The 112861-nt window shown below is 66.9% G+C and carries 110 protein-coding genes, 2 tRNA genes and 1 pseudogene (1 of these 113 cut by a window edge); 53 read left to right on the top strand and 60 right to left on the bottom strand.

Going from position 1 to position 112861, the window contains the following annotated elements; all coding sequences use genetic code 11:
• The 14 genes from IP93_RS04585 to prmB all read right to left on the bottom strand — a co-directional run.
• Nucleotides 1–27, bottom strand: a tRNA-Leu gene (locus tag IP93_RS04585) (it extends 58 nt beyond the left edge of the window).
• A 125-nt stretch (nucleotides 28–152) separates the two neighbouring features.
• On the bottom strand, nucleotides 153–584 hold the full coding sequence (gene secG, locus IP93_RS04580) for a preprotein translocase subunit SecG (RefSeq protein ID WP_144812613.1): 432 nt from the start codon (nucleotides 582–584) through the stop codon (nucleotides 153–155).
• A 21-nt stretch (nucleotides 585–605) separates the two neighbouring features.
• Nucleotides 606–1352: a triose-phosphate isomerase gene (gene tpiA / locus IP93_RS04575; RefSeq protein WP_144812610.1), complete on the bottom strand. Its 747-nt coding sequence runs from the start codon at nucleotides 1350–1352 to the stop codon at nucleotides 606–608.
• A 115-nt stretch (nucleotides 1353–1467) separates the two neighbouring features.
• Nucleotides 1468–2409 carry an isopenicillin N synthase family dioxygenase gene (locus tag IP93_RS04570; protein ID WP_144812608.1) on the bottom strand — a complete coding sequence of 314 codons (942 nt, stop codon included), beginning with the start codon at nucleotides 2407–2409 and terminating at the stop codon, nucleotides 1468–1470.
• A gap of 64 nt (nucleotides 2410–2473) precedes the next feature.
• Nucleotides 2474–3844: a phosphoglucosamine mutase gene (gene glmM, locus IP93_RS04565; RefSeq protein WP_144812606.1), complete on the bottom strand. Its 1371-nt coding sequence runs from the start codon at nucleotides 3842–3844 to the stop codon at nucleotides 2474–2476.
• A complete protein-coding gene (gene accD / locus IP93_RS04560) occupies nucleotides 3841–4734 on the bottom strand; it encodes an acetyl-CoA carboxylase, carboxyltransferase subunit beta (RefSeq protein WP_144812603.1) in 894 nt (297 codons plus the stop codon). Before accD ends, glmM begins: the two co-directional genes overlap by 4 nt.
• Before the next feature lie 251 nt (nucleotides 4735–4985).
• Complete coding sequence (trpA, locus tag IP93_RS04555; protein WP_144812601.1) at nucleotides 4986–5786, bottom strand: tryptophan synthase subunit alpha; 801 nt, start codon at nucleotides 5784–5786, stop codon at nucleotides 4986–4988.
• Nucleotides 5783–7021, bottom strand: coding sequence for a tryptophan synthase subunit beta (gene trpB, locus IP93_RS04550; RefSeq protein ID WP_144812598.1), 1239 nt, complete (start codon nucleotides 7019–7021; stop codon nucleotides 5783–5785). The genes trpA and trpB overlap by 4 nt, the downstream gene beginning before the upstream one ends.
• 200 nt (nucleotides 7022–7221) lie before the next feature.
• Complete coding sequence (locus IP93_RS04545; protein ID WP_144812596.1) at nucleotides 7222–7941, bottom strand: phosphoribosylanthranilate isomerase; 720 nt, start codon at nucleotides 7939–7941, stop codon at nucleotides 7222–7224.
• Complete coding sequence (truA, locus tag IP93_RS04540; protein WP_144812594.1) at nucleotides 7911–8690, bottom strand: tRNA pseudouridine(38-40) synthase TruA; 780 nt, start codon at nucleotides 8688–8690, stop codon at nucleotides 7911–7913. Before truA ends, IP93_RS04545 begins: the two co-directional genes overlap by 31 nt.
• Nucleotides 8691–8743: 53 nt before the next feature.
• The gene (locus IP93_RS04535) at nucleotides 8744–10504 is read right to left on the bottom strand and encodes a type IV pilus assembly protein FimV (RefSeq protein WP_338419405.1); all 1761 of its coding nucleotides are present in this window, start codon (nucleotides 10502–10504) and stop codon (nucleotides 8744–8746) included.
• Between the two features lie 73 nt (nucleotides 10505–10577).
• Nucleotides 10578–11594 carry an aspartate-semialdehyde dehydrogenase gene (locus IP93_RS04530; protein ID WP_144812592.1) on the bottom strand — a complete coding sequence of 339 codons (1017 nt, stop codon included), beginning with the start codon at nucleotides 11592–11594 and terminating at the stop codon, nucleotides 10578–10580.
• 162 nt (nucleotides 11595–11756) lie between these two features.
• The gene (gene aroC, locus IP93_RS04525) at nucleotides 11757–12935 is read right to left on the bottom strand and encodes a chorismate synthase (protein ID WP_144812589.1); all 1179 of its coding nucleotides are present in this window, start codon (nucleotides 12933–12935) and stop codon (nucleotides 11757–11759) included.
• 168 nt (nucleotides 12936–13103) lie between these two features.
• On the bottom strand, nucleotides 13104–14033 hold the full coding sequence (gene prmB, locus IP93_RS04520) for a 50S ribosomal protein L3 N(5)-glutamine methyltransferase (protein ID WP_425480023.1): 930 nt from the start codon (nucleotides 14031–14033) through the stop codon (nucleotides 13104–13106).
• Nucleotides 14034–14127: 94 nt separating this feature from the next.
• Between prmB and IP93_RS04515 the strand changes: the two genes are divergently transcribed.
• A complete protein-coding gene (locus IP93_RS04515; protein WP_144812587.1) occupies nucleotides 14128–14775 on the top strand; it encodes an SCO family protein in 648 nt (215 codons plus the stop codon).
• Complete coding sequence (asd, locus tag IP93_RS04510) at nucleotides 14772–15617, top strand: archaetidylserine decarboxylase (RefSeq protein ID WP_144812584.1); 846 nt, start codon at nucleotides 14772–14774, stop codon at nucleotides 15615–15617. Before IP93_RS04515 ends, asd begins: the two co-directional genes overlap by 4 nt.
• 6 nt (nucleotides 15618–15623) lie before the next feature.
• Here asd and IP93_RS04505 read toward each other — a convergent pair whose 3' ends face one another.
• Complete coding sequence (locus tag IP93_RS04505; RefSeq protein ID WP_144812581.1) at nucleotides 15624–17168, bottom strand: transglycosylase SLT domain-containing protein; 1545 nt, start codon at nucleotides 17166–17168, stop codon at nucleotides 15624–15626.
• Nucleotides 17169–17296: 128 nt separating this feature from the next.
• Here IP93_RS04505 and IP93_RS04500 point away from each other — a divergent pair, with 128 nt between their 5' ends.
• The 3 genes from IP93_RS04500 to greB all read left to right on the top strand — a co-directional run bounded on the left by IP93_RS04500 (nucleotide 17297) and on the right by greB (nucleotide 19958).
• Nucleotides 17297–18820 carry a helicase HerA-like domain-containing protein gene (locus IP93_RS04500; protein WP_144812579.1) on the top strand — a complete coding sequence of 508 codons (1524 nt, stop codon included), beginning with the start codon at nucleotides 17297–17299 and terminating at the stop codon, nucleotides 18818–18820.
• A gap of 41 nt (nucleotides 18821–18861) precedes the next feature.
• Nucleotides 18862–19374, top strand: a complete 513-nt coding sequence (locus IP93_RS04495) for a copper resistance protein NlpE (protein WP_144812576.1) — start codon at nucleotides 18862–18864, stop codon at nucleotides 19372–19374.
• An 80-nt stretch (nucleotides 19375–19454) separates the two neighbouring features.
• Nucleotides 19455–19958, top strand: coding sequence for a transcription elongation factor GreB (greB, locus tag IP93_RS04490; RefSeq protein ID WP_144812574.1), 504 nt, complete (start codon nucleotides 19455–19457; stop codon nucleotides 19956–19958).
• 99 nt (nucleotides 19959–20057) lie between these two features.
• On the opposite strand, the gene rimO is transcribed toward greB, so the two are convergent.
• Entirely contained in the window at nucleotides 20058–21422 is a 1365-nt protein-coding gene (gene rimO / locus IP93_RS04485) for a 30S ribosomal protein S12 methylthiotransferase RimO (RefSeq protein WP_144812571.1), read from the bottom strand.
• A gap of 122 nt (nucleotides 21423–21544) precedes the next feature.
• Here rimO and IP93_RS04480 point away from each other — a divergent pair, with 122 nt between their 5' ends.
• From IP93_RS04480 to IP93_RS04470, 3 genes are all read left to right on the top strand, one after another.
• Nucleotides 21545–22213, top strand: a complete 669-nt coding sequence (locus IP93_RS04480) for a dienelactone hydrolase family protein (protein WP_144812568.1) — start codon at nucleotides 21545–21547, stop codon at nucleotides 22211–22213.
• Between the two features lie 15 nt (nucleotides 22214–22228).
• Nucleotides 22229–22660: an HIT family protein gene (locus IP93_RS04475; protein ID WP_144812566.1), complete on the top strand. Its 432-nt coding sequence runs from the start codon at nucleotides 22229–22231 to the stop codon at nucleotides 22658–22660.
• A gap of 128 nt (nucleotides 22661–22788) precedes the next feature.
• Complete coding sequence (locus tag IP93_RS04470; protein WP_144812563.1) at nucleotides 22789–23088, top strand: hypothetical protein; 300 nt, start codon at nucleotides 22789–22791, stop codon at nucleotides 23086–23088.
• Between the two features lie 104 nt (nucleotides 23089–23192).
• Here IP93_RS04470 and dcd read toward each other — a convergent pair whose 3' ends face one another.
• The 3 genes from dcd to apbC all read right to left on the bottom strand — a co-directional run bounded on the left by dcd (nucleotide 23193) and on the right by apbC (nucleotide 26516).
• Nucleotides 23193–23762, bottom strand: coding sequence for a dCTP deaminase (dcd, locus tag IP93_RS04465; protein ID WP_144812561.1), 570 nt, complete (start codon nucleotides 23760–23762; stop codon nucleotides 23193–23195).
• Between the two features lie 186 nt (nucleotides 23763–23948).
• The gene (locus IP93_RS04460) at nucleotides 23949–25322 is read right to left on the bottom strand and encodes a S8 family peptidase (protein ID WP_144812558.1); all 1374 of its coding nucleotides are present in this window, start codon (nucleotides 25320–25322) and stop codon (nucleotides 23949–23951) included.
• Nucleotides 25323–25448: 126 nt separating this feature from the next.
• Nucleotides 25449–26516, bottom strand: coding sequence for an iron-sulfur cluster carrier protein ApbC (apbC, locus tag IP93_RS04455; RefSeq protein ID WP_144813106.1), 1068 nt, complete (start codon nucleotides 26514–26516; stop codon nucleotides 25449–25451).
• A 428-nt stretch (nucleotides 26517–26944) separates the two neighbouring features.
• Between apbC and IP93_RS04450 the strand changes: the two genes are divergently transcribed.
• The 3 genes from IP93_RS04450 (at nucleotide 26945) to rnfB (ending at nucleotide 30252) form a co-directional block, all read left to right on the top strand.
• Nucleotides 26945–27391, top strand: a complete 447-nt coding sequence (locus IP93_RS04450; RefSeq protein ID WP_144812556.1) for a DUF2147 domain-containing protein — start codon at nucleotides 26945–26947, stop codon at nucleotides 27389–27391.
• Nucleotides 27392–27565: 174 nt separating this feature from the next.
• A complete protein-coding gene (metG, locus tag IP93_RS04445) occupies nucleotides 27566–29698 on the top strand; it encodes a methionine--tRNA ligase (protein WP_242006741.1) in 2133 nt (710 codons plus the stop codon).
• Between the two features lie 107 nt (nucleotides 29699–29805).
• The gene (gene rnfB, locus IP93_RS04440; RefSeq protein ID WP_144812550.1) at nucleotides 29806–30252 is read left to right on the top strand and encodes an Rnf electron transport complex subunit RnfB; all 447 of its coding nucleotides are present in this window, start codon (nucleotides 29806–29808) and stop codon (nucleotides 30250–30252) included.
• A 21-nt stretch (nucleotides 30253–30273) separates the two neighbouring features.
• On the opposite strand, the gene IP93_RS04435 is transcribed toward rnfB, so the two are convergent.
• From IP93_RS04435 to IP93_RS04410, 6 genes are all read right to left on the bottom strand, one after another.
• Nucleotides 30274–31350: a TraB/GumN family protein gene (locus IP93_RS04435; protein WP_144812548.1), complete on the bottom strand. Its 1077-nt coding sequence runs from the start codon at nucleotides 31348–31350 to the stop codon at nucleotides 30274–30276.
• A 38-nt stretch (nucleotides 31351–31388) separates the two neighbouring features.
• A complete protein-coding gene (locus IP93_RS04430; RefSeq protein ID WP_144812546.1) occupies nucleotides 31389–32330 on the bottom strand; it encodes a DUF1684 domain-containing protein in 942 nt (313 codons plus the stop codon).
• Nucleotide 32331: 1 nt separating this feature from the next.
• Entirely contained in the window at nucleotides 32332–34194 is a 1863-nt protein-coding gene (mutL, locus tag IP93_RS04425; RefSeq protein WP_144812543.1) for a DNA mismatch repair endonuclease MutL, read from the bottom strand.
• Nucleotides 34195–34280: 86 nt separating this feature from the next.
• Nucleotides 34281–35897, bottom strand: a complete 1617-nt coding sequence (locus IP93_RS04420) for an N-acetylmuramoyl-L-alanine amidase (RefSeq protein WP_144812541.1) — start codon at nucleotides 35895–35897, stop codon at nucleotides 34281–34283.
• 88 nt (nucleotides 35898–35985) lie between these two features.
• On the bottom strand, nucleotides 35986–36456 hold the full coding sequence (gene tsaE, locus IP93_RS04415; RefSeq protein WP_144812538.1) for a tRNA (adenosine(37)-N6)-threonylcarbamoyltransferase complex ATPase subunit type 1 TsaE: 471 nt from the start codon (nucleotides 36454–36456) through the stop codon (nucleotides 35986–35988).
• Nucleotides 36453–37946, bottom strand: coding sequence for an NAD(P)H-hydrate dehydratase (locus IP93_RS04410; RefSeq protein WP_144812536.1), 1494 nt, complete (start codon nucleotides 37944–37946; stop codon nucleotides 36453–36455). Before IP93_RS04410 ends, tsaE begins: the two co-directional genes overlap by 4 nt.
• Before the next feature lie 25 nt (nucleotides 37947–37971).
• Between IP93_RS04410 and queG the strand changes: the two genes are divergently transcribed.
• On the top strand, nucleotides 37972–39057 hold the full coding sequence (gene queG / locus IP93_RS04405) for a tRNA epoxyqueuosine(34) reductase QueG (protein ID WP_425480022.1): 1086 nt from the start codon (nucleotides 37972–37974) through the stop codon (nucleotides 39055–39057).
• Nucleotides 39058–39111: 54 nt separating this feature from the next.
• On the opposite strand, the gene pgi is transcribed toward queG, so the two are convergent.
• The 6 genes and pseudogenes from pgi to pcnB all read right to left on the bottom strand — a co-directional run.
• Entirely contained in the window at nucleotides 39112–40641 is a 1530-nt protein-coding gene (pgi, locus tag IP93_RS04400) for a glucose-6-phosphate isomerase (protein ID WP_144812530.1), read from the bottom strand.
• 7 nt (nucleotides 40642–40648) lie between these two features.
• The gene (gene panD, locus IP93_RS04395) at nucleotides 40649–41029 is read right to left on the bottom strand and encodes an aspartate 1-decarboxylase (protein WP_144812528.1); all 381 of its coding nucleotides are present in this window, start codon (nucleotides 41027–41029) and stop codon (nucleotides 40649–40651) included.
• A 118-nt stretch (nucleotides 41030–41147) separates the two neighbouring features.
• On the bottom strand, nucleotides 41148–41996 hold the full coding sequence (gene panC, locus IP93_RS04390) for a pantoate--beta-alanine ligase (RefSeq protein ID WP_144812525.1): 849 nt from the start codon (nucleotides 41994–41996) through the stop codon (nucleotides 41148–41150).
• 30 nt (nucleotides 41997–42026) lie between these two features.
• Nucleotides 42027–42845: a 3-methyl-2-oxobutanoate hydroxymethyltransferase gene (gene panB / locus IP93_RS04385; RefSeq protein WP_144812522.1), complete on the bottom strand. Its 819-nt coding sequence runs from the start codon at nucleotides 42843–42845 to the stop codon at nucleotides 42027–42029.
• 73 nt (nucleotides 42846–42918) lie between these two features.
• The gene (gene folK / locus IP93_RS04380; protein WP_144813104.1) at nucleotides 42919–43416 is read right to left on the bottom strand and encodes a 2-amino-4-hydroxy-6-hydroxymethyldihydropteridine diphosphokinase; all 498 of its coding nucleotides are present in this window, start codon (nucleotides 43414–43416) and stop codon (nucleotides 42919–42921) included.
• A gap of 2 nt (nucleotides 43417–43418) precedes the next feature.
• Nucleotides 43419–44756: pseudogene (gene pcnB, locus IP93_RS04375) on the bottom strand (polynucleotide adenylyltransferase PcnB); the annotation flags it as partial.
• A 162-nt stretch (nucleotides 44757–44918) separates the two neighbouring features.
• Between pcnB and IP93_RS04370 the strand changes: the two are divergent.
• Nucleotides 44919–44994 (top strand) — tRNA-Glu (locus tag IP93_RS04370).
• 193 nt (nucleotides 44995–45187) lie between these two features.
• Nucleotides 45188–45511, top strand: a complete 324-nt coding sequence (gene fdxA, locus IP93_RS04365; protein ID WP_036134891.1) for a ferredoxin FdxA — start codon at nucleotides 45188–45190, stop codon at nucleotides 45509–45511.
• A gap of 51 nt (nucleotides 45512–45562) precedes the next feature.
• Here the strand turns inward: fdxA and IP93_RS04360 are convergent, their stop codons facing one another.
• Both IP93_RS04360 and dapA read right to left on the bottom strand, forming a co-directional pair.
• Entirely contained in the window at nucleotides 45563–46078 is a 516-nt protein-coding gene (locus tag IP93_RS04360; protein WP_144812517.1) for a hypothetical protein, read from the bottom strand.
• A gap of 15 nt (nucleotides 46079–46093) precedes the next feature.
• Nucleotides 46094–46999, bottom strand: coding sequence for a 4-hydroxy-tetrahydrodipicolinate synthase (gene dapA / locus IP93_RS04355; protein ID WP_144812515.1), 906 nt, complete (start codon nucleotides 46997–46999; stop codon nucleotides 46094–46096).
• Nucleotides 47000–47217: 218 nt separating this feature from the next.
• Between dapA and IP93_RS04350 the strand changes: the two genes are divergently transcribed.
• The 10 genes from IP93_RS04350 to IP93_RS04305 all read left to right on the top strand — a co-directional run bounded on the left by IP93_RS04350 (nucleotide 47218) and on the right by IP93_RS04305 (nucleotide 58266).
• Complete coding sequence (locus IP93_RS04350; protein WP_242006740.1) at nucleotides 47218–47802, top strand: glycine cleavage system transcriptional repressor; 585 nt, start codon at nucleotides 47218–47220, stop codon at nucleotides 47800–47802.
• A gap of 8 nt (nucleotides 47803–47810) precedes the next feature.
• Entirely contained in the window at nucleotides 47811–48278 is a 468-nt protein-coding gene (locus tag IP93_RS04345; RefSeq protein WP_144812510.1) for a peroxiredoxin, read from the top strand.
• Between the two features lie 232 nt (nucleotides 48279–48510).
• Nucleotides 48511–49908 (top strand): PhoH family protein, encoded by a 1398-nt coding sequence (locus IP93_RS04340; RefSeq protein ID WP_144812508.1) that lies wholly within the window; start codon nucleotides 48511–48513, stop codon nucleotides 49906–49908.
• 9 nt (nucleotides 49909–49917) lie between these two features.
• A complete protein-coding gene (locus IP93_RS04335; protein ID WP_144812505.1) occupies nucleotides 49918–50607 on the top strand; it encodes a YoaK family protein in 690 nt (229 codons plus the stop codon).
• Between the two features lie 66 nt (nucleotides 50608–50673).
• Nucleotides 50674–51489: a bifunctional hydroxymethylpyrimidine kinase/phosphomethylpyrimidine kinase gene (thiD, locus tag IP93_RS04330; protein WP_144812502.1), complete on the top strand. Its 816-nt coding sequence runs from the start codon at nucleotides 50674–50676 to the stop codon at nucleotides 51487–51489.
• Between the two features lie 68 nt (nucleotides 51490–51557).
• Nucleotides 51558–52403 carry an alpha/beta hydrolase family protein gene (locus IP93_RS04325; RefSeq protein ID WP_242006739.1) on the top strand — a complete coding sequence of 282 codons (846 nt, stop codon included), beginning with the start codon at nucleotides 51558–51560 and terminating at the stop codon, nucleotides 52401–52403.
• 95 nt (nucleotides 52404–52498) lie between these two features.
• Complete coding sequence (hemN, locus tag IP93_RS04320) at nucleotides 52499–53893, top strand: oxygen-independent coproporphyrinogen III oxidase (RefSeq protein WP_144812498.1); 1395 nt, start codon at nucleotides 52499–52501, stop codon at nucleotides 53891–53893.
• Nucleotides 53894–53909: 16 nt separating this feature from the next.
• Nucleotides 53910–54665, top strand: a complete 756-nt coding sequence (locus IP93_RS04315; protein ID WP_242006738.1) for a helix-turn-helix domain-containing protein — start codon at nucleotides 53910–53912, stop codon at nucleotides 54663–54665.
• Between the two features lie 206 nt (nucleotides 54666–54871).
• A complete protein-coding gene (locus tag IP93_RS04310; RefSeq protein ID WP_144812495.1) occupies nucleotides 54872–57148 on the top strand; it encodes a nitric-oxide reductase large subunit in 2277 nt (758 codons plus the stop codon).
• Between the two features lie 248 nt (nucleotides 57149–57396).
• Nucleotides 57397–58266: a pirin family protein gene (locus IP93_RS04305; RefSeq protein ID WP_144812494.1), complete on the top strand. Its 870-nt coding sequence runs from the start codon at nucleotides 57397–57399 to the stop codon at nucleotides 58264–58266.
• A 41-nt stretch (nucleotides 58267–58307) separates the two neighbouring features.
• Here the strand turns inward: IP93_RS04305 and IP93_RS04300 are convergent, their stop codons facing one another.
• The 8 genes from IP93_RS04300 to IP93_RS04265 all read right to left on the bottom strand — a co-directional run bounded on the left by IP93_RS04300 (nucleotide 58308) and on the right by IP93_RS04265 (nucleotide 62090).
• Nucleotides 58308–58763 (bottom strand): hypothetical protein, encoded by a 456-nt coding sequence (locus IP93_RS04300; protein ID WP_144812491.1) that lies wholly within the window; start codon nucleotides 58761–58763, stop codon nucleotides 58308–58310.
• A complete protein-coding gene (locus tag IP93_RS04295; protein WP_144812488.1) occupies nucleotides 58760–59185 on the bottom strand; it encodes a VOC family protein in 426 nt (141 codons plus the stop codon). The genes IP93_RS04300 and IP93_RS04295 overlap by 4 nt, the downstream gene beginning before the upstream one ends.
• Nucleotides 59182–59364, bottom strand: a complete 183-nt coding sequence (locus IP93_RS04290) for a hypothetical protein (RefSeq protein WP_144812486.1) — start codon at nucleotides 59362–59364, stop codon at nucleotides 59182–59184. Before IP93_RS04290 ends, IP93_RS04295 begins: the two co-directional genes overlap by 4 nt.
• A gap of 193 nt (nucleotides 59365–59557) precedes the next feature.
• Nucleotides 59558–60025 (bottom strand): RDD family protein, encoded by a 468-nt coding sequence (locus tag IP93_RS04285; protein ID WP_144812483.1) that lies wholly within the window; start codon nucleotides 60023–60025, stop codon nucleotides 59558–59560.
• A gap of 32 nt (nucleotides 60026–60057) precedes the next feature.
• Nucleotides 60058–60333 carry a hypothetical protein gene (locus tag IP93_RS04280; protein ID WP_144812480.1) on the bottom strand — a complete coding sequence of 92 codons (276 nt, stop codon included), beginning with the start codon at nucleotides 60331–60333 and terminating at the stop codon, nucleotides 60058–60060.
• Between the two features lies 1 nt (nucleotide 60334).
• On the bottom strand, nucleotides 60335–60724 hold the full coding sequence (locus IP93_RS04275; protein WP_144812478.1) for a DUF2200 domain-containing protein: 390 nt from the start codon (nucleotides 60722–60724) through the stop codon (nucleotides 60335–60337).
• A gap of 89 nt (nucleotides 60725–60813) precedes the next feature.
• Nucleotides 60814–61614, bottom strand: coding sequence for a DUF1269 domain-containing protein (locus IP93_RS04270; protein WP_144812475.1), 801 nt, complete (start codon nucleotides 61612–61614; stop codon nucleotides 60814–60816).
• A gap of 236 nt (nucleotides 61615–61850) precedes the next feature.
• Nucleotides 61851–62090, bottom strand: coding sequence for a galactosyldiacylglycerol synthase (locus tag IP93_RS04265; RefSeq protein WP_144812474.1), 240 nt, complete (start codon nucleotides 62088–62090; stop codon nucleotides 61851–61853).
• Nucleotides 62091–62728: 638 nt separating this feature from the next.
• Between IP93_RS04265 and IP93_RS04260 the strand changes: the two genes are divergently transcribed.
• The 5 genes from IP93_RS04260 to IP93_RS04240 all read left to right on the top strand — a co-directional run bounded on the left by IP93_RS04260 (nucleotide 62729) and on the right by IP93_RS04240 (nucleotide 69158).
• Complete coding sequence (locus IP93_RS04260) at nucleotides 62729–63964, top strand: NnrS family protein (RefSeq protein WP_144812471.1); 1236 nt, start codon at nucleotides 62729–62731, stop codon at nucleotides 63962–63964.
• A gap of 72 nt (nucleotides 63965–64036) precedes the next feature.
• Nucleotides 64037–64441 carry a SirB2 family protein gene (locus IP93_RS04255; RefSeq protein WP_144812469.1) on the top strand — a complete coding sequence of 135 codons (405 nt, stop codon included), beginning with the start codon at nucleotides 64037–64039 and terminating at the stop codon, nucleotides 64439–64441.
• Nucleotides 64438–66387: a pyridoxal phosphate-dependent decarboxylase family protein gene (locus tag IP93_RS04250; protein WP_144812467.1), complete on the top strand. Its 1950-nt coding sequence runs from the start codon at nucleotides 64438–64440 to the stop codon at nucleotides 66385–66387. Before IP93_RS04255 ends, IP93_RS04250 begins: the two co-directional genes overlap by 4 nt.
• Before the next feature lie 84 nt (nucleotides 66388–66471).
• On the top strand, nucleotides 66472–67671 hold the full coding sequence (locus tag IP93_RS04245; RefSeq protein ID WP_144812464.1) for a PLP-dependent cysteine synthase family protein: 1200 nt from the start codon (nucleotides 66472–66474) through the stop codon (nucleotides 67669–67671).
• Complete coding sequence (locus IP93_RS04240; RefSeq protein WP_144812462.1) at nucleotides 67668–69158, top strand: UbiD family decarboxylase; 1491 nt, start codon at nucleotides 67668–67670, stop codon at nucleotides 69156–69158. The genes IP93_RS04245 and IP93_RS04240 overlap by 4 nt, the downstream gene beginning before the upstream one ends.
• A 126-nt stretch (nucleotides 69159–69284) precedes the next feature.
• Here the strand turns inward: IP93_RS04240 and IP93_RS04235 are convergent, their stop codons facing one another.
• The 5 genes from IP93_RS04235 to IP93_RS04215 all read right to left on the bottom strand — a co-directional run bounded on the left by IP93_RS04235 (nucleotide 69285) and on the right by IP93_RS04215 (nucleotide 73006).
• Nucleotides 69285–69866: a DnrO protein gene (locus tag IP93_RS04235; protein ID WP_144812459.1), complete on the bottom strand. Its 582-nt coding sequence runs from the start codon at nucleotides 69864–69866 to the stop codon at nucleotides 69285–69287.
• A 110-nt stretch (nucleotides 69867–69976) separates the two neighbouring features.
• Nucleotides 69977–71323 (bottom strand): sensor histidine kinase, encoded by a 1347-nt coding sequence (locus IP93_RS04230; protein WP_144812456.1) that lies wholly within the window; start codon nucleotides 71321–71323, stop codon nucleotides 69977–69979.
• Nucleotides 71320–72024, bottom strand: a complete 705-nt coding sequence (locus IP93_RS04225; protein ID WP_144812455.1) for a response regulator transcription factor — start codon at nucleotides 72022–72024, stop codon at nucleotides 71320–71322. Before IP93_RS04225 ends, IP93_RS04230 begins: the two co-directional genes overlap by 4 nt.
• A 106-nt stretch (nucleotides 72025–72130) precedes the next feature.
• Nucleotides 72131–72709, bottom strand: a complete 579-nt coding sequence (locus IP93_RS04220) for a cytochrome b/b6 domain-containing protein (RefSeq protein WP_144812452.1) — start codon at nucleotides 72707–72709, stop codon at nucleotides 72131–72133.
• A 12-nt stretch (nucleotides 72710–72721) separates the two neighbouring features.
• Complete coding sequence (locus IP93_RS04215) at nucleotides 72722–73006, bottom strand: PepSY domain-containing protein (protein WP_144812449.1); 285 nt, start codon at nucleotides 73004–73006, stop codon at nucleotides 72722–72724.
• A 181-nt stretch (nucleotides 73007–73187) separates the two neighbouring features.
• On the opposite strand from IP93_RS04215, the gene ubiU reads away from it, so the two are divergent.
• Together ubiU and IP93_RS04205 are read left to right on the top strand one after the other, a co-directional pair.
• Complete coding sequence (gene ubiU / locus IP93_RS04210; protein ID WP_144812447.1) at nucleotides 73188–74186, top strand: ubiquinone anaerobic biosynthesis protein UbiU; 999 nt, start codon at nucleotides 73188–73190, stop codon at nucleotides 74184–74186.
• Nucleotides 74187–74214: 28 nt separating this feature from the next.
• Nucleotides 74215–75168: a U32 family peptidase gene (locus IP93_RS04205; RefSeq protein WP_144812444.1), complete on the top strand. Its 954-nt coding sequence runs from the start codon at nucleotides 74215–74217 to the stop codon at nucleotides 75166–75168.
• A gap of 4 nt (nucleotides 75169–75172) precedes the next feature.
• On the opposite strand, the gene fabB is transcribed toward IP93_RS04205, so the two are convergent.
• The 8 genes from fabB to IP93_RS04165 form a co-directional block, all read right to left on the bottom strand.
• Nucleotides 75173–76381: a beta-ketoacyl-ACP synthase I gene (gene fabB, locus IP93_RS04200; RefSeq protein WP_144812441.1), complete on the bottom strand. Its 1209-nt coding sequence runs from the start codon at nucleotides 76379–76381 to the stop codon at nucleotides 75173–75175.
• 1 nt (nucleotide 76382) lies between these two features.
• Nucleotides 76383–76898, bottom strand: a complete 516-nt coding sequence (gene fabA, locus IP93_RS04195; protein ID WP_144812439.1) for a 3-hydroxyacyl-[acyl-carrier-protein] dehydratase FabA — start codon at nucleotides 76896–76898, stop codon at nucleotides 76383–76385.
• A gap of 187 nt (nucleotides 76899–77085) precedes the next feature.
• Nucleotides 77086–78561: an L-aspartate oxidase gene (locus IP93_RS04190; RefSeq protein ID WP_144812437.1), complete on the bottom strand. Its 1476-nt coding sequence runs from the start codon at nucleotides 78559–78561 to the stop codon at nucleotides 77086–77088.
• Nucleotides 78558–79586, bottom strand: coding sequence for a quinolinate synthase NadA (nadA, locus tag IP93_RS04185; RefSeq protein WP_144812434.1), 1029 nt, complete (start codon nucleotides 79584–79586; stop codon nucleotides 78558–78560). Before nadA ends, IP93_RS04190 begins: the two co-directional genes overlap by 4 nt.
• Nucleotides 79587–79685: 99 nt before the next feature.
• Complete coding sequence (ubiT, locus tag IP93_RS04180) at nucleotides 79686–80549, bottom strand: ubiquinone anaerobic biosynthesis accessory factor UbiT (protein ID WP_144812431.1); 864 nt, start codon at nucleotides 80547–80549, stop codon at nucleotides 79686–79688.
• Nucleotides 80550–80606: 57 nt separating this feature from the next.
• A complete protein-coding gene (locus IP93_RS04175; protein WP_242006737.1) occupies nucleotides 80607–81875 on the bottom strand; it encodes a hypothetical protein in 1269 nt (422 codons plus the stop codon).
• Nucleotides 81856–82095 (bottom strand): DUF2249 domain-containing protein, encoded by a 240-nt coding sequence (locus tag IP93_RS04170; protein WP_144812426.1) that lies wholly within the window; start codon nucleotides 82093–82095, stop codon nucleotides 81856–81858. Before IP93_RS04170 ends, IP93_RS04175 begins: the two co-directional genes overlap by 20 nt.
• Nucleotides 82092–83315 (bottom strand): alginate export family protein, encoded by a 1224-nt coding sequence (locus IP93_RS04165; protein ID WP_144812423.1) that lies wholly within the window; start codon nucleotides 83313–83315, stop codon nucleotides 82092–82094. The genes IP93_RS04170 and IP93_RS04165 overlap by 4 nt, the downstream gene beginning before the upstream one ends.
• 188 nt (nucleotides 83316–83503) lie before the next feature.
• Between IP93_RS04165 and nirK the strand changes: the two genes are divergently transcribed.
• The 3 genes from nirK to IP93_RS04150 are packed head-to-tail and all read left to right on the top strand — an operon-like array spanning nucleotide 83504 to nucleotide 86409.
• On the top strand, nucleotides 83504–85027 hold the full coding sequence (gene nirK, locus IP93_RS04160) for a copper-containing nitrite reductase (protein ID WP_144812421.1): 1524 nt from the start codon (nucleotides 83504–83506) through the stop codon (nucleotides 85025–85027).
• 30 nt (nucleotides 85028–85057) lie between these two features.
• Nucleotides 85058–85807: a formylglycine-generating enzyme family protein gene (locus IP93_RS04155; protein ID WP_242006736.1), complete on the top strand. Its 750-nt coding sequence runs from the start codon at nucleotides 85058–85060 to the stop codon at nucleotides 85805–85807.
• Entirely contained in the window at nucleotides 85804–86409 is a 606-nt protein-coding gene (locus tag IP93_RS04150) for an SCO family protein (protein ID WP_144812416.1), read from the top strand. Before IP93_RS04155 ends, IP93_RS04150 begins: the two co-directional genes overlap by 4 nt.
• A gap of 39 nt (nucleotides 86410–86448) precedes the next feature.
• Here the strand turns inward: IP93_RS04150 and IP93_RS04145 are convergent, their stop codons facing one another.
• On the bottom strand, nucleotides 86449–87864 hold the full coding sequence (locus IP93_RS04145) for an aminotransferase-like domain-containing protein (RefSeq protein WP_144812414.1): 1416 nt from the start codon (nucleotides 87862–87864) through the stop codon (nucleotides 86449–86451).
• Nucleotides 87865–87953: 89 nt separating this feature from the next.
• On the opposite strand from IP93_RS04145, the gene IP93_RS04140 reads away from it, so the two are divergent.
• The 11 genes from IP93_RS04140 (at nucleotide 87954) to IP93_RS04090 (ending at nucleotide 97376) form a co-directional block, all read left to right on the top strand.
• Nucleotides 87954–88277, top strand: a complete 324-nt coding sequence (locus tag IP93_RS04140) for a hypothetical protein (RefSeq protein WP_242006735.1) — start codon at nucleotides 87954–87956, stop codon at nucleotides 88275–88277.
• A 136-nt stretch (nucleotides 88278–88413) separates the two neighbouring features.
• Nucleotides 88414–89889: a cytochrome-c oxidase, cbb3-type subunit I gene (ccoN, locus tag IP93_RS04135; RefSeq protein WP_144812411.1), complete on the top strand. Its 1476-nt coding sequence runs from the start codon at nucleotides 88414–88416 to the stop codon at nucleotides 89887–89889.
• 15 nt (nucleotides 89890–89904) lie between these two features.
• Nucleotides 89905–90528 carry a cytochrome-c oxidase, cbb3-type subunit II gene (gene ccoO / locus IP93_RS04130; protein WP_144812408.1) on the top strand — a complete coding sequence of 208 codons (624 nt, stop codon included), beginning with the start codon at nucleotides 89905–89907 and terminating at the stop codon, nucleotides 90526–90528.
• A gap of 2 nt (nucleotides 90529–90530) precedes the next feature.
• Nucleotides 90531–90674: a cbb3-type cytochrome oxidase subunit 3 gene (locus tag IP93_RS04125; protein WP_144812406.1), complete on the top strand. Its 144-nt coding sequence runs from the start codon at nucleotides 90531–90533 to the stop codon at nucleotides 90672–90674.
• On the top strand, nucleotides 90671–91618 hold the full coding sequence (gene ccoP / locus IP93_RS04120; protein WP_144812403.1) for a cytochrome-c oxidase, cbb3-type subunit III: 948 nt from the start codon (nucleotides 90671–90673) through the stop codon (nucleotides 91616–91618). Before IP93_RS04125 ends, ccoP begins: the two co-directional genes overlap by 4 nt.
• Complete coding sequence (locus IP93_RS04115) at nucleotides 91615–91911, top strand: hypothetical protein (protein WP_144812400.1); 297 nt, start codon at nucleotides 91615–91617, stop codon at nucleotides 91909–91911. The genes ccoP and IP93_RS04115 overlap by 4 nt, the downstream gene beginning before the upstream one ends.
• A gap of 10 nt (nucleotides 91912–91921) precedes the next feature.
• Nucleotides 91922–93472, top strand: a complete 1551-nt coding sequence (locus tag IP93_RS04110) for a 4Fe-4S dicluster domain-containing protein (protein ID WP_144812397.1) — start codon at nucleotides 91922–91924, stop codon at nucleotides 93470–93472.
• Entirely contained in the window at nucleotides 93469–93966 is a 498-nt protein-coding gene (locus IP93_RS04105; protein WP_144812396.1) for a FixH family protein, read from the top strand. Before IP93_RS04110 ends, IP93_RS04105 begins: the two co-directional genes overlap by 4 nt.
• Nucleotides 93963–96338, top strand: a complete 2376-nt coding sequence (locus IP93_RS04100) for a heavy metal translocating P-type ATPase (protein ID WP_144812393.1) — start codon at nucleotides 93963–93965, stop codon at nucleotides 96336–96338. Before IP93_RS04105 ends, IP93_RS04100 begins: the two co-directional genes overlap by 4 nt.
• Nucleotides 96335–96661, top strand: coding sequence for a cbb3-type cytochrome oxidase assembly protein CcoS (ccoS, locus tag IP93_RS16010; RefSeq protein ID WP_199747093.1), 327 nt, complete (start codon nucleotides 96335–96337; stop codon nucleotides 96659–96661). The genes IP93_RS04100 and ccoS overlap by 4 nt, the downstream gene beginning before the upstream one ends.
• Nucleotides 96651–97376, top strand: coding sequence for a sulfite exporter TauE/SafE family protein (locus tag IP93_RS04090; protein WP_144812390.1), 726 nt, complete (start codon nucleotides 96651–96653; stop codon nucleotides 97374–97376). The genes ccoS and IP93_RS04090 overlap by 11 nt, the downstream gene beginning before the upstream one ends.
• Nucleotides 97377–97398: 22 nt before the next feature.
• Here the strand turns inward: IP93_RS04090 and IP93_RS04085 are convergent, their stop codons facing one another.
• Together IP93_RS04085 and IP93_RS04080 are read right to left on the bottom strand one after the other, a co-directional pair.
• Nucleotides 97399–98175 (bottom strand): helix-turn-helix domain-containing protein, encoded by a 777-nt coding sequence (locus tag IP93_RS04085; RefSeq protein ID WP_158636270.1) that lies wholly within the window; start codon nucleotides 98173–98175, stop codon nucleotides 97399–97401.
• A gap of 213 nt (nucleotides 98176–98388) precedes the next feature.
• Nucleotides 98389–99051 carry a phosphoribosyltransferase gene (locus IP93_RS04080; RefSeq protein WP_199747091.1) on the bottom strand — a complete coding sequence of 221 codons (663 nt, stop codon included), beginning with the start codon at nucleotides 99049–99051 and terminating at the stop codon, nucleotides 98389–98391.
• An 89-nt stretch (nucleotides 99052–99140) separates the two neighbouring features.
• Here IP93_RS04080 and IP93_RS04075 point away from each other — a divergent pair, with 89 nt between their 5' ends.
• Nucleotides 99141–101615, top strand: coding sequence for a cation-translocating P-type ATPase (locus IP93_RS04075; protein ID WP_144812384.1), 2475 nt, complete (start codon nucleotides 99141–99143; stop codon nucleotides 101613–101615).
• Here IP93_RS04075 and IP93_RS04070 read toward each other — a convergent pair.
• A complete protein-coding gene (locus tag IP93_RS04070) occupies nucleotides 101571–102770 on the bottom strand; it encodes a GGDEF domain-containing protein (RefSeq protein ID WP_144812382.1) in 1200 nt (399 codons plus the stop codon). The two genes, IP93_RS04075 and IP93_RS04070, sit on opposite strands and share 45 nt — an antisense overlap.
• 84 nt (nucleotides 102771–102854) lie before the next feature.
• Complete coding sequence (locus tag IP93_RS04065; protein ID WP_199747089.1) at nucleotides 102855–103505, bottom strand: trimeric intracellular cation channel family protein; 651 nt, start codon at nucleotides 103503–103505, stop codon at nucleotides 102855–102857.
• Nucleotides 103506–103806: 301 nt separating this feature from the next.
• On the opposite strand from IP93_RS04065, the gene IP93_RS04060 reads away from it, so the two are divergent.
• The 6 genes from IP93_RS04060 (at nucleotide 103807) to IP93_RS04035 (ending at nucleotide 110785) form a co-directional block, all read left to right on the top strand.
• Entirely contained in the window at nucleotides 103807–104943 is a 1137-nt protein-coding gene (locus tag IP93_RS04060; protein WP_158636269.1) for a glycosyltransferase family 2 protein, read from the top strand.
• 234 nt (nucleotides 104944–105177) lie between these two features.
• Complete coding sequence (locus IP93_RS04055) at nucleotides 105178–105804, top strand: XrtA/PEP-CTERM system exopolysaccharide export protein (RefSeq protein ID WP_144812375.1); 627 nt, start codon at nucleotides 105178–105180, stop codon at nucleotides 105802–105804.
• The gene (locus IP93_RS04050) at nucleotides 105801–107402 is read left to right on the top strand and encodes a hypothetical protein (RefSeq protein ID WP_144812373.1); all 1602 of its coding nucleotides are present in this window, start codon (nucleotides 105801–105803) and stop codon (nucleotides 107400–107402) included. Before IP93_RS04055 ends, IP93_RS04050 begins: the two co-directional genes overlap by 4 nt.
• Complete coding sequence (locus IP93_RS04045) at nucleotides 107399–108148, top strand: CpsD/CapB family tyrosine-protein kinase (RefSeq protein ID WP_144812370.1); 750 nt, start codon at nucleotides 107399–107401, stop codon at nucleotides 108146–108148. The genes IP93_RS04050 and IP93_RS04045 overlap by 4 nt, the downstream gene beginning before the upstream one ends.
• A gap of 29 nt (nucleotides 108149–108177) precedes the next feature.
• On the top strand, nucleotides 108178–109485 hold the full coding sequence (locus IP93_RS04040; protein ID WP_144812367.1) for a porin family protein: 1308 nt from the start codon (nucleotides 108178–108180) through the stop codon (nucleotides 109483–109485).
• Between the two features lie 58 nt (nucleotides 109486–109543).
• On the top strand, nucleotides 109544–110785 hold the full coding sequence (locus tag IP93_RS04035; RefSeq protein ID WP_144812365.1) for a glycosyltransferase family 4 protein: 1242 nt from the start codon (nucleotides 109544–109546) through the stop codon (nucleotides 110783–110785).
• Here IP93_RS04035 and IP93_RS04030 read toward each other — a convergent pair.
• Nucleotides 110777–111880, bottom strand: coding sequence for a glycosyltransferase (locus IP93_RS04030; RefSeq protein ID WP_199747087.1), 1104 nt, complete (start codon nucleotides 111878–111880; stop codon nucleotides 110777–110779). The two genes, IP93_RS04035 and IP93_RS04030, sit on opposite strands and share 9 nt — an antisense overlap.
• Before the next feature lie 481 nt (nucleotides 111881–112361).
• Here IP93_RS04030 and IP93_RS04025 point away from each other — a divergent pair.
• A partial coding sequence (locus tag IP93_RS04025; protein ID WP_199747085.1) for a hypothetical protein occupies nucleotides 112362–112861 on the top strand: 500 nt, incomplete at its 3' end.

The following is a 112861-nucleotide window of genomic DNA, read 5'->3' as shown; positions in this document are numbered from 1 at the left end:
TGCGTCTACCAATTCCGCCACCTGGGCATTGCGTACAGCGTTTGGCCATCCTGGCCATCGAATCCATTCATTGTAACTGACTCGATCTTGGTCATGACAGACCATCCACCGGCGATTCCATGCCAGCGGACTACAACCTTGGTACGTGGAACTCAGCCCTGCGGAGGCGTAGCGGGCGCCGGAGCCTGCTCGGCGGGGGCAGGCTGCGCCGCCGGGGGCGCAACCGCGGGCGCTGCAGGAACGGATTGCACGGGAGCGGCAGGAACCCCGCCGTCCTGCGCCGGTGCCGGTGCCGCCGGCAACTGCGACATCAGGCCCAGGTCCTGGCTGTCGGCCGCCTGGCCGCCGGTCGCGGTATTGGTCGCGTGCCAGGCCATGTACAGGCTGATGCCAAAGAACACCACGGCCAGCCACTTCGTCGACTTGGACAGGAAATTGGAAGCGCCGCGTGATCCGAACACCGTGGCCGAAGCGCCACCGCCAAAGCCGGAGCCGGCCTGCGCGCCCGCGCCACGCTGCATCAGGATCAGCGCGATCATCGCGACAGCGACCAGCACGTAGATGACGTTGAGGAACACCAGCATCGGGAATAGTCCAGCGATTCGTCAGGGGGCCGCCGCCGCAGCGATGGCGTTGAAGTCGGCGGCAACCAGCGAGGCCCCGCCTACCAGGCCGCCATCGACGTCGGGCTGCGAGAACAGCGACGCGGCATTGTCGGCCTTCACGCTGCCGCCGTACAGGATCGGCAGCGAGTCCGCGATTCTAGCATCGTGCGCGGCAATTTCGCTACGGATGAACGCGTGGACCTGCTGTGCCTGCTCCGGGGTGGCGGTCTTGCCGGTGCCGATGGCCCACACCGGCTCGTAGGCGATGATGGCGCCGTCGAACGCCGCCGCCCCGCCCTGCTCCAGGATGGGCGCCAGCTGTTCTTCCAGGCGCCACTCGGTCTTGCCGTCCTCGCGCTCGGACAGGGTCTCGCCGATGCACAGGATCGGGGTGATGCCGCCGGCCTTGGCCGCAAAGAACTTGCGGGCCACCAGTTCGCTGGTCTCGCCATGGTACTGACGGCGCTCCGAGTGGCCGACCAGGCCGTACCTGGCGCCGACGTCCGCGAGCATGGCGGCCGAGACTTCGCCGGTGTAGGCGCCCTTCTCGTTCATGCTCACGTCCTGGGCACCGAAGGCCATGCCGGTGGCTTCGTAGCGCTCGACCAGCTCGCCGACGTAGGGCAGCGGCGGCAGGATGACCAGCTCCACGCCCTGCGGGGCCGGAACCAGGGCATCCAGCAGTTCATGGGCGAACTTGCGGTTGCCATGCAGCTTCCAGTTTCCGGCGACGATCTTGCGGCGCATCAGCGACTCCCTACGTATTCTTCGGTTCCCGGACCGGTCAGCAGGCGACCCGCGCCCGGCAAAGGCGCGGCATTCTACCCCAATGCCCTGGTACCGGCCTGCCCCGGCCTGGCCGTTACTTGAGCTTGATCTCGCGCAGGCGCTCTTCCAGATACCCCTGGGCCGTGATCGACTCCGGATAACGGCTGGGGTTGTCCGCGGTGACGCACGAAGGCAGCACGTCGATCAGGAAGTCCGGGTTGGGGTGCAGGAAGAACGGCGTGGAGTAGCGCGGCTGACGTGCCTGGTCGCCGGACGGGTTGACCACGCGGTGGGTTGTGGACGGGTACACATGATTGGTCAGGCGCTGCAGCATGTCACCGATGTTGACGACGATGGTGTCGGCGTCGGCGGTGAACGGGACCCATTCGCCCTTGCGCGACAAGACTTCGAGGCCCGCGGCGCTGGCGCCAACCAACAGGGTGATCAGGTTGATGTCTTCGTGCGCACCGGCGCGGACGTTGGGGATGTCCGGCGTGGTGATCGGCGGGTAATGGATCGGGCGCAGGATGGAGTTGCCCGAGTCCGTCTTGTCGGCGAAGTAGTCCTCCGGCAGGCCGATGTGCAACGCCAGCGCGCTCAGCACGCGTGAGCCCAACTGGTCAAGCGCGGTGTAGAGCCCGTACGCCTTCTCGCGGAAATCGGCGATCTCCTCCGGCCACAGGTTGGGCGGCATGACGTCGGCGTGCTTCGAACCACGCGCGATTTCGCGACCAACGTGCCAGAACTCCTTGAGGTCGTAATGCTGCGCACCCTTGGCGGTTTCCACTCCAAAAGGCGTGTAGCCGCGCGTGCCGCCGCCGCCGGGCACGTGGTACTTGCGCTTGACCTCCTCCGGCAGCGCGAAGAAGCGCTGGAATGCGTCGTAGGCACCGGCGATCTGCGCATCGCTGATGCCATGGCCGCGGATGCCGGCAAAGCCCCACTCGCGGTAGGCCGCGCCCAGTTCGGCCACGAACGCTTCACGGTCGGTGTCGAAGCGGCGGATGTCGAGGGTGGGGATCTGGGGTTGGGTCATGGTCGAATCGCGGGATGGGATAGGGACAGTGTGCCGGCGCGCGGCCGGCACGACTTGACACGGATCAGGCGGCAGCGTCGCGGACGGCGGCCGCGAGTGTGTCGAGGGTGGACTGGACGAGGTCGGCATCATCGGCTTCGACTGTCACCCGGACCACCGGCTCGGTCCCGGATGGGCGCAGGAATGCGCGGCCCCTCCCGTGCACCGCTGCCTGGGCCGCCTGCAGCGCCGACTGGACGGCCGGCGCGTCCACGGGCCGGGTGGCACCCGGGTTGTAGCGCACGTTGATCGTCTTCTGCGGCACGCGGGTCATGCCCGACAGGGCCTCGCGCAGCGGGATGCCGCGGCGCTGCAGCACCTCGAGCACCTGCAAGGCACTGACGATGCCATCGCCGGTACTGGCGCGGTCCAGGCACAGGATGTGTCCCGAGGCCTCGCCGCCGAGCACGCCGCCGTTGGCCAGCAATTGCTGGTGGACATGGCGGTCGCCAACCTTGGCGCGGATGAAGCCGATGCCCTTGCGCTCCAGCGCCTGCTCCAGCCCGAAGTTGGTCATCAACGTGCCGACCACCGGACCGCGCAGGCGCCCCGTGGCCTGCCAGTCGCTGGCAAGCACGTACAGCAGGTCGTCGCCATCGCGCACCACGCCGTCGCCGTCGACGAACAGCACGCGGTCGCCATCGCCATCGAATGCAATGCCGAGGTCGGCGCCGGTTTCACGCACGCGGGCCGCCAGCGCGTCAGGATGGGTCGAGCCGACGCCGGCATTGATGTTCAGGCCATTGGGATCCACGCCGACCGCGTCGACACGGGCACCGAGCTCGGCCAGGACCAGCGGCCCGAGCCGGTAGGTCGCGCCATTGGCGCAGTCCAGCGCAATACGCATGCCGCCCAGGTCGAACCCCTTGGGCACGGAATTCTTGCAGGCCTCGACATAGCGACCGATCGCATCACGGGTGCGTTCGGCCTTGCCCAGGAGCTCCGAGGCCACTGTGCTGAACGGCTGGTCGAGTGCGTTCTCGATGGCCAGTTCGGTGGCGTCGTCGAGCTTCTCGCCTTCGGCCGAGAAGAACTTGATGCCGTTGTCGAAATGCGGGTTGTGCGAGGCCGAGATGACGATGCCGCCATCGGCGCGCATGGAATGGGTCAGGTGCGCGACCGCCGGCGTGGGCATCGGCCCCATCAGCTGCACGTCCACGCCCGCCGCCACCAACCCCGCTTCCAGCGCGGCCTCGAACATGTAGTTGGAGATGCGGGTGTCCTTGCCGATGATCACCACCGGCTTGCGCCAGCCGCGCGGGCCCGCCGCCGATTCGGCGTTGGCACGCAGGACGTGGCCGTAAGCATTACCCAGGCGCAGGACGAAGTCGGCCGAGATCGGCCCTTCGCCCACCCGGCCACGGATGCCGTCGGTGCCGAAGTAGCGGCGGCTCACGCAGTGGCCTCGGCGTCGTCCTGCGGGGCCGGCTGGCGCATCATCATCGCCAGCAGGTCGGCCAGGCGGCCACGCAGTTCGCGGCGGTCGCAGATCTGGTCGATGGCGCCGTGGTCGAGCAGGAACTCGGAACGCTGGAAGCCTTCCGGCAGCTTCTCGCGCACGGTCTGCTCGATCACGCGCGGGCCGGCGAAACCGATCAGCGCTTCCGGCTCGGCGATGTTGATGTCGCCCAGCATGGCGAACGAGGCCGACACGCCGCCGGTGGTCGGGTGGGTCAGCACCGAGATGTACGGCAGCCCAGCGCTTCGCAGGCGGCCCAGCGCGGCCGAGGTCTTGGCCATCTGCATCAGCGAGAACAGGCTCTCCTGCATGCGCGCGCCGCCGCTGGCGGAGAAGCACACGAACGGGCAACCCAGTTCCAGCGCACGTTCGGCGCCGAGGGTGAAGCGCTCGCCGACCACCGAGCCCATCGAGCCGCCCATGTAGGCGAAGTCGAACGAGGCGGCGACCAGGTTCCGGCCCTTGAGCTTGCCTTCCAGGGTGACCATGGCGTCGCGCTCGCCAGTGGACTTCTGCGCGGCCTTGATGCGGTCGGAATACTTCTTCTGGTCCTTGAACTTGAGCACGTCGACCGGGCCCAGCTCGGCGCCGATTTCCGTGGTGGTGCCTTCATCGAAGATCGACGCCAGCCGCGCACGGGCGCGGATGGGCATGTGGAAATTGCACTTGGGGCATACCTCGAGGTTCTCTTCGAGCTCGGGGCGGTACAGGACGGCGCCGCAGCGGTCGCACTTCACCCACAGCCCTTCGGGCACGTTGCGCCGCTTGGCGTTGGCACCGGGCTCGGTGCGGATGCCGGACGGCATGAGTTTCTTGAGCCAGGACATGTGTTGCGAATTCCCCTGTTCAGGCTTTCATGGGGGCCGGCAAGCGGGCGGGCGCCCGGTTCCGGCCAAGCAGGTCAGTTTAGCGCAGGGGGTCTGAGGGAGGGAGACGGGGGTGTATGGACTCCGACGCATGGCGCCGGGAGCACCCCCCCCGGGGCGAAGGTCGCTCCCTGATACTCGCTTGGTTTCGGCCCGGGTGAGGCGCTCGCTGAAGACGCCATCGGTACTTGCCGAAAAGCCATCAAGGGCGATCAACCATCCAAGGCCTTCCGCAGGGGGGCAAGGAAGCCGCGCGCCGCCACTGCAGCGGCCTCTGGCGTGGGTTGGTCGGCCATCGCGGCCACCAGCGCACTGCCCACCACCACGCCATCGGCCTCGCGGGCCATGGCGGCCGCGCTGGCGGCATCCTTGATCCCGAAACCGGCCACCACCGGCACCCGGCTGCCGCCCCGGATGGCGTGCAGGCGACCACTGGCGCTACCGGTATCCAGGCGATCGGCACCGGTAACCCCGGCATAGCTGACGTAGTACAGATACCCCTCGCCCTCCGCGCACAACTGGGCGATGCGCGCATCGGAGGTGGTGGGGGATGCCAGCAGGATCAGATCCAGCCCCACCGGGGCGAAACCGGCGCGGAACTCGGTGGCTTCTTCGGGCGGCAGGTCGACCAGCAGGATGCCATCCACGCCGGCCTCGGTGGCGGCCTTGGCGAACGCCGCTGGGCCACGGATCTCGACCGGGTTGAGGTAGCCCATCAGCACGACCGGGGTGTCGGCGTCGCGTTCGCGGAACGCACGCACGGTGTCGAAGATGTACTGCAGTCCGGCGCCGCGGGCGATGGCGCGTTCGGAGCTGTGCTGGATGGTGGGACCGTCGGCCATCGGGTCGGAGAACGGCACACCGAGCTCGATGACGTCGGCACCGGCTTCGACCAGGGCGTGCATGACCGGCACGGTGGCTTCCAGCGACGGATCGCCGGCGGTGATGAACGGCACCAGCGCCTTCCGGCCGGCGGCCTTGAGGGCCTTGAACTTGTTGGCTATGCGGCTCACAGCGAAATGCCCTCCCGAGCGGCGATGGTGTGCACGTCCTTGTCTCCGCGGCCGGACAGGTTGCAGAGCACGATGGCGTCTTCCGGCAGGTCGCGCGCGAGCTTGAGCGCCTGGGCGATGGCGTGGCTGGACTCCAGCGCGGGCAGGATGCCCTCGGTCAGGGTCAGCCGGTGGAAGGCGGCCAGCGCCTCTTCGTCGGTGACGCCCACGTAGTCCGCGCGACCGGTGTCCTTGAGGAAGGCATGCTCGGGGCCGACACCCGGGTAGTCCAGGCCCGCCGACACGGAATGCGTCTCGATGATCTGGCCATCGTCGTCGCACAGCACGTAGGTGCGGTTGCCGTGCAGTACGCCGGGGCGGCCCGCGGCAAGCGAAGCGGCGTGGTGGCCCGTGGCGATGCCCTCGCCTGCTGCCTCGGCACCGACCAGACGCACGTCGCGGTCGTTGAGGAAGGCGTGGAAAATGCCGATGGCATTGCTGCCTCCGCCCACGCAGGCGGTGACTGCATCGGGCAGGCGGCCGTATTCGGCCAGCATCTGCGCGCGCGCCTCCCGCCCGACGACGGCGTTGAAGTCGCGGACCATGCGCGGGTACGGGTCGGGGCCGGCAACAGTGCCGATGATGTAGAAGGTGTCCTGCACGTTCGTCACCCAGTCGCGCATCGCCTCGTTGAGCGCGTCCTTGAGCGTGGCCGAGCCACTGGTTACCGGCACCACCGTCGCGCCGAGCAATTTCATGCGGTAGACATTGATTTTCTGCCGCTCGATGTCGGTGGCGCCCATGTACACCACGCACTCCAGCCCCAGGCGCGCTGCCACGGTGGCGCTGGCCACGCCGTGCTGGCCCGCGCCGGTCTCGGCGATGATGCGCTTCTTGCCCATGCGACTGGCGAGCAGCGCCTGGCCGATGGTGTTGTTGATCTTGTGCGCGCCGGTGTGGTTCAGGTCCTCGCGCTTGAGCAGGATGCGTGCGCCTCCGTTCTCGCGGCTCAACCGCTCGGCGTAGTAGATGGGGCTGGGGCGGCCGACGTAGTGCGCCAGGTCGTTCTCGAACGCGGCGATGAAGGCGGGGTCGACGCGGGCGGCATCGTAGGCGGCGGCGAGTTCCTGCAGCGGGCCGATCAGGGTCTCGGCGACGAAGCGGCCGCCAAACCGGCCGAAATGGCCGTTGGCATCGGGGTAGGCATGGAAGTCGATGGGCGCCACGGGGGCGGCCTTGGGTTTGGGGGTGTTCATGCGGGATCTCCGGAACCGGATGCGCCACGCGGCGGCGGGGCCGGCGGCGCGAGCAAGTCGAGGGGTTTCGGTGCGCCTGCGGGTGGCGGGCGCGGCGCCGTGGGGCTTTATCGCACCGCCGCCGCGGGCACGCGACGCCATCGGCGCAAGGAGCGGCCGAAGGGGGCACGAGGGCGGTTCGAGGTCTTCATGGCGAAGGGTTAGCGTACCCGATCAGGGACAGTTGCGCTGTCGTCAGGCCGTCGACCTTGGTCGGCATCCGCGGCGAGCACCGCTTCGATGAACCGGAGCATCAGTCCGGCATCCTTCTGCCCCGGCGCGGATTCGATCCCGCTGGACACGTCCACGCCCCACACATGGGTCATGCGGATGGCAGTGGCGACGTTGTCCGGGGCCAGCCCCCCTGCGAGCAACAGCGGGCGTCCTTCGATGATGGGGACATCGGCCCAGTCAAAGCGCTCGCCGGTGCCGCCCGCCGCGCCCGGGGCATGGCTGTCGAGCAGGAAACCGGCGGCGTGCCGATGCGCTTCAATCACCGCGGCCACCTCGGCGACGCCCTGCCCGCCCATGCCGACGGCCTTGAGGTACGGCAGGCCGAACTGTTCGCAGAACGCCGGCGGTTCGCTACCATGGAATTGCAGCAGGCTCGGACGCACGCGCGCGATAACCTCGCGTACCTGTTCGGCGGAGTTGTCCATGAACAAGGCCACCACGTCGACCAGCGGCGGCGTAGCGTCGCGCAGTGCCGCCGCCTGCTCGATCGTGAGGCGTCGGCGGCTGCGTTCGGCAAACACCAGCCCCACCGCATCCACCCCCAACAACGCCGCTTCGCGGATGTCGTCGGCACGGGTCATGCCGCAGAACTTGACGCGGGTGCGGCGCTGCGCGATCACAAGGCAACCTCCGCCGGCAATCCACATTCGGCGGGATAGCGCGGCCCCAGGAACACCAGGCCGGCAGACGGGGCGGTGGGCCCGGCCACGGTGCGATCACGTCCCGCCAGCAACTGGCCAAGCCACGTTTCCGGTTGCTCGCCGCGCCCCACCGGCAGCAGGCTGCCAACAATATTGCGCACCATGTGGTGCAGGAAGGCATTGGCCTGCACTTCCACGTGCACGATGTCGTCGTCGCGGGTAACGGAAATGAACTGCAGGTCGCGACGCGCGTGCGGTGCCTGGCAGTGCACGGTGCGGAATGCGGAAAAGTCGTTCTCGCCCAGCAGGGCCTGCGCGGCACGATGCATGGCATCGGCGTCCAGCGGTTGTCGCTCCCACGACAGGTACTGGCGCCGCAGCGCCGGCCGTACCGCGCGGTTCAGGATGCTGTAGCGATAGCGACGCGCGCGCGCGGAAAAACGCGCGTGGAAGTCGTCCGCCACCGGGATACACCAGCGCGCGCAGATGGCGGGCGGCAGGCGACTGGTCGTACCCAGCGTCCAACCGCGTGGATCGCGGTGCGCAGGTCCATCGAAGTGCACCACCTGGCAAGACGCGTGCACGCCGGCATCGGTACGGCCTGCGCACACCACTTCGATAGGGCGTCCAGCCACGAAACCCAGTGCCTGTTCGACTGCCGCTTGCAAAGTCGGCTCGCCGCGCATGTCCGGCTCGCCGGGTTCGGTCAGCCGCTGCCAACCGGAGAAACCACTGCCATCGTACTCGATGGCCATGGCGAAGCGCCGGAGCAGCGAGGCCTCCGTCGCCGGTGTTGACTCCTGCACCTTCAGCCCAGTTCCCGCAGCATGCGCTCGGCGCGCTCGCGGACAGCTGTATCGCTGTCTGCCAGGACTTCCGCCAGCAGTTTTCGTGCACTCTCCTGGTCACCCAGGTCAATGAAGACCTGGGCCAACTCCAGGCGTTCGGCGCCTGGGGCCGGGGGAGCCAACGAGGCAGCCGGCACATCCTGCGCCGCTCCGGGCACGGACTTGGCTGCCGATGGGATGTGCCATGCGGGCTCGCTGCGTACCGGGGCACTGGGCTCGACAGAAGCGGTTGCCGTCTCGGGGGACGATGCGGACGGTGGCCCGAATGAATCCGCCAACGACGGCCCCCGCGGGGCGGCCACCGTTTCACGGAACGAGCTCGCCGTGGCGTTGCCGCGGCGCCTGTTGAACCACCAGCCTGCCAGCCCGGCGAGCAACAGCACGGCGCCGCCCAGCAGCCACGGGGTCGGGCCCATGCCCGCCTCATTGGTTGCCTGCGGCCTGGCCTCCGCCTTGTTGGAGTCGGCCAGGCGCTTCTGCGCTGCGGCAAGCTCACTGTCCTTCATCGAAATCAGCTGCTGCTGTTGTGCCTGCAGCTTTTCCAGATCCTCGATCCGGGACTTCATCTCGGCGACTTCCGCGTCGCGCGCAGCCAGGGATTCCCTGGTCTGTTGCAGTTCCTGTCGCAGCATTTCACCCTCGCCACCGGCCTGGATGCCGGACTGAGTGCCCGCACGCTTGGCGTTGCTGGCGCCGGGCGGAACGATTTCGAGGCGGGCGTCGGCGGTGCGCCGGCCCGCGGATTGTGGCACTGCGGCCACGCGTGGCGCGGCAACGGCCGCAACCTCCGCCGCGGGCTCCCGCACGGGACGCCGGGTTTCGGCGCGCCAGGCCTTGGCCTGCGCCTGGACCAGCGCGACGGCCTCGTTCGCACCGACCGCCAACTCATCGCCTTGCGGCATGCGCAGCACCGCACCCCGCTTGAGGCGATTGATGTTCCCGCCGATGAAGGCCTCGGGGTTGGCTCGCAACAGCGTGATCATGGTCTGCTCCAGGCTCCTGCCCGGGGTGCCGAACCCGCCCGCGATCCGGGACAGGGAATCCCCCGCCTTGACCGGACCATATTCACCGCCCATGCGAGCGATCGCGGCAGGCGCGGACGTATTCCGGGCGACTGCGACCGCGGGGGACGTCGCGGGCTTGGGTGCCACGGCGATGGCGGTGTCCTCGGTCTCCCGCCGGCCTGCTGCATCCACCTGCCGGGGGGGCTCCGCTGGCGTCGTCGCCTCCGCTAGTGCCGGCTCGCGCTCGATGGTATTGGCCGGGGCCACGGTGGCCTCCTCGATGGCCGGTTGTACCGGCGCCGAGACCGTACGTGGCGCGTCCACCAAAGCGGAATACTCACGAACCAGGCGTCCCTGCCCCCAATCCACCTCGACCAGGAACGTCAGCAGCGGATCATTGACCGGCGCCTCGCTGGTCACCCGGATCACTGGCCGGCCGGCGGAATCCACACCCTGGGTGAACCGCAGGCTGGAGACGAACTCGTCGGGCAGTTGCAGGCCGATGCGTGCGAACGTCTCGGGCGATGGCAGGCCGGCTCGCAGTTGCTCCAGTTCCGCCGGGTCAGACGAAATGATCGGAATCTCGGCCAGCAGTGGTTGGCCCAGTCGCGACTTGAGCTCGATCTGACCCAGCCCAAGCGCGGCCGCCGCACCGCTGGCCATGGCCAGCGACAACGCCAGTGCAACCCGCAGTGACTTCTGCGCGAGTGGCTTCACATGCAATCCCCCGGTTCTCCTCGCGGCGACTCTAGCCGCCGCGGGAGGGTTCGCGCAATGAAAACCGTCCGGCTCAGGTTTCGCTCACCACCAGTTCGGCTATCTGGACGGCATTGAGGGCCGCGCCCTTGCGGATGTTGTCGGACACGATCCACAGGTTGATGGCGTTGGGATGCGAGAAGTCTTCGCGGATGCGCCCCACGTACACCGGATCGGTACCGGAGGCATGGGTCACCGGGGTCGGGTAGCCACCCGCCCTGGGTTCATCCACCACCTCCACTCCAGGCGCGGTTTCCAGCAGTGCCTTGACCTCGGCAACCGACAGCTTCTGCTTCGTCTCCACGTTGACGGCTTCGGAGTGGCCGTAGAACACCGGCACCCGCACCGCTGTCGGGTTCACCTGGATGCTGTCGTCACCAAGGATCTTGCGGGTCTCCCAGACCAGCTTCATCTCTTCCTTGGTGTAGCCGTTGTCCAGGAAGTCGTCGATGTGCGGGATCAGGTTGAACGCGATCTGCACGGGGAAACGCTTGGGTTGCGGGTCCTGGAAGTTGAGCAGCGCGCCGGTCTGGCGACCCAGTTCCTCCAGCGCCGAGCGGCCCGCGCCCGACACCGACTGGTAGGTGGCCACGTTGATGCGGGTGATGCCGGCCTTGCGGTGCAACGGCGCCAACGCGACCAGCATCTGCATCGTCGAGCAATTGGGGTTGGCGATGATGCCGCGCGGGCGGTGCTTCACCTGTTCCGGGTTGACCTCCGACACCACCAGCGGCACGTCGTCGTCGTAGCGGAAGGCCGAGGAGTTGTCGATCACCACCGCGCCGGCGGCGGCGAACTTCGGCGCGTATTCCTTCGAAACACTGCCACCGGCGGAGAACAGGGCGATGTCCACGCCGGTGGGGTCGAAGGTGGCCAGGTCCTGGACGATGAGGTCGTCGCCCCGGAATTCAACGGTACCGCCGGCCGAGCGCTCGCTGGCCAGCACGTGCAGCTTGCCGATGGGGAACCTGCGCTCGGCCAGGATGGCCAGCATGGTCTCGCCCACGGCGCCGGTGGCGCCAACGACGGCTACGTTCGCGGTCTTGCTCATGATGTTGCGGGTCCTTGGATGTCGTGGTCGGGCGGCGGCGCGAGAGGAAGAATTGTGCGCCATCTCCGCCCCGGGAAAGGATGGGGCCGATGGAACGTCAGGCGGCACAGTTGGAACGGTCGCGCTCCGGGCCCAAGGGCGAAGGCGCCTGGCAACTGGCCGCTACCGTTTGCCAGCCGCCGGTTTGCCGGTTGGCGCATCGCCCACCGGTCGGCTGTCATCGCGATCCGTGGCGGCGCTGGCCGCGCTTGCGCCCGGCACGCGCGGACTGACTTGCCCCACGTCCCCGCACTGCGCGCGGTGGCGCAGTGCCTGGTCCATCAGCACGAGGGCGACCATAGCCTCGCAGATGGGCGTGGCGCGGATGCCGACGCAGGGGTCGTGGCGACCGGTGGTCACGACCTCGACCACGTTGCCGTGCACGTCCAGGCTGTCCACCGGCAGGCGCAGGCTGGAGGTCGGCTTGAACGCCACCGAGCAGCGCAGTGGCTGGCCGGTGCTGATGCCACCGAGGACGCCGCCGGCATGGTTGCTGGCGAAGCCGGTTGGGGCCATGTGGTCGCGGTGCTCGCTGCCCTTCTGCGCCACCGCATCGAAGCCGTCGCCGATCTCCACGCCCTTGACTGCGTTGATGCTCATCAGCGCCGCGGCCAGTTCGCCGTCCAGCTTGCCGTAGATAGGCTCGCCCCAGCCCGGCGGCAGGCCTTCGGCGATGACGTCCACGCGCGCCCCGACCGAATCGCCGGACTTGCGCAGCGCATCCATGTACAGCTCAAGCTCGGTGACCTGGCGCGGGTCAGGCCAGAAGAACGGGTTGTCCTCCACCACCGACAGGTCGATGCCGTGCGGGGTGATGTCGCCGATCTGCGACAGGTAGCCCTGCACGCGCACGCCAAAGCGCTCGGCCAGCCACTTCTTGGCGATGACACCGGCGGCCACGCGCATGGTGGTCTCGCGCGCCGAGGAACGTCCACCACCCCGCGGGTCGCGGATGCCGTACTTCTGCCAGTAGGTGTAGTCCGCATGCCCCGGGCGGAACTGCTCGGCGATGTTGGTGTAGTCCTTGCTGCGCTGGTCGGTGTTGCGGATCAGCAGCGCGATGGGGGTGCCGGTGGTGACGCCCTCGTACACGCCGCTGAGGATCTCCACCTCGTCAGCCTCGTGCCGCTGCGAGGTGTGGCGGGTGCGGCCCGTGGCGCGCCGCTCCAGGTCGTGACGGAAGTCCTCGGGGCTGATGGCGATGCCGGGGGGACACCCGTCGATCACGCAGCCGATCGCCGGCCCGTGGCTTTCGCCAAAGGTGGTGACCGAGAGCAGCTTGCCGAAGGTATTGCTCGACACGTGTGGGATGGCGGGTGTTTGGATGCGGTGACTGTAGCAATCCGCGGCGGTTACCGCTGCAACCGGCCGCGACGGACTGTCCGGCAACGGGGAGATGCGTCTCTTGCCGGTTTCCGGAAGGCCGAGGCGCGTCCGACCGGCAACAGCCCCACGCCGCCAGGCGACGCCTCAGCGGGCGTCGGCAAGCGCCTTGATGCGGGCATGGTGCTCGACCAGGTCCTGGCGCTCCACCACGAAGATGCCCATCTGCCCCACCTTGAACTCAACCCACGCCATCGGCACTTCGGGCAGCAGCTCGACCAGCGCGCGCTCGGCCTCTCCGACCTCGCAGATCAGCAGGCCGTGCTCGCTCAGGTGCTCCGGGGCGTCGCGCATGATCTTCAGGGCCAGGTCCAGGCCGTCGTCCCCGGCGCGCAGGCCCAGCTCCGGCTCGTGCGCGTACTCGGCAGGCAGCGCGTCGGTCTCGTCGTTGGTCACATACGGCGGGTTGGTCACGATCAGGTCGTAGACCTCGCCCTTCAGTCCACTGAACAGGTCGGATTTGATGAAGTTGACGTTGTCCGCGTGCAGGCGCGCCTTGTTCTCGGCCGACAGCGCCAGCGCGTCGTCGCTGATGTCCACGCCATGAACCTCCCAATCCGGGTGGTAATGGCCGGTGGCAATCGCAATACAGCCAGAACCGGTGCACAGGTCCAGCGCGCGGCGCACCTCGCGACCGCCCAGCCACGGCTCGAAGCCGGCCTCGATCAGCTCGGCGATCGGGCTCCGGGGCACCAGGGCACGCCGGTCGGACTTGAAGCTCAGGCCAGCGAACCACGCCTCGCCGGTCAGGTAGCACGCGGGGATGCGCTCGTTGATGCGGCGGTCGAACAGTGCCAGCACCTTTTTCTTTTCCTCGGTGGTCACCCGCGAATTGCCGTAGACCGGGCTCAGGTCGTGCGGCATATGCAGGGCGTGCAGCACCAGCTGGGTGGCCTCGTCGAGGGCATTGTCGAAGCTGTGGCCGAAGGTGAGCCCGGCCGCGGCGAAGCGGCTGCCGCCGTGGCGGATCAGGTCGATGATGGTCAGCTGCTCGAAGGCGGGGATCTCGGCGGGCACGGGCGGGTCCAGGGACTGGCAGGCAATCGCCAATTATAGCCGGCGGGCGCCCTCGGCCCGGTATCATGCCCCGGCACCCGCCGCCGGAACCGCGATGTTCAACCGCACCACGCTCATCATCATTGTCGTTGCCCTGGCCGCTGGCCTGGGCCTGCTGGCGTCGCGCCACTTCTTCAGCCCGACGCCGCCAAATCCGTTGCCGGAGACCCGGGCCGTGCGCCTGTTCCAGCCGGCGCGCGAATTGCCGACCTTCTCGCTGCGCCAGTCCGATGGCACGCCGCTCATCCCTGGCGAACTGAAGGGGCATTGGACGCTGGTGTTCCTCGGCTTCACCCATTGCCCGGATGTCTGCCCGACCACGCTGTCCACGCTGGCGGGCGCCCAGAAACAATGGGAGTCGATTCCTGACGCGAAGCGGCCACGGGTCCTGTTCGTTTCCGTTGACCCGGAACGCGACACCCCGGACCGCATCGGCGAGTATGCCCATGCCTTCCATCGCGACACGCTGGCGGCGACCGCCGATATCCCGGCGCTGGAATCGTTCACCCGGTCGTTGAGCCTGGTGTTCGCCAAGGTGCCCGCGCCCGAAGGCCTCCCCGCCGATCAGTACACGATGGACCACAGCGCCACGCTGGCGGTGCTGGACCCGCAGGGCCGCATGAGTGGCGTGGTGCAGCCTCCGCTGGACGCCAAGGCCATCGCCGCCGACCTGGCCCTGCTGACCCGAGCCACCGCACCATGAGCCTCGTCACCGCCCTGACCTACGTCCTGCCGCACCGTGCGCTGTCTTCTTTGGCACGCTCACTGGCCTACTCACGCAGCCCATGGGTAAAGCAGTGGCTGATCGACACGGTGACGCGCAAGTTCGGCGTCAACCTGGCCGAAGCGGCCGAACCAGACCCCACTGCCTACCCCACCTTCAACGCCTTCTTCACCCGCGCGCTGAAGCCGGGCGCACGTGTGGCCGACGCCGATCCGCGCGCCCTGCTGATGCCCGCCGATGGCCGCATCAGCCAATGCGGCCCGATCCAGGACGGCCGCATCTTCCAGGCCAAGGGCCAGTCGTTCACGGCCTCCGAATTGCTGGGCGATGCAGAAGCCGCCACCCCATTCAACCAGGGCACGTTTGCAACCGTTTACCTGTCGCCCAAGGACTACCACCGCGTGCACATGCCCTGGAGCGGAACACTGCGCGAGACGGTGCACGTGCCGGGCCGCCTGTTCAGCGTGGGCCCTGCGGCCGTGCGCAACGTGCCACGCCTGTTTGCCCGCAACGAGCGGCTGGTATGCCACTTCGACACCGACTTCGGGCCGATGGCGATGGTGATGGTCGGTGCGCTGCTGGTCTCAGGCGTGGAAACGGTCTGGAGTGGCGTGGAAATCCCGCGTTACGGCGACATGGTGACCACCAAGGACTACCGAGGGGCGAACATCACGCTGGAGCGCTTCGCCGAGATGGCGCGTTTCAACTACGGCTCCACCGTGATCGTGCTGCTGCCACCCGGCGTGGCCGAATTGGCTGACCCACTGGGCCCCGAGACCGCCGTGCGCCTGGGCCAGCGGCTGGCCACGCTCAAGGGCTGACGGTCATCAGCCCTTGCATCCGGCCAGCCGCAATCGCTGCCCTGGCCGGATGGCGTAGCGGGGTCCGCTGATGCCGTTGGCGCTGGCCAGCTGCGGCACGCTGCACTGGAACTTGCGCGCAATGGAGAACAACGTTTCCCCGCCCTGCACCGTGTAGTCCCTGGTCTCCTCGGCCTTCGTGGCCGATGGTGCCTGCGTCACCGCGGCGGCGCCCGTGGACGCCTGCGGAACCTCGCCATCCCTGACCGGCGTGACCGGTCCCGTGCGCACGATCGCCCGCTTGGGATCGCTGAGCACCAGCATGCGCGCAAGTTCGGCACGGCGCCCCTGCGTGCACCAGCGGTGGTACAGGCCCACCATGCCGGTGGTCGCGTTGAGCACCGTACCCGCTGGCAGCCAGCTGTCGGCCTGGTAGCGCGGATTGAGGTTGCGCAACGCACGCATGTATCCCTCGCGCACGCCGCGGTTGCCCATGCAGATGGTCAGCTGGTAGATCGACGCAGGCTGCTCGAGACGGAGCGGAGCCGGCTTCGGCCGCACGCGCGGCAAGCTCAGGCCATATTCGCGCGGGTGCAGGAACAGCCACGCCGCGGCAATCACCATCGGTACATAGTCGCGGGTCTCCGCCGGGAACTGGTTGTACACCGTCTCGTCCCAGAAGCTGCGGCCGCCACTGCCATTGAACACGCGCTGAGCACGGCCTTCACCGCCGTTGTAGGCGGCAAGCGACATCTCGATACTGCCGTTGAGCTGCCCCAAACGCTCATTGAGGTAGGCCACGTTGGCTTCGGCGGCCGCGCGCGGGTCGTAACGCGTATCGAAGCCGGTGCCGTCGTCGCCCAGCCCGAACCGCCGGCCGGTGGCGTACATGAACTGCAACGGGCCCGCGGCACCGGCACGCGACGTGGCGTGCACGCGCCCGTTGGATTCCTTGGCCATGATGCCGAACAGCAACGCTTCCGGCAGGTCCGCGCGCTCGTACTGCGGCCACATCAGGTGGCGCATGTACTGATAGTTCTCGTAGGAGGTGATCAGCGCACCGCGCATGTCGGTCAGCCAGCGGCGGATGCCTTCCTGTACGGCCGGGTTGTGCTCGACGATCTGGTCGAACCTATGGCGCGGGCCGGACAACAACGCCGCCGCGCGCGCAGCCTCCGGCACGTCACTGGCCAGCTGGCCGGGTTCGTCCAGGCCTGCGTCAGCCTCGAAATCCTCTTCGGCGCCGGCATCATCGGCCCCCAGCTTCAGCAGCCGCTTGTAGGTGGCGAGCATCGTCGAAACGGAACACCCCCGCTGCTTCATGCAGGCATTGATGGCGTCCTCCATGTCCTCGATTGCCCTGTCGGCCTTCACCTGGCCTTCCGGATCCGCATTGGCGATGCTGACAAGGGCACTCCGATAATCCGATTCCGCCGTCCGCATGCGCTCGGCAAGCGCATCGATGGCAACCTGGGCCTTGCTGGGTGCAGCGCTTGCCGGCAGCGATACGAACAGGGCCAGGGCGGCGGCCAGCGGGGCCAACGCCCCCGGAATTCGAGCAAGAAAGGACATGGATGAGACACACTGCAGGGGTCTGGCAGGTTAGCCCCGTTGCAACGGCGAGGGCAACCGCAATTGCACCGCTACGCTGGACGCACGAGGCGGCTTAGAATCGACCGACGAGCCCAACGGACATGCCTATGGACCCCATTCTGGTCGGCAAATCGGTCACTACCCCTGACAGCGGCAACGTCTACCTGCAGCCGAAGTTCGGCAATCGCCATGGCCTGGTGGCAGGCGCCACCGGCACCGGCAAGACGGTGACGCTGATGACGCTGGCGGAGGGCTTTTCGCGACTCGGGGTACCTGTCTTCCTGGCGGACGTGAAAGGCGACGTGGCGGGTCTCGCCATGCCGGGCACGCTGAACGAGAAGTTGCAGGCACGCGTGCAGCAGCTCGGCATCACCGATTACCACAACGAGGGCAACCCGACGGTTTTCTGGGACCTGTTCGGCAAGTTGGGCCATCCGGTACGCACCACGGTCAGTGAGATGGGGCCCGCGCTGCTGGCCCGCATCCTGGAGCTGAACGACACCCAGAGTGGCGTGCTCGACATCGTGTTCAAGCTGGCCGACGACCGCGGCCTGCTGCTGCTGGATCTCAAGGATCTGCGCGCATTGCTTGGCCTGGTCGCCGACGAGCGCAAGGACATCTCCACCTCGTATGGGCTGGTCAGCACGCAGTCGGTAGGCGCCATCCAGCGCGCCCTGCTGCGCCTGGAGACGGAGGGCGGAGACCGTTTCTTCGGGGAGCCGGCGCTGGAACTGACGGACCTGATGCGCACCACGCCCGATGGCCGTGGCGTGATCAACATCCTCGCATCCGACCAGTTGATCCTGAAGCCACGCCTGTACTCCAGCTTCCTGTTGTGGCTGCTTTCCGAGCTGTTCGAGTCGCTGCCGGAAGTGGGCGACCTGGACAAGCCCAAGCTGGTATTCGTTTTCGACGAGGCGCACCTGCTGTTCGATGACGCACCGCCGGCACTGCAGCAGCGCGTGGAGCAGGTGGTTCGCATCATCCGCTCAAAGGGCGTGGGCGTCTATTTCTGCTCGCAATTCCCCGACGACGTGCCCGATGACATCCTCGGCCAGTTGGGCAACCGCGTGCAGCATGCCCTGCGCGCCTTCACGCCACGCGACCAGAAGGCTGTGAAGACCGCCGCGGAAACTTTCGTCGCCAACCCGAACCTGGACGTGGCCGAGGCGATCTCGCAACTCGGCACAGGCGAAGCGCTGGTATCCACGCTGCAGGACAAGGGCGTGCCGATGCCTGTGGAGCGCACGATGGTCGCACCGCCACGCTGCCGCATGGGCGCCATCACCGAAGCCGAACGTGCGCAGGTGCGTGCGGGCAGCCCGGTGGGCGCGAAGTACGACACCACCGTGGATCGCGAATCCGCCGCCGAGATGCTGGCGAAGAAGGCGGAGACCGCCGCGGAGCAGGCCAAGGCACCACCGGCAAAGACGCGCGAACAGGATGACGCCGAGGAAGGTGGTTTCGGCCAGGCGGTAAAGGACGCCGTGTTCGGCACCAAGCGCCGCCAGGGCATGGTGGAAACCATGGCCAAGCAGACCGCCCGCACCGTCGGCAACCAGATCGGCCGGCAGATCATGCGAGGCCTGCTGGGCGGCATCCTGGGTGGCAGCAGCAACCGCCGCCGCTGACAGTTCCTCGATAGATCTACGAACAAGGAGTCTTCGTACCCATGAACCGCATCGTGACCTCGTTGGCGCTGGGCCTGCTGGCCCTGTCCCTGGCCGCCTGCAAGCAGCAGGCCGAGCCTGCGCCTGCCACCCCCGCCGCCGCCGCCGTCGCCGAACCTGCACCCGCGCCGGCACCGGAGGCAACGGTCCAGGCGTCCCACAGCGACCTGACCGCCAAGAGCGGCGACGTGGACATGAAAGCGTTCCCGGGCACGTTCACCGGCATCCTGCCCTGCGCCAGTTGCCCAGGCATTGATACGCGCCTGGAACTGGGTGTGGATGGCGCGTTCACGCTGACCGAGACTTACCAGGGTGAAGCCGACTCGCCAGTCGTGGTTGAAGGCACCTGGACCGTGGAAGACGGTGGCAAGCGTGTGCTGCTTGACCCCAACAGCAAGTCCGAGCAGGACCGCAGCTTCGAGATTGTCTCCAGCGACGAGATTCGCCTGCTCGACCGGGACGGCAAGCCGACGGACAGCAAACTCAACTACAGCCTGAAGCGCGAAGCCAAGTAACGGCGTGCCTCGCGGCGTAACCCGTCGCGCGGCCTGGCCCCGCCCATCCAGGGCACTCCCGGAACGCAATCCTCATTCGCATGGCACGTTGGCGCCCACCTGTTCCGTCTTCCACCGCGGTGATCACTCGCAAGGGCTTTGAGCGCCTGCGCGACGAGCTCAACGAGTTATGGAAGGTGCGGAGGCCCGAGGTGGTGAAGGCGCTGGCCGCCGCCGCCGCCGAGGGCGACCGCTCCGAGAACGCGGAATACACCTACCGCAAGAAGCAGCTGGGGGAAATCGACCGCAGGGTTCGCTACCTCAGCAAACGCCTGCCCTCGCTGCGGGTGGTGGACAGCGCGCCGTCTGATCCGGATGCGGTGTACTTCGGTGCGCGGGTCGAGATCGAGCACTGCACCAGCGGAGAATGCGTGCAGTACCGGATCGTCGGACCCGACGAGACCGATGCCCGACTGGGCTGGATCAGCATCGACTCGCCCTTGGCACGGGCGATGCTGAAGAAGCGGCTGGATGACGAGTTCGAGGCGCAACTGCCTGGTGGAGTACAGCGTTACGTGATCGTCGCGGTGGCCTACTCCGGCTGACGACCGCCGCCCAGCGGCGCGGCGCGGCCCGGCCCGGCCCGGCCCGGCCCGGCACAACCATCACGACAAGGCATCCGCGACGCCGGATACCCAGCACCCTCAATCGTCGAACGCGACTTCGCCGTACAGGTCGTGCTCGTCGCTGCCCATGATTTCGACGTCGACGAACTCGCCCACCTTCAGCCCAGCCTCGAAGCCGTTCTGGATCTGTACTAGGCCGTCGATTTCCGGCGCGTCGGCCATCGAGCGGGCAATGGCCAGGTCGCCATCGAGCGCATCGACCAGGCAGCGCTGCACGCTGCCCACCTTGGCGGCAAGCTTGGCCTCGGAAATCTCGGACTGCCGCTCCATGAAGCGCGCCAGACGCTCCTGCTTGACCTCTTCCGGCACCGCGTCGGGCAGCGCGTTGGCCGCCGCGCCCTCCACCGGCGAGTAGGCGAACGCGCCCACGCGGTCCAGCTGCGCCTCGTCCAGGAAGTCGAGCAGTTCCTCGAATTCCGCCTCGGTCTCGCCGGGGAAGCCGACGATGAAGGTCGAGCGCAGTGTGATGTCCGGCGCGATCGAGCGCCAGTTCTGGATGCGCTCCAGGGTCTTGTCGACCGCGCCCGGGCGCTTCATCAGCTTGAGGATGCGCGGACTGGCGTGCTGGAACGGGATGTCCAGGTACGGCAGTACCTTGCCCTCGGCCATCAGCGGGATCACGTCGTCCACGTGCGGATACGGGTAGACGTAGTGCAGGCGCGACCATACGCCCAGCTCGCCCAGGCCTTCGCACAACGCCTTCATCCGCGTCTGGTAGGCCTTGCCGCGCCATTCGCGCTCGGCGTACTTCAGGTCCACGCCGTAGGCCGAGGTGTCCTGCGACACCACCAGCAGTTCCTTCACACCGCCGCGCACCAGCCGCTCGGCCTCGCGCAGCACGTCGTCCACCGGGCGCGACACCAGGTCGCCGCGCATCGACGGGATGATGCAGAAGCTGCAGCGGTGGTTGCAGCCTTCGGAAATCTTCAGGTACGCGTAGTGCTTGGGCGTGAGCTTGATCCCGACACCCTCGATGAACCCGTCGCCGAGGCGACGGGGGGCCGGCACCAGGTCGATGAACGGATCGTGTTTGGGCGGCAATACGTCGTGCACCGCATTCATCACGCTGGCGTAGTCCTGCGGGCCCGAGATCGACAGCACGCCCGGGTGTGCGGCGCGGATCTCATCCGGACGCTTGCCCAGGCAGCCGGTGACGATGACCTTGCCGTTCTCGGCCATGGCCTCGCCGATGGCGTCCAGTGACTCAGCCACCGCCGAATCGATGAAGCCGCAGGTGTTGACCACCACCACGTCCGCATCGTCATAGGTGGGGACGAGGTCGTAGCCCTCCACCTTGAGCTGGGTGAGGATGCGCTCGGAATCGACCAGCGCCTTCGGGCAGCCGAGGCTGACGAAGCCGACCTTGGGGTTTTGCAGGGACATGACGGGACCAACGGAATGGGCGACCTGACTGCGGGCCGCGGGCGGCGAATTATAGCCGGGCCGGGCTGCCGGCCGGCCCCGTGCGGGGGTACCATCCTTCCAAGCCGTTCAGGAGCGCGACCGTGAGCCAATGGATGTCCCTCGAAACACCCACCGGCCGCATCCAGGCCTGGCGCGCCACCCCCCCCATCCCGCCCAAGGGTGCGCTTGTCGTGGTGCAGGAGATCTTCGGGGTAAACCGGCACATAAGGCACGTTTGCGACACGTTTGCCGCGCACGGCTACATGGCGATTGCCCCGGCGTTTTTCGATCACTTCGAACACGGAGTCGAACTCGAGTACGACGCCGAGGGTGTGGCGCGTGGCAAGGCGCTGGTCGATCGCCTGGGCTTCGACCGTGCACTGGAGGATGTCCACGCTGCGGCGATAGTGGTCCAGGAAGCCGGCAAAGTGGGTGTGGTCGGCTATTGCTGGGGCGGTTCGGTCGCCTTCCTCGCCAACACACGGTTGTCCATGCCGGCCGTGAGCTACTACGGCGCGCGAACCGCACCGTTCCTCGATGAGCAACTGGACGCACCGATGCTGTTCCACTTCGGCGACCATGACGCCAGCATTCCGACCGGGACCATCGACCTGCACCGCAGCAAGCAGCCCACGGCGGAGCTTCACGTCTACCCGGCGGGCCATGGGTTCAACTGCGACCAGCGCGCCGATTACGACGAAGCGAGCGCCACGCTGGCCCTGGATCGAACCCTGTCCTTCTTCCAGCGCACGCTGCGGCCGGCCTACTGAACCACGAGGCCCACGATGAGCCACAAACCCTCCACCCCATCCCGTTTCGAGCTGCATCCGCAGCTGGCCAACGACACCCAGCCCGTCGCGCACCTTTCCTTGTGCGACGTGCTGCTCATGGACAATGCCAACCACCCTTGGCTGATCCTGGTGCCGCGCGTGGCGAACGCGGTGGAACTCATCGACCTGGACGAGGCCCAGCAGGCGGAACTGACACGCGAGATCGCCACCGCCAGCCGCGCGCTGCAAACTGCTTTCAAGCCGCACAAGCTCAACGTGGCGGCGCTGGGAAACCTCGTGTCGCAACTGCACGTGCACGTCATTGCCCGCTACGACGATGACATCGCGTGGCCGCGGCCGGTGTGGGGCTCGGCCGATGCACGGCCCTATTCACCGGAAACATTGATCGACCGGATCCAACGACTGCGGGATGCGCTGGGCGCTTGATGGACCAGGTTGCAACTGGCAACTTCCAGCGCATGCATCGCTCCACATCGCGCCAGCCGGGCTATATTCCGGGCTTCGGCCGCTCCACCTCTGGCCACCCACGGAAACTGACTGGCGGATACCGATCCATGCGCAACCTGCTGCTCGCCACCCTGCTCGTCGCCACCGGCTGCATGGCGCTCCCCACGCAAGCGGGCGTGTTCGGCAAGAAGCCGGAAGTCGCGGCCGACGAAGCCGTGGCCGCCAGCATGACCGCAGTGACGATCTGGGTTGATGCCTCGTGGGGATTCCGCAACCAAGGCGCGGCCAACTCGCTCAACCGGGTGCACCAGGTCTTCGACCGACGCGGCTACCGGGTGCACAGCGTGGTGCCCTATGTGGAGAATGGCGACTTGCAGGGGTTTTTCGTCACCTACGAGAAGAGATGATGGTTAATGGTAAAGAGGCCTGTGTGCCCAGGCGATTCTCGCCCGATATCGAGAATCGCCTGGGCACACAGGCCTCTTCCTGGCGGGTGGTGGGGCGTTGGAGATCAGGTGCGCGGCAGCGTCACGCCGGTTTGGCCCTGGTATTTGCCGCCGCGATCGCGGTACGAGGTTTCGCAGACCTCGTCGGACTGGAAGAACAGCATCTGCGCGACGCCTTCGTTGGCATAGATGCGCGCGGGCAAGGGTGTCGTGTTGCTGAACTCCAGGGTGACGTGGCCTTCCCACTCCGGCTCCAGCGGGGTCACGTTGACGATGATGCCGCAACGGGCATAGGTGCTCTTGCCAAGGCACACCACGAGCGTGTCGCGGGGGATGCGGAAATACTCGACGGTGCGTGCCAGCGCGAATGAATTCGGCGGAATGATGCAGACGTCCGATTCGATGTCCACGAAGCTGCCGCTGTCGAAGTGCTTCGGGTCCACGATCGTGGAGTTGATGTTGGTGAAGATCTTGAACTCGCGCGAGCAGCGCACGTCGTAGCCGTAACTGGAGGTGCCGTAGCTGACGATGCGCTGGCCATCGGCCGCGGTCTTGACCTGCCCCGGCTCGAACGGCTCGATCATGCCGTGTTGTTCGGCCATGCGGCGGATCCAGCGGTCGGACTTGATACTCATGCGGAGGGGCTCACCCAGCGGTCGGAAACCGCGATTCTAGCGGGTCGCCCGGTCCACGGGCAGTTGCGCGATGCCCGCGCAGGCGGCTTGGCCAGCAGGACGGTAGCGCCCACAATCGCACCACGGACTGAAAAACAAGGGGCCCGGCGCTTGCCGGGCCCCTTGGGTATTGCATGGACGACGTGATCAGAAACCGCTGGCGTTCAGGCGGCCACCGGTCACGACCTTGCCCTGCAGCGACGGGGTCGGCACGGCGGAGGTCATGATCGCCGACTTGATGTCCGCGGCGGTGGCGCCCGGATGCGACGAGGCATACAACGCCGCGGCACCGGTCACGTGCGGGGTGGCCATCGAGGTGCCGTTGTAGCTGGCGTAACCCGAAACCACCGCGCCCTTGACCGACTTCGGCACCGTCGACCAGATGCCCGAACCCGGCGCACCGATGTCCACGGTGGTGGCGCCCCACTGCGAGAAGCTCGACAGGCCGCCGGTGCTGGTGGTCGAGGCCACGGCAATGATGTTGGCCTGCGGGTAGTTGGACGGGTAGCTGGCCTGTGCGTCGTTGTCGTACGCCGAGTTGCCGGCCGCGGCAATGAACAGGATGTTGGCGCTGTTGGCGCGGGTGATCGCGTCCGACAGGCCCTGCGAGAAGCCGCCGCCACCCCACGAGTTGTTGGTGGCCACGATGTTCATGCCATGGCGGGTCTTCAGGTCGGTGAGGTAATCCACCGCCTTGATCGCATTGGCGGTGGAACCGCCGCGACGGCCGAGGAACTTGGCGCTGATGATCTTCACGCCGCTCCAGCACACGCCGGCGACGCCCTTGCCGTTGCCGCCAACGCCCGCAATGGTGCCGGACACGTGCGTGCCATGGTCATCGTTGGCGCCACCGGAATTGATGTCGTTGCTGCCGCCATCGAAGTCCCAGCCGCGGGTGTCGTCGACATAACCGTTGCCGTCGTTGTCGACGCCATCCGCCGGATCGTACGGGTTGACCCACATGTTGGCGGCCAGGTCCTCGTGGCCGTAGTAGATGCCCTCGTCGATCACGCCGACGACCACGTTGCCGCAGTCGGTGTGACCCCGGCCCCACGCCTCGGCCGCCTGCGAGCCGTACTGGTTGGCCGGCGACGAGGCATCACCGTACATGCCCCAGAGCGAGCCGTTGGCGGCGTAGGTGTCGTTGGACGTGGCCGAGTGGGTATAGATCCAGTTCGGCTCGGCGTACTCGACGGCGCCGTTCCGGCTCAGTGCACTGACCGTGGCGACCAGGTCGCGCCCAGCGGGCAGTCGCATGAGGGCCAGTTCGCCGCGCTGGCTGTTGCCGGCGCGCACGACGTCGACCTTCGACGCGCCAATGCCCTGGCGAACGGCGGTTTGTTGCGCGGCCGAAGTGCCGTCCCGGAACTTCACCAGCAGCTCGTTGGCCTGGTGCGCACGGCCGGCCTTCAGTCCGGCGATGACGAGATCCGGACGACCGCCGGCAAACGCCGCGGAAGACAGGCCGAGAGAGGCGACGACAGCGCCGGCCAGCACCGCGGTGCGGATGGGATGCTTCATATCTGGTACTACCCCCGAAGATAGGTAAGACAGGAAAAACGCGACCCTGCTGGCCGCGCCCGTCGAATCTAGGGGGTTGGGTCGTTGCGCTGCAATTCGCATTGCAACGTGCCGCGAGCGTTCGACTCAGGACAAAAGCGAGACGGATAAAGGACTTGCAACCTGACGCCTGCCCGAAAGCTGAACAGCAAGCCGACGAGCGGTCATTTTATACGAATGAACGGTGGCCGTTTCTGTCGCGCTTGTCACTATCGGGCTGCCCACGTCGCCCAACTCGCGCACGCGTACGTCCAACGGCAGGCTCCCGAGAAGAGGCACCCCATACTGGACTGCCATCCTTTGGCCGCCACCGTCGCCAAAGATATGTTCTGCATGCCCGCACTGGCTGCAGACATGAACGGCCATGTTCTCGACGAGGCCAAGCACTGGAACTTCGACCTTCTCGAACATTTTCAATGCCTTGCGCGCATCAAGCGTGGCCACGTCCTGCGGGGTGGTGACGATCACCGCCCCCGCCACGGGAATCTTCTGGGCAAGGGTCAGCTGGATGTCTCCGGTGCCGGGCGGCAGGTCCACGATCAGGTAATCGAGCTCCCCCCAACGCGTATCATTCAACAGTTGGGAAAGCGCCGACGTGGCCATGGGGCCACGCCAGATCATGGGCGTATCCTGGTCGACCAGCAGCCCGATGGACATGGCGACGACGCCATGCGCGCGCATCGGCTCGATGGACTTGCCGTCCGGGCTGTCCGGCCGCCCATGCAGCCCCAGCATCATGGGGACGCTTGGGCCGTAAATGTCCGCGTCCAGCAGGCCGACCCTCGCCCCATCCTGCGCAAGCGCGACGGCCAGGTTGACTGCCGTCGTGGACTTGCCGACCCCGCCTTTGCCTGACCCCACCGCGATGATGTTCCGGATGTTGGGAAGCGGGCTCAGGCTGGGCTGTACGGCATGGGTGGCTATGCGTTGCTGGATGTCCAGGCGTCCCAGGCGGTAGCCGGACCGGGCCAACTCAGCGGCGATGGCGTCCTCCGCCCATGGCCGCACGGCTCCTGCCGGTATTCCAACCAGCGCCTCTACCGCCGCAGCCCCTCCGGACAGCGCTACCCGGACGCGGGCGACGTCACCCAGGGTTGCATCCAGATCCGGAATCCGAAGGGCAGACAGCTGCTCGCCCAGACCAAGCTCACCCATCACGCCGCCCGCCTTTTGAGAGTCTTCACGGCGTGAATTGTACTCCTCGAGGTGCCGCACCTCCGGCAGTTTCGGCCGCGTGATCTGGGCAACTTCGATTTTCGCAGCCGTACTCGTTGCTCCTTAGGCTGGTCTCGCGACAATTGGAGCGCCACGCTGTTCAACCACGTTACGGCAGCCTGCCAAACTGGCAGGAAAACGGCTGGACGGCCGAGTACATCCTTGCGCATAGCCCGATGGGCCGGGAAGTCTCCGCGCAAACGGATGCCGGTTCAATTGACCCTGCCGGGCGGATCGTTCCATTGGGAGCCCGGCGCAAGCCGGGCTTCATCGCTTCCGCTTCCATACCCCACCGAATGCGGTATAAGGAACCCGAAGTCCGCGAAGCGCGGACCTGCTGACAATGCCTATGCCCTGGGAGGGGATCCATGCGCAACAAACTGTTCACGCTCCTGATCGCGCTGCCGCTGCTGGCCCTTTCGGCCTCGGCATTCGCGCAGTCGTCACCGGTCGGTTCCTGGACCACGATCGACGACAAGACCAAGAAGCCGAAGTCCGTGGTCGAGATCTACGAGACCGCCAACGGCTCGCTGGCCGCCCGGGTCGCTGAAATCCTGCATTCCGACCGCGGTCCCAACCCCGTCTGCGACAAGTGCGAGGGCGAACGCAAGGGCAAGCCCGTCAAGGGCATGGTCATGATGTGGGGCGTCAAGAAGAAGGGCGACAACTGGGAAGGCGGCCAGATCCTGGACCCGGCCACCGGCAAGGTCTATTCAGTGAAGGTGCGCCCGATCGAAGGCGGCAGCAAGCTGGAAGTACGTGGATTCATGGGCTTCTCGCTGCTGGGCCGGACGCAGGTATGGGTGCGGCGTTGATCCTTGGCTGATCCGGGTAAGCGATGAGAAGCCGGCCGCTTGGCCGGCTTCTCTCTTTGAGGCCACGCGCGTTGTGTGACCAAGGTATTTGCTGCCATTCGATTGACAAATCGACGGCACGTGCGCCTGAACGGCACATGCGATAATTATCGGCCCACCATGATAAAAACGCCCATGTCCCGCCAGCACCTCGTCACCTGCGCCCTGCCCTACGCCAACGGCCAGATCCATCTGGGCCACCTGGTGGGCTACATCCAGGGGGACATCTGGACGCGGGCGCAGCGCCTGTCAGGGCACACGGTGCACTTCGTCTGCGCCGACGACACCCACGGCACGCCGATCATGCTGGCGGCGGAGAAGGCGGGCATGACGCCGGAAACCTACATCGCCGGCATCCAGGTGGCGCACGAGCGCGACTTCGCCGACTTTGGCGTGGCCTTCGACCACTTCGACTCGACCAACTCCGAGGGCAACCGGGTCCTGACCGAGGCGATCTTCCAGCGCCTGCTGGAGAACGGGCACATCACCCGCCGCTCGGTCGCGCAGCTGTTCGACCCCGAAAAAGGCATGTTCCTGCCCGACCGCTACGTGAAGGGCATCTGTCCCAACTGTGGCGCGGCCGAGCAGTACGGCGACAACTGTGAAAACTGCGGAGCGACCTACGCCCCGACCGAACTCAAGGAGCCGCGTTCGGTGCTGTCGGGCGCTGTTCCTGTAATCCGCGAGTCGGAGCACTTCTTCTTCGAAGTGGGCCAGTTCGAGGCCTTCCTGCGCGGCTGGCTGGCCGGCGACGTGGCCACCGCGGGCACCAAGGCCAAGCTGCTGGAGTGGCTGGACGCCGAGGGTGGCCTGCGCGCGTGGGACATTTCGCGCGATGCACCCTACTTCGGCTTCCAGATCCCGGGGCACCCGGGCAAGTACCTGTACGTGTGGCTGGATGCGCCGATCGGCTACCTGAGCAGCTTCCAGGTGCTGTGCGAGCGCGAGGGGCTGGATTTTGCCAGCTTCCTGCGGCCGGACAGCACGGCGGAGATGCACCATTTCATCGGCAAGGACATCGTCAACTTCCACGGCCTGTTCTGGCCGGCGGTGCTGCACGGCTCCGGCCACCGCGCGCCCACGCGCCTGCACGTCAACGGCTACCTGACCGTGGACGGGGCCAAGATGTCGAAGTCGCGCGGCACCTTCATCATGGCCCGCAGCTACCTCGAGCACGGGCTGGATCCGGAAGCGCTGCGCTACTACTTCGCCACCAAGACCTCCGGCGGCGTGGACGACCTGGACCTCAACTTCGCCGACTTCGTGGCGCGGGTGAACTCGGACCTGGTCGGCAAGTTCGTCAACCTGGCCAGCCGCTGCGCGGGCTTCATCGGCAAGCGCTTCGAAGGCCAGTTGGCCGCGTCGCTGCCGGATGCGGCGATGTACGAGCGCTTCGTGGCCCAGCTCGCCCCCATCGCCGAGGCCTATGCGCGCAACGAGGCCGCCACCGCGCTGCGCCTGACGATGGCGCTCGCGGACGAAGCCAACCGCTATATCGACGACACCAAGCCGTGGGTGCTGGCCAAGCAGGAAGGTGCTGACGCCGAATTGCATGCGGTGTGCACGCAGGGCCTGAACCTGTTCCGCGTGCTGGCCGCCGCGCTCAAGCCAGTGCTGCCGCGCGTGGCCGCGCAGGCCGAGGCCTTCCTCGCCGCACCGGTCCGCGGCTGGCAGGACCTGCAGGCACCGCTGCTGGCGCATCGCATCAACGACTACACCCCGCTGTTCACCCGCATCGACCCGAAACAGATTGACGCCATGATCGAAGCCAGCAAGGAATCCCTGCAGCCCAGCAACGCCGTTGCGAGTACGGGCGACACCCAGGCCACAGGCAAGCAGGCAGCGGACGTCAAGGCCGCGACGCAGACCGCAGGCACCGACGCGGCGAAGACGGCTGCCAAGGCGGGCGTCGTCGAGTCGGCCGAAGGCACCCCTGCCTACATCGGTATCGACGATTTCGCCAAGCTCGACCTGCGCGTGGGCAAGGTACTGGCCTGTGAGTTCGTGGAGGGGTCGGACAAGCTGCTGCGCTTCGAACTGGATGCCGGTGAACTTGGAACGCGGCAGATCTTCTCCGGCATTCGCGGTTCCTACGCCGAACCGGAGAAGCTGGTCGGCCGCAGCGTGGTGTTCATCGCCAACCTTGCGCCGCGCAAGATGCGCTTCGGCCTGAGCGAGGGCATGATCCTGTCGGCCGGCTTCGACGGCGGCAGCCTGCACCTGCTGGACGCCGACGGCGGCGTGCAGCCGGGCATGCCGGTCCGCTGAGCGCCGCTATCCGGATGCCTCCAGTGACGCACCAGCGAGCTTCAGGACGGCATCGCGACATACCGCGGTGACCACGCCCGGTTGTCGCTAGCCCGCGAGTTCCCTGCATGCGAAGTCCCGCACTTCCCGCCGATGACCTCCAGGCGCTGACCGAGCGCCTGGACCGGCTGCTGCCGCAAACCCAGTGCGGCCAGTGCGGGTTCCCGGGCTGCCGACCGTACGCCGAAGCGATGGCCAAGGGCGAAGCCGGCCCGGATCATTGCCCGCCCGGTGGCGACTCGGGCGCGCGGGCGCTGGCCCATGTGCTGGGCGTGCCGCCGCAGCCTTACGATCGCAGTCGCGGCGATCACAAGCCTGCCACCGTCGCGCTGGTCATCGAGGCCGACTGCATCGGCTGCACCAAGTGCATCCAGGCGTGTCCAGTGGACGCGATCATCGGTGCATCCAAGCACATGCATACGGTGATCGAACCGCTGTGCACCGGCTGCGAACTTTGCGTCCCCGCGTGCCCGGTCGACTGTATCGTGATGGTGCCGCCGCAGCCTTCCGCGTAACGGTTCAGCCCTTGTAACGCGTTACTCCGCGCCCTTGACTTCGCTTCCTGCCGCGTCGGCCATGATCGAGGTGCAATCGGAGCAGACACGCTCGACGGCATAGCCCTTGGCGCGCAGCTTCTCCACGACACCGTCGCTGCCCAGCAGGTGCAACGATCCAACCACCACCAGCGCATCCCGGTCCTTGCCCTGCCCGTCCAGCATGGCCTGCAACTGGGGCACCCACGCGTCGTTGCGCGCCACGTTCATGATGCGGTAGGAGACGGGGGCTTTTTCCTGCATCTCGACCCGGGTGAGCTGCTCCAGTCGCCCCACATCGCCACTTCGCCAGGCGTCATGCAACTCGCGCAGCACGCTGGGCATTTCATCGAAACGGTCGACGAATTCCACCAGGCCCGCGACCTGTTCGTCCATCGGCGACGAATCCAGCGCGGCAAGCTGGTCTTCGATACCTTCCAGCGCGCCGGTCGACTTGCCGGCTTCCAGCGCACGGCGGGCCAGGTGCTGGTCCAGCCCCATCTCCGCCTTGAAGCCCTCGGCTCCCGCCATGCCCAGGGTCAGTGACAGGTTCACGAACCACGGCTCGAAACCATCGATGGCCGCGACGGAGCCCCCTTGGCGCGCCAGCAGGCGGTCCAGCTTTTCACGCAGCACCGCAGGCACCACGGTGCTCAGGCTGCGGTCATCGCCATACCCCGCCGCCAGCATGAACTTCTGCGCGGTAGCGGGATCGGCCAGCGTTTCCAGCGCCACCTCGAAAACGACGGTTTCGGCATCTTCGAAGGCGCGGTCCACGTCGGCGGACAGTGGGTAATCGCTGGGCTTGAGCAAATGCAACGAGCCCAGCAGGTAGATCACGTTGTCGTGGTCCGACACGCGCCACAGCAACGGCACCGGGGTCGAACCCGCGACCGCCGGCATCGGCGTATTGCCTGCCGACACCACGGTCGCCGCCGCAGGCTGCTCCACGCGTGCGGGAGTCGCCCCTCGCTTCGGCGCGGGGGTGACCTTCGGGCTGTCCGTGGCGGCCCAGGCCATGGCCGAGATCAGGGTGGCGGAACCAAGGATCAGGCCAAGGGCACGCAAGCGTCGGGTCATTGGATGGGCAGTTGGAGGCGGGGTGGGCCGCGAGGCGGTCAGAGTTTCTTGGCGTAGGTCTTTTCGCCTGCCGTGATCTGCAGGTCCAGCCGGTTTTCCGGTGGCGGCAGCGGACACGTGGCGAACGAAGTGAAGGCGCACGGAGGATTGTAGGCCTGATTGAAGTCGAGCAGCACCTTGCCCTGCGCGTCGGGCGGATCGGCATACAGATAGCGGCCGGCGCCGTAACTGCCGTGGCCGCTGGTGCGGTCCGCCAGGATCAGGAACAGCTTGCCGTCGCCTTCGTCCAACGCCTCCAGACGGTAGTGCTTGCCTTCGCGTTCGAACTCGACTGCGCCGGGATTGGCCACCGGCTCGACGGTGCCGATGATGTTCACCACGTCCAGGGTCTTCCCCGCGGGGTGTGGGACGAACCGGGCAGGCACCCGCCAGGAACGGTCCGCAGGCCAATAATCGAGCCCGGCAAATCCCGCGCGCGTTGGCGCGTCGGCATGCTTCACCCGCAAGGCGTGGCGCTGGCCTCGCTTGATCACGGTGGCAATGCCTTTGCCCTCATCGAACCCGAGCACGCTGGGGCCTGCCGGGTCGGCATCGGTACGCAGCGTCGCGTCACCCTTCAGGGCCGCGCCATCGATCGTGACCGTCACGCTGGACTCGGGCGTGAAGCGCAGGCGATCGCCCTTCAGCGTAAGCAACCCAAGGTGTGCCGGGCCTGCCGCCAGGCGCATCCCATTGTCGGCGTCGCTGCCAATGTAGTGCGATCCAGGTTCGATCCAGTGCAGGCCCACCAGGCTGGTCCAGCCGTCGGGCTTGAGCAGGCCGGCCGCGCGCTGCTCGCGCCAGGCCTGCTGGGAGGCGTCGAAGGCTGCATCCTCCGCAGTCCGCGTCGCCACGCCCGTATCGTCATCCTTGTTGCAGCCGACCAGCAGGCTCGATGCCAAGGCCACCGTGGCCCCCAGCAACAGTGGGATCAAGCGCATCTCAGCGTCCTCGCAGGAACCAGCGGTCAATGTCGGAGAGGGTAAACCGCGCCCACGTCGGTCGGCCATGGTTGCATTGGCCCGAACGCTCGGTGATTTCCATCTCGCGCAGCAGGGCATTCATTTCAGGCAGGGACAGGCGGCGGTTCGCGCGAACGGCGCCGTGGCAGGCCATCGTCGCCAGCAACTCGTCGCGCGCCGCGCTCACGCGGCGCGACTCGCCGTGTTCGCGCAGGTCGGCGAGCACGTCGCGCAACAGGGCCTCCACGTCACCGTGGGCCAGCAACGCCGGTACGCTGCGCAGGGTCAGGGACTGCGGTCCGCTGCGCGAAATCTCGAACCCCAGTGCCGCCAGCGTGTCCGCTTCGCGCTCGGCCACGTCCGCTTCGCGTTCAGCCACCGCCAGCGTCGCAGGCACCAGCAACGGCTGGGTGCGCAGGCCTTCACCGTCGTGCGCGGCCTTCAGCTTCTCGTAGCCAATGCGCTCGTGGGCGGCGTGCATGTCCACCACGATCAGGCCATCGCCCGTTTCGGCCAGGATGTAGATGCCATGCAGTTGGGCGATGGCATAGCCCAACGGCGGCAGGGTGCCATCTGCCTGGTGCGGCAATGACGCGACAGTGGGCGCAGTTCCTGCCAGTGTGGATGGGGCCGCGCCGTACAGCGCGCCGTAGGCGCCACGGACATCCTCGACCGGCAAACCCAGCGGTGCCTGCGGCCGGTTCCAGCCAATGCCGGAATTGCCGGGGCGGCTTTCACCCGAACCCGGCATCCCGCCCATCGGGCCGGAAAACACTGCTGGCGCCGTGCCCATGTACGGACTGGCACCACCCTCGCCGATTCCCGTGACGACGCCGCCAACAACACCCGCCCGCGTCCCCGCCAGCGCATCGTGCAGGGTGCGGTAGACGAAATCGTGGATCAGCCGTGCGTCGCGGAACCGCACTTCGTGCTTGGCCGGGTGCACGTTGACGTCCACCCGGCGCGGGTCCAGTTCCAGGAACAGCACGTAGGCGGGCTGCCGTCCGTGGAACAGCACGTCCGCATAGGCCTGTTTAACCGCATGCGCCACGCTGCGGTCGCGCACCGCCCGGCCATTGACGTAGAGGAACTGCTGGTCGGCGCTGGCCCGGTTATACGCCGGCTGCGCGATCCAGCCATGCAGGCGCAGCCCTGCCGCGGAATGATCGATGTGCAACGCGTGCCGCGCGAACTCTTCGCCCAGCGCCTCGTGCAGGCGCACGTCCGACAGCAGGTCACCCTCGCCCTTCCAGCGGCGCGATGGCTTGCCGTTGTGCGACACGCGCAACTCCACGTCGGGCCGTGCCAGCGCCAGTTGCCGCAGCCAGTCTTCGATGTGGCCCAGTTCGGTGCGTTCCGCGCGCAGGAACTTGCGGCGCGCGGGCACGTTGAAGAACAGGTCGCGCACCTCGATGGTGGTGCCCTGTGGATGCGGACGCGGCATCACGTCGCCCAGGCGGCCACCGTCGATTTCCAGCGCAGCGCCGTGGTCCGATCCACGATGGCGCGACGCCAGCAGGAAACGGCTGACCGACGCGATGGAAGGCAGCGCCTCGCCACGGAAACCCAGCGTGGCCACGCCTTCCAGGTCATCGAGCGACGCGATCTTGCTGGTGGCGTGCCGCGAGACGGCAAGCGGCAGCTCCCCGGGCGGAATGCCGTGGCCATCGTCGCGGATACGGATCAGGCGTACGCCGCCTTCTTCCAGATCGATGTCCACGCGCTTCGCGCCTGCATCCAGCGCGTTTTCCACGAGTTCCTTGACCACCGACGCGGGTCGTTCGACGACTTCGCCGGCGGCGATCTGGTTGATGAGGGTGTCAGGCAGCTGGCGGATGGGCACGTCGGGGGCGGCGCCTGTCAGGCGCCGTCAAAAGACCAGCGACGATGATAGCCGGAATCGCGCGATCAACCCGCGCCGACAAGGAGTCAGGGACTGCCGCCTGCCGCTGCCGCACCGGCGGACGCGACTTCCGTCGCCCTGGCCCGCGCGGCGTACCAGGTGCCCGGCGGCGGCTGCCGGGTGAAATAGGTGTTGACGCCATCCAGCACCGCGCCAGCGATCTTGCGCACGAACGCCGGATCGTTGAGGCGGCGCTCTTCCTCCGGGTTGGAGATGAAGGCGGTCTCCACCAGCATCGACGGCATGTCGGACGTGCGCAGCACCGCGAAGTTGGCGCGCTCCACGTGCGGCTTGTGGTTGTTGCCCACGCGCTTGAGGCCGTTCAGCACCTGGTCGGCAACTTCCTCCGAGGCGCGCATGTGCCCGGACTGGGTCAGGTCGAGCAGCACCGAGGCCAGCGTGTTGTTCGCCTTCTCAAGGCGCACCCCGCCGATCAGGTCGGCCGAGTTTTCCTTGTCGGCCAGCCACCGGGCGCGCTGCGACGACGCGCCCTTGAGCGACAGCACGTAGACCGAGGAACCGTCGGCGCTGCGGTTTTCCGCGGCGTCGGCATGGATGGAGATGAACATGTCGGCCTTCGCGGCGCGCGCCAGGCGTGCCCGCTGCGGCAGCGGGAGGAACAGGTCGCGGTCGCGGGTCAGGACGGCCTTGAGTCCAGGCGTGGCATTGATCTGGCGCGCCAACTCGCGACTGATCGCCAGCGTGACGTCCTTCTCGCGGGTGCCGTTCATGCCCAGGGCCCCGGGATCCTGGCCACCATGGCCGGGATCGATCGCGATGACCAGCGGGCGGGCGCCACGGCCGGTCATCACGTCCTGCAGGGTCTTGACCGCCGTCGCGTGCGCGGCCGCCTCTTCGGCAGTGCTCGCCTTGTCGGGAGTCGCGGCCGATGCGGCAGCGTGCGAAGCGGACGCAGCGGTTACCACGCGACTGGGCGCGCTGCTCGCAACGGACGTCGGGACTGATGGGGGTGGCGAAGCGGTGGTTGAGGAACCTGTGGCCACGGCGGTTTCGCCGTGTCGCTCGATCTGGACAGCCGCAGTTGCCCCGTCGGCAGGCAAACCCGCCGCGATTCGGGAAATCAGCCGCGTGGTTGCCGCGGACGACGCCGCCGATGCGTCAACCGCGTTCGCAGTCTGCGTGGAAGTGCCAGCCGCATTACCTGCGGCCGCGGGTGCGGGAATGATCGCGGCAGACGGACCGCTGGCGGGCGTCAACTGCACCCGTCCCGCCACCATGCCGTCACCGGGCCATTCCAGAACCAGGGTGGTGCCCTGGGCCGAGGGCTCCAGGCGCGGTTTCAGGACCGCGACCTTTTCGGTCAGGTCGAAGACGATGCGGGCGGTCCCTGGTGCCGGCTGGCCGACACGCACGGTCTTCACGATGCCGGCCGCGGCAGGCAGGGCAACGCCCTTGCCCAGTGAGGAGGCTGGCAGGTCGATCACCAGGCGCTCCGGCCCCTGCAGGCTGATTACGCGGTAGTCGGCCGACCGGTCCAGGGCGATTTCCGCTCGGGTGCCCGTGGCACCACTGCGCAACTCCAAACCCTTGATTTCACTGGCATGCGCGAGGTTCCAGGCCAGCGCCGACAGGAGCGCTGCGCCCAGCAGGAACTTCTGCACGGTAGCCCCCTTCTCTCGCATGCGGGCAAGTCAATCACTCCGCCGCGCGAATTGCAAGCCCCTTTTCCCTTATAGATCCGGCACCTGCCTCAACTTCCTGCCGCTTGATTCAGGAATGAGTCACAACCCCATGGTTGAAGGCAGCCTCGACCCACGCCACCCCGGCGGGCGTCTGGCCGTGCAGGCGAGCCAGCCGGCCAGGGCCGGCCACAGCCAACTCAACCACCAGATCCGCACCCGGCAGGGTCCCGCGGCCTCGCTCGGGCCATTCGACCAGCCACAGTGTGACCTCGTCGGCATCCAGCCCAAGGAACTCGAGTTCGCCGGGGTCGGCAATGCGATACAGGTCCAGGTGCCATGCCTCCCCATCCACCAACGGGTAGCGCTCGACCAGCGTATAGGTGGGGCTGCGAATGGTGCCGGTCACGCCCAGCGCACGCAGCAATGCCCGGGCAAGCGTGGATTTTCCGGCCCCCAGGTCACCATGCAGATGGACCACGGCGTGGGCGGGACGCGAGCGGGCCAGCGCTTCGCCCAATTGCGCCGTTGCGTCGGCGTCGGCCAACAGGATTTCCTTCACACTTCCTCCCCGGCGTTGCGGAGGCGTCGCAACTCGCTCATCAGGTCACCGGGCAGCAATCCGATGGGACCATCGACCGCGGCGGCGGCATCGCCTGCCGCGGCGTGCAGCAGGGCGCCTGCGGTCGCCGCGTCGACGGCAGACAGGCCTTGTCCTCGCAAAGCTGCAATGACACCCGTCAGCACGTCACCCATGCCACCCACGGCCATGCCGGGATTGCCTGCGCCAATCACCCGGCTCACCTCGTTCGGCGCGGCCACCAAAGTTCCCGCACCCTTGAGCACGACCACGGCGGAAAACCGCTGCACCAGCGCTTGGGCCGCGGCAAACCGATCGCGCTGCACGCTGCTGGCATCGGTGCCGAGCAGTCGCGCCGCCTCGCCCGGATGCGGGGTCAGGATGCACTCCGCACCCAGGCTGCGCGGCGCGCTGGCCAACAGGTTGAGCGCATCGGCATCCACGACCAGCGGCTTGCCCGAACCGAGGGCCACCTCGAACAACCCTTGGCCCCAGGCGTCCCGGCCCAAGCCCGGTCCCAATGCAATCACGTCCGCGGAACGGGTCAGGTCGGCCAAGGCCATGGCCGCGTCGCCAGCGTTGACGGCATGCGGCATGGCCTCCGGACGACGCGCCAGCAGCGCGGCCACGTGTTCGGCTCGAGTGCCCACGTCCACCAGGCCGGCACCTGCGCGAAGCGCGGCCTCGGCGGCCATGATGATGGCCCCGCCGTGGCCCAGGTCTCCGCCCAGGCACGACACACGGCCGTGGTGGCCCTTGTGGCTGTCGCGTGCGCGATGGGGCAGTAGCGCAGGTAGCAAACCGGCGTCCAGCCATTTCGCAGCGATCGGGATCCCCTCCCGATCCGCCTCTGTCACGCCCAGGTCCGCCAGCAGGTACTCGCCCACATGGTCCAACACGGCACCCGTGGCCAACCCGCGCTTGCGCAGCAGGAATTCAAGCGTTACGTCAGCGCGGACCGCGTCGGCTGCCAGCGCGCCACAATCGGCATCCACGCCGCTGGGCACATCCAGCGCCAGCACCGGCACGCCCGCGCCATTGATCGCGCGCAGCAACGTGGCGACATCGGCCGACGGCTCCCGTGCAAAACCGATTCCGAACAGGGCATCGACAACCAGATCCGCGGTGGGCAAGCCACCACTGCCCTCCACCACCCGCCCCCCAACGGCCAGGAATTGCCCGGCGGCGTGGCGGGCCAGCTCGCTGCGCGGCGCATGCTCTTCCAGACGGACGACGACCACGTCACGGCCCGCCTCGAGCGCATGCCGGGCCAGCACGTAGCCGTCGCCGCCGTTGTTCCCGGGCCCGCAAACCACCGCGATGCGCAGTGCCGCGGGCCATCGATCCAGCACGGTCTGCCAGGCCGCCTGCCCGGCACGCGCCATCAGCAACCCGGCATCACCCAAGCGCGCGGCCATCCGCGCCTCGATGGCGCGCACGGCTTCGACATCGTGGAGGGGAGCGCCGGACATGGCGCGATTCTATACTGCCGTTGCCGTGAGCCCTCTTCCCACCCCAGCCGCCTTGGCCGACACCGACTTCGATGCGCTTGCGTCGCGCATTCGCACGTTCGCGCGCGAGGCCGGGTTCCAGCATTTCGGCATCACCGGCATCGAACTCACCGGCGACGAAGACCACCTGCGCGATTGGCTGGCCAAGGGGCTGCACGGCTCGATGGGCTGGATGGCGCAGCATGGCGACAAGCGATCGCGGCCGGACGAACTCATCCCCGGCACGCTGCGCGTGGTTTCGGTGGGACTCGATTACGGCCGCCGCGACGACGAGGAGGCCTGGCAGACGCTGGCCGATGGCGAGCGCGCCTACGTGGCCCGCTACGCCCTGGGGCGCGACTACCACAAGCTCATGCGCCAGCGCCTGCAGAAGCTGGCCGAGCGCATCGCCGAAGAGGTCGGTCCGTTCGGCTACCGCGTGTTCGTCGATTCCGCGCCTGTCCTGGAACGTGCGCTGGCACGCAATGCCGGCCTGGGCTGGATCGGCAAGCACACCTGTCTGATCGACCGCGATGGCGGCTCCTGGTTCTTCCTGGGCGAGATCTACCTGGACCTGCCATTGCCAGTGGACCCTCCGGCGACCGCCCACTGCGGCACCTGCACCCGCTGCATCGACATCTGCCCCACGCAGGCCATCATCGCGCCCAACCGGCTGGATGCGCGCCGCTGCATCTCCTACCTGACCATCGAGCACGACGGCCCGATCCCGGAAGCGTTGCGCGCACCCATGGGCAACCGCATCTTCGGCTGCGACGACTGCCAGCTGGTGTGCCCCTGGAACAAGTTCGCCAAACGCACGGATGAGCCGGACTTCCGCGCGCGCAACAATCTCGACCAGGCGTCACTCGCGGAGTTGTTCGCCTGGTCCGAGGAGGAATTCCTGCGCCGTACGGAAGGCACCGCGATCCGGCGAAGCGGGCACGAACGCTGGCTGCGCAACATCGCCGTGGCATTGGGCAATGCGCCTTCGACGCCGCAGGTCATCGCCGCGCTGCAGTCGCGCCGCGACCATGACAGCGCCGTGGTGCGCGAGCATGTCGAATGGGCACTCAAGCGACACGGCATCGATTGACGCGGATCGCGGTGGCCCGACGCAGGCCGGCGGGAAGGGGCCGGCGTGGTCCCGTCAGCGCGTCGGCGACACCCGCTGGCGCCATTCGGCGAGTAATGCCGCAGTCACCGGATCCTTGGCCTCAACGGCGCCTTCCAGTGCCGGCAACAGCCGGTTGGCCACCTGCTTGCCCAACTCCACGCCGAACTGGTCGAACGGGTTGATGCCCCACACCAGGCCCTGCAGGTACACGCTGTGCTCGTACAGGGCGATCAGGGCACCGAGCGACTTGGGCGTCAGTTCGTCAAGCAGGATCAGCGTGCTCGGGCGCTGGCCGGCGTAGCTGCGGTGCGGATCATCGCTGTCCTGGCCGTTGGCGAACGCCTCCGACTGCGCGAACAGGTTGGCCAGCAATGCCAGGTGGTTGCCCGGATGGTCATGGTCCGACCGCGCGACGCCAATGAAGTCCACCGGCTCGATGCTGGTGCCCTGGTGCAGCGCCTGGAAGAAGCTGTGCTGGCTGTCGGTGCCCGCACCACCCCACCACACCGGCACCGTATCAACGCCAACGGGGGAGCCATCCAGGCGCACGGATTTGCCCAGGCTTTCCATCACCAGCTGCTGCAGGTAATTGGGCAGGAGCTTCAGTCGCTCGTCATAGGGCAATACCGCCTGCGTGGACAGTTTCAGCGCGTTGCGGTTCCACACCGCCGTCATCGCATGCCACACCGCCAGGTTCTCGCGCAGCGGCGTCAGCAGCACGTGCGCGTCCATGCCCGCCGCGCCGTTCAACAACGCCTCGAACTGGTCCATGCCAATGGCCAGTGCGATCGGAAACCCGACCGCCGACCACAACGAGTAGCGACCACCGACCCAGTCCCACATCGGCAGGACGCGCTCGTGCGGAATGGCGAACGCGGCGGTGGCGCGGTCGGGATTGGCGGTGATGGCGTAGAGACGGCGGTCATCACCCAGCCAGGCCCGCAGGATCGCGCCGTTGAGCAACGTTTCCTGCGTGCCGAAGGTCTTGGAGATCAGCAGTACGGCGGTGCGCGCCGGGTCCAGTCCGGCCAGCACGCGCTGCGCGGCGGCCCCGTCCACGTTGGACAGGAAATGCACGCGGAAGCGCCCGCCTTCCACCGGTGCCAGCGCGTCGACCACCAGCCGCGGCCCGAGGTCGGAGCCGCCGATGCCGACGCTGACGATGTCGGTGACTTGGCTGGCGGCCAGCGCATCGCCCAGCGCACGCATGCGCTCGCGCACGGCCAGCGCCTGCGCATGCGCCTCGCGACCGGATTCGGTGCCCGTCAGGTCGCCACGTAGTGCGGTATGCAGGGCCGCACGGCCCTCGGTCTGGTTGACGGGTTCGCCACCGAACAGGGCACGCAGGCGACCGGGTGCGTCCAGCGATTCGGCCAGTGCGAAAAGCGCGTCAAGCGCCTTGCGATCGTAGCGTTGGCGGGCGAAGTTGGCGTACACCGGGCCCGCGCGTACGGCGAACCCGGCCGCCCTGTCCGGATCGGCGGCAACCAGTGAAGCGGTGCTGACCCCTTCGAGACGGGCCGCGCGGGAAGCGAGTTCGTCCAGCCCGTTCGTCGTGGCCATGTGCCGGTCAGGCGGCCTGTGCGGGGATCGAGTGGTTGGTGTGGGTCAGGAGGTTGTCGCCGTCCACGTAGACCAGGGTCGGCTTGTACTTGGCCGCCTCGGCCTCGTCGCACACGCCGTAGGCGCAGATGATCACCAGGTCGCCGACCTGGGCGCAGTGCGCCGCGGCACCGTTGACCGAGATGATCCCGCTGCCTTCCTCGGCACGGATCGCATAGGTCGAGAAGCGGTGGCCGCTGTTGATGTTGTAGATGTGGATCTGCTCGTACTCGCGGATGCCCGAGATATCGAGCAGCCGCCCGTCGATGGCGCACGAGCCTTCGTAATGCAGCTCGGCGTGGGTGACGGTGGCACGGTGGATCTTGGCCTTGAGCAGGTTCAGGTGCATGTGCGTACTCAATCCGCAGGGGGGCGCGGGTGACGGCAGGATTCTACCAGCCGATGGCGCATTGCAACATCGGCGGCAAACCGGTTCAGCCGGGAGCCGGCATGCCGTAGCCGGCCGTTCAGGCGTCGAATTCGACGTTGTCGATCAGCCGGGTGCCGCCCAGCCGGGCCGCGACCAGCGCCACCCGACCGCCCGACCCGCCTTCGACCGGCACCTGCAGGTCCGGGGTGCGGATCACGGCGTAGTCCACCCGGAAGCCTTCAGCTTCCAATGCGTCCGAGGCCGCGGCCTCCACCTCGGCAAGCGCGGTGCCTGCCTGCACCGCTGCCCGCATCGACTGCAGGACGCGGTGGATGCCGGGTGCGCGGGCCCGCTCGTCCGCCGACAGGTACTGGTTGCGGGAACTGAGCGCCAGACCGTCCTCCGCGCGGAACGTCGGTGCGGCCACCAGTTCCACCGGGAATGCCAGATCGCGGACCATGTAGCGGATCACGGCCAGCTGCTGGTAGTCCTTGCGGCCAAAAACCGCCACGTCGGGCTGCACCTGCAGCAGCAGGCGCGACACCACCGTGGCCACCCCGTCGAAATGTCCCGGCCGGTGCGCGCCTTCCAGCGTGGCGGTCACACCCGGCACGCGGACGCTGACCGCTGCCTCGGCGCCGTAGGGGTACATGACCTCGACCGACGGCATCCAGAGCACGTCGCAACCCGCTGCGCCCAGACCTTCGGCATCGGCTTCGGGGGTGCGCGGGTAGCGGGCGAAATCCTCGTTGGGCCCGAACTGCGTGGGATTCACGAACACGCTGGCCACCACCCGGTCCGCATGGCGGCGTGCCAGCTCGACCAGCGAGAAATGGCCCGCGTGCAGGTTGCCCATGGTGGGCACCAGCGCCACGCGCAGGCCTTCGCGCTTCCAGTGCGCCACGCGGGCACGCAGCGACGCCAGGTCCTGGAGGGTCTCGATCATCTGCAACTGTTCCTGTGGGGTCGGCGTCGATCAGGCGTAGGAATGCTCGGCATCGGGGAAGCTGCCATTGCGCACGGCCTCGGCATAGGCCTGCATGGCACCCGCCACCGAGCCGCCTTCGGCCAGGAAATCCTTCACGAAGCGCGGCCGGCGATGGCCGCTGTTGACCCCCAGCAGGTCATGCAGCACCAGCACCTGCCCATCGCAACCCGGACCCGCGCCAATACCGATGGTCGGGATGGCCAGGTCGGCGGTGATCGATGCGGCCAGGCCGCTGGGCACGCATTCCAGCACCAGCAACGCGGCACCGGCTTCGGCCACGGCGCGCGCATCGGCGCGCAGTTTCTCCGCGGCGGCATCGTCGCGGCCCTGCACCTTGTAACCGCCCAGGCGAAGCACCGACTGCGGCGTCAGGCCAAGGTGGCCGCAGACCGGGATCTCCCGCTCCACCAGGAAGCGGATCACGTCGAGCTTGTGGCCGGCGCCTTCCAGCTTGACCATCGCCGCGCCCGCCTGCAGCAGGCGGGTGGAGGCCTCCAGCGCGCGCTCCGGCGTGGCATCGGCCTGGAACGGCAGGTCGGCGACCAGCAGTGCCTTCGACAGGCCGCGCTTCACGCAGGCGGTGTGGTACGCGATGTCATCCACGGTCACCGGCAGCGTGCTGTCATGCCCCTGCACCACCATGCCCAGCGAATCGCCGATCAGCACCAGGTCGATGCCGGTGGCTTCGAGCGTGCGCGCGAAACCGGCGTCGTAGCACGTCAACATCACCAGCCTGCGGCCTGCGCGCTTGGCATCGGCCAGCGCCGGCACGGTCCAGGGTTTGTCCTGCGGGGTGGAGGTGTACATGGCGTCAGCCCGATCCCTGGTGGTTGGTGGCCCGTGGTGCGTGGGCCGGTTGTCGAAACCGTGCCGGAGTCACTTACCCCTCCAGCACCTGGATGTCACCGGACACCAGCGCCGCCAGTGCGTGCGCCGCGGGCCCGACACCGGGAATGATCGCATCCGGCGCGACTTCCACCAACGGCACCAGTGCAAAGGCGCGTTCCGCCAGCCGGGGATGCGGCACGCGCAGTCCCGGCAGGTCGATGGCGGCCTCGCCATAAAGCAGCAGGTCCAGGTCAAGCGTGCGCGGACCCCAACGGTCACTGCCATCGGCGCTGCGCTCGCGGCCCGCTTCGCGCTCCAGTTGCAACAAGGCCTGCAACAACGCCAGCGGCGCCAGGGTCGTCTCCACCAGCACCGCGGCATTGACGAAATCCGCCTGTGCGGTCACGCCCCAGGCCGGCGTGCGGTACAGCCGGGAGCAACGCACCGCACGCGTACCCGGCAGCTGCCCGATGGCATGAAACGCCGTGCGCACGGCTGCAGCGGCATCGCCGATGTTGCCACCGAGCCCGATCACCGCCAGCACGGGCATGCTCACCCGCCCGCAGGCTCCTGCGTGTCGGCGTGATCGGCGCCCGCACCGCCACCGTTGCGGCGGCGACGGCGGCGCTTGCGCGGTGCTCGGCCCTCCCCGTCGGCATCATCCTGGGCGGGATGGGCCTCCAGTTGCGCCGCCAGCGCGTCGCCCGGCTGGGCCTGGGCTTCGCGCCAGAACGCCACGTCGGCCGCATGCTCGTCCGAGGCCGAGAGCCGCAACGTGAGGAAGTCGAACGCCGCGCGGAAACGCGGATGCGCGAGCAGGCGGAACACCCGCTTGCGCTGGCGCTGGGAAAACCGGCCCTGCAGCAGCCAGATCTCCTGCATCGGCAACGAGAACCGGCGCGGCAGCGCGATGGTGTCCAACTGGTGCACGGTCACGCGATCGGCGGCACGGCGCTCCGCTTCCACCGCATGCATGCCCTGCGCCTGCAGCTGCATCAGCGCACGACAGTAGGCCGGCCACAGCAGCAGGGCGAAGAGGAATGCCGGCGATACCGGCTCGTCGTTGGCCACGCGCTGGTCGGTGTTGCGCAGGCCAGCCAGCACCATTCGCCGCAAAGCACCGCTGCGGTTCGCCTTCAGCGCCGCCGCCGACTCCGGGAACAGCGCCGACAACAGGCCATGCTGCTCCAGGCGCTCGAAACTGGCCACGGCATGACCCGACAGGAACAGCTTCAGGCATTCCTCGAACAGCCGGGCCGGCGCGGCCTCGCGGAGCAGCGGGGCCAGCGCCGGGATCGGCGTGGCGGTGTCGCGCTCGATCTCGAAGTCCAGCTTGGCCGCCAGGCGCACCGCACGGAGCATGCGCACCGGATCCTCGCGGTAACGTGTTTCCGGGTCGCCGATCAGGCGCAGCACCTTGTTGCGCACGTCCTCGAAGCCACCCACGTAGTCGCGGACCGAGAAATCCTCGATGGCGTAGTACAGCGCGTTGGCGGTGAAGTCGCGGCGGACCGCATCTTCCTCGATGGTGCCGTAGACGTTGTCGCGCAACAGGCGACCGTCGTCGTGCACTTCGCGGTCCCCACTGCCGTCGTCGGCATTGGAGCGGAACGTCGCCACCTCGATGATCTCGCGGCCAAACACCACATGCGCCAGCCGGAAGCGGCGGCCGATGAGCCGGCAATTGCGGAACAGCTGTTTGACCTGCTCCGGCGTGGCATCGGTGGCCACGTCGAAATCCTTCGGGTGTCCACCGACCAGCAGGTCGCGGACCGCACCACCCACCAGGTAGGCGCCAAAGCCGGCCTCGCGCAAGCGGTAGAGCACGCGCAGGGCGTTGGGGCTCACGTCCTTGCGCGAGACATTGTGCTGGTCGCGCGGAATGCTGCGCGGCGAAACGGCTGGAGTTTTGTCGGTTGGCTGCATCAAGGGCGGGGCTTGCCGCTGGGTAGAGGGAATCGTGACCGGGCGATGAATGGCCCGTTGCCTACGGTCACGGAGCCGCCTATACTAGCAGGCCACGCTTCGACGTATCGTCCTGGCGTGACCCCAGCTCCCTTCGTCTAGAGGCCTAGGACGTGGCCCTCTCAAGGCTAAAACACGAGTTCGAATCTCGTAGGGAGCGCCAATTCGCGATCCGATCGCACGAAAAGCCCGCGCCAACAGCGCGGGCTTTTCTGTTTGCGACGCCATGCCAGGTGCAAGGGTGCACGTGCAGCCCGCGCACCCTGTTCCGGCCACATGCCGCACGTCCGGCGCTTGGGTACAACGCCGCCAAACCGTTAAACTTGGCGTAGCTTCGATCCCCACGGAACACCGCCATGCCCTTCGTCGTCACCGAGAACTGCATCAAGTGCAAGTACACCGACTGCGTGGAAGTGTGCCCGGTGGACTGCTTCCATGAGGGTCCCAATTTCCTGGTGATCGACCCGGACGAGTGCATCGACTGCACCCTGTGCGAGCCGGAATGCCCGGCCAACGCGATCTACCCGGAGGACGATGTTCCCGCTGGGCAGGAGGGCTACGTGGCTCTGAACGCGGAACTGGCGAAGGAATGGCCGGTGATCAATGCCCGCAAGGACCCGTTGCCGGATGCCGCCGAATGGGACGGCAAGACCGGCAAGCTGCCGCTACTGGAGCGCTGAGGCGCGCCCCGCGCGGCAGCCAATCCCGCCGCGCGTCACACCGACTCAAAATCAACGCCCGCCCAGCGCTTCCTTGAGGCTGGCGATCAGCTTGACCGGCGCCTCACCGGTCGCCGGCACGCCGCGCGGGTCGACCGCCGAGACGTAGGCCCCCGCCTCCACCGCGGTGATGCGCACCAGGAAGTTGCCGCCACCGTAGTTGACGTCATAGGCACCCAGCAGTTGCGCCCGGCTGGCGATCGTCGCGCCCTCCACCTTCGCCAACGCCTCGCCCACCTTGTCGAACGCGACATCGCGGCTGTCGCCGACGGTGAACCCGGTGGCCGCGATCGCATCACCCGCGGGCTTTGCCTGCGCGCCCGCGGTGCCGGAAGCGGTTGCCGACCCGGTCGTCGGCGCAGCCGCGGCGCGATCCAGCGGCGGCGGGACTTCCAGCGGGCGTGAGGCCACGTCGTCACCGAACAGCTTGTCGCTCTTGCGCCACCAGCCGCAGCCGCTGCTTGCCACCACTGCGGCCAGCATCACGCCACCCACCAGCATTCGACCCATAGAAACGTTCAGACGCATGTACTACTCCTGCTTTCAGGCCGTGACGGAGTCGCGGCAGGCGGATTCAAGGTCGCGGACGATGCCGGCGATCCGGATGGCGGTGTCCCGATGCGTGCTGGACAACTCGGTCAACGGCAGGCGCAGGCCATGCCCGATACCGTCCATTGCCAGCAGTGCCTTCACCGGGATGGGGTTCGGCTCGATGCCGAAGAAATCATAGGTCGGGGCCAGGCGAGCATCCCATGCCAGGGCATCATCCACACGGCGGGCGCGTGCAAGGTCGCACAACCGGCGGAACGACCGCGGCAGCACGTTGGATGCCACGGACACCACGCCATCCGCACCGGCCAGCATGGCACGGCACGCGGTCGAATCGTCGCCGCTGAGGACGGTGAAAGCCTCGCTCCTGAACGCCAGCAATGCAGCCATGCGACCAGGGTCGTTACGCGCCTCCTTGATGCCAACGATGCGCGGGTGCTGGTACAGCTCCGACACGGTTTCCGGCAGCAGATCGCTGCCCGTGCGGCCCGGCACGTTGTAGAGCACGACCGGCAACGCTCCGTCGTCGGCGATCGCGCGGTAGTGCGCGACCATGCCGGCCTGCGTGGGTCGCACGTAGGGCGGGGTGACGATAAGTGCGGCGTCCGCGCCCAGGGCCGCGGCGCGGCGGGACTGCTCGATGGTCTTGGCGGTATTGGACAGGCCCGTGCCGGCCAGCACGGGAATACGTCCGGCAACCGCTTCCACCGCGGTGCGCAGCAGGATGTCGAACTCGTCATCGTGGAGCGCGTTGGCTTCGCCAGTGGAGCCGGCGACCACGATGGCCTGGGTGCCGCCCTCCAGTTGCCCGGCCAACAGGCGCTGCCAGGCGTCGAGGTCTAGTTCGCCGGTGACGCCGAACGGCGTGGCCAGCGCAGTGATGCTGCCGGAAAGTCGCAAAATGGGGCCTTCGCGTGGATCGGGTGGGCGCGTGGATTTCAGCCCTGCGATGCTAATCGGGATGGACCGGGCCGTCCATGGCGGTTGCCAAGGCAATGTCCTGGCGCGGGCTGGTACCAGGAATTTCGAGGCGTCCGGGTTGCGACCCCGAAGCGCGGCCCAGTATCCTCCCCACTCATATGCGGCGTCCCAGGACTGCCGTTCAGCCACCCGAGCCCATGCTCCCCCCTGCAGGCGCCGCCTTGACCGATTCCGCCGCCCGGCCGTCGCCGAACGAAAACCACCTGCTGATCAACGCCTACACCACGCATCCGGAATCCCCGCTGCTGTCGGTCACCCGGCGGATCTCCGACAGTGGCTGCAACCTCGTTGACGCGCGGCTTTCCACCGTGGGTCGCGACGTGTCGGTCACCGCGCTGGCCGTGGGTTCCTGGGACTCCGTCGCAAAGCTCGAAGCCATGCTGTCCCGGCTGGAGCGCGAGGAAGGCATCAAGCTGGTGTGGTACCGCACCGGCCCCAAGCAGATCCAGTCCAACCTGCTGCCGTACATCGTCGAAGTCGTGGCCGCGGACAAGCCGGGCATCCTGTTCCAGCTGGCGGACTTCTTCGATCGCCAGGGCATCACCATCGAGAGCCTGCACTGCTCGCGCTACCGCGCCATGCAGACCGGCGCGGACATGTTTTCAGCGCAGGTGACCATCGGCGTGCCGGCCAGCATGCACATCGCCGCGCTGCGCGATGACTTCCTGGAGTTCTGCGACCACCTGAACCTCGATGCCATCATGGACCCGATGAAGTTCTGAGGACTGCCATGCTCGACACCGGCGACCGCATCCCCGACCTGCCGCTCGCGCTCTCCAGCGGCACCAACGCCCGGACCGGCGATTTCGAGGGCCAGTGGCTGGTGCTGTACTTCTACCCGAAGGACAGCACGCCTGGCTGCACCACCGAGGGCCTGGATTTCAACGCGCTGCTGCCGAAGTTCAGGAAACTCGGCGCGACCGTGCTGGGCGTTTCCCGCGACTCGCTCAAGTCACACCAGAACTTCTGCGCCAAGCAAGGCTTCAAGTTCGAGCTGGTCAGCGACCAGGACGAAGCGCTTTGCAACGCCTTCGGCGTGATCAAGCCCAAGAAGCTGTACGGGCGCGAGTATGTCGGAATTGAAAGAAGTACTTTCCTGATCGACCCGAAAGGCGTAATAGTGCAGTCATGGCGACCGGTCAAAGTCGCGGGCCATGCGCAGTCCGTCCTGGACGCACTGCAGGGCTTCATCAAGTAGGCGCTCCACAAAAGCTCCGTGCCACCAGGGCTCCACAGAGAGCTCAACAAGGGTTCCGCAACGAAGTGACCTCACCTGTCCACATCAGCCCACCACCCCGCCCCGCGGGCCTGTGGTGGCTTTGCCGCGCGCGGCCGGGGAGACCGCGCCAGTCCAGTCCCAACCTGCCCCACCCCATCGCCATGAACCGGCGTCGCCGCAACCGCGGCCGCCCATCGCCACGAGGCCAGGAATGACACGAAGCAAGCGGATCTACGTGCTCGACACCAACGTGCTCATGCATGACCCGACCGCACTGTTCAAGTTCGCCGAGCACGATGTGTTCCTGCCGATGCAGGTCATCGAAGAGCTCGACAACGCGAAGAAGGGCAACTCCGAAGCCAGCCGCAACGCGCGCCAGGTCAGCCGTTTCCTCAACGAGGTGATCGAGGCCGCCGGCACCACTGACATACACGAAGGCGTGCCGCTGGCACGACCGCAGGGGCTGCAGCTGCGTGGCGACCAGAGCACCGGCCGGCTGCTGTTCCAGACCCGCGATTTCGATGCGGGCAAGCGCTTCGGCGCGGTGATCCCGGACAACCACATCCTTGGCTCGATCCTGTCGCTGAAGGAAGGCAACCCCGGCGTGCCGGTGGTCTTCATCTCCAAGGACATCAACCTGCGGATCAAGGCGTCGATCGCCGCCATCGCCAGCGAAGACTACGAGAACGACCGCGCGCTGGACGATTTCAGCCTGCTGTACACCGGCGCCACCGCGCTGCCCGAGGACTTCTGGTCGCGCCACGGCAAGGACCTGAAGTCATGGACCGAGAAGGGCCGCACCTTCTACGAACTGACCCGCAACCCGGATGACGACTGGTACCCCAACCAGTTCCTGTACCTGCCGGGCGATGAGGAGTCGGAAATGAAGGTGGCGCGGGTCACCGACAGCAAGGTGGTGCTGCAGATCGTCGATGACTTCCGCCACAACCAGCACTCGGTATGGGGTATCACCGCGCGCAACCGCGAGCAGAACTTCGCGCTCAACGCGCTGATGGACCCGGAGATCGACTTCGTCACCCTGCTCGGCACCGCCGGCACCGGCAAGACCCTGCTGGCGCTGGCCGCAGGCCTGGCGCAGACCATGGACCAGCAGCGCTACCGCGAAATCATCATGACCCGCGCCACGGTCAGCGTGGGCGAGGACATCGGCTTCCTGCCGGGCACGGAAGAGGAAAAGATGACCCCGTGGATGGGCGCCCTGACCGACAACCTGGAGGTACTGACCCACAACCAGGATGGCGGCACCTGGGGCCGCGCGGCGACCAACGACCTGCTGGCCAGCCGGATCAAGATCCGCTCGCTCAACTTCATGCGCGGGCGCACGTTCCTGAGCCGCTGGCTGATCCTCGACGAGGCGCAGAACCTCACGCCCAAGCAGATGAAGACGCTGATCACCCGCGCCGGGCCTGGCACCAAGATCGTGTGCCTGGGCAACGTGGAGCAGATCGACACGCCGTACCTGACCGAAACCACCTCAGGCCTGACGTATGCGGTGGACCGCTTCAAGCACTGGCCGCACAGCGCGCACGTGACGTTGCGTCGGGGCGAACGCTCGCGCCTGGCCGACTACGCGTCGGAAGTGCTGTAAGCGGACCGCATGGGGATCGAGTTGCCGCGCTGGGTATGGTTGGGCGCCGGCCTGCTGGCCGGCGTCGCGGGCATGGTCAACGTCGTGGGTTACCTGGGCTTCGAGCACCAGGCCGTCACCCACCTGACCGGCACCACCACGCTGCTGGGTTCGGCCATTGCCCGCGGCGACATGCGGGCGGCGTCGCACCTGGGCGGCGTGGCGCTGGCCTTCATGCTGGGGGCCGCGTTGAGCGGCATGATCATCCAGGACAGCACTTTGCGCCTGGGCCGGCGCTACGGCGTCACGCTGGCGCTGGAGTCGGCGTTGCTGCTGGCCGCGATTCCCCTGTTCAAACACGAGCAGATCGCAGGCGCGCTGCTGGCGGCGATGGCCTGCGGCGTGCAGAACGCGATGGCCACCACCTACAGCGGCGCGGTCATCCGCACCTCGCACCTCAGTGGCATGTTCACGGACCTGGGCATCGGCCTGGGCCATGCACTGCGCGGCATGCCGCTGCAGCGGCGCAGGCTGCTGTTGTGCGTGCTGATCATCAGCAGCTTCTTCGCCGGGGCAGTCGCGGGCGCACTGCTGTTCGGGCGGATGGGCTACGACGCGTTGCTTGTGCCGGCCGTGCTGACGGGTGCCACGGGCGTGGGCTACGTGGCCTATCGCTACCTGTGGGCGCTGCGCGAGCGCGAATACGACGCTGGCGACTGAGCCACAGGGCCGGATATCGACAGCCGAACCGGGCATCATGGTCCCCTGCCCCACCGGAGACACCGCGTGACCGATCCGCGCCCCGCCAGCGCCCTGACCATTGCCGGTTCCGACTCAGGCGGTGGTGCCGGCATCCAGGCCGACCTGAAAACCTTCGCCGCACACCGCGTGCACGGATTGAGCGCCATTGCCGCGCTGACGGCACAGCACACACGGGGTGTGACAGCGGTTGAAGTGCCCTCCCTGGCCTTCCTGCGTGCACAGATCGACGCGTGCTTCGACGACTTCAACGTGCAGGCGGTGAAGCTGGGCATGCTGGCGACCAGCGACGTGATCCACGCCGTGGCCGACGCCCTGGAACACCACCGACCGCCGCACCTGGTGCTGGATCCGGTGATGGTGGCCACCTCCGGTGCCCGGCTGTTGCAACCGGATGCACTGGACGCCATGCGCCAGCGCCTGTTGCCACTGGCCACGATCATCACGCCCAACCTGCCGGAGGCCACGCTGCTGACAGGGCAGGCCATCGAAAGCCTGGAGGCAATGCAAGCGGCATGCGCGCATTTCCTTGAAGCGGGCGTGCGCGCCGTTTTGCTCAAGGGCGGCCACCTGCCGGTGGACGCCTCGCCCGACACCATCGTGGACCTGCTGGCCGATGCGAGCGGCGTTCGCAGCATCCAGCACCCACGGCTGCAGTTGGAAGCGCACGGCACCGGCTGCACCCTGGCGTCCGCGGTGGCGGCGGGCTTGGCGATGGGCGCACCGCTTGCGATTGCCTGCCGCGAGGCGTCCGGCTACGTGCACCGCGCCCTGCTTCGTGGCTACCGGCCCGGCCTCGGCTCCGTCGTCGTGCTTGATCACTTCGGCGCTACACCTGCCTGACCCTGATGTCAGCCACACTTCCGCCCCAGGCAGGCACCCAACGGAATTGGCGCGCCAGCGAAACACCCGTGAAATCCGGCGATGGCCACGGCTGGACACTGCTTGCGCGCGTTCCGACGCGGCCGGCAGCCACGCTGCTTTGGCTGCCTGCGCTGGGGATCGCCGCGCGGCATTACCTGCCCTTCGCCGAGGCGCTGGCTGCGCGGAACGTCGCCGTGTTCGTGCACGAATGGCGCGGACATGGCACCAGTTCACTGCGCGCCGGCCACACGCAGGACTGGGGATACCTGGAACTGCTGGCGCAGGACATCCCTGCCAGCGAAGCCGCCATCGTTTCGCAGCTACCCGGCGTGGAGCGCATCGTGGGTGGTCACAGCCTTGGCGGACAACTGGCCGCCTGCTACGCGGGCCTCACCGCTCACGACGTGCATCGCCTGTGGCTGGTGGCCAGTGGCGCGCCGTACTGGCGGTCCTTCCCGGCGCCCACGCGCTGGTGGCTGCCGATGGCCTACCGGTTCCTGCCATGGCTGGCGGAGCGAGCGGGCGCGTTGCCGGGCAGGCGCATTGGCTTTGGTGGCACCGAGGCGCGCGGTCTGATCCGCGACTGGGCGCGTACCGGCATCACGGGGCAGTACGCCGCACACGGGCTGGACGCCGACCTCGAACAGGCGCTGGCCGCATCACCCATGGACGTCCACGCGGTGGTGATGGCCAATGATTGGCTGGCACCGGCGTCGTCGCTGCGATTCCTGCTGTCCAAGCTCAGCGCCGCGCATGCGACCATCAACGTGCTCGATCACCAGGCCCCGGGTATGCGGGCCGACCATTTCCACTGGCTGAAACATCCCATCCCGGTGGTGGACGCACTTGTCGCGCGCAGCCTGGAACGCCGGAGCCCGCGCGCCGCTCCTTGACCTGGATCCATCCACAGGGGCCCACGGGGCAGCTCCGGCAAGCGGTTTGACCCAAATCAAAGTACCCGGCGTTTCAAGCGCTTAGCGTACAGTCCATGCCCGTGATCCCGCCCTTTGACGCCGACCTGCTGCGCCGCTATGACCGGCCCGGCCCGCGGTATACGTCCTACCCCACTGCACCGCAGTTCAGCGCCAGCTTCGGCGAGAGCCAACTGCGCGACGCGGCCGCACTGAGCAACGGCGACCCCATCCCGCGTCGTTTGTCGCTGTACGTGCACGTGCCGTTCTGCATGAGCCCGTGTTTCTACTGCGGCTGCAACCGGATCATCACCCGCGACCTCGCCCGTGGCGCCGCGTACCTGGCGCGCCTGTACCGGGAGATCGAACTGGTCGCGGGACTGTTCGACCGTGACCGCGAGGTCATCCAGCTACACTTCGGCGGAGGCACGCCCAACTTCCTCTCGCCGGCGCAACTGCACGAGACGGTTGACGTACTGCGGAACAACTTCCGCTTCAGCGAGGCGCGCGATCGCGACATCTCCATCGAGCTGGACCCCCGCTTCATCAAGCCCGACGACGTCGCGCAACTGGCCGCGGCCGGCTTCAACCGCGCCAGCCTGGGCGTGCAGGACTTCGATCCGGCCGTGCAGGAAGCGGTGAACCGCATCCAGTCGGTCGAAGAAACCGTGGCCATCATCAACGCCTGTCGCGACAACGGCATGCGTTCGGTCAACGTCGACCTGATCTACGGCCTGCCGAAGCAGAACCTGGCCGGCTTCGAGCGTACGCTGGACACCGTGGCGCTGGCCCGCCCCAGCCGCCTGGCCGTGTACAGCTACGCGCACCTGCCGGAAATGTTCAAGCCGCAACGCCAGCTCAACGCCGAGGACCTGCCCAGCGCCGAGCTGAAGCTGGACCTGCTGCGCCTGGCCATCGAAAAGCTCACCGCCGCCGGTTACGACTACATCGGCATGGACCACTTCGCCCTGCCCGACGACGAGCTGTCGCTGGCACAACAGCGCGGCGGCCTGCATCGCAATTTCATGGGCTACACCACCCACGCCGACAGTGATCTGGTGGGCCTGGGCGTCAGCGCGATCAGCCACATCGGTGACAGCTTCAGCCAGAACCCGCGCGACCTGCCCAGCTGGCAGATCGCGCTGGACGAGGGCCGCCTGCCGGTGTGGCGCGGCATGCGCCTGAGCGAGGACGACCTGCTGAGGGCCGACCTGATCCAATGCCTGATGTGCCAGGGCGAGATCCCGATCCGGTCGCTGGAGCGCCGCTACGGCATCGACTTCCGCGAGTATTTCGCTGACGCCTACGAGCGCCTGCAGCCGCTGGTCGAGGACGGCCTGGTGCGGATCGAGGCCGACCGCATCCGGGCCACTCCCTCAGGACGCCTGCTCTTGCGTATCATAGCCATGTGCTTCGACCGTTACCTCCAGCAACCCAGTGCCGCCCCCGCGCGATTCTCGCGCGCCATCTGACCGTGGGAGCTCCGGCTTGAACCGGCCGCCGCGCGTCAGTCCGGTGGCCGTCGCGCCCATCTCGGACGACAACGACACTGTCGAGTTCTGCGGGACCTGTGCGTTCTCCAGCGCCTGCATGGCCCAGGGGTACGACAAGGCTGCGCTGCGTGACCTGCACGTGCTGGTCGAGCACGTCGGTCCATTCCACGCCGGCACCATGCTGTTCCGCGAAGGCGACGCGTTCAACGCCATCGCCGCGGTCCGCGCCGGTACGGTCAAGACCAGCATGGTCGACGGCCACGGGCGCGAACAGGTGCTGGGCTTCTACCTGCCCGGCGAGGTGATCGGCCTCAACGGCATCCACGACGACCACTACCCCTGCGACGCCGTGGCGCTGGACACCGTCACCCTCTGCCGGTTCTCGTTCCCGCAGATCGCCACCCTGGCCACCCGCATGCCGGGCCTGCAGCAGCACCTGTTCAAGCTGCTTTCGGCCGACATCGGCAAGGCCGCCGTCCGCGCCGGCGACTTCAGCGCCGACGAGCGCATGGCCGCCTTCCTCGTCTCCCTGTCGCGCCGCTATGCAGCGCGCGGCTACTCGGCCACGCGCCTGCACCTGCCGATGCCGCGTGCCGACATCGCCAACTACCTCGGCCTGGCCGCCGAAACGGTCAGCCGCGTGCTACGCCGGTTCCAGCAGGAAAACCTGATCAACGTCGACCGCCGGGAAATGGAAATCCTCGACATGGCGCGGATGACGACACTGGCCGCACCAGTCCTGCGCGGCTAACCTCTGCGGTAGCGCACGGTGAGGGTGCGCTGCGGAATCCCCTGAAGTGTTCTGTGCCTGCATCGCTTTTCGATTGCGGGTAGCCAGAACACGTTCGTGCAACTGGGGAATCGCCAATTCGTATGGAACTGGTCCGGATTGATCTAGGTCAGTGCCATGGGGGGCCACCAGGCAGACCATGGCGCCACTTCGCAAGGGAGTTGTTCATGGATACCACTCGTAAGTTATGGCTGGGGTTGGCGGCGCTATTGCTCGCCAGCTTCGGTGTGTTGCTCTACATGGGCAGCGACATCCACCAGAAGGCACCACCCATGCCGGACAAGGTGGTCACCGAAAGCGGCCAGACGTTGTTCACCAAGGCCGATTTCGAACGCGGCCGCCAGGTCTGGCAGACCACCGGCGGCCAGCAGCTGGGCTCCATCTGGGGCCACGGCGCCCTCATCGCCCCGGACTGGTCGGCCGACTGGCTGCACCGCGAGGCCGTGGCCATGCTGGAACTGCGCGCCCGCGCGGAAACCGGCCTGCCCTACGCCAACCTGGACGAGGCCGAGCAGGCCCGCATCCAGGCAATGGTCAAGCCGGAAATGCGCAAGAACACGCATGACCCGGCCACCAACACCATCACGGTGAGCGACCAGCGCGCCCAGGCCATCTCCACGGTGGCCGCGCACTACAGCAGTGTGTTCTCCAACGACCCGGCCACCGCCGATCTTCGCGAAACCTACGCGATGAAGAACAACACGGTGCCCGACCAGGAGAGCCGCGAGAAGCTGGCTGCGTTCTTCTGGTGGACCTCGTGGGCCGCGGTGACCAACCGTCCCAACGACGTGAAGTCGTACACCGCCAACTGGCCGTACGACACGCTGGTGGGCAACACCGCCACGCCCAGCTCGTTCATGTGGACGGTGTTCAGCGTCCTCTTCATGATCCTGGGCATCGGCCTGCTGGCCTGGCACTACGCCGCCTGGCACAGCAAGGAAGAGCACGCCGTGCCGCCGGCACAGGACCCGCTCAAGGGCCTGAAGATCACCCCGTCGATGAAGGCCACCGCCAAGTACTTCTGGGTGGTGGTCGCGCTGTTCCTGGTGCAGATCCTGCTGGGCGCCACCACCGCGCACTACCAGGTGGAAGGCCAGGAAGCCTACGGCTTCGCCATCTCCGAATTCGTGCCCTACGCACTGACCCGCAGCTGGCACACGCAGCTGGCCGTGCTGTGGATCGCCACCGCGTGGCTGGGCACCGGCCTGTACATCGCCCCGGCGATCTCCGGGTATGAGCCCAAGTTCCAGCGTTTTGGCGTCAACTTCCTGTTTACCTGCTTGATCATCATCGTGGTGGGCGCCTTCGCGGGCCAGTGGTTCGCGGTGATGCAGAAGATGGGCATCCAGTACAACTTCTGGTTCGGCCACCAGGGTTGGGAATACACCGACATCGGCCGCTTCTGGCAGATCTTCCTGTTCATCGGCCTGCTGCTGTGGCTGGTGCTGATGGGCCGTGCCCTGTGGCCGGCGCTGAAGCGCAAGGATGAAATGTCCTCGATCGTGGGCCTGCTGTTCATGTCGGTCGTGGCCATCGGCCTGCTGTACGGCGCCGGCCTGATGTGGCGCGAACACACCCACATCTCGCTGGTCACCTACTGGCGCTGGTGGGTGGTGCACCTGTGGGTGGAAGGCTTCTTCGAAGTGTTCGCCACCGCGGTCATCAGCTTCATCTTCGTCAAGCTGGGCCTGATCCGCGGCAAGACCGCCACGATCAACGTGCTGTTCGCCACCATCGTGTACATGGCCGGCGGCGTGCTGGGCATGTTCCACCACCTGTACTTCGCCGGCACGACCACGGCAGTGGTGGCGCTGGGCGCCAGCTTCTCGGCGCTGGAAGTGGTGCCGCTGGCCCTGATCGGCATGGAGGCGTTCGAGACCTGGCGCCACAGCCGCGCCACGCCGTGGATGGAGCGTTACCGCTGGCCGATCATGTTCTTCCTGGCGGTGAGCTTCTGGAACCTGATTGGTGCGGGCCTGTTCGGCTTCCTCATCAACACCCCGCTGGCGCTGTACTACATGCAGGGCCTGAACCTGACGGCGCTGCACGGCCACACCGCGTTGTTCGGCGTGTACGGCATGCTCGGCATCGGCCTGATGCTGTTCTGCGTGCGCGGCCTGAAGCCGGAGACGCAGTGGAGCGAGGGCCTGCTGCGCAGCTCCTTCTGGAGCTTCAACATCGGCCTGAGCCTGATGGCCCTGCTGACCCTGCTGCCGCTGGGCGTGCTGCAGCTGCAGGCGGTGCTGGAGAACGGCTACTGGTATGCGCGTTCGGCCGAGTTCATGGGCAAGCCGATCATCGAAATGCTGGTGTGGATGCGCATGCCGGGCGACACGATCTTCGCGGTGGGCGCGCTGCTGATGGCGTGGTTCGTGTTCCGGCAATGGATCGTTCCGCAGCGTGAGAAGGCGGGTGCCACCATTGCGGCGCGCGAGAACGCCTGATACCGACGTTCAGGAGTGGTAGCGAGACGGGGCCTTCGGGCCCCGTTTCTTTTTGGCTTTTTGTTGGAGTGGTCGGGTGGCACGGGCCTGGCCAGACCCAGAGGGCAGTGGATGGACGAGCCTGACGATCGCTAATTAAGTTCCATATTTGGAACAAATAGGTTGATATTGAACTACTACAAACACCAACGGAATGAAGCTACAGTGGTTGGCAATCGGGCACGGCCCGTTGGATACAGGAGCACCCCATGAAGAAGGTCCTTGGCACCCTCAGCGCCCCCGCCCGGCATTGGGTCGGCGATGGCTTTCCGGTGCACGGCCTGTTCGGCTACAGCGGGTCGGGCGTGGCTGAACGCAGCCCGTTCCTGATGCTGGACTACGCCGCGCCCACCCATTTCGAGCCCACCACGCTGCGTCGCGGGGTGGGACAGCACCCGCACCGCGGCTTCGAGACCGTGACCATCGTGTACGACGGCGAAGTGGAGCACCGCGACTCGACCGGCAACGGCGGCATCATCGGTACCGGCGAGGTGCAGTGGATGACCGCCGGCAGCGGCATCCTGCATGAGGAGTTCCACTCCCCCGCGTACGCCAAGTCCGGCGGCCCGTTCGAGATGGTGCAGCTGTGGGTCAACCTGCCGGCAAAGGACAAGATGGCCGCGCCGGGCTACCAGGGCATCACCCGCGACACCATTCCCGAGGTCGCGCTGGCCGATGGCGCGGGTCGCATCCGCGTGATTGCCGGTGCGTATGACGGCGCCAGCGGCCCGGCACGCACGTTTACGCCGATGAACGTGTGGGACGTGCGCCTGGCTGCAGGCAAGACGGTGGAGCTGCCGCAGCCGGAGGGCTGGACCACCCACGTGGTGGTGCTGGCCGGCACGGTGGAGGTCAATGGCGTGGCCGTGCTGCGCGAGGCGCAGATGGTGACATTGGCTGCCGAAGGCACCGGCGTGCGCATCGAGGCCAACCGCGACGCCAAGCTGTTGCTGCTGGCCGGCGAACCGATCGACGAGCCGGTGGTGGGTTATGGCCCGTTTGTGATGAACAGCCAGGCCGAGATCATCCAGGCCGTTGCCGACTTCAACAGCGGCAAGTTCGGGCGGATGCCGGCCTGAGATATCGGGGGTCGCCTTCGGGCGACCCTCCTCGCAGCGAGTTAAAGGCGGCGGCTGGGGCGCGGTGACAAGCGTGGCCACGCTTGCCGCAACCCCACCGCGTGCAGCAAGCCCAGCGCCAGACAGATCGCCGAACTCCAGAACCAGAAGGCCACGCTGTTACCGGGGAAGTAAGGCTGCAGCAGGACGAACGCCACGCCCCGCAGCAGGTAGACGGCGGTGATGGCAAGCAGCGCCGTGCGTAGCAACGGCAGCCGCCCGATCAGGCCCGCGCCCGACCACGCGTACAAACCCCACCCGATCAGCACCAGCGAGATCGCTACGGTGATCGCCGTGGGATACCAATGCCCCTGCGCGGCCATGCGAGCGATCCCCTCGCCCGCGCCGAGCGTGCGGTACCACGCGGGGCCGCCGATGATGCACGCAAAGTGCAACAGCGCGGCCAGCACTGAACCAGCGCCCGCCAGCAACAACCAGCGATTGCCTGCGGCACTCATGCCGGCGCGTACTCGCGCACCTGGAAGATGTTGCCCTCCGGATCCACCGCATTGCACACGACGAACCCGGGGCCCCGGTACTGCTCCGACCACACCGCGCCACCCAGCGCAGCGGCGGTTTCGGCCGCCTGCGCCAAGCTGGGTACCGCGTGGAAGAACTTGATGGCCGCATCGTCACGCGGCACCGGCGGCGTGGCGACGGTGACCTGCACGGCGCGTTCGGGTGGCATGGCGTGGACTATCAGTTGCAGGTCGGGCGAACGCAGCACGGTCATCTGCGGCGTGGCATGCGCTCGGGTCATGTCCAACAGGTCGACGTAGAACGCACTCAGGCGCTCCACGTCCTTGGCATAGACAAACAGACCGGCGCGAGCGGGACCCGGCCTGTTGTCAGCCGGGTCACCGGTGACGCGTGTCGTCATCGCGTCGGGGCGCCCTGCACCGCGTAGGCGCCAAACAGGAACGCGCCGTAGGCGGCCGGCAACAGCGCCATCGCCCACACCCACGAGAACGCACTGTGGCCGGCGGCCACCTGGTACACGCTATAGGCCACGGCCGTGCTGCCGAGCAGCAGCAGGGCCAGGCTGATGACGCGGGTCATTCCAAACTTGCGTGCAACGCGCTGACTCATCCATTCCCCCGAAATGACGCTTGTTGTTGGAAACCGGCGGCCCCCAGGCACGCCGGCCTTGCACAAACCAAACGTATTGATTGCCAAGACAGCCCCCGATTGTCAAGGCTCTGTCATGGCGGGATGGTTAGCCAACTACGTAACGGTGCCCCGGCACGTCGGGTCAGCCCTCAAACCGCACGGGCTCCACGCCCCGGGCCTTCGGGCGGATGACCACGGTGCCCGCCAGCTTGTCGTGCCAGCCTTGTTTGCGTGGGTCAAAGGCCACCCAGATGATGCCCAGGAACAGCGGCAGCATCGAAACGAAATAGCCCAGGTAGCGGATGATCGACTGGCCCAGGGTCAGCGGGTTTCCGGTCCTGGCATCCACCACGCGCGCGGACACCGCCAGCTTGCCGGGCGTGGCCTGCTTGTACATCCAGAACAGGATCGTGGCCACTGCCGGCAACACCCAGGTCACCAGGAAATCGGCCGGCCCGCGAACCAGTGACAGGTCATTCCCCGTGAAATAGTCACCCCCATATATGGCGATCATCAACGGCGAGGTGATCACCAGCATGATGATGGAATCGATGATGGTCGCCCCGACGCGAGGCCAGAATCCGACGTACTCGGCGCTGCTGTCTTCCATGAAACTCCCCTGTTGGTGATGGTGATTATGCGTTAAACACTTGGACTCGCCTGCGAGTACAAATACAGGAGGCAACCGCCCTGCACGACCAGCCAGATCCAGCCAGCCGCTGCCAGTTGGAACCGGGTGGCCAGCAGGCGATGGGGCTGCGTCGCCAGCCAGATGCCGACGTTGGGGATGGCAAGCGAAATGGCCAGCATGGCCATGCCGCCGCGCGGATGGAGCAGCCCCCACGCCGGATCGACGCGCATCAGCGCGCCGTAGCCAAGCAGTACGAGTATCGAGGCCAGAATGCCAAGGATCTTCACGTCAGGGCTGACGCCGGCCGCGGCCAGTAACCACAGGCGCGGTGGACCGCAGTATCTTCTCCATCGGCTTCCCCTTGGCCAGCTCATCGACCAGCTTGTCCAGGTAGCGGATCTTCTGCATCAGCGGATGCTCGATCGCCTCCACCCGGATTCCGCACACCACGCCGGTGATGGGCGCGGCATTCGGATTGAATGCCGGTGCCTCGACGTAGAAGGCCTCCAGGTCAACGTCGCGCTCGATCTGCCGCTGCAGCCCCGCCGGAGTGTAGCCGGTCAACCAGCCGATGACCTGGTCGAGTTCGGTCCGGCTACGCCCCTTGGACTCCGCCTTCTTTACATACATCGGGTACAAGCTGGCGAACCTGATGGCGAAGACCTTGTCCTGGCGCATGGCGTTACCCTCACTGGTTTGTCGCCACCGCACGTCGGTCCAGCGGCGGCGCCCAGCGCCGTCCGCTGCAACCGGTTGTCAGGCACGTGTCAGGGCGCCAATGCCTCCCCGGCAAGCCGTGCGGCCTCCTGGAGTTTGGCACTACGTGATTCAAGCTCCGACTTCACTTTTGTAATGCGCTTCTCGATCTTGGCCTTCTGCCGATCGTTCACCTGCTTGAGTTGCTCCTCCAACGAGGCGATCTTCGCATCGGCTTCGTGCTTTGCCTGGTCCATCTGGGCCTTGGCCTGATCCTGGATCATCTGGGCCTTCTTCCTCGCACTGTCGATCTGTGCCTGGACCGCCGCCTTGTTCTCTGCGTTTGTCTGAGCCAGTTCCTCCTTGAGCTGCTTCACTTCAGCCTTGAAGGCAGCGGACTCGCGCGCCAGCTGGTCGTCAACGACCTCGGAGCGCTGACGTCGGAACACCATGCCACCCAGCTTCCCGACCCGTGCGTCAACGGGCTCCGTCCAGCCCTCCTCGACATCGGCCAGGACGGCCACCTTGCCGGGATCGAGGGCCTTCGAAACATCCTCCAGGAACTGGACGTCGATGCCCGACCGGTTCAGGTCAGCGAGCAGGCCTGTCAGGCTACCGAGCGACGCCCCCACGGCCAGCCCGACCGGTCCGGCCAGCAAGCCCACCATACTGCCGACCAACAGGCCTAGCGCGGTGCCGATGGGGCCCTGCTCGGCCGCCTGCTTCGTGCTTACCTTGCCCGAAGCATCCTTCACGAGGACCGCCGTCGCGTACACCGAGATGTCCCCGTCCTTGTGGAGGTCCTTGAGCGCGCTGAGGCCTTCGAAAGCTGCGGTCTCACCGTTGAAGACCGCAACAATCATCTTGTTCATGTCACTTGCTCCTTTCGGTCGTGTGCTGACGGATTGGTTGCTCCGCAAGCCGCGTCCGTCATTCGCGGGCTACGGAGGTTCATTCGACTGGCCGCTTCACGATCCCGGTACTGCTCGATCACCGGAAGGCCACGGGTGTCGTCAAAGCAAATCCCAAGGGAAACTGGCGTATTTCCCGCCTGGCACCGGAATCAAGCCGGCCCGCGGAGTGGGCTCGGCTTGAACGTGCCAGACCGCTAGCGCCTGGACCAGACAATGTCGATTCCATCGGAGTTGGCAGCAGCGCCTCTGAGCATGGCTACAAACGCAGCGCTTGCGCCAAGGCGCTCCAGTGCGTCAATGGCCGTCGTTTCAACAAAATAATCCTGATCCCTGGAGGATTCTTCCTCCATGTGGCCAATCAGGATCTCAAGATCATGATCCGAGATTTCTCCGATGCTCCGGCCAGTTTCCTTCTCTGAAATACGAACACTCATTGCCAATCTCCCCGTCATGAAGTTTGCTGTTGAGCGGCCCAAAGCCCATTAGGCCCGGTTCCGGGTAAGCGCCTGGTGAAGCCGCCCCGCCTTGTGGCGTAGCGTGGACTAGACGCGGGGGCCAGCAGTCGGGTTGCAGCGTATAGATGTTCCGATCCAGTGTGGCCGGCAGCCGTGTCAGCACGTCCGTCGGTCACGCATGCGCCTCGTGAGCATTGGCCTTGGTAGTGGCGGTGGCCAGCAGGCTCATCATCGTCGCGCTACTCAAAAACAGAGGACATCGACGCCCCCGCAACCCTACGCCACCGAGACTTTTCCTCAGCGATTGGACAAAATTTGTCCGCGCTGCCCGGGATTTGGGAACAGCTCGGCTGAATTCCGGCACTCGTCGGACAAATTTTGTCCGCCCACTGGCAAATTTGGCGACAGCGCCGACCAGATTGAGGACTGGTCGGACCATTTTGGGAACCCGACGAGCCAAATTGAGAACCGGGCGGACCAAATCGAGAGCCCGGCGGACCAAATCCGGCTCTCGACGGCCCCATTCGGCGACAGCGGTCGCGGCCCCTTGTCGCACGCCCCACCCAATCTGACCTGCATCAAGGCACCCCCCACGCCCCGCGCCCAAACTGGCGCCCATGGACACCCAACCCACCCCAGCCCTTTCCTCGCTGTCGCCCAAGGCGCTGGCCTGGGCGCCCCACCGGCTGATGTTCTTCATCGGGTCCAGCAACCTGCTGCTGGCCATGCTGTGGTGGGCACTGTGGCTGATCGGTACGCGCTGGCCGGCGCTGCTGCCCATGCATCAGCCGCAGCCGTACGCAGGCTGGATGCACGCCTTCATCATGCAGTACCAGATGCTGCCCAGCTTCTTCTTCGGGTTCCTGCTGACCACCTTCCCAAAGTGGATGGGCCAGCCGGAGTTCGAACGCTGGCGCTTCAAGCCGGTGGGCATGGGCCTGTTTGGCGGGCAGCTGGCCACGTTGCTGGGCGTGCTGGGCTGGGAAGTGGGGATCACCGTCGGCCTGTGGCTGACGCTGGGGGGCTGGGCCGCGGGGCTGGCCACGCTGGGTCCACTGCTGTGGCGTGAGCGCGGCACCACGTGGCACGCGCGCTCGGCCTTCGCAGCGCTGGTGCTGGGCTTCGTGGGCATGCTGGCGTGGCTGGGCTTCATGCTGGGCGCACCGCCCCTGTGGGCCTTCGTCAGCATCAAGCTGGGTACCTTCGGGCTGCTGCTGCCGGTGTACTTGACGGTGGCGCACCGCATGTTTCCGTTCTTTGCCGGCAACGTGGTCAAGGGCTATGTGGCGTGGCGGCCGCTGTGGTTGCTGGCGGTGGCGTGGCCGCTGCTGATGCTGCACCTGGCGCTGGAGCTGGTGCACGCCTACGGCTGGCTGTGGGTGGCGGACGTGCCGCTGCTGGCGCTGTTCGTGCTGGCGCTGTGGCGCTGGTGGCCACGCGGTGAGGCGCCGCGGATCCTCTCGGTATTGTTCATCGGTCTGGCCTGGCTGCCGGTGGCGATGGCGCTGTACGCCACGCAAAGCGTGGGCTACCTGCTCACCGGGGTGTACATGCTGGGCCGGGCGCCGGCGCATGCCTTGTTCATCGGGTTCTTCGGCAGCGTGCTTGTGGCCATGGTCACGCGCGTCACGCAGGGCCACTCCGGCCGGAAGATGGTGATGCCGGGCGTGGCCTGGTATGCGTTCTGGGCCATCCAGGCGGTGGCGGTGGTGCGCGTGTTCGCCGAAGTGGTCCCCGACGGCCCGGCGTGGCAGGCAGCGGCAGCCGTGGGCTGGCTGTTGGCCTTCGTGCCGTGGGTGGCGCGCATCGGCCGCATCTATCTGGCGCCGCGCGCCGATGGCAAGGCCGGCTGAGTCGCGCTGGCAAGGAAAATGGTTCGTCGGCGGGATCCACCGACACGGATTGATGAAGGGACTGACGTTTCCATGATCGAGTTCTATCCGCAGATCAAGGCCGCCCACGTGGGGCTGGTCATGCTGAGCGGCGCACTCTTCGCGTTGCGCGGCGCGTTCGTGCTGGCCGGCATGCGCTGGCCGCTGTCGCTGCCGGTCAAGTGGGCCAGCTACACCATCGACACGGCGCTGTTGACCGCAGCGGCGATGCTGCTGACCATCCTGCACGGCACCGGCATGTTCGCCAACGGCTGGCTGACGGTGAAGATGGTGCTGCTGGTGGTGTACATCGTGCTGGGCATCTTCGCGCTGACGCGCGCGCGCACCACGGGTGCCCGCGTTGTCTTCTTCCTCGGTGCGCTGGCGACCTACGGGATGATGTACTCCATCGCACGCGCGCACCATCCGTTTGGCTGGCTACTGCAGGTGGTGTCATGAGTGCGCAACCGAAGACCGCCGAAGCCGCTGGCGACGGCCGCCATACCATCGACGCCTGCTTCCTCGGCCCTTACGGCGAGAACGACACCCTGCTGGAGAAGCTGGTGGTGGAGTTCCTGCGCGACCACGTGTATTGGCGCCGCAACTTCCACCCGGAAGACCCGCCGGCCATCTCCACGGCGGCAGCGCAGCACCCGGAGTACCTGGCATTCGAGGCGCGCATGCGCCGCGAGCTGCACCAGTTATCGGCGGCGCTGAAGAAGTCGGTGCCGTTCCACAGCCCGCGCTACATCGGCCACATGGCCAGCGACCTGCTGCTGCCGGGGCTGGCGGCGCAGATCCTGACCCTGCCCTACAACCCGAACAACGTGTCCGAGGACGCGGCGCCGGTGACGGTGGACCTGGAGGTGCAGGTGGGGCTGCAGCTGGCGCGCATGCTGGGCTACGTGCATGACCCGGCGCGGGCGGATTGCGCTTTCGGCCACCTGACTTCGGGTGGCACGGTGGCCAACTACCAGGCGCTGCGGTTGGCGCTGGCGCTGAAGGCGTTCCCGGTTGCATTGCAGGCGGCGGGCGTGCCGGAAATCGCACTACCCGACGATGCATGGAGTGCGTTCAATCTGGCGCCGCGCGAGTCCACACTGCTGGTGGAGCAGTGGAAGCAGTGGCTGGCGCAGGCCACGCCCGCCGACCGCCGCACGTGGCGCGCGCGCGTGCAGGACCAGCGCATCGAGCAGCGCGGGCTGGCCGACTTTTTCGCCACCCACGCCACGCTGAAAGTGCCCAAGGTGCTGGCGCCGATCACCGCGCATTACTCGTGGAGCAAGGGCTGCAAGCTGCTTGGCCTGGGTCGCGCCCAGTTGGAGCTGCTGCCCGAACGCGGCATGCGCGTGGACACCGATGCGCTGGAGGAAACCCTGGAACGCTGCCTGCGCGAGCGCCAGCCGGTGCTGCTGGCGGTGGCGGTGATGGGCACCACCGAGTACGGCACGGTGGACCCGATCGACGGCGTGGTCGCCGCGCGTGGGCGCTTTGCCGCGCGTGGCCTAGGGTTCTCGGTGCACGTGGATGCGGCGTGGGGTGGTTACCTGGCCACGCTGTTCCGCAACGAGGACGGCAGCCTGCGCACGCGCGAGGACGTGGCGGCGGGGTTCACCGCGTTTCCCTCGCCCGGCGTGTACGCGGCGGTAGCCGCGCTGGGTGCTACCGATTCGGTGACGGTGGACCCGCACAAGCTGGGTTACCTGCCCTACGGCACGGGCGCCTTCATCTGCCGCGACCACCGCGCGATGGCGTTGCTCTCGGAGGAGGCCGATTACGTCTTCCACGGTGCCGCGCCCAAGGATTACCTCGGCCGTTACCGCAGCCTCGGCCAGTTCATCCCCGAAGGATCCAAGTCGGGTGCTGCGGTGGCCGGGGTATACGTAACGCACAAGGTGCTGCCGCTGGACCACGCGCATTTCGGCCTGTTGCCGGCGCAGACCATCCGCTCGGCCGAGGCGTTCCACGCGCGCGCGTTGCGCTTCGCCGACGAAATGGCGGGCGTGGTGCAGGCGGTAGTGCCGTTCGCACCGGACAGCAACCTGGTGTGTTTCGCGCTGAACCCGGCAGGCAACCGCGACGTGGCGGTCGCCAATGCGTTTGTGCGCCGGCTGCACGACGAACTGCGCTGCGACCCGCGCCAACCGCTGCAGAACAAACAGTTCTTCGGTTCAGTCACCACCCTGCGGCCGGAAGCGCTGGGCGAGGAGGAAACACACCGCATCCTCGACGCGCTGGGGCTGGACGTGGCCACGCTGGGCGGGGATGACGATGACAAGCTGATGATCCTGCGGCACACGCTGATGAACCCCTACCTGATCGACCGCGAGAACGGGATCAGTTACATCGATCTGTACTTCGACCACCTGGGAGCCCGCGTGCGTGCGTTGCTGGCGGCGACCTGAGCCGCTACCGACCCCGCAGCGCGGGTGCGGACCTTCGTCCGCAATCGCCCGCTCCTCGAACGCCCGACCGGACGCCACCACGCCATGGACCCGACCGACGCCGCCCCTGGATTCTCCGAAGACCGCGCCTGGGTCCGCAACGCCCTGGCGCTGTTGGAACAGGAGGCCACCCGCTCGGCCGACACGCATCTGCTGCGGCTGGATTTTCCGGGATTCCCGGACATCGCCTTCTATTTCAAGGATGAAGCGACCCACCCGACCGGCAGCCTGAAGCACCGGTTGGCGCGCTCGCTGTTCCTGTATGCGCTGTGCAACGGGCGGCTGCACCCGGGCCAAACGGTGGTGGATGCCTCCTCGGGCAGCACGGCGATCTCCGAGGCGTGGTTCGCGCGATTGCTGGGGCTGCCGTTCATCGCGGTGATGCCGGCCTGTACCGCACCGCAGAAGATCCTCGACGTGCAGGCACTCGGCGGCCACTGCGACCTGGTGGACGACCCCACGCAGGTGCACGCGCGTGCCGCCGCACATTCGGCCAATGGCGCCTGCCACCTGGATCAGTTCGGGCTGGCCGAACGTGCCACCGACTGGCGCGGCAACAACAACATCGCCGAGTCGATCGTCGGCCAGCTGCGCCGCGAACCCCAGCCGGAGCCGACGTGGATCGTGTGCGGCGTGGGCACGGGCGGTACGTCCGCCACCATTGGCCGTTACCTGCGCTACCGACGGCTGGACACGCGCCTGTGCGTGGCCGAACCCGTGGGCAGCAGCTACGTGCACGGGTGGCGCACGCGCGACCGCAATGCGGTGGCCAGCCAGCCGACGCTGATCGAAGGCATTGGCCGACCGATGGTGGAGCCGGGTTTCCTGTTCGACGTGGTGGACGAAGTGGTCGAGGTGGCCGATGCCGGCTCGATCGCCGCGGCGCTGCAACTGGAGGAACTGCTGGGCGTACGCTATGGCGGCTCGTCGGGCACCAACTTCGTGGCGTGCCTGCAGCTGGCGACGGCGATGCGCGCACGCGGTGAGCGCGGCAGCATCGTCAGCCTGTTGTGCGACCGGGGCACGCGGTACCAGCAGACCCTGTTCGACCCTGCATGGCGGGCGGCGCGCGGGGTGGACATCGCACCATGGCGGCAGGCGCTTGCGGACTCGGTCGCCACGGGAACATGGAACAGGCCAACCGATACCCCAGCTGTCCTGCCCTGCGCCACGCAGACCGACGAACCAGCAGTCTGCCAGGAGACTGGCAGCCAGACGCCAGACGCAAGAGGCACGACCTCATGAGTTTCCATGACCTGCGCGGATTCCTTGGCGCGCTTGAGCGCACCGGCCGGCTGCACCGCGTCAGCGAGCCGGTTGATCCGGAGCTGGAAACCACCTCGCTGAGCCTGCGCGCTTTGAAGTCCAGCGGCCCGGCACTGCTGATGGAGCAGCCGATCGGCGCACGGCATGCGTACCTGGGCAACCTGTTCGGCCACCGCGACCGTATCGAGGCGGCGCTGGCCGGGCGACCATTGGCCAGCCTGCGCGAGCTGGGCGAGCTGCTGGCCTCGATCAAGGAGCCGCGATGGCCGTCAAGCCTGCGCGAGGCGCTGGGCACGTGGCCCGAACTCGCGCAGCTGGCGCACGTGGCGCCGCAACGCGTGCGCGAGGCCGCGTTCCAGTACGAGACGCTGGAAGGCGACGACATCGACCTCGCGCGCCTGCCCATCCAGCGCTGCTGGCCGGAGGACGCGGCGCGGCTGATCACGCTGGGGCTGGTGGTCACGCGCGGCACGCGGCAGAAGCGCCAGAACGTGGCGATCTACCGGCAGCAGGTGATCGCGCCCAACCGCATCATCATGCGCTGGCTGCCGCACCGCGGCGGCGCGCTGGACTATGCCGACTGGAAGCGCGAGCACCCGGGCCAAGCATTCCCATTGCTGGTAGCCATCGGCGCCGACCCGGCGACGACATTGGCGGCAGTGGCGCCAGTACCGGACACGCTATCGGAGTACGAGTTTGCCGGCCTGCTGCGCGGCGAGCGCACGCGGGTGTGGCACAGCCCGCTGACCGGGCTGGATGCGCCCACCGGCTGCGAGATCCTGCTGGAAGGCTTCATCGAGCCCGATGACACCGCGCTGGAAGGCCCCTTCGGCGACCACACCGGCTACTACAACGCGCAGGACCACTTCCCGGTGGTGACCATCACCCGGATGCACCTGCGCCGCGACGCCATCTACCAGGGCAGCTACATGGGCCGCGCGCCGCACGACGAGCCGTCGGTGATGGCGATGGCCCTCAACGACGTGTTCGTGCCGATCCTGCGCAAGGTGTTCCCGGAGATCGTGGACTTCTACCTGCCGCCGGAAGCGTGTTCGTACCGCATCGCGGTGGTCAGCATCCGCAAGCAGTACCCGGGCCATGCGCGCCGGATCATGATGGGCATCTGGTCGTACCTGCGGCAGTTCACCTACACCAAGTTCGTGATCGTGACCGACGACGACATCGACGTGCGTGACTGGTCGCAGGTGATCTGGGCGATGTCCACGCGCGTTGACCCGGCGCGCGACAGCGTGATCATCGACAAGACGCCGATCGACTACCTGGACTTCTCGAGCCCGGTGCCGAGCCTGGGCTCGAAGCTGGGGCTGGATGCCACCAACAAATGGCCGGGCGAGACCACGCGCACGTGGAGCAAGCCGATCCAGCTGGATGCGGCGGTGGAGAAGCGGGTGGATGCGCTGTGGGCTGGCGTGGTCCGCGGTGCCACGCAAACCGTGCTGGGCTGACTAACGGTGGGTGGTGCGGGGCGGCACCGCCACGGGCACCGCGATCGCCCGTGGGCAGAGGCCCCGCTACCGGGGGCGGGCCGCGTTGCCCGGCGCGACCCGCCCCTTGCCCACCCTCAGGGCCTCTCAATCAACGGATGCGGCATCCCAGGTCGGGTCGTCGAACTGCGTGGGGTACTGCGCCAGTGCGTCCTGCATGGGCTTGAGCGTGTCCAGCGTGACCGGTCCGGTGCGCACGGCGTCGGCACCGGCGATGAACTTCACCAGCAGGCCATGCAGTGCCGCGTCCGCATCGGGCTCCAGCTTGCAGTTGGCGATCATGTCGTTGACCGCGGACTGGATCTGGTCAGCAAAGGCTGGCACCTGCTTGGGATCGACGTGGCCCATCTCCATGTGTTCGAGCATGGTTACGGCCTGGCGGATGCGGCCCATGCCGTCCTGCAGTGGCGCATCGGTGGCCCAACGCTGGCCGACAGGCGGCACGGGGGCAGCCGCCGATTCTTGGCCGTGATGGTCGTGCGCGGCCGCCTTGTCTTGCCCGTGGTGGGCATGCGCGTCTGCGGGCGGCTGGGCAGCCGCAGCCTGCGAGTGCGCGGCATGGGCAGCGTGTTCGTGGGACTGCGCCTTGGCCGGCGATGCGCACAGCGCCGCCGCGATACCCACGGTGAGAGCCGCGGCGAGTGTGTCAAAGGGAATGCGTGACAGCATTTCAAACCTCCGGATTTCGGGTGGGCGCGCTGCCCACGCCTAGGGTTATCATGCCATGCTCCGCAGATGTGGCCCATGACCCAGATCAACATACCGTGCACGAGCCTGCCTCATTGAGCCCCCGCCTGCCGCGGTAGCCGCAGCACGACCCGCGCGCCACCCAGTGGCGAGCAGCCCGCCGCCAACGAGCCGCCATGCAACCTGGCGATGGCGTGGACGATCGACAAACCGAGGCCGCTGCCACTGCCTGAACTGCGCAGGAAGCGCTCGCCGAGCCGCTGGGCCGGCGCTTCGGGGAAACCGGGACCGTCGTCGTCCACCACAAGCTCCACGTGGCCGTCGCGCGCCTGCAGCCAGATGTCCACGCGCCCCGGCGATCGGCCATGGGCGATGGCGTTCTCGATCAGATTGCGAATGGCGATGTCGAGCAGGCCCGCGCTGCCACGCACCGTAGAATCGTCCGCTGCTGCGAGCGAGAGCTGTACGCCACGCGGCTGCGCATGTTCGCTGGCGTCGGCCACGGTGGTGCGGACCAGATCGACCAACGACAGCATGGCGGCGTCGGGCACGGCCTCCAGCGACTCCACGCGCGCGAGCGTCAGCAATTGCGTAACCAGCCGCTCCATGCGCTGCAGGCCCGCTCGCGCACGCTGAAGGTGCTGCTGGCGGCTCGCGGCGTCACCGGCCTGCCCGGCCAGGTCAAGCTCCAGTTGCAGCACCGATAGCGGGTGACGCAGCTCGTGGGCCGCATCGGCGGTGAAGCGGCGCTCCCGCTCGAGGGTGGCGTCCAGGGTACCGACCAGTGCGTCCACGGCGCGGGTGAGCTGCAACAGCTCGCCGGGTACGTCATCGCGGGTCAGCGTGGGCGGATGCGCGGGTTGCGCTTCGATGGCGCGAGACACGACACGCAGCGGTGCCAGGCCACCCCGCAAGCCCAGCCAGGTGGCCAGCGGCAACAGGACCAGCAGTGCAAGCAGTGGCGCCAGCGTGCCCTGCATCAGCGCCCACAGCAGCTCGTCGCGGTCGTGCAGCGGCGCGGCCACCTGGATCCAGTGCCGCCGCGCCACGTCCCAACGCTGGTACACGCGCCAGGTTTCGCCGCCGTGCCGCAGGCTGTGGAAGTGCGCGCCACCGCCATCGGCCTGCAACGGCGGCAGGCTGGAGGCATCGAGCAGTATCTGGCCACTGCGATCACGGACCACGATTTCCGGGCGAGGGCCTTCGTCGTCATCGCGCCTGCCACCCTGCCCCATGGCACGTTGCGCGAAGGCGGCATCGGGCGTGGAGGCGATCACCGCCAGCACGCTGGCGGCGGTGCGTTCCAGCTCACGGTCGAACATCTCGGCAGTCTCGTGGCGCGCGCCCTGTGCCAGCCACAGGCCCGCGCCCAGCCACAGTGCCGCCACCGGCAGGCCGATGAACCACAGCAGGCGCCGCTGCAGCGAGGGACGCGTCACGGAAGAGTCACCTCGTCGTCCGTGGCCGGCTCGCGTGATGCATCCGGCGGGAACAGCGCATAGCCCACGCCGCGCAGGGTGCGCACCCAGCCTGGACCCAGCTTGCGGCGCAGGTGGTGCACATGGACTTCGATGGCGTTGCTGGCCACCTCCTCACCCCAACCGTACACAGCTTCCTCCAGTTGGGTACGGGAAAGGGCACGCCCGGGACGAGCGGCCAGCGATTCGAGCAGGGCATACTCCCGCGGCGACAGCTCCAGCGGACTACCGCCAAGGCGTGCGCTGCGCGTGGAGGGATCCAGTTCCAGGTTGCCGATGCGCTGCACCGGCGCCGCGTCGCCGGCCGAGCGCCGCAGCAACGCGCGCACGCGCGCGGCCAACTCATCCAGGTGCACCGGCTTGACCACGTAGTCGTCGGCGCCGCAGTCCAGCCCGGTGACCCGGTCATCCAGATCGTCGCGCGCAGTCAGCAGCAGCACCGGGGTGGCGTCGCCGCGACGGCGCAGGGCGCGCACGACTTCGACTCCCGTCATGCGCGGCAGGTTCCAGTCGAGGATGGCCGCCGCGTAGGGCGCCGATTCGAAAGCGTGCAGCGCGTGCACGCCATCCTCCACCCAGTCCACTGCGTGGCCGAGGTGGCGCAGGCCGTCCGCCAGGGCGCGGCCCAAGGCGCGGTCGTCTTCGGCAAGAAGCAGGCGCATGGGGGTACGTTAGGCCGGCCCAACCCGGCCGGCCTTGATCTGGCGCAAATGGCCGGCCACGCCTTCGCCCGCCACGACGGGCGGGCGAAGGGCGGTTGCCCCGGACTCAATGCCGGTCATGGTCCAGGGTCCGCTTGCGGCCATGCACCATCGCGGCGATGAGGTTCTCGCGGTAGTGCAGGCTCTCGACGATCGCCGCCAGCACATGGACGCCGACCAGGACAAGCAAGCCGTTGGCCAGCGCCTCGTGCAATTCTTCCAGCCACTCGGCGCCCCAGTACGCGTCCAGCGTCTGCATCCAGCCGGTGAGGCCGACCGCGGCCACCCCGGCCATCAACACCAGGATCATCACCGCCGCCGCAGGGTTGTGCCCGAGCCTGCGCTGCGAGCGGCCGGTGAGCCGCTCACGCAGGTAGGTGGCCACGGCGCGCGGACCGTGCACCCAGTCGCTGAAGCGGGCGTGGCGCGACCCCACCAGGCCCCACAGCACGCGGAACGCGATCAACCCAAGTGCGGTGTACCCCAGCCAACGGTGGGCAGTGTCGCCCTCCTCCACCAGGAATGCGCCCAGGATGCACGCGGCCAACGACCAGTGGAACAGCCGCACCAGCGGGTCCCACACTTTGGCCGTCTTCGCGGCCGTGCCAGCCGGTTCGTCGCTCGCGTGCTGCAGGATGGTGTTCATCGTGGGCCTCCGTCAGTCGTCGTCGCGTTCTTTGACCACGCTGCCGTCGGTCGGGTCGTAGTAGATCTCGACGCGCCGGCCCGTCTTGTCCTTGCCGTAGATCTCGTAGCAGGTACCGGACACCTTGAACTTGTCGATGGTGTAGCCGGCCTTGGTGATGCGGTCCTGCATGGTCTTTTCCGGCATCCACTCGCTGCGGGGCGCGTCGGTGCACTTGGGGCCGGCGAATGCGGCGGGGGCGGCCAGCGCGGCGGTCACGGCGATGAGCGGAAGGAGCGTGCGAACAGGGGCTTTCATGTCATCTCTCCAGAAGCGGGCGGTTTGCCCACGAGCGCATTCCACCGCCGCCGCCTTACGGGCACCTTAAGGCGCGCCAGAGGCATGGCGCTGCGTCCCCGCAGGAGCTCGATTGACGCAAATCAATGACGCGTCCGGCGCCACGCAAGACCATTCATGCTTCCCCAGCAGGAAGCCTCCCATGCAACTGGTGTGTCCCGCCGGCAACCTGCCGGCCCTGCAGGCCGCGGTGGATGCCGGCGCCAACGCGGTGTACGCGGGCTTCCGCGACCAGACCAACGCGCGCGCCTTCCCCGGGCTGAATTTCAGTGATGACGAGCTGCGCGCGGGCATCCGCTACGCGCATGCGAAAAACGCCAAGGTGTACCTGGCGCTAAACACCTATCCCGACAGTGCGCGGCTGAGGGACTGGCACGCCGCGGTGGACAAGGCGGCGGCGCTGGGCGCCGACGCCATCATCGCCGCGGAAATGGCGGTGCTCGATTACGCGGCGCGCACGCACCCTGGGCTGCCGCGCCACTTGTCGGTGCAGGGCTCGGCCACCACCGCACCGGCGCTGCGCTATGCCTACGAACGGTTCGGCATCAGCCGTGCCGTGCTGCCGCGGGTGCTGTCGATCCAGCAGGTGGAGCGGCTGTGCCAGAACTCGCCGGTGGCGCTGGAGGTGTTCGCCTTCGGCAGCCTGTGCATCATGGTCGAAGGGCGCTGCCAGCTCTCCAGTTACGTGACCGGCGCCTCGCCCAACCGGCACGGCGTGTGCTCACCGGCCAAGTTCGTGCGCTGGGACGAGCACAACGATGGCAGCCGCAGCGTACGCCTCAACGACGTGCTGATCGACGAATTCAAGCCCGAGGAACCGGCGGGCTACCCGACGGTGTGCAAGGGCCGTTTCGACGTGGGCAATGAAATCTTCCATGCACTGGAAGAACCGACCAGCCTCAACACGCTGGAACTGCTGCCGCGCCTGAAACAGGCCGGCGTGACCGCGCTGAAGATCGAAGGCCGCCAGCGCGGCGTGGCCTATGTCAGCTCCGTCACGCGAACCTGGCGCAAGGCGCTGGATCGACTGGCGGCCGACGAGGCGCACTGGCAGCTGCAACCCGAGTGGCAGAGCGAACTGTCGCGCCACGCCGAAGGCCACCAGACCACCCTGGGCCCGTACCACCGCGCGTGGCACTGAGCCAGTCGCGCCCACCAATGGACTTGCCATGACCGACACCGTCGCCACGCCGGCCCACGCCACTGCGCCCGATTCCGCGGCGCCGGCTGAACAAGCCAACCGCCTGAAGATCAGCCTGGGCCCGCTGCAATATTTCTGGCCGCGCGAAACCACCCTCGCCTTCTACCGCGAGGCCATCCACTGGCCAGTGGACATCGTCTACCTGGGCGAAACCGTGTGCAGCAAGCGGCGCGAGCTGCGCACCGTCGAGTGGATCGAACTGGCCGAGGAACTGGCCACGAGCGGCAAGCAGATCGTGCTGTCGTCGCTGGCGCTGATCGAAGCCGAGTCCGAACTGAGCGTGCTCAATCGGCAGATCTCGCACGGTGGCTTCTGGGTAGAGGCCAATGACCTGTCGGCGGTGCAGTTGTGCCGCGAAAAAGGCTTGCCGTTCGTTGCCGGCCCGGCGTTGAACGTCTACAACCACCGTGCGTTGGCGATGCTGGTCGAAGATGGCCTGCGCCGCTGGGTACCGGGCGTGGAACAGGGCGAGGTGCTGATCCGCGAGCTGAAGGACGCGCTCGAGCAGGAGGGCGGTGCAATGCCGGAACTGGAGGTGATTGCCTGGGGCCGCCTGCCGCTGTCGTACTCGGCCCGCTGCTTCACCGCGCGCGCATTGGACATCGCCAAGGACCAGTGCGGTTTCCGTTGCATCGACTACCCGGATGGGCTGCCGCTGGCCACGCGCGAGGGACGCCCGTTCCTGCGCATCAATGGCATCCAGGTGCAGGGCGAGGAGGTCACCGACCTGGGGCCGGAGCTGCCGGACCTGCGCGCGCTGGGCGTGGACATCCTGCGGCTTTACCCGCAGGCGGAAGGCATGGAGGCGGTGGTCCGCCACTTCGACCTGGCGCGCAACAGCCTGACCGCACCGCCGCGCATCGGCCAGCGCAACGGCTACTGGCACGGCGAACCGGGCATGCGCCCGGTCGCCGCCGCCTGAGCCATCAGACGCGGCCGAACACCAGGGCCGCGTTGGTGCCACCGAAGCCGAAGCTGTTGGACATCACGGTGTCCAGCTTGGCCTCGCGGCTTTCGCGCACGATCGGGTAAGCCGCAGCACGTTCATCGAGCGTGCCGATGTTGGCCGAACCGGCCACGAAACCGTCACGCATCATCAGCAGGCAGTAGATCGCCTCATGCACCGAGGCCGCGCCCAGCGAGTGGCCGGACAGCGCCTTGGTCGACGACAGCGCCGGCACGGCATCGCCGAACACCTTGCGCACCGCTTCCAGCTCGGTCACGTCGCCCAGCGGCGTGGAGGTGCCGTGGGTGTTGAGGTAGTCGATGGGGCTATCGAGGCCGGCCATCGCCATCTGCATGCAGCGCACCGCACCCTCGCCCGATGGCGCGACCATGTCGGCGCCGTCGGAGGTGACGCCGTAGCCCAGCAGTTCGGCATGGATCTTCGCGCCGCGCGCCTTGGCGTGCTCGTAGTCCTCCAGCACCAGCATGCCGCCGCCACCGGCAATGACGAAGCCATCGCGGTCGGCGTCGTACGGGCGCGAGGCGCTGGCCGGGGTGTCGTTGAACGAGGTGGACAGCGCGCCCATCGCGTCGAACTGGCAGGTCATGCCCCAGTGCACTTCCTCGCCACCACCGGCGAACATGATGTCCTGCGCGCCGTGGCGGATCAGGTCTGCCGCCGCGCCGATGCAGTGCGCCGAGGTGGCGCACGCCGCGGACAGCGAGTAGCTGACGCCCTTGATGGCGAACGCGGTGGCCAGTGCGGCCGACACGGTGGAGCACATCGTGCGCGGCACCATGTACGGGCCGACCTTGCGCACGCCACGGTTGCGCATCAGGTCCGCGGTCTCGATCTGCCACTGCGGCGAGCCGCCGCCGGATCCGGCGATGACGCCGGTGCGCAGCTGGCTCACCTGCGCCGGCGTGAGGCCGGCATCGCCGATGGCATCGCGCATGGACACGGTGGCATAGGCCGCCGCATCGCCCATGAAGCGTTTCTGCTTGCGGTCGATCTCGGCATCGAGGTCAATTTGCGGTACGCCAGCCACATGGCTGCGCAGCCCCATCTGGGCGTATTCGGGCTGGAAGGTAATGCCCGCGCGCCCCGCGCGCAGCGAGGCGGACACACTGTCCAGGTCATTGCCCAGGCACGACACGATGCCCAGGCCAGTCACGACAACGCGACGCATGTCAGAAGCCCTCGGTGGAAGTGAACAGGCCCACGCGCAGATCCTTGGCGACATAGATCTCGCGGCCGTCCACCAGGGTGCGGCCGTCGGCGATCACCAGTTCCAGCTTGCCGCGCATCACGCGGCGGATGTCGATCTCGTAGCTCACGGTCTTGGCATCGGGCTTGACCTGACCGCTGAACTTGACCTCGCCCACCCCCAGGGCGCGGCCGCGGCCGGGCGCCCCCAGCCACGGCAGGTAGAAGCCGGTGAGTTGCCACATGGCATCCAGCCCCAGGCAGCCCGGCATGACCGGGTCGCCCAGGAAGTGGCATTCGAAGAACCACAGGTCGGGATTGATATCCAGCTCGGCGCGGATCACGCCCTTGCCATACTGGCCGCCTTCGGTGGCGATGTGGGTAATGCGGTCGAACATCAGCATCGGTGGCGCGGGCAACCGCGCATTGCCGGGTCCGAACATCTCGCCGCGGGCACAGGAAAGCAGCTGCTCGCGGTCGAGCGAGGACGGTCTGGTCATGGGGGAGTTCACCGTGAAAAACGTGATTCTGGCGACAAACTTTCTAGTCCGTACTGACTTGCGTCAATGGTCAGTTTCCGTACGGTTGCGTAGGTCAAACGGTTGTTTTCCCTGTTTCTGCACAACTGTCCTGCTGCAGGCCGCGCCGGTGTTGACTCTCACGCCATCGGCGCGGTGAGGAGGGACTTCAGGCGACTCTCCACGCACCTTTGGTCGAATGCCCCGACAGCGGGCCGTCATCACGAAAATGCGCGCCAAGACTGCGCCGCCTGCGCAACGCGGCACTCACCAGCGCGCGCGCCAGAGCGCCCTGCCACCCCACGCATGCCAGTGCATCGCAGTCGCGCAGCGCGACCTGCAGCAACGAACCCGTGCGCAGCGGCCCCATTGCCTGTGTCATCAGGTGCCGCATGCGCGTGAGTTGCGCGGCATCCAGCGACGGTCCTCGATGCAGGAACTTGAATGAACGGCCACCGGCCGCTGCGCCGTCGATGTCGCGCAGGCACTGGCCGAGCCTTCGACCAAACACCACGCCTTCCAGCAGCGAGTTGCTGGCCAGCCGGTTGGCCCCGTGTACGCCGTTGCAGGCCACCTCGCCGACCGCGAACAGGCCAGGCAGCGAGGTACGACCGTCCGCGTCGGTGTGGATGCCGCCCATGTGGAAGTGGGCAGCGGGCCTGACCGGAATGGGCTGCGATCGCGGGTCGATGCCATGCGCCAGACAGGCAGCCAGTACCGTCGGGAAGTCCCTGGTGAACACATCGCCAATGGCGCGCGCATCCAGCCACGCGCCCTCTCCCTCGCATGCCGCCCACACCTGTCGCGCCACGACGTCGCGAGGTGCCAGGTCGCCCAGAGGATGCACACCCTTCATGAGGGCCCGGCCTTGCGCATCGTGCAGGTGCGCACCCGCGCCGCGCAACGCCTCGGTTACCAGCGGCAGGCTGTGCAGTCCGGGGACGGCGAGCGCCGTGGGGTGGAACTGCACGAACTCCAGGTCACGCGTGTCGGCACCGGCAGCGATCGCCAGCGCGAGACCGCTGCCATCGGCATCCGGAGGGTTGCTGGTGTGTGCGAACAGGCCGCCAATGCCACCTGTGGCAAGCACGACCGCGCACCCTTCCAGCGCCGATTGCGAGCCGTCACGGCGAGTGATGCACACGCCGCTGACGCCGCCATTGCGCAGCATCAGCCCGTCCACGTCCACGCCTGTGTGGCGCTCGATGTGCACCGCGTTGCGCGCGGCGGCCACGAGCGCCGCCATGACCACCGCCCCGGTGGCGTCTCCACCGGCATGGACGATGCGTGACCGGTCATGCCCGCCTTCCCGGCCCAGTTGCAGCGTCCCGTCATCGTTTCGGTCGAACGCGACGCCCAACCGTTGCAGCCAGTCGATGGCATCGGCGGCGGAGCGGGTCAGGACATCGACCATCGCCGCGTCGTTGTGATGGCTGCCCGCGGCGCAGGTATCTCGGGCGTGGGCGGCGGGGCTGTCGCCCTGCGAGTGTGCTGCCGCGATACCGCCTTGGGCCAACGCACTGGCGGCACCGTTGCTGCCGGCGTTTCGCATCAGGAGTACCACCGGTGCAGGCGCAGCGGCCAGCGCCGTGACAAGGCCGGCGATGCCGCCCCCCACCACGATGATCGGCGCGGTCTGACTCACACGCGTTCGCGTCGGCCCACGGCCAGCATCCGCTCCAGCGCGCGACGCGCGTCGGCCGCGACGTCCGCCGGAACGTGTACCTCATGCTTGAGTTCCAGCAGGCAGGCGTGGATGTTCTCAAGCGTGATCCGCTTCATGTGCGGGCACAGGTTGCAGGGCTTGACGAAGTCGATGGCCGGAAACTGCGCCTTCAGGTTGTCGGCCATCGAACACTCGGTGATCAGGGCCACGCGCTGCGGCTTCTCCTTCTCCAGCCACCGGCCCATCGCACTGGTGGAGCCGACGAAATCGGCCTCGGCCAGCACGTCGGGCGGACACTCGGGGTGCGCCACCAGCTTGGCTTCGAATCGCTCGCGGGTGTGGCGCGCCTGCTGCGCGGTGAACTGCTCGTGCACCTCGCAGGCGCCGTTCCACAGCACCAGCTCCACATCGGTCTGCGAGGCCACGTAAGCCCCCAGGAAGCGGTCCGGCAGGAAGATCACCTTGCCCGCGCCCATGGCCTCAACCACCTGCACCGCGTTGGCCGAGGTGCAGCAGGCATCCGAAACCGCCTTCACCGCCGCCGAGGTATTGACGTAGCTGACGACGGGAACACCGGGATGCTGAGCGCGCAGCGCCCGCACGTCATCGGCGGTAATGGAGGACGCCAGCGAGCACCCGGCCTCCAGGTCGGGGATCAGCACCGTGCGGTCAGGCGCCAGGATCTTGGCGCTTTCGGCCATGAAATGGACGCCGCACAACACGATGATGCCGGCATCGCAATCGGCGGCCGCCTGCGCCAGCGCCAGTGAGTCGCCGGTGAAGTCGGCCACGCCGTGGAAGATCTCCGGCGACTGGTAGCTGTGCGCCATGATCATGGCGCCGCGTTCGCGTTTGAGCCGGTTGATCGCGTCGATCCACGGCAGGTGCATGGGCACCTCCAGGCACGGCACGAGCTGTTCAAGCTTGGCGCTCAGTTCGGCGTAGCGCTCGGCGAGGTCAGGCGTCCATCGTGGACGGTGGGCGGCGGCTGTATTGGTGGGCATTGCTGATGAAGATTCCGTTGAAGGCGGTTCCCGCCGCGGCTGCCCGGGTGTGGCGTCGGGCATCGGGGTCCGACCGGCCCTGCGCGGCGATCAGTCCGGTCAGGTGTTGGCACCACCACCCGCGCGGTGGGCGCTGCGTGCGGCACTGGCGAAACGCGCACCGCGGTTGAGCGCGATCCTCAGGCCAAGCGGCACGCGCTCCCATGGCAGTCGATCCAGCACGTTGCGGGCTGTCAGCCCCAATTCGGTGTCGCCGGTCAGCACCAGGCGCCGCTGGAAGAACAGCGTATCCGCATCCTCCAATCGACCGGCCAGCAGCAGCAGGTCGGTTACCGTGCCCCGGACGGTGGCTTCGGCGGGCGCATCGACCACCACCAGACGCGAACCTTGCAGTTCCACCACCCAGCGCAATGCCAGGTCGCTGACTTCGATGCCGAGACGACGGCCGGCCATGAATTCCAATGCCCCCCCGTTCAGGGGGCCGGACAGGACCTTCGCCATGGCCCGTTCCAGCAGGCGCTGCTGCACCGCAAGCGGTACCACGCGCAGGAGCGGCGCAATGCGCCGCGGCGGCGGAACGAAGCGCAACAACTGCTGCGCCCGGGCGGGCGTGGGATCGGATCGGGTATGCATGGTGGACGCGATCATGCGCCCGCTGCCACCCGTGCCACCTTGATCCAGATCATTTGTGAGCCCCTGGTCGCGGCAGGCCGCGCCGATGGCCAGTTCCAGGATCCCGGTCGCCACTTCCGGTTCCAGCCCCAGTGCCGTGGCCAGGCTGGCAGCACGCTGGCGCACCCTCTGCTCCCGGGCCTCATCGCGGCCACCGGCACCCGCGCGCGCCTTGATGCGACCGGCCACGCGGGCCAGGCGGGATCGTGCGGCGAGCAACAGCACCAGGCCGTCGTCGACGCCGTCAATAGCCCGGCGCACCTGCGCGAGGCCGGGCATATTCTCAGTCATCCGTGTTGTCTCCGACATGCAAGGCGTGGGGCAGCGGGAACGGGGGTATCTGCATGCTCATGTGCACCTCCCCAGTTGCTGCACGAAACGACGGCTTCGCCAACTTACGCCGCACAGTGCGGCAAACGTAGAGGCGTGCGCCAACAGCACTGCAGCGCCCGCTGCTCGAGTTATCGCATCCGCCGCGGTGGCGGTCGCGGTCGCCGTCGCCGTCGCCAGCATTGCAGCGGCGGCCACGTGCAGGGCCAGCACTGCGTACTTGTCACGCTCCGGCAGAAGCAGTTGGACGCCCGGCAGCCGCACGCCCTTGCCGCAACGCCGGTGCAGCCTGATCCAGCCGAGGAAGGCGACGATTTCCAGTTGCATGCCCACCACCAGTAGCGGCAGGCCGATGCCAATGGCCAGCACGCCCGCAAGCATCCCGGGGGATCCATCGACCAGCAGCATCACGGCACCTGCGGCGGTGGCGGACAACCCGGCCAGCCAGAAACCGGTCAGTGGCACCTTGCGCAACTTCGGCGCGCGCGCCTGCATCAGCAGCCCGGTGGCCGCGAACAGCAGGCCGCCCAGTCCCACCCCCATGCGGAACCATGGCGGCGTCAGGCCTTGGAAAGCGGCGACCAAGCCCGCGGCGAGGACTGCAAGCATTCCGGTCATCCAGAACGCCTGCCAACGCTCCCGTAGGACCGCCATCCCCTGGAACATGGGCCCGACTACCCGCGACACCGACGCCAGCAGCACCACTACCCAGCCCAGCACGCCCCACGCCGCATGCACATCGGTCAACGGCCGCAACGGGACAGCAACCAGCCCCGACAAGCCAAGCGCGAGGAGCAAGCCCAAACCCGCCGTGACCAGGCCACCTGCAACGGCACCGCCAAGTCCCCAGTGCAGGAATCGTTTTGCGGCGACACCCGATACGCCCGGCAGGACGAGCGAGGCCAGCAACGCGAAGGCACCCACCAGCATCACGCCGCCCCACCAGGCCGGGCATGCCTGTGGCCAACGCAGCGCCACCACCAGAACGAACGTACCCAGGTTCAACAGGCCATGAAGCAACAAAGCGCCGGATCGCCCGCCACGAACGGGCACCCCCGCCGCCACCGGCAGGAACTGCAACAGGCTGCCGAACATCGCATTGCCCAGGAAGCCGAGCGTCAACGCGTGCACCAACGCAAGCGTGGCGCTCCCCCAGCGCGAGGTGAGCGCCACCGCCCCTTCGAACACCAGCATCCCACCCGCCGCGCCCGCCCATGCCGAAGCAGTGAGCAGGAACAACCGAGGCGTCCACGACGCCGGTGCCTGTTCAATCGAGAGCTTGGCCATCCGCTGCCGCCGGTCGCTGGATGGCGACCCGGACGCCGCCATCGGGCGCGGATTCGGCCCGCCACGCCAGCCCACGCGCGGCCAGGGCATCCAGCAGCGGTGTGGGCAGCAATGGGGTCAGCACCTCGACCGACTGTCCAGGCCCGAGTGCGTCAGCCGCGGCCAGGGCCTGCAACAGCGGCTCGGGGGCCGTGAGACCACGGAAGTCGAGGCAGTTCATCGAGCGTCACCTACAACCAGGGCGTGCGAGCCACGCCATTCCACTTGCAGCCACACCTTGGTGGTGTCGCGCGAGAAACCATCGGCCCGGTAATCGGCGACCTTCACCAGTCCCGCCAATCCGCCCGGCAATGGAAACCCGAGCGAGGCATTCCATTCGCGACCATAACGCCCACCGTTGTCGGCACGATAATCGTGCCAGGCAACCGCCCAGTTGAGCTTGCTGTCCAGGCGCCCCCGACCGAACTTGCCCCCCGCACCGGCGTAACGGTCTTCCAACCCACCGGGCGGCGTCACCAGGAACTGGTCCCCCCAGCCATTGAACGCGTGGAGGGTGGCCAGCGGTGTTTGCACGGCCGTCACACCATCACCCCCCAGGTGCTCCCATCCGGCTCGCGCGATGATGCGCCCATGTGTCCAGGTCGGCTCCAGCAGCCAGTAATCGTGGCCGAAGTCGCGCGGATTGTCGGCGTTGTCGACCTGACGCGCGGCTTCCAAGGTCCAGCCAGGGCCGCGGCCATCACGCATGCGGCTGCCGGTCCAGCGCACGCCATAGGTGGCGGTGGAGGCACTGGCCACGTCGCGGTCATCATGCAGATAAGCGTAACCGGCCACCTGCTGCGCGCCGCTTTTCCATGCGGCGTTGAGCAAGTGGGTATCGAGGTCGCGCTCGCGCGCCAGCCGGTTGAGCGCATCGTCACCGGCGACGCGATGCACCTTGTCCAGCCAGTGGTAACCCAGCGTCACCGATGCCGCCGGCCTCCATTGCAGCGCAAGCGCATCGAACGTCTGCTCGTTCTGGCGCCAGCCCACGTTGCCCACCCAGCGCTGGTTGTCCAGCACGATCCGCTGGCGGCCCAGCGTCGCCCCCGCCTTGCCGCCCTTCCAGCCCAACCACGCCTGGTTGAGTTCGGCACCGGTGGGATCGAGCACGCCGGGGTAGCCGGTCCTGCCATTGGCGCCGCTGTTGTAGTGGTCATTGGCCGCCGCCACGCCTTCGCCCTCGGCGAACGCGGTGAGGCCGGGACCAAACGCGGCACGCAGGCCAGCACGAACACGCAGCGTCGACGCCTGCGCTTTGTCATCAAATCCGCTATCGTCCACCTGCTCGTGCCGGGCCCTCAGGTCCCACTCGAGCTGCAGGCTGGTATCCGCGAATGCAGGGAGGGGAGCAAGCACCAGCACGATCGCCTGGGGCAACCGGCATTTCTTGCGCGTCATGGCTATTGGACCGTGATGGATTGGCGCGCAGCCTACGCCGGCCCTACGGTTTCACCTTGACCAAAGTCAAGCCGCCTGCCGGTCCGCCACGACCGGCCGCGTAATTTGATTCTGATCATTTTTGCCGCCGTCGCACGACGGCAATCTTGCCACCGTAGGCCATGTGGCCATTGTTGAAGGGGATGTTCATGAGACGTGTCACCCAATCGCTGGTCCTCGCAACCGCCGCGCTCGCAATGACGCTGGCGGGCTGCGACAGCAGCAAGGAGTCCGGCAAGGACACCGCCAAGGCCGCAGCGGCCAAGGATACCGGTGGTTCGCGCAAGGGCGATTTCGGTCCGCCCCAGGGCGAGCCGGTCAAGGCCGTGCTGACCGCGCCGCCGCTGGTACCGCCGGCCACTGGCCGCACCGCACCGGCCAAGGTCATCGTGGAACTGGAGGTAGTCGAGAAGGAGATGCCGATTTCCGAAGGCGTCACCTACACCTTCTGGACCTTCGGCGGCACGGTGCCGGGCAGCTTCATCCGCGTGCGCCAGGGTGACACGGTGGAGTTCCACCTGAAGAACGCACCCGACAGCAAGATGCCTCACAACATCGACCTGCACGGCGTGACCGGTCCGGGCGGCGGCGCCGCGTCCAGCTTCACCGCGCCGGGCCACAAGTCCCGCTTCACCTTCAAGGCCCTCAACGCTGGCCTGTACGTGTACCACTGCGCAACCGCACCGGTGGGCATGCACGTGGCCAACGGCATGTACGGCCTTATCCTGGTCGAGCCGCCGGAAGGACTGCCGAAGGTCGACAAGGAGTACTACGTGATGCAGGGCGACTTCTACACGACCACCAAGTACCGCGAGAAGGGCCATGCGCCGTTCGACATGCAGAAGGCGATCGACGAGAACCCGAGCTACGTGCTGTTCAACGGCAGCGAAGGCTCGATGACCGGTGACAACGCCCTGACCGCCAAGGTCGGCGAAACCGTGCGCCTGTACGTGGGCAACGGTGGCCCGAACCTGGTGTCGAGCTTCCACGTGATCGGCGAGATATTCGACAAGGTCTGGTACGAGGGTGGCACGCACTACCAGGAGAACGTGCAGACCACGCTGATCCCCGCCGGTGGCGCCGCCATGATGGACTTCCACATGGAAGTGCCGGGCAGCTACGTGCTGGTCGACCACAGCCTGTTCCGCGCCTTCAACAAGGGTGCCCTTGCGATCCTCAAGGCCGATGGCCCGGAGAACAAGGAAATCTACTCGGGCAAGGAAGTGGACGAGGTCTACCTGGGTGACCGTGCGCAGCCGAACATGGCCGCCGTTGCCACCGCCGCCGCTTCGGCCAAGGCCGGTGCGCTGACCAAGGAAGAGCAGATCAAGGCCGGCCAGGCGCTGTTCGCCGGTACCTGCTCGACCTGCCACCAGGCCAATGGCCAGGGCCTCGAGGGCGTGTTCCCGCCGCTGGCTGGCTCCGACTGGATCAAGGCTGATCCCAAGCGCGTGCCGCAGGTGATCCTGCACGGCCTGGTGGGCCCGGTGAAGGTCAACGGCAAGGACTACAACTCCAACATGCCGCCGATGAACCAGTTGACCGACGACGAAGTGGCCAACATCTCCACCTACGTCCTCAACAGCTGGGGCAACCCGGGTGGCCAGGTGACCAAGGCCGAAGCCGCGGCTGCCCGCAAGGCCACTCCGGCCAACGCCTCGGGAGGTCACTGAGCCATGCGCCGCCTGGCAGCGATACTCCTGATGGCACTGCCCGTCGCCGGCGTCCTCGCCGCCGGCCCGGGAGGGTACGTCACGCTGCCGGGCGGCACATTCCGCTCGGCCCTGAAGTACGAAGACAGCGACAGCCAGGTGCGCATCAAGCCGTTCGAGCTGATGCGCACCCCCGTCACGAACGCCGAGTTCCTGGCGTTCGTGAAGGCCAATCCGCAGTGGCAGCGTGGCAGGACACCCGGCGTGTTCGCCGAGGACCGCTATCTGTCGCACTGGGCCGGCCCGCAGACCCTGGGGCCCAATGCCCAACCCCAACAACCGGTGGTATGGGTCAGCTGGTTCGCCGCTGACGCGTACTGCCAATCGCAAGGCGCACGCCTGCCCACGTGGTCGGAGTGGGAATACGTGGCCGCAGCCGACGAAACCCGCAAGGACGCGCGCAACGATCCCGCCTGGCGCGAGCGCATCCTCAGCTGGTACTCGCGTTCCTCCAAGACCTCACTGCCCCGCGCCGGCCTGCAGGCACCCAATGCCTACGGCGTGCAGGACATCCATGGCCTGGTGTGGGAGTGGACCGAGGACTACTCGGCCATGCTGGTGGATTCGGACAACCGCAATCAGGGCGATGCCGACAAGACCCGCTTCTGCGGCGCCGGTGCCCTGTCCATGAACGACCGCGACAACTACGCGGTCCTGATGCGCGTGGCGATGCTTTCGTCGCTGGGGGGCCAAGACACCACTGGCAACCTCGGCTTCCGCTGCGCCAAGGACGTGAAATGAAGACCTTCCTGCTGGCCCTGGCCGTCCCCCTCGCCCTAGCCTTCGGGATGGCCCAGGCCGCCCCCTCCAAGGCCGCGCCCCTGCCTTCGGACTCGATCTACCAGCTCAACGTGCCGCTGGTGGACCAGCAGGGCCGCAAGCTGCGACTGGCCGACAAGCGCGGCAAGGTGCAGCTGGTGTCGATGTTCTACACGTCGTGCAAGTTCATCTGCCCGTTGATCATCGACAGCGGCAAGGCCATCGAGCGATCACTGACCCCGGCCGAGCAGCAGAAGCTGGGCCTGCTGATGATCAGCATGGATCCACAGCGCGACGATCCCGCCAAGCTTGCCAGCATGTTCGCCAAGCGCAAGCTGGACCCCGCCCGCTGGACGCTGGCCAGCCCGGCCCCGGCCGACGTGCGCGCCATCGCGGGTGTGCTGGATATCCGTTACCGGCAACTGGAGGACGGCGAGTTCAACCACACCAGCGTGTGGGTGCTGCTGGACGCCAACGGCCGCATCCTGGCCCGCACTGAACAGATGGGCAGCCGCCCGGACCCGGAATTCGTGGCAGCCGTGCGCAAGGCACTGGCAACACCGGCGGCGAAGCCCAAGCGCTGAGCCGCAGGCGGCGACGGCCCGTCGCCCCTTCCGCGCCGGTCATGCCATCCCGGCGGCCAGGCGACCCAGGGTCGCCACCGCATCGGCCATCCGTGCATCGAACGGGTGGCCGCAATTGAGTCGCAGGCAGTTGCCGAAACCACGACTGGGCGAAAACATCGGCCCGGGCGCAAGGCTCATCCCATGGGCCAGCGCCCGTTGGCGCAGGGTCAGCGCGTCGGTCCCCGCCGGCAACTCGAGCCACAGGAAATATCCGCCCATCGGACGCGTCACACGCGTTTCCCGCGGGAATGCCTCGGCAATGGCGGCCACGTACTGCGCCTGCTGATGCGCAAGACGCTCGCGCAACTGGCGAAGGTGCCGCTCATAGCCCCCGCCTTCCAGGTATCCAGCAATCGCCAGTTGCCCCGGCACGTTGGTGTTGAGGGTGGATGTGAGCTTGGCCCGCGCTACCTGCGTGCGAAACCGCCCCGGCACCACCCAGCCAATGCGGTAACCCGGTGCCAGGCATTTGGAGAACGAGCCGCAATGCAGCACCAGGCCCTCCCGGTCGTAGGCCTTGACCGGTGGCGGGCGCGTGGGTTGGAAGTGCAGTTCGGAGTACACGTCGTCCTCCACCAGCGGAACGCCGTGCTCCGCCAGCAGTGTCGCCAGGGCACGCTTGTTGGCCTCGGGCATCGTGCTGCCGAGCGGGTTGTGGAACGTCGGCATCAGCCAACATGCCCTGGGCGCATGGCGGGCGATGGCCTGGGCCAGCGCTTCCAGGTCCACGCCTTCGCGCGGATGGGTCGGCACTTCGATGGCCCGCAACCCGTTGCGCTCCAGTATCTGCAGGGTGATGTAGAAGCACGGCGACTCCACGAGCACCGCGTCGCCGGGGCGCGTGACCGCGGTGATGCTCAGGCTCATCGCCTCCATCGCGCCGTTGGTGATGACGATGTCCTCGGCCTCGATGTCGATGCCATCCAGCCGGTAGCGGCGCGCAATCTGCCGGCGCAGCGCCAGTTGGCCCGGGGTCAGGTCATCGACCGTACTCCATGGGTCGAGGTGGATGGCGGCCTTGGCCATCGAGCGCCCCAGCCGCTCCAGCGGGAACAGCATCGGGCTGGGGAAGGCGGAGCCGAGTGGGACCCGATCGCGGTTCATGCTCGAACGCAGTACCTGGAACACCAGGTCACTGACATCCACCGCACGCGACTCGCCATCCGGGCGGGAGGCCATTTCGGGTTCAGGCGGAAGCCGGATCCGGCCGCGTGCCACGTAAAAGCCCGACCGCGGCCGCGACTCCACCAGCCCCCGCGTCTCCAGCAGGTGGTAGGCCCGGAATACGGTGGAGGGGCTGATCTTGCGCGCGGCGCAGGTCTCGCGCACCGAGGGCAGCCGTTCGCCGGGCTGGAGCAGGCCGCTCTGGATCGAACGCGCCAGGTCCTGGGCAAGGGCTTCGTAGCGCTTCACGGCAACTGATATGGTTTTTTCAGCTTTTTCTGATTCTACTACCACTGATACGGTCGCTGTATCCTGTAGTGCCCATTCCGAGTGTCGCCGTGAACCCGGACATCGCCCTCAACCTGGCCCTGATCCTGTTCATTCCATGGTTCTCGATCCTGGCCGTGCTGTTCTGGTGCTTTCCGCGCCAGCCGCGCACCAGAGCGCGGAAGTATTTCGACACGATCTCACTGATCATTGCGACCGCAGCATCGTTCGCCGGCATGCACTGGAGCATGCAGACCGCGGATCCGAGCCACGGGGCCATGTGGAAACAGGTTTTGGCCACATCGGTGGCGTATGGTCTGTTCCTCGGGGTGATGACATTGGCGATACTGGTGCGCCGACACTGGCTGCACCGCGCCACGGCATCGCGTCGTTGACGCTTGTCAGGCGAGTCGTGCGCCACATGGCTTTTTTGACGCCGCAAGGCGTCCATACGCGGCTCCCTTGATCCAGATCAAGTCCACCGTTTCATGCCCCTCCAAAATATCGCCAACCCTCGTCGAAGGTATTCCCATGACTTATAACGATGTCGCGCGCCCCGACAGCGCGGGCGCCGGCTTGGCCGGTTATTACAACGATCGCGTGGTCCGGCAATTCGCCGTCGCCACCGTCCTGTGGGGCATTGTCGGCATGCTGGTGGGCGTGATCATCGCCGCCCAGCTGTACTGGCCCACGCTGGGTGAAGGCATTCCGTGGCTGGGCTACGGTCGACTGCGCCCGTTGCACACCAACGCGGTGATCTTCGCCTTCGGCGGCTCGGCGCTGTTCGCCACCAGCCTGCACGTGGTGCAGCGCACCTGCCACGTCCGGCTGATCTCCGACAAGCTGGCCGCCTTCGTGTTCTGGGGCTGGCAACTGGTCATCGTCGCCGCCGCGATCACCCTGCCGCTGGGCCTGACCCAGGGCAAGGAGTATGCCGAGCTCGAGTGGCCCATCGACCTGCTGATCACCATCGTGTGGGTGGCATACGCGGTGCTGTTCTTCGGCACCATCGCCAAGCGCAAGGTCAAGCACATCTACGTCGCCAACTGGTTCTACGGCGCGTACATCCTGGCCATCGCGCTGCTGCACATCGTCAACAACATCGCGCTACCCGCAACGCTGACCAAGTCGTACTCGGCCTACAGCGGCGCGGTCGATGCGATGGCGCAGTGGTGGTACGGCCACAACGCGGTGGGCTTCCTGCTGACCGCCGGCTTCCTGGGCATGATGTACTACTACGTGCCCAAGCAGGCGCAGCGCCCGATCTACTCCTACCGCCTGTCCATCGTGCACTTCTGGGCGCTGATCGCGGTGTACATGTGGGCCGGCCCGCACCACCTGCACTACACCGCCCTGCCCGACTGGGCGCAGTCGGTGGGCATGGTGTTCTCGCTGATCCTGCTGGCCCCGTCCTGGGGCGGTGCGATCAACGGCGTGATGACCCTGTCGGGCGTGTGGCACAAGCTGCGCACCGACCCGATCCTGAAGTTCCTGATCGTGGCCATCTCGTTCTACATGATCGCGACCTTCGAAGGCCCGATGATGTCGATCAAGACGGTCAACTCGCTCAGCCACTACACCGACTGGACCGTGGGCCACGTCCACGCCGGCGCCCTGGGCTGGGTGGCGATGATTTCCATCGGCTCGATCTACTCCCTGATGCCGCGCATGCTCGGCCTCAAGGAAATGTACTCGGTCAAGCTGATCGACACGCACTTCTGGGTACACACCATCGGCGTGGTGTTCTACATCGCCTCGATGTGGATCGCGGGCGTGATGCAGGGCCTGATGTGGCGCGCCACCAACGACGACGGCACGCTGACCTACACGTTCGTCGAAGCGCTCAATGCGACCTACCCGTACTACCTGGGTCGCCTGCTCGGCGGTCTGATGGTCCTGTCCGGCATGTTGCTGATGGCCTGGAACGTGTGGAAGACCTACCAGCAGGTGGAGAAAGTCGCCCCGCAGCCGCTGCTCCCGCCCGACGCCGCCGACGCGCGCGCCTGAGCCCGAGGACCCGACATGAGCAACAACAGCAACGCACACGAGAAAGTCGAGAAGAACGTCGGCCTGATGGCGGTCCTCATTGCGGTCGCCATCTCCTTCGGCGGCCTGGCGGAGATCGTCCCGCTGATGTTCCAGGCCGAGACCATCACGCCATTGCCCGGCGTCAAGCCCTATCCGGCGCTGGAACTGGCCGGCCGCGATGTCTATGTCCGCGAAGGTTGCTACAACTGCCACTCGCAGATGATCCGCACCCTGCGCTTCGAGACCGAGCGCTACGGCCACTACTCGCTGGCAGGCGAATCGGTCTACGACCGTCCGTTCCAGTGGGGCTCCAAGCGAACCGGGCCCGACCTGGCGCGCGTCGGCGGCCGCTACTCCGACGACTGGCACCGCGTGCACCTGATCAACCCGCGTGACGTGGTACCCGAGTCCAACATGCCGAGTTTCCCGTGGCTGGCCGAGAACAAGGTGGATGGCGCCGAGATCACCCAGCACATGCGCACCCTGCAGAAGCTGGGCGATCCGTACTCTGACGCCGAGATCGCCAAGGCCGCCGCCGACGTGGAGGGCAAGACCGAACTCGACGCCGTGGTCGCCTACCTGCAGGGGCTCGGCAAGCACGCGCCCCGGGGAGGCTGACCATGGTATCCGGCATCGTCACCGCCCTGCTGCTCGTGACCTTCATCGCCGGCTCGGCATGGGTCTGGAGCCCGCGGCGCAAGCGTGAATTCGACGAGGCAGCGCAGCTGCCCCTCAACGACAACGATCTGGAGAACAGCCGATGAGCACGGGCTGGTCGTGGTACATCATCGTACTGGTGGCATTCAACATCGCCGCCTACACCTGGCTGCTGTGGTGGACGGCCAAGCGCCGCCCGGGCGATCCGAAGCCGGAAGACACCAGCCACGTCTGGGACGGCGACATCACCGAGTACAACAAGCCGCTGCCCAAGTGGTGGATCAACCTGTTCTACATCACCATCGTGTTCGCGCTGGGTTACCTGACCTGGTACGGCGGCTGGGGCAACTACGCAGGCACCAGCAAGTGGTCATCCAAGCAGGAACACGCACAGGGGAAGGCGATCCAGGACGCCAAGCTCGAGAAGACCTTCGCCCCTTACAAGGGCCAGCCGATCGACGTGCTGGCCAAGGATCCGAAGGCGCTGGCGCTGGGTCGCTCGATCTTCGGCAACACCTGCGCCACCTGCCACGGCTCGGCGGCCACCGGCGCCATCGGTTACCCGAACCTGACCGACAAGGTCTGGCACTGGGGCGGCCAGCCCGAGCAGGTGCTGCAGACGGTGCTCGATGGGCGCGAAGGCGTGATGCCGGAATGGGGCAAGGTGCTGACCGGCATGGGCGGCGACAACGCGGTGGACTACGTGATCGCCTACGTCCGCACCCTGAATGGCGAAGGCGGCATGCAGAACGACTTCATGGCCGCCCGCGGCAAGACCCTGTACGACGGCGTCTGCGTGGCCTGCCACGGGCCTGACGGCAAGGGCAACCAGGCCATGGGCGCCCCCGACCTGACCGATAACTACTGGATGTACGGCGACAGCAAGGAAAGCCTGCGCCAGACCATCTCGGCCGGCCGCCATGGCATCATGCCCGCACACCGCGAACTTCTTGGCGAAACCCGTTCGCGCCTGGTGGCGGCTTACGTCTGGTCCCTGTCCAACACCGCCTCCGGAAGCGCGAACCCGCAATCCGGAAAATCGGCTCAATGACAGACTTCACCCAGCCTCGTTTCGACCACGAACCGCGGCCGTTGGCCCAGAGGATCGGCGCGATCCTCTGGCCCAGCTTCTTCGCCGCCGGCGTGGCGACGATGGTGTTCTTCGCCTTCGTCGACCCGCTGGCGCTACGGGACATGACGTTCCCGCAGATCAACATCAGCCGCGGCCTGGGATACAGCATCGGCTTCTTCATGTTCTGGCTGGCGACCGCGTCGGCCAGTTTCTTCACCTGGATCCTGCTGCGTCCGGCCAGCCGCTTCAACAAGCCGCTGCCGCCGGAATGACCGGAAGGCAATGAGCAAGAAAATCCCCCTCGACCTGCTTGATGACGGCGGCCCCGGCGCCTACGTCAGCGAGCGGAAGATCTATCCGCGCGATGTCTCCGGGCCGCTGAACCGCCTTCGGGTGGCAGCGGTCTTCTGGCTGCTGGGCATGTTCTACCTGTTCCCGTGGCTCAGCTGGGACGGCCGCCAGGCGGTGCTGTTCGACCTGCCCGCGCGCAAGTTCTACGTGTTCGGCCTGACGTTCTGGCCGCAGGACTTCCTGTTCCTGGCAATCCTGCTGATCATCGCGGCGATGGCGCTGTTCTTCTTCACCGCCCTCGCCGGCCGCCTGTTCTGCGGGTATGCCTGCCCGCAGACGGTGTGGACCGAAGTGTTCCTGTGGATCGAGAGCGGCATCGAGGGCGACCGCCACAAGCGGATGAAGCTCGACGCCGGCCCATGGACCGGCGAGAAGGTGCTGCGCAAGGGCAGCAAGCACGTGGTCTGGCTGCTGTTCGCGCTGTGGACCGGCTTCACCTTCGTCGGCTTCTTCACCCCCATCAAGGACCTGGCCGCGCGTGCGCCGTTCGGCTGGGGCGGCTGGGAAACGTTCTGGGTGTTCTTCTACGCGCTGGCCACGTGGGGCAATGCCGGCTTCCTGCGCGAGCAGGTGTGCAAGTACATGTGCCCGTACGCGCGCTTCCAGAGCGCGATGTTCGACCGCAACACGCTGATCATCGCCTATGACCCGATGCGCGGCGAGCCTCGCGGCCCGCGCAAGCGCGGCCTGGTCGGCAGCGTGCTGGAGCGTGGCCGTGGCCTGCTCGACCAGATCACCGCCTACGACTACGTGTTCCGCGCCAGCCGGCATCCCAGCGCGGCCGACCAGCAGGCGCAGGCTACGGGCACCATCACCCTGGCCGGTGCCGGCGTGGAGGCGGCGCCGCTGCCGAAGTTCGCCCCGGACGAGTTGGGCGACTGCATCGACTGCACCATGTGCGTGCAGGTCTGCCCCACCGGCATCGACATCCGCAACGGCCTGCAGTACGAGTGCATCGCCTGTGGTGCGTGCATTGATGCGTGCGACGACATCATGGACAAGATGGGGTATCCGCACGGGCTGATCCGCTACTCCACGCAGAACGCGATCGACGGCAAATCGACGAAGGTGCTGCGCCCGCGCATCCTCGTCTACGGCGCCCTGCTGCTGGGGCTCATCGTGGCCTGGGGCTGGGGCGTGGGCACCCGCAGCCCGCTGATCGCCGAGGTGCTGCGCGACCGCAATGCGCTGTTCCGCACGGTGGGCGAACAGACCGAGAACGGCTACACCCTGAAGGTGATCAACAAGACGGACAAGCCGCAGGCCTACACGTTGACGCTGGAAACCGACACCGCGGGCATCGCCCTGCCGGGCACGCCGGTCGCCATCAACGCGGCGCCGCAGGAAGTCGTGTCGCGCGCGGTCACGCTGTCCGCGCCAGCCAACGTGCATGGCCGGCATGACATCCGCTTCGTGATCACCGGCACCGACGGCAGTACCCGCCAGGTCGTCGACTCCACCTTCTTTGGACCCCTGCAATGAGCGACAAGCGTTCCCCGTGGCGTGAGCCGATGGTCTGGCTGGTCGTGGCGCTGCCCGCGGTCGCGGTGATCGGCGGCATCACCATGGTCATCGTCTCCAACCGCGCCGGCAACATCGACGCGGTGCGCGACGACGTGCAGCGCACCGCGCAGATCCAGACCACCGACCTCGGGCCCGACGAGCGCGCCAGGCAGCTCGGCCTGGGCGCCGTATTCCGCATCGCCAAGGACGGGGTGCAGGTGTTCCCGGCCAGCGGCACCTTCGAGCGGGCGCAGACCCTGCACCTCGTGCTGCAGCATCCCAATCGCGGCGAGGAAGACCTGAAGGTGGACCTCAAGCCCGACGAACTGGGCTGGAGCGCGCCGTTGGAGGTGGATGGCCGCCATGACTGGAGCCTGCAGCTGACCAGTGCCACTGGCGATTGGCGCCTGCGTGGCCGACTGCCCCGTGGCCAGCAGGCCGCGCACCTGGGCTCCTCGCTCGCCGCGCAGTGAACGCCCCTGGCAGTACCGCCTGCTACCACTGCGGAGAACCCCTCCCCCCTGACGCCATCCACCAGCCGGTGGGCGGTGTCGAACGCGCGTTCTGCTGCACAGGCTGCAGCGCGGCGGCGGCCTGGATCGAAGACGCCGACCTGGGCGACTACTACCGCCTGCGCAGCGATGCCGCCTCGCGGGTGGATGCCGTGGCGGCCGATTACCGCATCTGGGACCGCGAGGACGTGGTCGGCGGGCACACGCGCGACATCGCCGGTGGCCGCGAGATCACCGTGCTCACCGACGGCATGCGCTGCGCCGCGTGTGCGTGGCTGATCGACCGCGCCCTGCAGCGCCAACCCGGCGTGCTGGACGCCGGCGCCAATGCCGTCACCGGCCGCATCCGCATCGGCTGGGACCCGGCGCGCACCAGCCTTTCAGCGCTGCTGGCCAAGCTCGCCTCGCTCGGCTACCGGCCGTTCCTGGCCTCGGGCGAGGAAAGCGAACGCCAGCGCCGACGCGAGCGCAACCGCTGGCTGGTGCGGATCGGCATCGCCGGCCTGGGTTCGATGCAGGCGATGATGCTGGCCGAGGCGCTGTACCTGGACACCGCCAACGAGATGGCCGTGCCCACCCGTGACTTCTTCCGCTGGGTGACCTTCCTGATCTCCACGCCGGTGGTGTTCTACTCCGGCTGGCCGTTCATCACCGGCATGTGGAACGAATGGCGCGGCCGCCGGCTCGGCATGGACACGCTGATCGCCAGCGCCACCCTGCTCGCCTACTTCGCCAGCGTGGTCGAAACCGTGCGCGGCGGGCCGCACGTCTGGTACGACGCCGCAGTGATGTTCGTGTTCCTGCTGCTGGTGGCGCGCATGCTGGAGCAGCGCGGGCGCAACATCGCCAACGCGCAGGTGGATGCCCTTGCGCGGGCCCGACCGACCCTGGCCACACGCGAGGGCGCGGACGGCCTTCCGGAGCAGGTGCCCGTGAATGCGTTGCAGGTGGAAGACGTGGTGCGGGTCGCGGCAGGTGAGCCGATGCCGGCCGATGGCGTCGTGCTCGACCACCCGGCGTCAGTGGACGAGTCGCTGCTGACCGGCGAATCCACGCCGGTGGAGAAAGCCGTGGGTGACGCCGTATTCGCCGGCAGCTATTGCCGCGATGCGGTCGCGCGCGTGCGCGTGTCGGCCGTGGGTACGCAGACCCGCCTGTCCCAGCTCACCCGTCTGGTCGAACGTGCGCAGAGCGAGCGCCCGCCGCTGGCACAAACCGCCGATCGCATCGCCTCGTGGTTCGTCGCCGCATTGCTGCTGGTCGCCGCCATCGTGTACGCCGGCTGGCGCATCCACGACCCGTCGCGCGCCTTCGAGGTACTGCTGGCACTGCTCGTGGTGAGTTGCCCATGCGCCTTGTCGCTGGCGATCCCCGCAGCCCTGGCGACGGCCCACGGGGCACTGGCGCGCATGGGCGTGCTGGCGCTGCGCCCCGGCGCGCTGGACGCGCTGGCACGGGTGGACCACGTGGTCTTCGACAAGACCGGCACGCTTAGCGACGGCCTTCCGGCAATCGAACGCGTGGTGCCGCTGGGGGACCTTTCCGCCGAGGACGCGCTGCAGATCGCCGCGGCACTGGAACAGGGCAGCCGCCACCCCATCGCACGCGCTTTTGATGGCGTGGCCGCGACGCGCGTGGCGGAGCAGGTGCGCGCCGTGCCCGGCCAGGGCGTCACCGGCGTGGTCGAGGGCCGTGAATGGCGGCTGGGACGCGCGGGATTTGCTGCAGGCAGCGCAGACGACGATGCCGTGTGGCTGGGCGACGGCCGGCGCGGCATCGCCCGGTTCCGCCTGCGCGAGCGTCCCCGCGGCGATGCGGCCATGGCACTGGCGGAACTGCGCGCGCTGGGCCTGACGGTCGGCCTGTGCAGTGGCGACGCGGCACAGCCGGTACAACGGTTTGCCGAAGCCCTGGCCATCGAACACCCCCTATCCCGGCAAACTCCGGAGCAGAAGCTGGCGCATGCCCGGGACCTGCAACAGCATGGGCACGTGGTGGCGATGGTCGGCGACGGACTCAATGACGCACCGGTGCTGGCAGGTGCCGACGTCTCGCTGGCCATGGCCGACGGCGCGGCGCTGGCGCAACGTGCGGCCGACATGGTCATCACCGGCGGCTCGCTGCGCCGCATTCCGCAGGCCATTGAACTTGCCCAGCGCACCCAGCGCATCATCCGCCAGAACCTGGCATGGGCCATCGGCTACAACCTGCTCGCCCTGCCACTGGCCGCCGCTGGCATGGTGACGCCTTGGATGGCCGCGCTCGGCATGGCGCTATCCTCGTTGCTGGTGACCCTCAATGCGTTGCGGCTGGCACGCGGAGTACGGCCATGACGATCCTGCTGCTGTTGATTCCCATCAGCTTGCTGTTGTTGGGCGTGGCGATCTGGGCGTTCATCTGGGCCGTGCGCCGTGGGCAGTTCGAGGATCTCGACAGTGCCGCACTCGACATCCTGGTCGATGAAAGCGCCCTGGCAACGCCCGCGGAGGACAGGGCTGCCGCTTCGACCACCACCCCATCCCCGTCGGCTGCCCCTTCCCCGCTGGACGTCCCCTCCCCATCGGACGCATCGGACGCGCCTGTATCGTCGGCCACGTCGTCCGCGGATGCCACGGCGCCTGCCGACACGCAGGACACGGACCGCCATGCCAATTGACTGGCTGGCCGTGGGCGCGGCCTTCCTGACCGGGCTGCTGGGCAGCGGCCACTGCGCCGCGATGTGCGGCGGCATCGCCACCGGGTTCTCGGCCACGGCCACACGTGCGAACTGGGCCCACGCCGTGCAGACCAACCTGGGGCGGGTGCTGGGCTACGTCGCCGCCGGCATGGTGGCGGGCGGCATCGGCCACGGCATCGTCCGGGTGTTCCGCATCGATTGGCTGGCCACCGGGCTGCGCATGGCGGTGGGGGCCGTGCTGGTGTTGGCCGCCCTGCGCCTGCTGGACCGCCGGGGCAAACTGGCATTCCTGTCCCGCCCGGGTACCGCCGTATGGCAGCATCTGCGACCGCTCCAGCGACGGTTGTTGCCCGCCAGCACGGCGCCCCGGCGTATCGGACTGGGCGTGCTCTGGGGCTGGCTGCCCTGCGGCCTCAGCGGCACGCTGCTGGCGGCGGCCTGGTTGCAGTCCAGCGCGCTGCATGGCGGCCTGACGATGGCGGCCTTCGGCTTGGGGACGTTGCCGATGATGGTGCCGTTGACCTGGTCAGGCGCGCGCTTGGGTGGCTGGCTGTCCCGGCCTGGCGTGCGCCATGGCGCGGCGCTGCTGGTGCTGGCCGCAGGGTTGGTGACCCTGGCGGCACCCTGGTTGATGCGGGTGCCACAATTGCATGGCTTGCTGGCCGTGCTGGGGTGCCGCAGCCTGCCTGGCTGAGCGCCTGACGCGGAGGGAGGGGCTATCCCTGCGTGCGTGAGCCGCAGCGGCGGCCCGCGGAGGGCGGCGTCTGCTCCCCGTGTGCGCAGGCATCCAATGCATCGGCATTCAACACTTCGATGCTGCGGCCATGCACGTGGATGATGCCGTCGTCCTGCAAGCGGCCGAATGCCCGACTGACGGTTTCCAGGGCAAGGCCCAGGTAGGCCGCGATGTCCTCGCGACTCATGGGCAGGCGGAACACGTCGCTGCGCTGGCCCAGGATCTCCAGCCGTTCGCGCAGGCCCATCAGGAACATCGCCAGCCGCTCATGCGCCTGCCGGCGCAGCAGCATCGCCATGTGGTCCTGGTCACGGCTCACGCTCTGGCCGATGACGCGCATCAACTGGAACTGCAGGCCGGGGATGTGGCTGGCGATCTCGGTGAGGCGGTCGAATGGGATCTCGCATACGCTGGAGTCCACCAGCGCGATGGCCTCGCAGCGGTGGTGGCCATCACCCAGCGCATCCAGGCCGATGAGCTCCCCGGGCATGTGGAATCCCACGACCGTCTCGTCACCCTCGCGCGAAATGCTGATGGTTTTGAACGCGCCCTCGCGGGCCACGAACACGCAATTGAGTGCGTCCCCGTGGTGGAACAGGCGCTCATTGCGATTCAGCGGGCGGCGACGGCGCATGATGCTGTCGAGTTCCGCCAGTTCCTCACCGGTAATGCCCGCCGGAAGGCACAATTCCTGCAGCGAACAATGCGCACAACTGCGGCGCAGGCGCGCCAGATCGACGACGTCGGATTGACTCATGGATGGCGGCCGCCCTATGCGGCCTGTCTCCGTCATGGAATTCTTGACTGGTTACCGGGTCATTTTGCCGTTATTGCCCGGCATTTGCCCAACGCAGTCTCATTGGTGAGGCAAGTGGTTGATTTTCCATGTTCAAGCACTTGGACGGCATCGTCAATTAGGCGATAGTGCGACGCCGGTCGCAATGAAGCCATCCGGTCGTTGCAGCTGCATTCATGCTTCACTCAAGGACTGCCCGGGATCCCCGCGCAACGCGGCCACGACTTCGCCATCGGATACGGATTCGAACCGGTCGTAGAACGCGCCGACGGCATGGAAGGGGTGAGGCCGGGCAAGGCAGACCACCTCGTCGGCAAGCGGCGTGATGGCCGCCAGGCTGTCGCGCGCGGCCACGGGGATGGCGCAGACCAGGTGCGCGGGCCCGCCGCGCCGTGCCGCCTGCAAGGCGGCCGCCATGGTGGCGCCCGTGGCCAGGCCGTCATCCACGACGATGACCGTGCGGCCCGCCAGCGGCATGGGCGGCACCCCGCCGCAGTAGCTCTGGCGACGCGCGCGGATCACTGCCTGCTGGCGCGCGACCTCCCGATCAAGGTAAGCCTGGTCCACGTCCGCCATCAGGATGCCCTCATGGGCCGGGGTCACCTGTCCGGCCTCGTCGACCGCGCCGATCGCCAGTTCCGGGTTGTACGGGGCGCCCAGTTTCCGGACCAGCACCACGTCCAGGTCGCCCCCCAGGGCATCGGCGATGATCCGCCCCATCGGCACGGCACCGCGCGGGATGGCCAGGACCAGCGGGCGCGAGGGGGCATGCGCGGCCAGCGCCTGGGCCAGCCGATGGCCAGCATCCTCACGGTCGCGGAACGGCAGCATCGCCATGGCACCATCTTGCTCCTGCACGGTCGCTGTGTCTTGATGTCCGTCAAGCGCTGGAGCGGCGGATTCCGCATATTGACCATAGCCGGGCCATGAGCATTCCCATGCAGGGACTTACCGCCGCCGAAGCGGCCATGCGATTGCACCGGGACGGGCCCAACGTCCTGCCCGAGTCCGGGCGCAGGCGGCATTGGAAGATCCTGTTCGATGTGCTGCGCGAGCCGATGCTGCTGCTGTTGGCCGCCGCGGCCGGCATCTACCTGCTACTCGGCGACCCGCAGGAGGCCATGTTGTTGCTGGCCTCGGTGGTGCTGGTGGTCGGCCTGACGGTGTACCAGGAGTACAAGTCCGAAAACGCCCTGCAGGCCCTTCGCGACCTCAGCAGTCCCCGTGCGCACGTGCTGCGCGACGGCCAGGCGTGCGTGGTCCCCGCGCGCGAACTGGTGGTGGGCGATGTCATCCTGGTGGCCGAGGGCGACCGCATCCCCGCCGACGCGCAGGTACTGGAAGGCACTGACCTGCACCTGGACGAGTCGCTGCTGACCGGCGAATCGGTGGCCGTAGCCCGCGAAGCCGGGGACGAGAACCTGCTGCACGCCAGCACACTGGTGGTACGTGGGCGCGCCACCGCCGAGGTGGTGGCGACCGGCGCACGGACCGCCGTGGGCCGGATCGGCACCACACTGGCCACCATCCAGACCGAGCGGACGCCGCTGCAGCACGAAATCCGCCGTACCGTGGCGGTGTTCGCACTGCTGAGCCTGGCCACCTGCGTGCTGATGGTGGTGCTGTACGGTCTGCTGCGCGGTGACTGGCTGGAGGCGGTGCTGTCGGGCATCACGCTGGCGATGGCCAACATCCCGGAAGAATTCCCCGTGGTGCTGACGGTGTTCCTCGCCATGGGTGCGTGGCGCATGGCCAAGCACAACGCACTGGTGCGCCGTGCACCTGCCATCGAGGCCCTCGGGGCGATCACGGTGCTGTGCACGGACAAGACCGGCACGCTGACCGAAAACCGCATGGCGGTGGCCGAACTGGACGATGCCGCTTCCGGGCAACTGCTGGCGACGGCGGCCCTCGCGTGCCCGCCGATGTCCCATGACCCGATGGACCGCGCGGTGGTCGATGCCGCACAACGGGCCGGGGCCAGCGTCGAGCCAACGGGGTGGCACCGGGTCCGCGAATATCCGCTGTCGAGCCACCTGCCCGCGTATGTGCAGGTGTGGCAAGCCGATGCCGATCGCCTCGTGGTAACCGCAAAGGGTGCCCCGGAATCCATCGCCAGGCTGTGCGGACTGGATGAGGCGCGGCGGGCGGAACTGCACGCGACCATGGACGCCTTGGCCCGGCGCGGTCTGCGGGTGCTGGCTGCCGCGCGCGGGGAGTTGCCCGCCGCCGCGGCATCCACTTTGCCGGAGGACCCCTCCGGTTTCAGCCTGCAATGGCACGGTCTGATTGCCTTCGCCGACCCGCTGCGCGCCGACGTGCCCAAGGCCGTGGCCGAAGCACAGGCCGCCGGCGTGCGCGTGGTGATGATGACAGGCGACCACGCGGGCACGGCCCGGGCCATCGCGGCGCAGGCGGGGATCTCCGCCGAGGATGGGGTGGCGCATGGCGATGACGTCGATGCGTGGGACGACGGTGAATTGAACGATCGGCTGTTGGCCACAGGGGTGTTCGCGCGCGTGCGTCCGGAGCACAAACTGCGACTGGTGGAAGCACTCAAGCGGCGCGGCGACGTGGTGGCGATGACGGGCGATGGCGTCAACGATGCTCCGGCACTGGTGGCAGCGCACGTCGGCGTCGCCATGGGCGGGCGCGGCACGGACGTGGCGCGCGAGGCGGCGTCGATCGTGCTGCTGGATGACAATTTCGTCACCGTGGTGCGCGCCATCCGACTTGGACGAAGCATCTACGACAACATCGCGCGGGCGGTGCGCTACATCCTGGCGGTGCACGTGCCGATCACCGGCCTGGCACTGCTGCCGCTGCTGGCAGGGACTCCGCCGGTGCTGCTGCCCCTGCACGTGGTCTTCCTCGAACTGATCATCGACCCGGCATGCTCGATCGTGCTGGAGCGTGAACCACCCGCCGAGGACATCATGCGACGCCCGCCACGGCCGCCGGGGCAGCGGTTGTTCAACCGCGCTGCAATCTTCAGTGCATTGGGCAGGGGGGTGGTGATGTTTGCCATGGTGGCGGCGACCTTCCTGTTCGCCACGCGTTCTGGCGTCACTCATGCGCAGGCATCGGCGCTGGCGTTCACCGCGGTGGTGGTGGGCAACCTGGCCCTGATCCTGCTGCACCGTTCCGGAGGCACGCTCTGGCGCGCCCTGTGCACCCCCAACCTCCCGTTCTGGGCGGTGGTCATCGCGACCACCGGTGTGCTGGCACTGGCCGTCCTGCACCCGACCGTGGCGGGCCTGTTCCGGTTTGCACCACCACCGGCCGACCTGCTGGCGATGGCCGTGGCGCTGCCGGTGGCGGCGGTGGTGGCCATGGACATGGCCCGGCACTTCGCTTCAGGCCGTATCGCCCGCGGTGCCGTGGCCTGCGGCGGGCGCTGATCCATCCACTTCGATGCGGTTGCGACCACGGCGCTTGGCCACGTACAACGCACCGTCGGCGCGCTTGAGTTGCATGTGCATGGCCTCCCCCGGCAAGCGGTGGGCGACACCCACGCTGAGCGTAACCCCGGCGGCGTCAACGGTCTGGGCGAACTCGTCGCAGACGCGCCTGCAGAATCCCATGACCTCCTCCTCCGTCATGTCGACCAGCAGCACGGCGAATTCCTCTCCACCCACCCGCGCGGGGCGGATCCGGTCATCCTGGCGCGCATGCAACACCCGCCCCAGGGCCTGCAGCACTTCATCGCCACGCTCATGGCCCCAGGTGTCGTTGACCTGCTTGAAATGGTCCACGTCGAAGTACACCAGCGAGGTCGGTCGGTCCGTCGCCGCGGCATCCTGGTAGAGAGGGACCGAGACGCGGTTCCAGCCGGCCCGGTTGAGCACTCCGGTCAGAGCATCCACGTTGGCCTGGTCCCAAAGCTGCTGCCTCACCCGGTAGGCGTCGATGGCGAACCCCGTGCGGTATCCGCGCAATACCAGGCCAAGCGCGACGATCGCGACGAGGTACAAAGCATGCAGCCATAACCCGCCGGGTGGAGTCCCGTGCAGGGCGACGCGCAGGATCGACACCAGCACTACCACCGCGACCAGCAGCCACGTGGCCATTGGCCGCACCAGCAACGCCAGCAGGGTGATGGGTAACAGGTTGAACAGACCGATACGCGCGAGCACATAGGTATCCACGCCCGGCATCGGTACGGACAGGAACATGCCGACCATGCCCATGGCCACCAGCGTAAGCGTCAAACGTAGGTACCAGGACTGCAGTCGCCACAGCGCCACCGCAATGGCCACCACGCACAGGCCCGCCAACACCGTCAGGGCAGCGCCGTAGCCAATGCCAGGCGTCGCGCCCATGGCTTCCATCGCGCCGACCACCATCAGGAACAGCCCGCCGATGCCGATCACCACGGAGAAGGCCGGGCGCGTGGCCTCGACCTGCGCGGTGACCACGGTGTCCCGGGCAGGGCCATCGAGCGTGTCCAGCCCACCCTTCAGCCAGAATCGCCGCGGTGCCTGCAACGACGTCCAGAAGGTCCTGCGCCCCGTATCAACCCACCAGGGCTCGTGTCGGCTTTCACGTCCGGACATCAGTGCCGGCCACCGTGGCTTGCCGGCATTGGCCGGCTCCTGCGAGGGTAACACCCATGCCGTGGAACACCGTGACCGGGTTGGCTATCGCGGCGGCTGGCCATCTCCATCGTCACCGGGCGGGGATGCGGGGCCGGCTATCGGCAGGCTCCAACTGCGCCGGATCGCCATGAAACGCAGGGTAAAGACCAGCGTGGCCCCCGCCAGCATCACCGGTGCCGACGGCCACTTCAACCAGTTGCCCACCACGACCACCAGCGCCCCCGCGATGGCGGCCACCGCATAGAGTTCCGACTGCAGCACCACTGGCGTGCGGGCGACCAGAACGTCGCGCGCCATGCCGCCACCGATGCCGGTCAACATGCCCAACAACACCGCCGACACCGGATTGAGGTCGAATGCCAGTGCCTTCTGCGTGCCCAGGACCGCGAACAGCGCCAGTCCCGCCGCGTCGAACATCCGTACCGGATTGCGCAGGTGTTCGACCAGTCCGATCCGATAGAAGGTGATGGCCCCCGCGAGGCAACAGACTGCAAGGTATCGCCAGTCGGCCAGTGCGGCCGGCGGATGATCGCCGATCAGTACGTCGCGCGCCATGCCACCCGATGTCGCAGCGACGAACGACAACACCATCACCCCGAACAGGTCAAGGCGATGGCGCACGCCCACGGTCGCTCCACTGAGCGCGAAGACGAAGGTGCCAAGCAGGTCCAGGGTGAGGATGAAGAGGTCCATGGGCCTCTGTATCACATCGGCAACCTGGGGTGAACCGTCACCTCCTGTGATGGCGCCGTCAATCTGGAAACCTGTTCGCAAAGACCGTCCAGCCATCCGCCCGGTCAAGGTCGAAATGGGACCCCAGTCCATGGCCGGTCCCCTCTGACTGCCGCGTTTGCCCGGTTGAGAGCCACGGCACGCACCTCCCGCGGGTTTCGCGCCCTAAACCTGGCATCCAGCAATACGAATGCCAACCGCGCGCCATGGTCGTGTCGCCGCGCCCGGATCCTGTCCGACGCCAAACCGGGAAACCCATTCGATGCTGGAACTTGTCCTCTTCTGCGCCATCGGAATGCTTGCCTACATCTACGTCGGCTACCCACTCCTCGCCATAGCACTGGGGTATGTATTCCGCCGCGAGGTCATCCGCGGGGACGCGCTTCCAACCGTAACGCTGATCATTTCAGCCTACAACGAAGAAAAACACATCAGGGCAAAAGTCCTCAATACGTTGGCGTTGGCATACCCCAGCGACAAGGTGCAAATCATCGTCGCATCGGACGCGTCCGACGACAGAACGGACAGCATCGTGCAGGACCTGGCCCATCCCAGGGTCCAACTCCTGCGAGTCGAGGGCCGCCTCGGAAAGACTGCCTGCCAGAATGCAGCTGCAACAGTGGCAACGGGCGAGATACTGGTATTTGCCGACGCCACGACCATGCTTGAGGAAAATGCGCTGGCCGAGCTGGTCAGAAGTTTCGCGGATAACGCCGTGGGATGCGTTGCAGGCAATCTTGTCTATACGCCGGACCCAGCCAATGCGACGAACAGCGGAAGAGTTTCATACTGGACCTATGAAGTTGCGCTCAGGATGGCCGAAAGCGCCCTGGGATCCCTGATCGGCGTCAGCGGGCAGCTGTATGCGGTGCGAGCCAGTGCATACCGTCCAATAGCACCCGATACGATCAGCGACTTCGTGATCGCCCTCGACATCCGTGACCAGAACCTCCGCACGGTGCTTGAGCCAAAGGCGATCTGTTATGAAGAAACACTGGTCCGGGGCGACGATGAGCTATCAATGCGCATTCGGGTCACGCTCAGGAGCCTGCTGGCAATCGCGCGATGGCGCCACCTCCTGAACCCACTGAGGTTCGGGATTTTCGCTTGGCAACTCCTTTCACACAAGGTTCTCAGGTACCTGTCACCTGCATTCTGGCTTGTCGCACTGATGGCCAACATCGCCTTGGCTGTGGACGGTCGATACGTGCCGCTCCTGGTCCTGCAGTTGGTTGGCGTACTGACAGGCGCGCTGGGATTCCTGCCCATCAGCACGCCAGGAGGCATTCGCCTTCTCGCTCAACCCTACTATTTCCTGCTGACAAACCTTTCCTCTGCCATTGGGCTGATCCGCTTCATGAAGGGACAGAAGGTAATAACCTGGACCCCGGTCCGATGAGCCAATCACGGCCTGACCGAAACCCTTTGATTACCGGCCATTTCTGCAGATCAGGGCAGGTGATGCCTTCGGAGCACCTTTCCCGCACGCTCTGGCACGGCCGTCCACCATTGACTCATTGACGATCCAACGTTGTTCTTGACGGCCCCCATCACGCACCTGGCGGCTGCCAACCAAGCTGTCCGGTCGTTTACTTGCGTCCCGTTTGACTGTTGTGCACACCGGGGAAAGACCATGACCCAGACAACTCGCACATCTATTGCTGGACTCCTCCTGACGCTGGCGCTGGTGGGCTGCGCGACCAAGGGCCCGACCGCGACCGGGGCGCCACCGGAGAACGCTACCGACGCAATCTCCTCCTACAAAATCGGCGTCGATGACGTCGTTCAGGTTTCGGTGTGGCGAAACCCAGAGCTCGGCGTCACCGTCCCGGTGCGACCAGACGGAATGATCTCCGTGCCGCTGATCGGCGATGTGTCAGCAGGCGGCCGCGCCCCTACGGAAGTGGCCAAGGACATCGAGGACAAACTGGGCAGCTTGATCATCGAGCCCCAGGTCGCAGTGATCCTTACCGAGCTTCGCAGCCATGAATACCTCTCGCGGGTGAGCGTCACTGGCGCAGTTCGCCAGCCAGTCTCGGTGCCATACCGCCAAGGCATGACGGTCCTCGACGTGGTGCTGGCCGCAGGTGGCGTGAATGAATTCGCCAGCTCCGACCGGGCCGACCTGCACCGCAAGTCGACCAATGGCTCTCAAAGTTACAGCGTCAGGCTCAACCGCATTCTTAAACACGGCGATCTTTCCACGAATTACAAGGTCGCACCTGGCGACGTGATTACCGTTCCGGAGCGCGTGCTGTGACTACGGCACTCTTGCCATGGGGCGGCGCGAACAGGCCGGATTCATTGCTCAATCAGGTTCCGATCGCCATCAAGGAGTTCAAACGCCACATCGTGCCGCTAGCGGCAATCTTTGCCACTATTGCACTCAGCATTCTGTTCTGGGGCATGATCCGCCCTGCGACGTATGAATCCTCAGCAACAGTGCTGGTGGAGGACAACAACATCATTGCCCCACTGATGCAGGGGCGCACGGTACCAACTGACGCCGCAGACCGCGCCACAATCGCACGGGAGGTGGCGTTCAGCCGTCGCGTCATGGACGAGATTCTGCGATCGGGTGGCTGGATGGAATCCAACCCAAGTCCCGTGGAACAGGAAAGGTTGATCGGCAGTATCTCGGAGAGGACATCAATCGAAGTGATGGATCGTGGCAGAACCCGGGCGCGGGCGGACGATCCAAGGATTAACCTGATCCGCATCACCTACAGCGACACTGACGCGAAGCGCGCCCATCTGGTGACGAAGCGCTATTCGGAGCTCCTCATGGCTGAAAGCATGGCCGCCAAAGCCAAGGAGAGCAGCGGGGCGTTCGAATTCATCGGCGCCGAGGCCGCCAAGTACCGCGCACTACTGTCAAATGCGGAGGGCAACCTGCAGCGCTATCGCAGCGTCAACCCCGATGCCCGCGATGGCGTGGAGTCGGACGTAACCGCCAGAATCGGAGAACTGCACAGAGAGGTTGCCAATGCCCGGCTCAACCTTGTAGATCTCGCGTCCCAGGAACGACAACTGCAGGCCCAACTTTCCGGCGAGAACGAGATCAGCACCGTGAGTCGCTCCAGCCAACTCCGGGCCAGGCTAGCGGAATTGCAGACCGAACTTGACCGTCTGTCTCTGAATTACACGTCGCGCCACCCTGATGTAATCCGCGTACAGAACCAGATGCGCGATGTGCAGCGGCAAATACTGGGAGGTGGCGGCCTCGCCAATGGCGTTGCAAGCGCGGGCAGCATGCTAGGCCCACCCTCACTGAACCCGCTGTACTCCGAGCTCAGGAGCCGCCTTGCCAATATCCGTCAGCAGAAGGTCGCCGCCGCCGCCCGAGAGTCCACCGCCTCTGCGCTTCTGGGCCAGGAACTGTCGCGCAGTCGAAAGATCGTGGAAGCGGAAGGCACGCTGTCCGCGCTCACCCGAGACCATGCGGTCAACAGCGAGCTGTACCAGGACCTCCTCCGGCGACGGGAGAATGCCCGCGTTTCCATGAACCTGGACGCGAACGGTCAAGCCAGCAACTTCCAGATCCAGGAGCCGGCATCCATGCCGTTGCTCCCTTCGGGGATGCGGTTGATGCACGTTTCGATCATCGGGCTTGGGCTCGCAACCCTGGTGCCCCTGCTTCTCCTTGCCTTCATCGTCAGGCGTGATCCACGAGTTCGTTCATCGATGGGGATCGAGCGCGACGCGGGCCTGCCTGTCCTTGGCGCAATTCCCACCCAACTGAGTCGAAAAAAACGGGTTGAGGCGTCGCGGCGCGCAGCGTTTGGCACTGCATTGTTCGTCGCTGTTCCGGTCATCTACGGACTGGTAATGATAGCTAAAATGGTGACATATCCATGAGCACGAGCCAGGCTCCAAAACTCGTTCAGGACACGGCTTCGGAGCGCGATCCTACAAGCCGCCCCAACGCGTTATCGGCACGAACGCCCACGCTTACGCCAGCGCAGCTTGACGAGCGGCAGATCGTACATTTCTCTGTCAACTCACGCCCTATAGTCGACGCGTTTCGCGAGATCAGGACGAGGTTGCTGGCAGCATCCAACGATAACTTCGTCACCCTGGTTGCGCCTGTAAGTCGTGGCTGCGGCGGCAGCTTCGTAGCGCGCAACCTCGCTGTTTCGGTGACGTTCGACAACTCCAAGAGCGCACTTCTCGTCGATTGCAATCTGCACAATCCCTCCCAACATGCTTTGATGCGTATTGCGCCTTCCAATGGCGGACTCGTCAACTACCTTGAGAACCACAGGGAGGACATCGGCAGCGTCCTCTATGACACGGGCATCCCGGGGCTTCAACTCATCCCAGCGGGAACATCGCGTCATGGCGACAATGAAGCGGAATACTTCTCGTCGGCCAGGATGCGCCTGCTAATCGACTCCCTGCGAAATCACGATCTCGCGAGATACCTGTTCCTGGATAGTCCCCCGGTCCTCGGTGCGCCGGATGCACGGATATTGGCGGACCTCGCCGACGTGGTCGTGCTGGTTGCAGGCTACGGCCATGACACGCCGGAAGCGATCGCAAGCGCCGCATCCCATTTCGACCAGAGAAAGTTCGCGGGTGTCGTATTCAACGAAGGCGTCTAGTCCTGTCGGCGCAGGAGGGGGGTATCCACATGGAAAGACACTCTTCGCGAACTTATGTCGCAGCGCTGAGCACGGCACTTTTGGTTGCGATTCCCAACAACGTCAAAACGGCGCAAATCAACTATCAACTGGAAGCATCACTGCTTGGTAGCGACAACATAAACCTCGACAGTGACAGCGAGACCAGTGAAACGGTGGTCATCCCTCGGCTTCGCTTCGACGCGATCCAGGAAGGCGCAAGAGTCCGGATGCAGGCCCGTGGTGAGATGGAATACCGCCACTATACCCAGAACAATTTCCAAGATGAGTCCCGGGGCGAATTTGCCGGCCAACTGAATTGGACGGTGCTTCCCGAACGGGTGAGCCTTGTCGTCGAAGACTACCTCAGCTATCAGCCGATCGATATCCGGGAGGGTTCGTCACCGGGGAATCTGCAGCAGACGAACATCCTGGTTTCTGGCCCAAGCTTTATCGCCGCAATCACAGAAAGAACCAAGGCGCTAGTTGAGCTTCGGGTAGCAAAAACCAATGCAGAGGTTACCGAAGAGTTCGACGGCGGCCGCTACAGCGCGGCTGCCAGGCTCCAACATGGGTTCTCGGAAACACAATCCGGATCGATCAACCTGGTCTCCACCAAGGTAGAGTTCGACCACGATCTCGGCGGCGCGGACTATAGGCGCGACGACGGATTCGTGCAATATCGTCGAAACGGCGCGAACGCAACCCTTACCGCGGACGCGGGGCACTCGCGTTTGCGCGCGAGCGGTCGAGATACCGATTCATCTGCACTGTTTCGCATCGACATCGACTGGAGAGCGACGGCCAAGAGTACGCTGAGTGGACGCCTGCGGTATCAACTGGCGGACTCCGTCCAGGATCTGATCACCCGACATGGCGACCTCGACGAGCCAATGATTCCCCAACTCGCGCAGTCGGCGATCCTCGTGAATTCCGATGTATACCAACAGCGACGTGTCGAGTTCGACTATCGCTTTCGCGGGGAGCGAGTAATTGCGAGACTGCGACCGGCCTATCAGAAGGCGCGATACATATCCGATGCGCTGGATGACCAGAACATCCGCGACGGCTACATCGAGTTCGGCTATCGCGTCCGACCGCTGATTGTCGTCTCTGCCCGCGCCTCCGCACGAGATCGGAATTACATCGTGCAGCAGCGCAGGGATCGTGACCGCGTCTACGGCCTTGGGTTCGAGCAGAGACTCAACCGACATTGGTCCTGGGAGGCCGAGATACTGCGGAACACCCGGGATTCGACCGCAATTGGGCGCGACTACGAGGAAAACTCAATCGGGCTGGCCGTCATCTGGCGCCGTTGAGCCCGACCGGACACGAAGCGGTGACCAGTACTTGCGCGTGCCCAAGGGAGCCAAATTGATGCCACGCAAGCAAACTGATCCGCGCGCCCCCTTCATCCCGCCAAGGCTCCCGGACGCCGGACGCGGCCGGATCCATGTCCTGATGGTGCTGGAAAGTCGCTATCCGGTTCCCCTCGGAGGGGCCGAAGCACAGGTCCGAACCTTGGCCAAGGCGCTGCGAGCCAGGGGTCACCGGGTCACGATACTGACCCCCCTGATCAAGGACTGGCCCGTCCGGCGCGAGACAATCTTCCGCGTCGATCGTGTGCCGGTCTGCCGTATTCGCTTTCCGCGCATCCGCTGGTTGGGCGGCGCGATACTCTGCGCTAGATTGGCCATGTTCCTTTGGGCGCGTCGAAAGCGCTACGACGCGTGGCACGTCCACATTGTCCACCGCTTTGGCGCAGTGTGCGGCTTGCTCGGCAGACTGGTCGGCAAACCGGTCATCCTGAAGGTTTCCGGAGCGTGGGAACTCGAACAAGGAGCGCTCGCTACTGCGGCACCTTGGACATATCGGATCCTCCACCGCTGTTTGTTGTGGGCGAGCGCCTGGCAGGCCATCAGCAACCGGATAGCCTCGACCATCGCCGCCCGTGGCATTCCACCGGCTCGGATTGCCTCCATCCCGAACGCGGTGGATACCGCCCGCTACAGGACGATCACCCGAGCTTCGTCACCCTTCCCCCGCTTTGTGTTCGTGGGGCGGATGGTGCCGGAGAAGGACTTGGGGATCCTGTTGCAGGCCTTCGCCGACGCCTTGCCGTCGTGCCCCAGCGCCCAACTGAAGCTAGTAGGAACCGGCCCGTTACTGGCCTCGCTCCAGTCGCTTGCAACCGATCTCCGGGTGGCATCCAACGTCGAGTTCTGCGGTCAACGTGAGGACATCGAGGAGGTTCTGTCCGATGCCGATATCGGCGTGCTCACGTCCCGGATCGAAGGTCTATCGAATGCCCTACTGGAATGCATGGCGGCAGGCCTGCCAATGATCGCCAGCCGGGTCAGCGGCAGCGAGGATCTGGTCCGCACAGGATGCAATGGTTGGATGTTCGAGCCAGGCGACCGTCGTGGCCTCGCAGCGGCCATGGTGGAAGCAGCGACAGTCTCACACGCTCAACGGGCTGAAATGGGGCTACGGGCAAGAGAAAGCGTGGAGCTCCATGCCGGACTAGACAACGTGATCGAAAAACTACTTGCACTCTATCGACAGCCCGAAGTGCCCGCACGCGCCCAATATCGCCGCCACAAGCGTTTGTTACGATGATGCCCTGCGTCCGAGCAGCAACCGCTCATAATCGTCCACGCATCTGGATACGGAGAAATCAGCGGCGCGACTCCTCAGCGCCTCGCGATCAGGATCGTCGCGCAGCGCCGATACCATCGCTTGCGCCAGTCCGGCAACGTCACCAACCGGCACAAGCCGCCCCAGAGCGCCATCCTGCAGCAACTCGCGGGGGCCGGAGGGACAGTCCGTGCTGACGATTCGTGCACCTGCCGCCATTGCTTCGATGACGACCGTTGGAAGTCCCTCGGTGGCAGACGATAGAACGAACAGGTCAGCCCGCCGGAAGTATGGACGGGTATCGGCAACGAATCCTGGCATGTCAACGGCGTCCGCCACGCCCAACTCCCCGACCAGCGCTTCCAGCATGTGGCGATCCTCGCCTTCGCCGAGCATCAACAACCTCGCGCACGGATGGCCCGTATTCCGCATGTGAGAAAAGGCCCGCAGCAGAGTTGGCAGGTCCTTCTCCTTTACCAAGCGTCCGACAGCAAGGATCCGTCGATGGTTCCCGCTCCACCAAGAATCTGGAGGAAACCCATCGCCCTCCGGCGCGAGCACTGATCCGTCGACAACGGGGTTGTACAACACCGAAATGGACGACCTAAGAACGCCGGAAAAGCGCGCGAGATCATCCGCGGCGCCCTCCGAAACCGCGATGCGTGCATCGGCGTGCGGAAACACGAGCCGCATTGAGGCGCTGACCATCCGGCGTCGCCATGGCTTTGTGGCCAGATCGGCAGACCAGGTCTTGTGCTCGACAACCAACAAACGGCTATCAATGCGGGCGACCGCCTTTGCCAGCACCGCCAGCACAGTCATTGGCCACATGCATGCAAGCAACGCGGATGGATTGCTCATCCGGAGGTAGCGGATCAATGGCCACAGTGACCATCGATAGCGCGAGACACCCAAGTCAACGACGTTGACGACGGGATCGATGATCGCAAGCAGGGGGCCCGTGGGGCGAAACAAGACCAGATCGACGTGGTAGCCCCGAGCCGCAAGCTCGTTGGCAAGATTCACGGTCACGCGCTCTGCCCCACCGCCGCTTAGATCGCGCAGCAGAATTGCCACGCGCTCGACGCGTGCGCTGCCCACGCCATCGGCAACGGAGTCGATGAGGATCCGCCCGGAGTCCAGGCCATTCCGTGCAGCCCCACGTGGTGATTGAAGCAATTCAACACCGCCTGCTGTTTGTCGCGTTGGTGGCGCCATGCCATTTTGACGCCAAGTCATTACTCGATAACGCAACGCGTTTAGCTGCGAGGCCATCGCGAGACGGCCACCATTGCGCCTCCGCACAGGCTGCGCCGCATCGGGTCATGCCATGTCCCGGCGCATAACGTGACCGGAATCACGAATCGACCGAAGGCTCGAGCGAGGCCTGTTGCGCCGGATCGCCGGAAACTGTGACGTCCCGCTCTTGCCGGCATTAATAACTCGATAAGGGGTCATTAGCGATCCCGTATGTGTGACGTGGTCCCCAACGTGAATACCCGACGCGCCAATACAGTCCGCCCTGGCTCCAAGGAGGGTGTCGCCCCCCCCTAGGACCATGTTGGTGCTGAGTTTGATGAACCTTACAAAGACTTTCTCCGCTTCACTGCTCTCTCTCGCGCTTGCGCCGCTTGCGCTGACCCATTCTCAAGAAGCCAAAGCCGTTGACGTCAATCGCGACTGCGCAGCCATGTATGGCAGCTCGTTCACTCCGGTCACCGGTTACATTGGCGCCGCGCCCCCACCGACGACCTCCCGTCCGGCCAAGGGCGTCGTAACCCGCGATCCCAACTTCAAGACCTGCGTCATTCGCGCGACCAACCACGCGACTGAAACGTCGACTTCCTTCGCCAAGAGCCACTACGCGCGCCGTCAGGCCTTCAACGCCGACAACACCCGCATCCTCGTCTATACCCACGGTGGCGCTTGGCACCTATACGATGCCAATACGCTCGCTCGGATCAGAACCCTCTCTGGCCCCACCGACTTTTCCGAGCCGCAGTGGGATCCCAAGGATCCGCGGATCCTTTACTACATCCCCAATGGCGGGGCACCTCG

The sequence above is a fragment of the Aerolutibacter ruishenii genome (assembly GCF_007830115.1).
In the GTDB taxonomy this organism is placed as follows: Bacteria; Pseudomonadota; Gammaproteobacteria; order Xanthomonadales; family Xanthomonadaceae; genus Aerolutibacter; species Aerolutibacter ruishenii.
Note: the sequence above shows the minus strand (reverse complement) of the source record. Positions and strands in the feature narration are given on the sequence as shown.

What these genes read in the sequence shown, in the direction of transcription:
- IP93_RS04475 (WP_144812566.1), top strand. Translation starts at nt 22,229, where the DNA reads ATGAGCCACAAACCCTCCACCCCATCCCGTTTCGAGCTGCATCCGCAG.
- IP93_RS04435 (WP_144812548.1), bottom strand. Translation starts at nt 31,350, where the DNA reads ATGACCCGACGCTTGCGTGCCCTTGGCCTGATCCTTGGTTCCGCCACC.
- IP93_RS04110 (WP_144812397.1), top strand. Translation starts at nt 91,922, where the DNA reads ATGAGCAAGAAAATCCCCCTCGACCTGCTTGATGACGGCGGCCCCGGC.
- IP93_RS04090 (WP_144812390.1), top strand. Translation starts at nt 96,651, where the DNA reads ATGCCAATTGACTGGCTGGCCGTGGGCGCGGCCTTCCTGACCGGGCTG.
- IP93_RS04310 (WP_144812495.1), top strand. Translation starts at nt 54,872, where the DNA reads ATGGATACCACTCGTAAGTTATGGCTGGGGTTGGCGGCGCTATTGCTC.
- IP93_RS04085 (WP_158636270.1), bottom strand. Translation starts at nt 98,175, where the DNA reads ATGAGTCAATCCGACGTCGTCGATCTGGCGCGCCTGCGCCGCAGTTGT.
- IP93_RS04505 (WP_144812581.1), bottom strand. Translation starts at nt 17,168, where the DNA reads ATGTCCTTTCTTGCTCGAATTCCGGGGGCGTTGGCCCCGCTGGCCGCC.
- IP93_RS04150 (WP_144812416.1), top strand. Translation starts at nt 85,804, where the DNA reads ATGAAGACCTTCCTGCTGGCCCTGGCCGTCCCCCTCGCCCTAGCCTTC.
- IP93_RS04285 (WP_144812483.1), bottom strand. Translation starts at nt 60,025, where the DNA reads ATGGAAGACAGCAGCGCCGAGTACGTCGGATTCTGGCCTCGCGTCGGG.
- IP93_RS04360 (WP_144812517.1), bottom strand. Translation starts at nt 46,078, where the DNA reads ATGCGTCTGAACGTTTCTATGGGTCGAATGCTGGTGGGTGGCGTGATG.
- ccoN (WP_144812411.1), top strand. Translation starts at nt 88,414, where the DNA reads ATGACTTATAACGATGTCGCGCGCCCCGACAGCGCGGGCGCCGGCTTG.
- IP93_RS04155 (WP_242006736.1), top strand. Translation starts at nt 85,058, where the DNA reads ATGGCACTGCCCGTCGCCGGCGTCCTCGCCGCCGGCCCGGGAGGGTAC.
- panD (WP_144812528.1), bottom strand. Translation starts at nt 41,029, where the DNA reads ATGCACCTGAACCTGCTCAAGGCCAAGATCCACCGTGCCACCGTCACC.
- IP93_RS04165 (WP_144812423.1), bottom strand. Translation starts at nt 83,315, where the DNA reads ATGACGCGCAAGAAATGCCGGTTGCCCCAGGCGATCGTGCTGGTGCTT.
- IP93_RS04250 (WP_144812467.1), top strand. Translation starts at nt 64,438, where the DNA reads ATGAGTGCGCAACCGAAGACCGCCGAAGCCGCTGGCGACGGCCGCCAT.
- rimO (WP_144812571.1), bottom strand. Translation starts at nt 21,422, where the DNA reads ATGTCCCTGCAAAACCCCAAGGTCGGCTTCGTCAGCCTCGGCTGCCCG.
- IP93_RS04125 (WP_144812406.1), top strand. Translation starts at nt 90,531, where the DNA reads ATGGTATCCGGCATCGTCACCGCCCTGCTGCTCGTGACCTTCATCGCC.
- fdxA (WP_036134891.1), top strand. Translation starts at nt 45,188, where the DNA reads ATGCCCTTCGTCGTCACCGAGAACTGCATCAAGTGCAAGTACACCGAC.
- trpB (WP_144812598.1), bottom strand. Translation starts at nt 7,021, where the DNA reads ATGAACACCCCCAAACCCAAGGCCGCCCCCGTGGCGCCCATCGACTTC.
- IP93_RS04205 (WP_144812444.1), top strand. Translation starts at nt 74,215, where the DNA reads ATGACCGACACCGTCGCCACGCCGGCCCACGCCACTGCGCCCGATTCC.
- IP93_RS04335 (WP_144812505.1), top strand. Translation starts at nt 49,918, where the DNA reads ATGGGGATCGAGTTGCCGCGCTGGGTATGGTTGGGCGCCGGCCTGCTG.
- IP93_RS04350 (WP_242006740.1), top strand. Translation starts at nt 47,218, where the DNA reads ATGCTCCCCCCTGCAGGCGCCGCCTTGACCGATTCCGCCGCCCGGCCG.
- panC (WP_144812525.1), bottom strand. Translation starts at nt 41,996, where the DNA reads ATGATCGAGACCCTCCAGGACCTGGCGTCGCTGCGTGCCCGCGTGGCG.
- IP93_RS04470 (WP_144812563.1), top strand. Translation starts at nt 22,789, where the DNA reads ATGCGCAACCTGCTGCTCGCCACCCTGCTCGTCGCCACCGGCTGCATG.
- IP93_RS04270 (WP_144812475.1), bottom strand. Translation starts at nt 61,614, where the DNA reads ATGAACAAGATGATTGTTGCGGTCTTCAACGGTGAGACCGCAGCTTTC.
- IP93_RS04060 (WP_158636269.1), top strand. Translation starts at nt 103,807, where the DNA reads ATGCTGGAACTTGTCCTCTTCTGCGCCATCGGAATGCTTGCCTACATC.
- tpiA (WP_144812610.1), bottom strand. Translation starts at nt 1,352, where the DNA reads ATGCGCCGCAAGATCGTCGCCGGAAACTGGAAGCTGCATGGCAACCGC.
- accD (WP_144812603.1), bottom strand. Translation starts at nt 4,734, where the DNA reads ATGTCCTGGCTCAAGAAACTCATGCCGTCCGGCATCCGCACCGAGCCC.
- IP93_RS04345 (WP_144812510.1), top strand. Translation starts at nt 47,811, where the DNA reads ATGCTCGACACCGGCGACCGCATCCCCGACCTGCCGCTCGCGCTCTCC.
- asd (WP_144812584.1), top strand. Translation starts at nt 14,772, where the DNA reads ATGAGCCTCGTCACCGCCCTGACCTACGTCCTGCCGCACCGTGCGCTG.
- IP93_RS04495 (WP_144812576.1), top strand. Translation starts at nt 18,862, where the DNA reads ATGAACCGCATCGTGACCTCGTTGGCGCTGGGCCTGCTGGCCCTGTCC.
- IP93_RS04175 (WP_242006737.1), bottom strand. Translation starts at nt 81,875, where the DNA reads ATGGCCAAGCTCTCGATTGAACAGGCACCGGCGTCGTGGACGCCTCGG.
- folK (WP_144813104.1), bottom strand. Translation starts at nt 43,416, where the DNA reads ATGCCCGTGCTGGCGGTGATCGGGCTCGGTGGCAACATCGGCGATGCC.
- IP93_RS04075 (WP_144812384.1), top strand. Translation starts at nt 99,141, where the DNA reads ATGAGCATTCCCATGCAGGGACTTACCGCCGCCGAAGCGGCCATGCGA.
- ubiU (WP_144812447.1), top strand. Translation starts at nt 73,188, where the DNA reads ATGCAACTGGTGTGTCCCGCCGGCAACCTGCCGGCCCTGCAGGCCGCG.
- IP93_RS04300 (WP_144812491.1), bottom strand. Translation starts at nt 58,763, where the DNA reads ATGAGTGCCGCAGGCAATCGCTGGTTGTTGCTGGCGGGCGCTGGTTCA.
- IP93_RS04500 (WP_144812579.1), top strand. Translation starts at nt 17,297, where the DNA reads ATGGACCCCATTCTGGTCGGCAAATCGGTCACTACCCCTGACAGCGGC.
- IP93_RS04170 (WP_144812426.1), bottom strand. Translation starts at nt 82,095, where the DNA reads ATGAACTGCCTCGACTTCCGTGGTCTCACGGCCCCCGAGCCGCTGTTG.
- IP93_RS04070 (WP_144812382.1), bottom strand. Translation starts at nt 102,770, where the DNA reads ATGTCCGGACGTGAAAGCCGACACGAGCCCTGGTGGGTTGATACGGGG.
- IP93_RS04340 (WP_144812508.1), top strand. Translation starts at nt 48,511, where the DNA reads ATGACACGAAGCAAGCGGATCTACGTGCTCGACACCAACGTGCTCATG.
- IP93_RS04460 (WP_144812558.1), bottom strand. Translation starts at nt 25,322, where the DNA reads ATGAAGCATCCCATCCGCACCGCGGTGCTGGCCGGCGCTGTCGTCGCC.
- IP93_RS04305 (WP_144812494.1), top strand. Translation starts at nt 57,397, where the DNA reads ATGAAGAAGGTCCTTGGCACCCTCAGCGCCCCCGCCCGGCATTGGGTC.
- apbC (WP_144813106.1), bottom strand. Translation starts at nt 26,516, where the DNA reads ATGGGTGAGCTTGGTCTGGGCGAGCAGCTGTCTGCCCTTCGGATTCCG.
- IP93_RS04430 (WP_144812546.1), bottom strand. Translation starts at nt 32,330, where the DNA reads ATGCGCTTGATCCCACTGTTGCTGGGGGCCACGGTGGCCTTGGCATCG.
- secG (WP_144812613.1), bottom strand. Translation starts at nt 584, where the DNA reads ATGCTGGTGTTCCTCAACGTCATCTACGTGCTGGTCGCTGTCGCGATG.
- greB (WP_144812574.1), top strand. Translation starts at nt 19,455, where the DNA reads ATGGCACGTTGGCGCCCACCTGTTCCGTCTTCCACCGCGGTGATCACT.
- truA (WP_144812594.1), bottom strand. Translation starts at nt 8,690, where the DNA reads ATGGCCATCGAGTACGATGGCAGTGGTTTCTCCGGTTGGCAGCGGCTG.
- IP93_RS04235 (WP_144812459.1), bottom strand. Translation starts at nt 69,866, where the DNA reads ATGCTGTCACGCATTCCCTTTGACACACTCGCCGCGGCTCTCACCGTG.
- fabB (WP_144812441.1), bottom strand. Translation starts at nt 76,381, where the DNA reads ATGCGTCGCGTTGTCGTGACTGGCCTGGGCATCGTGTCGTGCCTGGGC.
- IP93_RS04220 (WP_144812452.1), bottom strand. Translation starts at nt 72,709, where the DNA reads ATGAACACCATCCTGCAGCACGCGAGCGACGAACCGGCTGGCACGGCC.
- IP93_RS04450 (WP_144812556.1), top strand. Translation starts at nt 26,945, where the DNA reads ATGCGCAACAAACTGTTCACGCTCCTGATCGCGCTGCCGCTGCTGGCC.
- IP93_RS04035 (WP_144812365.1), top strand. Translation starts at nt 109,544, where the DNA reads ATGCCACGCAAGCAAACTGATCCGCGCGCCCCCTTCATCCCGCCAAGG.
- IP93_RS04245 (WP_144812464.1), top strand. Translation starts at nt 66,472, where the DNA reads ATGGACCCGACCGACGCCGCCCCTGGATTCTCCGAAGACCGCGCCTGG.
- nadA (WP_144812434.1), bottom strand. Translation starts at nt 79,586, where the DNA reads ATGCCCACCAATACAGCCGCCGCCCACCGTCCACGATGGACGCCTGAC.
- ccoS (WP_199747093.1), top strand. Translation starts at nt 96,335, where the DNA reads ATGACGATCCTGCTGCTGTTGATTCCCATCAGCTTGCTGTTGTTGGGC.
- IP93_RS04545 (WP_144812596.1), bottom strand. Translation starts at nt 7,941, where the DNA reads ATGTGGATTGCCGGCGGAGGTTGCCTTGTGATCGCGCAGCGCCGCACC.
- IP93_RS04240 (WP_144812462.1), top strand. Translation starts at nt 67,668, where the DNA reads ATGAGTTTCCATGACCTGCGCGGATTCCTTGGCGCGCTTGAGCGCACC.
- fabA (WP_144812439.1), bottom strand. Translation starts at nt 76,898, where the DNA reads ATGACCAGACCGTCCTCGCTCGACCGCGAGCAGCTGCTTTCCTGTGCC.
- IP93_RS04055 (WP_144812375.1), top strand. Translation starts at nt 105,178, where the DNA reads ATGACCCAGACAACTCGCACATCTATTGCTGGACTCCTCCTGACGCTG.
- hemN (WP_144812498.1), top strand. Translation starts at nt 52,499, where the DNA reads ATGCCCGTGATCCCGCCCTTTGACGCCGACCTGCTGCGCCGCTATGAC.
- IP93_RS04040 (WP_144812367.1), top strand. Translation starts at nt 108,178, where the DNA reads ATGGAAAGACACTCTTCGCGAACTTATGTCGCAGCGCTGAGCACGGCA.
- IP93_RS04225 (WP_144812455.1), bottom strand. Translation starts at nt 72,024, where the DNA reads ATGCGCCTGCTTCTTGCCGAAGACGACCGCGCCTTGGGCCGCGCCCTG.
- IP93_RS04105 (WP_144812396.1), top strand. Translation starts at nt 93,469, where the DNA reads ATGAGCGACAAGCGTTCCCCGTGGCGTGAGCCGATGGTCTGGCTGGTC.
- IP93_RS04515 (WP_144812587.1), top strand. Translation starts at nt 14,128, where the DNA reads ATGTTCAACCGCACCACGCTCATCATCATTGTCGTTGCCCTGGCCGCT.
- rnfB (WP_144812550.1), top strand. Translation starts at nt 29,806, where the DNA reads ATGCGAAGTCCCGCACTTCCCGCCGATGACCTCCAGGCGCTGACCGAG.
- ubiT (WP_144812431.1), bottom strand. Translation starts at nt 80,549, where the DNA reads ATGACTGAGAATATGCCCGGCCTCGCGCAGGTGCGCCGGGCTATTGAC.
- IP93_RS04260 (WP_144812471.1), top strand. Translation starts at nt 62,729, where the DNA reads ATGGACACCCAACCCACCCCAGCCCTTTCCTCGCTGTCGCCCAAGGCG.
- metG (WP_242006741.1), top strand. Translation starts at nt 27,566, where the DNA reads ATGTCCCGCCAGCACCTCGTCACCTGCGCCCTGCCCTACGCCAACGGC.
- IP93_RS04275 (WP_144812478.1), bottom strand. Translation starts at nt 60,724, where the DNA reads ATGCGCCAGGACAAGGTCTTCGCCATCAGGTTCGCCAGCTTGTACCCG.
- IP93_RS04570 (WP_144812608.1), bottom strand. Translation starts at nt 2,409, where the DNA reads ATGACCCAACCCCAGATCCCCACCCTCGACATCCGCCGCTTCGACACC.
- IP93_RS04255 (WP_144812469.1), top strand. Translation starts at nt 64,037, where the DNA reads ATGATCGAGTTCTATCCGCAGATCAAGGCCGCCCACGTGGGGCTGGTC.
- IP93_RS04265 (WP_144812474.1), bottom strand. Translation starts at nt 62,090, where the DNA reads ATGAGTGTTCGTATTTCAGAGAAGGAAACTGGCCGGAGCATCGGAGAA.
- ccoP (WP_144812403.1), top strand. Translation starts at nt 90,671, where the DNA reads ATGAGCACGGGCTGGTCGTGGTACATCATCGTACTGGTGGCATTCAAC.
- IP93_RS04115 (WP_144812400.1), top strand. Translation starts at nt 91,615, where the DNA reads ATGACAGACTTCACCCAGCCTCGTTTCGACCACGAACCGCGGCCGTTG.
- IP93_RS04410 (WP_144812536.1), bottom strand. Translation starts at nt 37,946, where the DNA reads ATGTCCGGCGCTCCCCTCCACGATGTCGAAGCCGTGCGCGCCATCGAG.
- panB (WP_144812522.1), bottom strand. Translation starts at nt 42,845, where the DNA reads ATGTACACCTCCACCCCGCAGGACAAACCCTGGACCGTGCCGGCGCTG.
- nirK (WP_144812421.1), top strand. Translation starts at nt 83,504, where the DNA reads ATGAGACGTGTCACCCAATCGCTGGTCCTCGCAACCGCCGCGCTCGCA.
- IP93_RS04045 (WP_144812370.1), top strand. Translation starts at nt 107,399, where the DNA reads ATGAGCACGAGCCAGGCTCCAAAACTCGTTCAGGACACGGCTTCGGAG.
- IP93_RS04080 (WP_199747091.1), bottom strand. Translation starts at nt 99,051, where the DNA reads ATGGCGATGCTGCCGTTCCGCGACCGTGAGGATGCTGGCCATCGGCTG.
- pgi (WP_144812530.1), bottom strand. Translation starts at nt 40,641, where the DNA reads ATGGCCACGACGAACGGGCTGGACGAACTCGCTTCCCGCGCGGCCCGT.
- IP93_RS04530 (WP_144812592.1), bottom strand. Translation starts at nt 11,594, where the DNA reads ATGAGCAAGACCGCGAACGTAGCCGTCGTTGGCGCCACCGGCGCCGTG.
- IP93_RS04290 (WP_144812486.1), bottom strand. Translation starts at nt 59,364, where the DNA reads ATGACCCGCGTCATCAGCCTGGCCCTGCTGCTGCTCGGCAGCACGGCC.
- IP93_RS04215 (WP_144812449.1), bottom strand. Translation starts at nt 73,006, where the DNA reads ATGAAAGCCCCTGTTCGCACGCTCCTTCCGCTCATCGCCGTGACCGCC.
- IP93_RS04420 (WP_144812541.1), bottom strand. Translation starts at nt 35,897, where the DNA reads ATGCGAGAGAAGGGGGCTACCGTGCAGAAGTTCCTGCTGGGCGCAGCG.
- IP93_RS04295 (WP_144812488.1), bottom strand. Translation starts at nt 59,185, where the DNA reads ATGACGACACGCGTCACCGGTGACCCGGCTGACAACAGGCCGGGTCCC.
- IP93_RS04065 (WP_199747089.1), bottom strand. Translation starts at nt 103,505, where the DNA reads ATGGACCTCTTCATCCTCACCCTGGACCTGCTTGGCACCTTCGTCTTC.
- ccoO (WP_144812408.1), top strand. Translation starts at nt 89,905, where the DNA reads ATGAGCAACAACAGCAACGCACACGAGAAAGTCGAGAAGAACGTCGGC.
- dcd (WP_144812561.1), bottom strand. Translation starts at nt 23,762, where the DNA reads ATGAGTATCAAGTCCGACCGCTGGATCCGCCGCATGGCCGAACAACAC.